This window comes from Tropicimonas sp. IMCC34043, assembly GCF_003390845.1.
GTDB lineage: Bacteria > Pseudomonadota > Alphaproteobacteria > Rhodobacterales > Rhodobacteraceae > Tropicimonas.
Map to the genome: position 1 here is coordinate 170,459 of NZ_QMEK01000006.1, position 99,745 is coordinate 270,203.

Annotated in this window: 107 protein-coding genes, 1 tRNA gene, 3 pseudogenes and 1 riboswitch (1 of these 112 only partly in view); of the genes and pseudogenes, 91 read left to right on the forward strand and 20 right to left on the reverse strand. The window is 64.4% G+C overall.

Annotated features, from left to right (window positions below):
* The 15 genes from DQG17_RS18310 to DQG17_RS18375 form a co-directional block, all read left to right on the forward strand.
* Positions 1-289 carry the 3' portion of a hypothetical protein gene (locus DQG17_RS18310; protein ID WP_116134317.1) on the forward strand. The gene continues 104 nt to the left of window position 1, outside the view, so only the last 289 of its 393 coding nucleotides appear in the window; its start codon lies beyond the left edge, outside the window; its stop codon occupies positions 287-289.
* A gap of 8 nt (positions 290-297) precedes the next feature.
* Positions 298-936 (forward strand): YfbR-like 5'-deoxynucleotidase, encoded by a 639-nt coding sequence (locus tag DQG17_RS18315; RefSeq protein WP_116134318.1) that lies wholly within the window; start codon positions 298-300, stop codon positions 934-936.
* Entirely contained in the window at positions 933-1,055 is a 123-nt protein-coding gene (locus DQG17_RS22085) for a hypothetical protein (protein ID WP_255415672.1), read from the forward strand. Before DQG17_RS18315 ends, DQG17_RS22085 begins: the two co-directional genes overlap by 4 nt.
* A 1-nt stretch (position 1,056) precedes the next feature.
* Complete coding sequence (locus DQG17_RS18320) at positions 1,057-1,317, forward strand: hypothetical protein (RefSeq protein ID WP_116134319.1); 261 nt, start codon at positions 1,057-1,059, stop codon at positions 1,315-1,317.
* Between the two features lie 4 nt (positions 1,318-1,321).
* Positions 1,322-2,476, forward strand: a complete 1,155-nt coding sequence (locus DQG17_RS18325) for a CHC2 zinc finger domain-containing protein (RefSeq protein ID WP_116134320.1) — start codon at positions 1,322-1,324, stop codon at positions 2,474-2,476.
* Positions 2,477-2,728, forward strand: a complete 252-nt coding sequence (locus tag DQG17_RS18330; RefSeq protein WP_116134321.1) for a hypothetical protein — start codon at positions 2,477-2,479, stop codon at positions 2,726-2,728.
* Complete coding sequence (locus tag DQG17_RS18335; RefSeq protein WP_116134322.1) at positions 2,725-3,093, forward strand: hypothetical protein; 369 nt, start codon at positions 2,725-2,727, stop codon at positions 3,091-3,093. Before DQG17_RS18330 ends, DQG17_RS18335 begins: the two co-directional genes overlap by 4 nt.
* Entirely contained in the window at positions 3,086-3,661 is a 576-nt protein-coding gene (locus DQG17_RS18340; protein ID WP_116134323.1) for a class I SAM-dependent methyltransferase, read from the forward strand. Before DQG17_RS18335 ends, DQG17_RS18340 begins: the two co-directional genes overlap by 8 nt.
* A complete protein-coding gene (locus tag DQG17_RS18345) occupies positions 3,658-5,082 on the forward strand; it encodes a DNA cytosine methyltransferase (protein WP_116134324.1) in 1,425 nt (474 codons plus the stop codon). Before DQG17_RS18340 ends, DQG17_RS18345 begins: the two co-directional genes overlap by 4 nt.
* 130 nt (positions 5,083-5,212) lie before the next feature.
* Positions 5,213-5,389: an HNH endonuclease signature motif containing protein gene (locus DQG17_RS21880; RefSeq protein ID WP_198666191.1), complete on the forward strand. Its 177-nt coding sequence runs from the start codon at positions 5,213-5,215 to the stop codon at positions 5,387-5,389.
* Positions 5,390-5,391: 2 nt separating this feature from the next.
* Positions 5,392-7,053 carry a phage/plasmid primase, P4 family gene (locus tag DQG17_RS18355; protein WP_116134326.1) on the forward strand — a complete coding sequence of 554 codons (1,662 nt, stop codon included), beginning with the start codon at positions 5,392-5,394 and terminating at the stop codon, positions 7,051-7,053.
* A gap of 428 nt (positions 7,054-7,481) precedes the next feature.
* Positions 7,482-8,126, forward strand: coding sequence for a hypothetical protein (locus DQG17_RS21755; protein ID WP_157973666.1), 645 nt, complete (start codon positions 7,482-7,484; stop codon positions 8,124-8,126).
* A gap of 128 nt (positions 8,127-8,254) precedes the next feature.
* Positions 8,255-8,842 carry a hypothetical protein gene (locus DQG17_RS18365; RefSeq protein WP_116134328.1) on the forward strand — a complete coding sequence of 196 codons (588 nt, stop codon included), beginning with the start codon at positions 8,255-8,257 and terminating at the stop codon, positions 8,840-8,842.
* Between the two features lie 166 nt (positions 8,843-9,008).
* Entirely contained in the window at positions 9,009-9,650 is a 642-nt protein-coding gene (locus DQG17_RS18370; protein ID WP_116134329.1) for a hypothetical protein, read from the forward strand.
* Entirely contained in the window at positions 9,631-11,712 is a 2,082-nt protein-coding gene (locus DQG17_RS18375; protein ID WP_116134330.1) for a terminase gpA endonuclease subunit, read from the forward strand. Before DQG17_RS18370 ends, DQG17_RS18375 begins: the two co-directional genes overlap by 20 nt.
* Positions 11,713-11,897: 185 nt before the next feature.
* On the opposite strand, the gene DQG17_RS18380 is transcribed toward DQG17_RS18375, so the two are convergent.
* Positions 11,898-12,206: a hypothetical protein gene (locus DQG17_RS18380; protein WP_116134331.1), complete on the reverse strand. Its 309-nt coding sequence runs from the start codon at positions 12,204-12,206 to the stop codon at positions 11,898-11,900.
* 681 nt (positions 12,207-12,887) lie between these two features.
* On the opposite strand from DQG17_RS18380, the gene DQG17_RS18385 reads away from it, so the two are divergent.
* The 22 genes from DQG17_RS18385 (at position 12,888) to DQG17_RS18480 (ending at position 31,125) form a co-directional block, all read left to right on the forward strand.
* The gene (locus DQG17_RS18385) at positions 12,888-13,232 is read left to right on the forward strand and encodes a hypothetical protein (RefSeq protein ID WP_116134332.1); all 345 of its coding nucleotides are present in this window, start codon (positions 12,888-12,890) and stop codon (positions 13,230-13,232) included.
* A 29-nt stretch (positions 13,233-13,261) separates the two neighbouring features.
* The gene (gene ssb / locus DQG17_RS18390) at positions 13,262-13,735 is read left to right on the forward strand and encodes a single-stranded DNA-binding protein (protein ID WP_116134333.1); all 474 of its coding nucleotides are present in this window, start codon (positions 13,262-13,264) and stop codon (positions 13,733-13,735) included.
* Positions 13,736-13,835: 100 nt separating this feature from the next.
* Positions 13,836-14,378 (forward strand): hypothetical protein, encoded by a 543-nt coding sequence (locus DQG17_RS18395; protein WP_116134334.1) that lies wholly within the window; start codon positions 13,836-13,838, stop codon positions 14,376-14,378.
* Positions 14,375-15,865 (forward strand): phage portal protein, encoded by a 1,491-nt coding sequence (locus DQG17_RS18400; protein ID WP_116134335.1) that lies wholly within the window; start codon positions 14,375-14,377, stop codon positions 15,863-15,865. Before DQG17_RS18395 ends, DQG17_RS18400 begins: the two co-directional genes overlap by 4 nt.
* The gene (locus DQG17_RS18405; RefSeq protein WP_116134336.1) at positions 15,862-17,790 is read left to right on the forward strand and encodes a phage major capsid protein; all 1,929 of its coding nucleotides are present in this window, start codon (positions 15,862-15,864) and stop codon (positions 17,788-17,790) included. Before DQG17_RS18400 ends, DQG17_RS18405 begins: the two co-directional genes overlap by 4 nt.
* Positions 17,791-17,864: 74 nt before the next feature.
* A complete protein-coding gene (locus DQG17_RS18410) occupies positions 17,865-18,098 on the forward strand; it encodes a hypothetical protein (protein WP_116134337.1) in 234 nt (77 codons plus the stop codon).
* Complete coding sequence (locus DQG17_RS18415; protein ID WP_116134338.1) at positions 18,095-18,397, forward strand: hypothetical protein; 303 nt, start codon at positions 18,095-18,097, stop codon at positions 18,395-18,397. Before DQG17_RS18410 ends, DQG17_RS18415 begins: the two co-directional genes overlap by 4 nt.
* Before the next feature lies 1 nt (position 18,398).
* Positions 18,399-18,791: a hypothetical protein gene (locus DQG17_RS18420; protein ID WP_116134339.1), complete on the forward strand. Its 393-nt coding sequence runs from the start codon at positions 18,399-18,401 to the stop codon at positions 18,789-18,791.
* A gap of 31 nt (positions 18,792-18,822) precedes the next feature.
* Positions 18,823-19,188 carry a hypothetical protein gene (locus DQG17_RS18425; protein WP_116134340.1) on the forward strand — a complete coding sequence of 122 codons (366 nt, stop codon included), beginning with the start codon at positions 18,823-18,825 and terminating at the stop codon, positions 19,186-19,188.
* The gene (locus tag DQG17_RS21760) at positions 19,188-19,328 is read left to right on the forward strand and encodes a hypothetical protein (protein WP_157973667.1); all 141 of its coding nucleotides are present in this window, start codon (positions 19,188-19,190) and stop codon (positions 19,326-19,328) included. Before DQG17_RS18425 ends, DQG17_RS21760 begins: the two co-directional genes overlap by 1 nt.
* 12 nt (positions 19,329-19,340) lie before the next feature.
* The gene (locus DQG17_RS18430) at positions 19,341-21,206 is read left to right on the forward strand and encodes a phage tail tape measure protein (protein WP_116134341.1); all 1,866 of its coding nucleotides are present in this window, start codon (positions 19,341-19,343) and stop codon (positions 21,204-21,206) included.
* Positions 21,207-21,297: 91 nt separating this feature from the next.
* The gene (locus DQG17_RS18435; protein ID WP_157973668.1) at positions 21,298-21,936 is read left to right on the forward strand and encodes a DUF2460 domain-containing protein; all 639 of its coding nucleotides are present in this window, start codon (positions 21,298-21,300) and stop codon (positions 21,934-21,936) included.
* A 70-nt stretch (positions 21,937-22,006) separates the two neighbouring features.
* On the forward strand, positions 22,007-22,168 hold the full coding sequence (locus DQG17_RS21765) for a hypothetical protein (RefSeq protein ID WP_157973669.1): 162 nt from the start codon (positions 22,007-22,009) through the stop codon (positions 22,166-22,168).
* Positions 22,165-23,037, forward strand: a complete 873-nt coding sequence (locus tag DQG17_RS18440) for a DUF2163 domain-containing protein (RefSeq protein ID WP_116134343.1) — start codon at positions 22,165-22,167, stop codon at positions 23,035-23,037. Before DQG17_RS21765 ends, DQG17_RS18440 begins: the two co-directional genes overlap by 4 nt.
* The gene (locus DQG17_RS18445; RefSeq protein WP_157973670.1) at positions 23,030-23,671 is read left to right on the forward strand and encodes a hypothetical protein; all 642 of its coding nucleotides are present in this window, start codon (positions 23,030-23,032) and stop codon (positions 23,669-23,671) included. Before DQG17_RS18440 ends, DQG17_RS18445 begins: the two co-directional genes overlap by 8 nt.
* A 7-nt stretch (positions 23,672-23,678) precedes the next feature.
* Positions 23,679-27,494, forward strand: a complete 3,816-nt coding sequence (locus DQG17_RS18450) for a glycoside hydrolase/phage tail family protein (protein ID WP_116134345.1) — start codon at positions 23,679-23,681, stop codon at positions 27,492-27,494.
* A 3-nt stretch (positions 27,495-27,497) separates the two neighbouring features.
* Entirely contained in the window at positions 27,498-28,208 is a 711-nt protein-coding gene (locus tag DQG17_RS18455; RefSeq protein ID WP_116134346.1) for a DUF2793 domain-containing protein, read from the forward strand.
* Positions 28,208-28,669, forward strand: a complete 462-nt coding sequence (locus DQG17_RS18460; protein ID WP_116134347.1) for a hypothetical protein — start codon at positions 28,208-28,210, stop codon at positions 28,667-28,669. The genes DQG17_RS18455 and DQG17_RS18460 overlap by 1 nt, the downstream gene beginning before the upstream one ends.
* Before the next feature lie 143 nt (positions 28,670-28,812).
* Positions 28,813-29,109 carry a hypothetical protein gene (locus tag DQG17_RS18465; protein ID WP_116134348.1) on the forward strand — a complete coding sequence of 99 codons (297 nt, stop codon included), beginning with the start codon at positions 28,813-28,815 and terminating at the stop codon, positions 29,107-29,109.
* Positions 29,106-30,287: a hypothetical protein gene (locus DQG17_RS18470; protein ID WP_116134349.1), complete on the forward strand. Its 1,182-nt coding sequence runs from the start codon at positions 29,106-29,108 to the stop codon at positions 30,285-30,287. Before DQG17_RS18465 ends, DQG17_RS18470 begins: the two co-directional genes overlap by 4 nt.
* Positions 30,284-30,841 carry a deoxynucleotide monophosphate kinase gene (locus DQG17_RS18475; protein ID WP_116134350.1) on the forward strand — a complete coding sequence of 186 codons (558 nt, stop codon included), beginning with the start codon at positions 30,284-30,286 and terminating at the stop codon, positions 30,839-30,841. The genes DQG17_RS18470 and DQG17_RS18475 overlap by 4 nt, the downstream gene beginning before the upstream one ends.
* Positions 30,838-31,125, forward strand: a complete 288-nt coding sequence (locus DQG17_RS18480; RefSeq protein WP_116134351.1) for a hypothetical protein — start codon at positions 30,838-30,840, stop codon at positions 31,123-31,125. The genes DQG17_RS18475 and DQG17_RS18480 overlap by 4 nt, the downstream gene beginning before the upstream one ends.
* Positions 31,126-31,262: 137 nt before the next feature.
* On the opposite strand, the gene DQG17_RS18485 is transcribed toward DQG17_RS18480, so the two are convergent.
* From DQG17_RS18485 to DQG17_RS18500, 4 genes are all read right to left on the reverse strand, one after another.
* Positions 31,263-32,900, reverse strand: a complete 1,638-nt coding sequence (locus tag DQG17_RS18485) for an AAA family ATPase (RefSeq protein ID WP_157973671.1) — start codon at positions 32,898-32,900, stop codon at positions 31,263-31,265.
* A 28-nt stretch (positions 32,901-32,928) separates the two neighbouring features.
* Positions 32,929-33,756 carry a hypothetical protein gene (locus tag DQG17_RS21770; protein WP_157973672.1) on the reverse strand — a complete coding sequence of 276 codons (828 nt, stop codon included), beginning with the start codon at positions 33,754-33,756 and terminating at the stop codon, positions 32,929-32,931.
* Positions 33,757-33,848: 92 nt separating this feature from the next.
* Positions 33,849-34,370, reverse strand: coding sequence for a hypothetical protein (locus DQG17_RS18490; RefSeq protein ID WP_116134353.1), 522 nt, complete (start codon positions 34,368-34,370; stop codon positions 33,849-33,851).
* Positions 34,371-36,351: 1,981 nt separating this feature from the next.
* A complete protein-coding gene (locus tag DQG17_RS18500) occupies positions 36,352-37,542 on the reverse strand; it encodes an MFS transporter (RefSeq protein WP_198666192.1) in 1,191 nt (396 codons plus the stop codon).
* A 235-nt stretch (positions 37,543-37,777) separates the two neighbouring features.
* Between DQG17_RS18500 and ltnD the strand changes: the two genes are divergently transcribed.
* The 7 genes from ltnD to DQG17_RS18535 all read left to right on the forward strand — a co-directional run bounded on the left by ltnD (position 37,778) and on the right by DQG17_RS18535 (position 44,805).
* The gene (ltnD, locus tag DQG17_RS18505; protein ID WP_116134355.1) at positions 37,778-38,686 is read left to right on the forward strand and encodes an L-threonate dehydrogenase; all 909 of its coding nucleotides are present in this window, start codon (positions 37,778-37,780) and stop codon (positions 38,684-38,686) included.
* 2 nt (positions 38,687-38,688) lie between these two features.
* Positions 38,689-39,990 (forward strand): 3-oxo-tetronate kinase, encoded by a 1,302-nt coding sequence (otnK, locus tag DQG17_RS18510; RefSeq protein ID WP_116134356.1) that lies wholly within the window; start codon positions 38,689-38,691, stop codon positions 39,988-39,990.
* A complete protein-coding gene (locus DQG17_RS18515) occupies positions 39,987-40,616 on the forward strand; it encodes an aldolase (RefSeq protein WP_116134357.1) in 630 nt (209 codons plus the stop codon). The genes otnK and DQG17_RS18515 overlap by 4 nt, the downstream gene beginning before the upstream one ends.
* 4 nt (positions 40,617-40,620) lie before the next feature.
* The gene (gene otnI, locus DQG17_RS18520; RefSeq protein ID WP_116134358.1) at positions 40,621-41,412 is read left to right on the forward strand and encodes a 2-oxo-tetronate isomerase; all 792 of its coding nucleotides are present in this window, start codon (positions 40,621-40,623) and stop codon (positions 41,410-41,412) included.
* Between the two features lies 1 nt (position 41,413).
* On the forward strand, positions 41,414-42,241 hold the full coding sequence (locus DQG17_RS18525; protein WP_116134359.1) for a DeoR/GlpR family DNA-binding transcription regulator: 828 nt from the start codon (positions 41,414-41,416) through the stop codon (positions 42,239-42,241).
* Positions 42,238-43,236 carry a D-erythronate dehydrogenase gene (gene denD / locus DQG17_RS18530; protein ID WP_116134360.1) on the forward strand — a complete coding sequence of 333 codons (999 nt, stop codon included), beginning with the start codon at positions 42,238-42,240 and terminating at the stop codon, positions 43,234-43,236. Before DQG17_RS18525 ends, denD begins: the two co-directional genes overlap by 4 nt.
* Before the next feature lie 171 nt (positions 43,237-43,407).
* Positions 43,408-44,805: a GntP family permease gene (locus DQG17_RS18535; RefSeq protein ID WP_198666194.1), complete on the forward strand. Its 1,398-nt coding sequence runs from the start codon at positions 43,408-43,410 to the stop codon at positions 44,803-44,805.
* Positions 44,806-45,000: 195 nt separating this feature from the next.
* Here DQG17_RS18535 and DQG17_RS18540 read toward each other — a convergent pair whose 3' ends face one another.
* Both DQG17_RS18540 and DQG17_RS18545 read right to left on the reverse strand, forming a co-directional pair.
* Complete coding sequence (locus DQG17_RS18540) at positions 45,001-45,879, reverse strand: dienelactone hydrolase family protein (protein WP_157973673.1); 879 nt, start codon at positions 45,877-45,879, stop codon at positions 45,001-45,003.
* Positions 45,880-45,885: 6 nt separating this feature from the next.
* Positions 45,886-47,484: an alpha/beta-hydrolase family protein gene (locus tag DQG17_RS18545; protein ID WP_232829500.1), complete on the reverse strand. Its 1,599-nt coding sequence runs from the start codon at positions 47,482-47,484 to the stop codon at positions 45,886-45,888.
* A gap of 241 nt (positions 47,485-47,725) precedes the next feature.
* Here DQG17_RS18545 and DQG17_RS18550 point away from each other — a divergent pair.
* The 6 genes from DQG17_RS18550 (at position 47,726) to DQG17_RS21775 (ending at position 51,904) form a co-directional block, all read left to right on the forward strand.
* Positions 47,726-47,802, forward strand: a tRNA-Met gene (locus DQG17_RS18550).
* Positions 47,803-48,169: 367 nt separating this feature from the next.
* Positions 48,170-49,210 carry an endonuclease/exonuclease/phosphatase family protein gene (locus DQG17_RS18555; protein WP_116134364.1) on the forward strand — a complete coding sequence of 347 codons (1,041 nt, stop codon included), beginning with the start codon at positions 48,170-48,172 and terminating at the stop codon, positions 49,208-49,210.
* A gap of 19 nt (positions 49,211-49,229) precedes the next feature.
* The gene (locus tag DQG17_RS18560) at positions 49,230-49,727 is read left to right on the forward strand and encodes a hypothetical protein (protein WP_157973674.1); all 498 of its coding nucleotides are present in this window, start codon (positions 49,230-49,232) and stop codon (positions 49,725-49,727) included.
* The gene (locus DQG17_RS18565; protein ID WP_116134366.1) at positions 49,724-50,359 is read left to right on the forward strand and encodes a hypothetical protein; all 636 of its coding nucleotides are present in this window, start codon (positions 49,724-49,726) and stop codon (positions 50,357-50,359) included. The genes DQG17_RS18560 and DQG17_RS18565 overlap by 4 nt, the downstream gene beginning before the upstream one ends.
* Positions 50,360-50,586: 227 nt before the next feature.
* Entirely contained in the window at positions 50,587-51,141 is a 555-nt protein-coding gene (locus DQG17_RS18570; RefSeq protein WP_157973675.1) for a hypothetical protein, read from the forward strand.
* Positions 51,131-51,904, forward strand: a complete 774-nt coding sequence (locus DQG17_RS21775) for a hypothetical protein (protein WP_157973676.1) — start codon at positions 51,131-51,133, stop codon at positions 51,902-51,904. Before DQG17_RS18570 ends, DQG17_RS21775 begins: the two co-directional genes overlap by 11 nt.
* Before the next feature lie 19 nt (positions 51,905-51,923).
* On the opposite strand, the gene DQG17_RS21780 is transcribed toward DQG17_RS21775, so the two are convergent.
* Both DQG17_RS21780 and DQG17_RS18575 read right to left on the reverse strand, forming a co-directional pair.
* Complete coding sequence (locus DQG17_RS21780; RefSeq protein WP_157973677.1) at positions 51,924-54,107, reverse strand: hypothetical protein; 2,184 nt, start codon at positions 54,105-54,107, stop codon at positions 51,924-51,926.
* Between the two features lie 23 nt (positions 54,108-54,130).
* Positions 54,131-54,532, reverse strand: a complete 402-nt coding sequence (locus DQG17_RS18575) for a hypothetical protein (protein WP_157973678.1) — start codon at positions 54,530-54,532, stop codon at positions 54,131-54,133.
* A 236-nt stretch (positions 54,533-54,768) separates the two neighbouring features.
* On the opposite strand from DQG17_RS18575, the gene DQG17_RS18580 reads away from it, so the two are divergent.
* From DQG17_RS18580 to DQG17_RS18665, 19 genes are all read left to right on the forward strand, one after another.
* On the forward strand, positions 54,769-55,095 hold the full coding sequence (locus tag DQG17_RS18580) for a helix-turn-helix domain-containing protein (protein WP_116134369.1): 327 nt from the start codon (positions 54,769-54,771) through the stop codon (positions 55,093-55,095).
* Positions 55,096-55,105: 10 nt separating this feature from the next.
* Positions 55,106-55,453, forward strand: a complete 348-nt coding sequence (locus DQG17_RS22030; RefSeq protein ID WP_232829501.1) for a hypothetical protein — start codon at positions 55,106-55,108, stop codon at positions 55,451-55,453.
* A complete protein-coding gene (locus tag DQG17_RS22035; RefSeq protein WP_232829502.1) occupies positions 55,450-55,827 on the forward strand; it encodes an ImmA/IrrE family metallo-endopeptidase in 378 nt (125 codons plus the stop codon). The genes DQG17_RS22030 and DQG17_RS22035 overlap by 4 nt, the downstream gene beginning before the upstream one ends.
* Before the next feature lie 107 nt (positions 55,828-55,934).
* On the forward strand, positions 55,935-57,122 hold the full coding sequence (locus tag DQG17_RS18590; protein ID WP_116134370.1) for a hypothetical protein: 1,188 nt from the start codon (positions 55,935-55,937) through the stop codon (positions 57,120-57,122).
* Positions 57,097-57,933, forward strand: coding sequence for a hypothetical protein (locus tag DQG17_RS18595; protein WP_116134371.1), 837 nt, complete (start codon positions 57,097-57,099; stop codon positions 57,931-57,933). Before DQG17_RS18590 ends, DQG17_RS18595 begins: the two co-directional genes overlap by 26 nt.
* 277 nt (positions 57,934-58,210) lie before the next feature.
* Entirely contained in the window at positions 58,211-58,420 is a 210-nt protein-coding gene (locus DQG17_RS18600; RefSeq protein ID WP_116134372.1) for an AlpA family transcriptional regulator, read from the forward strand.
* A gap of 10 nt (positions 58,421-58,430) precedes the next feature.
* Positions 58,431-58,916 (forward strand): hypothetical protein, encoded by a 486-nt coding sequence (locus DQG17_RS18605; protein WP_116134373.1) that lies wholly within the window; start codon positions 58,431-58,433, stop codon positions 58,914-58,916.
* On the forward strand, positions 58,916-59,662 hold the full coding sequence (locus tag DQG17_RS18610) for an ATP-binding protein (protein WP_116134374.1): 747 nt from the start codon (positions 58,916-58,918) through the stop codon (positions 59,660-59,662). The genes DQG17_RS18605 and DQG17_RS18610 overlap by 1 nt, the downstream gene beginning before the upstream one ends.
* Positions 59,663-59,684: 22 nt before the next feature.
* Positions 59,685-60,191 carry a DUF669 domain-containing protein gene (locus DQG17_RS18615; protein WP_116134375.1) on the forward strand — a complete coding sequence of 169 codons (507 nt, stop codon included), beginning with the start codon at positions 59,685-59,687 and terminating at the stop codon, positions 60,189-60,191.
* 66 nt (positions 60,192-60,257) lie between these two features.
* On the forward strand, positions 60,258-60,623 hold the full coding sequence (locus DQG17_RS18620) for a hypothetical protein (protein ID WP_116134376.1): 366 nt from the start codon (positions 60,258-60,260) through the stop codon (positions 60,621-60,623).
* Complete coding sequence (locus DQG17_RS18625) at positions 60,623-61,567, forward strand: PD-(D/E)XK nuclease family protein (protein ID WP_116134377.1); 945 nt, start codon at positions 60,623-60,625, stop codon at positions 61,565-61,567. The genes DQG17_RS18620 and DQG17_RS18625 overlap by 1 nt, the downstream gene beginning before the upstream one ends.
* Positions 61,561-63,300, forward strand: coding sequence for a DEAD/DEAH box helicase (locus DQG17_RS18630; protein ID WP_116134378.1), 1,740 nt, complete (start codon positions 61,561-61,563; stop codon positions 63,298-63,300). Before DQG17_RS18625 ends, DQG17_RS18630 begins: the two co-directional genes overlap by 7 nt.
* On the forward strand, positions 63,297-63,521 hold the full coding sequence (locus tag DQG17_RS18635; protein ID WP_028030858.1) for a DUF6511 domain-containing protein: 225 nt from the start codon (positions 63,297-63,299) through the stop codon (positions 63,519-63,521). Before DQG17_RS18630 ends, DQG17_RS18635 begins: the two co-directional genes overlap by 4 nt.
* Entirely contained in the window at positions 63,521-65,227 is a 1,707-nt protein-coding gene (locus DQG17_RS18640; protein WP_116134379.1) for a PriCT-2 domain-containing protein, read from the forward strand. The genes DQG17_RS18635 and DQG17_RS18640 overlap by 1 nt, the downstream gene beginning before the upstream one ends.
* Positions 65,125-65,802 carry a DUF3987 domain-containing protein gene (locus DQG17_RS18645; RefSeq protein WP_116134380.1) on the forward strand — a complete coding sequence of 226 codons (678 nt, stop codon included), beginning with the start codon at positions 65,125-65,127 and terminating at the stop codon, positions 65,800-65,802. Before DQG17_RS18640 ends, DQG17_RS18645 begins: the two co-directional genes overlap by 103 nt.
* 453 nt (positions 65,803-66,255) lie before the next feature.
* On the forward strand, positions 66,256-66,777 hold the full coding sequence (locus DQG17_RS18650; RefSeq protein ID WP_116134381.1) for a crossover junction endodeoxyribonuclease RuvC: 522 nt from the start codon (positions 66,256-66,258) through the stop codon (positions 66,775-66,777).
* Positions 66,774-66,974 carry a hypothetical protein gene (locus tag DQG17_RS18655; protein ID WP_116134382.1) on the forward strand — a complete coding sequence of 67 codons (201 nt, stop codon included), beginning with the start codon at positions 66,774-66,776 and terminating at the stop codon, positions 66,972-66,974. The genes DQG17_RS18650 and DQG17_RS18655 overlap by 4 nt, the downstream gene beginning before the upstream one ends.
* Complete coding sequence (locus tag DQG17_RS18660) at positions 66,967-67,395, forward strand: DUF6362 family protein (protein ID WP_116134383.1); 429 nt, start codon at positions 66,967-66,969, stop codon at positions 67,393-67,395. The genes DQG17_RS18655 and DQG17_RS18660 overlap by 8 nt, the downstream gene beginning before the upstream one ends.
* Before the next feature lie 457 nt (positions 67,396-67,852).
* Positions 67,853-69,169, forward strand: coding sequence for a site-specific DNA-methyltransferase (locus DQG17_RS18665; protein WP_116134384.1), 1,317 nt, complete (start codon positions 67,853-67,855; stop codon positions 69,167-69,169).
* Positions 69,170-69,192: 23 nt separating this feature from the next.
* Here the strand turns inward: DQG17_RS18665 and DQG17_RS18670 are convergent, their stop codons facing one another.
* The gene (locus DQG17_RS18670; protein WP_116134385.1) at positions 69,193-70,050 is read right to left on the reverse strand and encodes a hypothetical protein; all 858 of its coding nucleotides are present in this window, start codon (positions 70,048-70,050) and stop codon (positions 69,193-69,195) included.
* Positions 70,051-70,214: 164 nt separating this feature from the next.
* On the opposite strand from DQG17_RS18670, the gene DQG17_RS18675 reads away from it, so the two are divergent.
* Positions 70,215-70,439 carry a hypothetical protein gene (locus tag DQG17_RS18675; protein WP_116134417.1) on the forward strand — a complete coding sequence of 75 codons (225 nt, stop codon included), beginning with the start codon at positions 70,215-70,217 and terminating at the stop codon, positions 70,437-70,439.
* Positions 70,440-70,493: 54 nt separating this feature from the next.
* Here the strand turns inward: DQG17_RS18675 and DQG17_RS18680 are convergent.
* Together DQG17_RS18680 and DQG17_RS18685 are read right to left on the reverse strand one after the other, a co-directional pair.
* Positions 70,494-71,067 (reverse strand): annotated as a pseudogene (locus tag DQG17_RS18680) (DUF3489 domain-containing protein).
* 95 nt (positions 71,068-71,162) lie between these two features.
* Positions 71,163-71,435, reverse strand: a complete 273-nt coding sequence (locus DQG17_RS18685; RefSeq protein ID WP_116134386.1) for a hypothetical protein — start codon at positions 71,433-71,435, stop codon at positions 71,163-71,165.
* 113 nt (positions 71,436-71,548) lie between these two features.
* Between DQG17_RS18685 and DQG17_RS18690 the strand changes: the two genes are divergently transcribed.
* The 11 genes and pseudogenes from DQG17_RS18690 to DQG17_RS21790 all read left to right on the forward strand — a co-directional run bounded on the left by DQG17_RS18690 (position 71,549) and on the right by DQG17_RS21790 (position 81,028).
* Positions 71,549-72,109, forward strand: a complete 561-nt coding sequence (locus DQG17_RS18690; protein WP_116134387.1) for a hypothetical protein — start codon at positions 71,549-71,551, stop codon at positions 72,107-72,109.
* A complete protein-coding gene (locus DQG17_RS18695) occupies positions 72,057-74,063 on the forward strand; it encodes a phage terminase large subunit family protein (RefSeq protein ID WP_198666195.1) in 2,007 nt (668 codons plus the stop codon). Before DQG17_RS18690 ends, DQG17_RS18695 begins: the two co-directional genes overlap by 53 nt.
* 1 nt (position 74,064) lies before the next feature.
* The gene (locus DQG17_RS18700; protein WP_116134388.1) at positions 74,065-74,274 is read left to right on the forward strand and encodes a phage head-tail joining protein; all 210 of its coding nucleotides are present in this window, start codon (positions 74,065-74,067) and stop codon (positions 74,272-74,274) included.
* Positions 74,275-74,339: 65 nt separating this feature from the next.
* A pseudogene (locus DQG17_RS22090) lies at positions 74,340-75,140 on the forward strand (phage portal protein); the annotation flags it as partial.
* A 58-nt stretch (positions 75,141-75,198) separates the two neighbouring features.
* Positions 75,199-75,873 carry a phage portal protein gene (locus tag DQG17_RS22095; protein ID WP_255415674.1) on the forward strand — a complete coding sequence of 225 codons (675 nt, stop codon included), beginning with the start codon at positions 75,199-75,201 and terminating at the stop codon, positions 75,871-75,873.
* A gap of 4 nt (positions 75,874-75,877) precedes the next feature.
* A complete protein-coding gene (locus DQG17_RS18710) occupies positions 75,878-77,956 on the forward strand; it encodes a prohead protease/major capsid protein fusion protein (RefSeq protein ID WP_232829503.1) in 2,079 nt (692 codons plus the stop codon).
* A 60-nt stretch (positions 77,957-78,016) separates the two neighbouring features.
* A complete protein-coding gene (locus tag DQG17_RS18715) occupies positions 78,017-78,352 on the forward strand; it encodes a DUF2190 family protein (RefSeq protein ID WP_116134389.1) in 336 nt (111 codons plus the stop codon).
* Positions 78,352-78,663, forward strand: a complete 312-nt coding sequence (locus tag DQG17_RS18720) for a hypothetical protein (protein WP_116134390.1) — start codon at positions 78,352-78,354, stop codon at positions 78,661-78,663. Before DQG17_RS18715 ends, DQG17_RS18720 begins: the two co-directional genes overlap by 1 nt.
* Positions 78,660-79,292 (forward strand): DUF6441 family protein, encoded by a 633-nt coding sequence (locus tag DQG17_RS18725; protein ID WP_116134391.1) that lies wholly within the window; start codon positions 78,660-78,662, stop codon positions 79,290-79,292. Before DQG17_RS18720 ends, DQG17_RS18725 begins: the two co-directional genes overlap by 4 nt.
* Positions 79,293-79,400: 108 nt before the next feature.
* On the forward strand, positions 79,401-79,739 hold the full coding sequence (locus DQG17_RS21785) for a hypothetical protein (protein WP_157973679.1): 339 nt from the start codon (positions 79,401-79,403) through the stop codon (positions 79,737-79,739).
* Between the two features lie 2 nt (positions 79,740-79,741).
* A complete protein-coding gene (locus DQG17_RS21790) occupies positions 79,742-81,028 on the forward strand; it encodes a hypothetical protein (protein ID WP_157973680.1) in 1,287 nt (428 codons plus the stop codon).
* A gap of 19 nt (positions 81,029-81,047) precedes the next feature.
* Here DQG17_RS21790 and DQG17_RS18735 read toward each other — a convergent pair.
* The 4 genes and pseudogenes from DQG17_RS18735 to DQG17_RS18750 form a co-directional block, all read right to left on the reverse strand.
* A pseudogene (locus DQG17_RS18735) lies at positions 81,048-81,817 on the reverse strand (IS5 family transposase).
* 29 nt (positions 81,818-81,846) lie between these two features.
* Positions 81,847-83,484 (reverse strand): DUF499 domain-containing protein, encoded by a 1,638-nt coding sequence (locus tag DQG17_RS18740; RefSeq protein WP_198666196.1) that lies wholly within the window; start codon positions 83,482-83,484, stop codon positions 81,847-81,849.
* Positions 83,481-83,678: a hypothetical protein gene (locus tag DQG17_RS18745; RefSeq protein WP_036718061.1), complete on the reverse strand. Its 198-nt coding sequence runs from the start codon at positions 83,676-83,678 to the stop codon at positions 83,481-83,483. The genes DQG17_RS18740 and DQG17_RS18745 overlap by 4 nt, the downstream gene beginning before the upstream one ends.
* Before the next feature lie 102 nt (positions 83,679-83,780).
* Positions 83,781-84,938 carry a site-specific integrase gene (locus tag DQG17_RS18750; RefSeq protein WP_116134393.1) on the reverse strand — a complete coding sequence of 386 codons (1,158 nt, stop codon included), beginning with the start codon at positions 84,936-84,938 and terminating at the stop codon, positions 83,781-83,783.
* Between the two features lie 218 nt (positions 84,939-85,156).
* Here DQG17_RS18750 and DQG17_RS18755 point away from each other — a divergent pair, with 218 nt between their 5' ends.
* From DQG17_RS18755 to DQG17_RS18765, 4 genes are all read left to right on the forward strand, one after another.
* The gene (locus DQG17_RS18755) at positions 85,157-86,599 is read left to right on the forward strand and encodes a DUF6880 family protein (protein WP_116134394.1); all 1,443 of its coding nucleotides are present in this window, start codon (positions 85,157-85,159) and stop codon (positions 86,597-86,599) included.
* Between the two features lie 247 nt (positions 86,600-86,846).
* On the forward strand, positions 86,847-87,221 hold the full coding sequence (locus DQG17_RS21795; protein WP_157973681.1) for a hypothetical protein: 375 nt from the start codon (positions 86,847-86,849) through the stop codon (positions 87,219-87,221).
* 66 nt (positions 87,222-87,287) lie between these two features.
* Positions 87,288-88,895 (forward strand): hypothetical protein, encoded by a 1,608-nt coding sequence (locus DQG17_RS21800; RefSeq protein WP_157973682.1) that lies wholly within the window; start codon positions 87,288-87,290, stop codon positions 88,893-88,895.
* 841 nt (positions 88,896-89,736) lie between these two features.
* On the forward strand, positions 89,737-92,031 hold the full coding sequence (locus DQG17_RS18765) for a copper-translocating P-type ATPase (protein WP_232829505.1): 2,295 nt from the start codon (positions 89,737-89,739) through the stop codon (positions 92,029-92,031).
* A gap of 42 nt (positions 92,032-92,073) precedes the next feature.
* Here DQG17_RS18765 and DQG17_RS18770 read toward each other — a convergent pair whose 3' ends face one another.
* From DQG17_RS18770 to DQG17_RS18785, 4 genes are all read right to left on the reverse strand, one after another.
* Positions 92,074-92,757: a CbtA family protein gene (locus tag DQG17_RS18770; RefSeq protein ID WP_116134397.1), complete on the reverse strand. Its 684-nt coding sequence runs from the start codon at positions 92,755-92,757 to the stop codon at positions 92,074-92,076.
* Positions 92,758-92,760: 3 nt separating this feature from the next.
* Complete coding sequence (locus tag DQG17_RS18775) at positions 92,761-92,937, reverse strand: CbtB domain-containing protein (protein WP_116134398.1); 177 nt, start codon at positions 92,935-92,937, stop codon at positions 92,761-92,763.
* A 33-nt stretch (positions 92,938-92,970) separates the two neighbouring features.
* Positions 92,971-93,192: riboswitch (cobalamin riboswitch) on the reverse strand.
* A gap of 335 nt (positions 93,193-93,527) precedes the next feature.
* Positions 93,528-93,857 (reverse strand): hypothetical protein, encoded by a 330-nt coding sequence (locus tag DQG17_RS18780; protein ID WP_116134399.1) that lies wholly within the window; start codon positions 93,855-93,857, stop codon positions 93,528-93,530.
* 63 nt (positions 93,858-93,920) lie between these two features.
* Positions 93,921-94,733, reverse strand: a complete 813-nt coding sequence (locus tag DQG17_RS18785) for an EF-hand domain-containing protein (protein ID WP_198666198.1) — start codon at positions 94,731-94,733, stop codon at positions 93,921-93,923.
* Between the two features lie 173 nt (positions 94,734-94,906).
* On the opposite strand from DQG17_RS18785, the gene DQG17_RS18790 reads away from it, so the two are divergent.
* From DQG17_RS18790 to DQG17_RS18815, 6 genes are all read left to right on the forward strand, one after another.
* Positions 94,907-95,629 carry a response regulator gene (locus tag DQG17_RS18790; RefSeq protein ID WP_116134400.1) on the forward strand — a complete coding sequence of 241 codons (723 nt, stop codon included), beginning with the start codon at positions 94,907-94,909 and terminating at the stop codon, positions 95,627-95,629.
* Entirely contained in the window at positions 95,626-97,020 is a 1,395-nt protein-coding gene (locus DQG17_RS18795) for an ATP-binding protein (RefSeq protein ID WP_116134401.1), read from the forward strand. The genes DQG17_RS18790 and DQG17_RS18795 overlap by 4 nt, the downstream gene beginning before the upstream one ends.
* 73 nt (positions 97,021-97,093) lie before the next feature.
* Entirely contained in the window at positions 97,094-97,423 is a 330-nt protein-coding gene (locus DQG17_RS18800; RefSeq protein WP_116134402.1) for a hypothetical protein, read from the forward strand.
* 84 nt (positions 97,424-97,507) lie between these two features.
* On the forward strand, positions 97,508-98,434 hold the full coding sequence (locus DQG17_RS18805) for a hypothetical protein (protein WP_116134403.1): 927 nt from the start codon (positions 97,508-97,510) through the stop codon (positions 98,432-98,434).
* An 11-nt stretch (positions 98,435-98,445) separates the two neighbouring features.
* On the forward strand, positions 98,446-98,865 hold the full coding sequence (locus tag DQG17_RS18810; protein ID WP_116134404.1) for a DUF411 domain-containing protein: 420 nt from the start codon (positions 98,446-98,448) through the stop codon (positions 98,863-98,865).
* A 70-nt stretch (positions 98,866-98,935) separates the two neighbouring features.
* The gene (locus DQG17_RS18815; protein WP_116134405.1) at positions 98,936-99,370 is read left to right on the forward strand and encodes a cytochrome c; all 435 of its coding nucleotides are present in this window, start codon (positions 98,936-98,938) and stop codon (positions 99,368-99,370) included.
* The last annotated feature ends 375 nt before the right edge of the window (positions 99,371-99,745 follow it).

The following is a 99,745-nucleotide window of genomic DNA, read 5'->3' on the forward strand; positions in this document are numbered from 1 at the left end:
CGACATGCGCGCGCGCCACGTCGCGGCGTGCCGCAAGGCGGCCGAGGCCGGACAGCCCGCGCCGAAAGGTCCAGCCGACCGGCTGCGGATCTGCGCGTTCGGTGCCGAGTGCGAGGCGCAGGCAATCGCCCGGATCGAGCGTGCCGCCGGCGCGCCCTATCCCTTCACACCGCAGAACAAGCCGCTTGCGCCCCGCGTCGCCGAGATCCTCGGCCGACCCTCTGCGCCCGAGCGCCGCCCCGTTCCCAAAGGTCCCCAACCTGCGCCCCGGCAGGGCGCGCTTCTGTGAGGTTTCCCATGTCTGACGCTTCGCAACTCCCCGATCACCTGACGCCCACGGCAATCTGGACCGGCGGCGGGTTTCTCGACTTCGCCGACCCGCGCCCCGAGGCGATCCGGCTTGCCGACATTGCCGTCGGTCTTGCCATGAAACCGCGATGGGGCGGCCTTCTGCGCGATGCCTATTCGGTCGCCGAGCATTCGATCGCCGTCGCCCGCGTGGCGCGCCAGATCGCCCCGCCGGCGATGGATCTCGACCGGCTCGGGCTGCTGGCGCTGATGCACGACGCAACCGAAGCCTTCATGTCGGACGTCTCGACCCCGCTCAAACGGCTTTGCCCCGATTATCGCGAAATCGAGCACCGGCTCGACGCCGTGATCGCCCGCCGCTTCGGCCTGACCGAAACCGTCGATCCCGAGACCCTGTGCGACATGCGCATGATCGTTCGCGACGCCGACAGGATCGCGCTGTCGTCGGAATGGCATGAGTTCGGCCCGCGCGGCGTCGCGCTTCCCGGCGTCCCCGCGCCCCAGCGAACTGGGGTCTTCCGGTGTCGCTATGACGCCGCCTGGTCCTTCGTGACCTTCGCCGCCGAATGGGGGCTCGCCGCGGAACGGGACGCCGCCCTGCGCGCGCTTTGGGAGGTCTCACGATGACACCCCTTCCCGCCGACGTCTTCGATCTCTGGGCGACCCTGTTCGGGCAGCGCGCCGTCGCGGCGCTGTTTGTCCGGCTGTCGCCCGTATCCCACAAATTCCAGCCGCGGAGGTCCTGACATGGCAGCCCGTCCCGCCGTTTCCGTCACGCCGAAGGGCGCAATCCTTCTGGCAATCGGTTCTCACGACATGCTCACGCCCGGCGAGGCGGCGCGCCTTGCCTCGGACCTGATGCAAGCCGCCGTCGAGGCATCGGGCGTGCGCCCGCCCGATCTGTTCACCGCGAAAGCCGAAGAACCGATCGAGTTCCGATCCCGCCGCACGCCCGGCTGGGTGCGGATCGGGGAATGTGTCGACGCCTTCCGCGCCGGCTGCGTGTGATCCCATGGCGCTGTCCGACGACGTGAAAGCGGCGGTCTCGCTGTGGGCCGAGGCCGACAGGGTTGTGACATGGGACCGGCACAAATCCGCGCCGGACCGCGGCGACTGGTGGGCGCCATGCCCGCTGCACGGCGAGGACACGGCGTCGTTTCACGTCACCGAAAAGGGCGGCAAGGGCGGGGTCTTCCACTGCTTCGGCTGCGGCGCGAAGGGCAGCGTGATCGACTTCGTGATGGCCCGCGACGGGCTCGGCTTTGTCGAGGCGGTCAAGCATCTGTCCGACGGCGAGGGGTTGGCGCGCAAGCCTGACCCCGAGCGCGCCCGCCGACTCGAGTCCGAGCGCCGCGCCCGGCGCGCGGCGGCCGAGGCTGCGGCGGGACGCGAGGCGCGCCGCCGGCTCGATCTGGCCTGGACGATCTGGCGCGCGGCCTCGGCCGACGATCCCCGCCTTGCCGCCTATCTGGCGGGCCGTGGCGTCCGGCTCGATCCGATCGGCGGCGTGCCGCCCTCGCTGCGGTTGCACGCCGATCTGACGGCCTTCTCGCCCTCGGGCGAGGTCCTTCACCGCGGCCCCGCAATGGTCGCGTTCATCGGCCGGCGCCGGTTCTTCGGCGTGCACCGGACATGGGTCGACGGCCCGGCCCGGGCGCGCGATGCGGCCGGCCGCAAGGTGCCGAAACAGATGCTTGGCCTGACCGGCGAGATTTTTGGGCAGCCGATCATGCTGACGCCCGGCGGTGGCGATCTGATGATCGTCGGCGAGGGGATCGAGACGACGCTTGCCGGGCTGTCGGCATGGCGGCTGCGCTTTCCCGCGGCGCAGGTCTCGGCCGAATGCGCCATGACGCTCGGCGCGCTCGCCGGCCCCGAGGATCACGCGCACCGCCCCGGAAGGCCCGGCCGAAGCGGCAAGCCGTTGCCGTCGCCGCGCCCCGATTTCAGCGCCGCCCGACCCGGATGGCTGCCGCCAGAAGGCACCGCCGAGGCGATCATTCTCGCCGATCCGTCGACGAAATGCCCCGAAACCGCCCGGCTCCATGCGGAGCGGGCGCAAGCGAAAACCGCCCGCCACGTCCGCCGGGTGCGCCTCGCCGTCCCGCGTGGGCGGTGGGATCACGACGACGATTTCGCGGACCTTGCCAAGCTTGGAGAGTTTTAAATGGGAACCCACGTGTTTCACAGACCGATCCCGCGCGCGGCCGGAACCGACTGGCGCGCCTTGACGGGCTATCCTCCGGAACGGCTTGAGGCGGCAAGAAAATGTCTCGAAATCGCGGCACGGCTTCTCGATCGGGAGGCCGATTGCCGCCGCCGTGGCTGGAACGCCGAGGCCGATCTTTGCAGCGAACTTGCCGGGCTCTGCGGCGATCTTGGCGACAGGATCGTCGGTGTTCGGGGGCGCGGCCAATGACGGCGCTCGTCGATCTGTTGGGGGTCGATCCGCTCGGCTTCCCCTGCATTCCGGCGGGCAACCTCGGCGCTGCATTCGCGCGGGCCGACAAGCCCGTGATGGCGCCGCGGACCTGTGCGACGGGGTTCGAGCCCGAGACGCCGGGCGCGCTGGCGGCCTTGCTGCGGCATGATCCGGACCGCGAGGAATGGGTGCAATTCGTGATGCGCCGGCGGCATCTGTGGGGCGAGGCGACGTTCGTCGCCCCGCGCCACGGGGTCTGCGCCCCGTACATTCCCGACACGCCGGCACCGGCGGCAGCCGTCCTTCTGCTGTCCGCGCTGCTGTTCGTCGCCCTGTTGCGTCGCGGGGTGCGTCATGGGTAAGCGATCGAGCTTTGCGCGACGCCCGCGCGACTTCTATCCGACCCCGCTCGACGCGATCCGGCCACTTTGCCCGTGGCTGCCGCGTGGCGCGCGATATGTCGAGCCCTGCGCCGGCGCCGGCGATCTGGTCGCCGGCCTGCGAGCGCTACGCCCGGACGTCCGGTGCGTCCATGCCTCCGACATTGAACCGAAGGCGCCCGGCATTGGCCGGGCGGATCTCGGCGCGCCGATGCCGCTCGCCGATGTTGATTTCTTCATCACGAATGGCCCATGGCCACGGCCGGGCGGCTTTGGCGAGCCGGTGCTCGGGCAGATCCGGCATTTCACGGCCTTCCGGCCTGTGTGGCTGTTGCTGGCAAGCGACTTCGCGTTCAACGGATATTTCGGCGAGGTCGAAGCGATTTGCCGGACGATCGTCGCCGTCGGCCGCGTGTCATGGGAGGGCAACGGGCAGGCCGGAAAGGAAAACGCGGCGTGGTATCTGTTCGACGCCGCACACCGCGACGGCCCGTCCTTCAAGGGGCGATCGCCTGACCATGCGGCACGGCTCGACGGGGGTCCGGCATGACGGATTTCCGCAACCTTCCACTTCCGGCGTTTCCGGTCGGCGCGACACTCTGTTCCGGCATCGGAGCGCCGGAAGAAGCCTGCCCTGAAATCGACTGGCGGTTTGCGTCCGAGATCGCAGTATTTCCCCGGGCTGTCCTGATGCAGCGTTTCGGGTTCTCCGACCCGGCCGGGCACAATCAGGGCGAGCGCCTGTTGTGGGGCGACATGGCCGGGGTAAGCCCCGAGACATTCCGCGCGCACGGCTTGCCGCTGCCCGACGTCCTGGTCGCCGGGACGCCCTGTCAGGCGTTTTCGCTCGCCGGGCACCGCGCCGGGCTCGACGATCCGCGCGGCAACCTTACCCTGAAATACGTGGAAATCTGCCATGCCATCCAAGACGCAAAACCCGACGGGCGACTCTTCACGGTCTGGGAAAACGTGCCCGGCGTCCTCTCTGACCGGACAAACGCCTTCGGCTGTTTGCTGGCCGGACTCGTCGGCGGCGACGAACCATTGCGAACACCTGACGGCAAGAGCTGGCCCGGTGCGGGCATGGTTGCCGGGCCGCGCGGGCGCGCCGCGTGGATTGTTCGCGACGCTCAACGTTTCGGATGCGCCCAACGCCGCCGCCGCGTGTTCCTTGTCGCAAGTCTTGGAGACGGGCCAGATCCCGCCGCAGTACTATTTGAGCGCGACGGCCTGCGCGGGGATTCTGAGGCGCGCCGAACGGCGCGGAAAGCGGCTGCATCCGCTGTTGCGCGCGGCGCTGGAATCGGTCGCGAGATCGGCCCCGCCGGCGTGATCTCGACGTCCGGCGAGGTTTCGCACTGCCTCAATGCTGGCGGAATGGGGCGGATCGGCCTGGAATCCGAAACGATGGTCGCGTTTTCATCGAAGGATTACGGCGCCGATGCGCACGAAACGCTTGCACCGACGCTGCGGGCTGGCGGGCATACGTCGAGCCATGCAAACGCCGGGATTCCGCCGGCGATTGCCGGTGTCATCCCCTTCGATACAACGCAGGTCACAAGTCCGATCAACCGGACGCGAACAGTTCCCGACGCGCCCTGTCACACCCTTGCATCGGGAGGGCATCCACCGGCCGTCTCCTATTCTGCAACGGTCTCGCCTACATTGCGGGCTGGCGGAAACCGCACCGGCGGCGACCGTCCGCCCGGCACCGACGTCGATACGTGCGATTCCCTGATCGTTGAGGCGCCCCATTTTTTCGTCCGCCGCCTGATGCCGGTCGAATGTCACAGGCTGCAAGGCTTTCCCGACGATCATTGCGCAATCGAGTGGCGCGGAAAGGTTGCGCCGGACGGGTTGCAATACAAGGCATTGGGCAATTCGATGGCGGTCCCGGTGATGCGCTGGATTCTCGCCCGCGCGCTCGGTTTGCCGCATGAGCTCCGGCCCTTCACCGGCGGGCCGGTGTGACGTGGGCCGGCGTGAGAGGATCGCGGCGAAGATCGCCGCCCGCACCGTCTGCGTCGCGGAAACCGGGTGCCTTGTCTGGACCGGGCCGACGTCCGGCGGCGGCCGGGGCGGCGGGTATCCGAGGATGAGCATGGACGGCGCGACGGTCGCCGTTCACCGCGCGAACTGGATCAACGAAAACGGGATCATCCCGCCCGGCAAGCAACTGGACCACGTTTGCCGCAACAGGCTTTGCGTCGCGGTTGAACACCTTGAGCTGGTGACGCCGCGCGAGAACTGCCGCCGCCGCGAGGCTGCGAAGGGGTAGGAATGGGAATTGCCGACGACATGCTCGCCGAGGTCCGCGCGGCGGCCCTCACGATGCCCGAACGCCTTGAACTTGAACTGAACGATTCCGACAATGGCGCCCGGCTTCTCGCCGTCTATGGCGACGATCTGGTGTTCGTCGATGGCAAGGGCTGGGCGGTGTGGGACGGGAAACGATTTTCATTCCGCTCGGGGGCGCTTGCCGCGATGGAAATGGCCGACAAGCTGCGTGAGATCGTTGTCGAGGAGGCAATGTTCGCCCGGCGCAGCGCCGAGTTTTCGGATTGGGAGGTCGCCAAGTTCAGGGCCGAGGAAGCCAAGAAACGAACGCCGGCCTTTTTCGCCACAGACGAAGACGCGCGCGACGCCATGCGCGCCGAGCTTTCCAGCCGGCTCAAGGCGCACGCCACGAAATGCGGAAATCTCGACAAGCAGAAAAAGGCGCTTGAGGCGTGCGAATGGCGCCGCAGGGCGGAAATCGACGACATGGATTCCGACCCCTACGCCTTCGTTTGCGAGAACGGGCAGATCGACCTTCGCGCCGCGGCCAGATTCAAGCGCACGCCCGGCATGAGCCACGCCGAGGTCGCGGCCGAGCGGGCAAGGTGGCTGCGCGCGACCGACCGTTCCGCCCTGCCCTCGCGCTGTGCCGGCGTTCCGTTCGATCCGTCTGCGAAATGCCCGCAATGGGAGGCGGCAATCGAACTGATCCTGCCGGTTCCCGAGATCCGGGCTTGCGCGCAGCGGATCTTCGGCGCCTGCCTGCTGGGCGAGAACACGGCGCAAATCTGCGTCCTGCTGCGCGGCCCGGGCGGCAACGGCAAGTCGACGGTTCTCAATCTGCTGCAACACGTCCTCGGCAACCGGGACGGATACGCGGCCGCCTGCAAGGTCGAAATGTTTCTCGACGTCGGCAAGGAAAGCTCGGGCGGCCCGACAGCCGAGGAAATCCACCTTCCCGGCGCGCGCGCCTATATCGCGACCGAGCCGGCCGCGCGCGACGTGCTGTCGGCGAAAAAGATCAAGGGCCTGACGGGCGGCGACCGGCGCATGTCGCGCGGCCTCAATTCGCCGTTCTTCTTCTGGACGCCGCGGGGCATTCCGCTGATCTCCTGCAACCGGACACCGAAGATCAAGGACGAAGACGAAGGGACGAAGCGGCGGCTTGTCTTCCTGCCCTTCGACGTCAACCTGCGTGCCCTGCCGATCGAGAAACAGCGCCCGCAAGCCGAGGTCGAGGCGGCGCTCCGCGCCGAGGGATCGGGCATCCTGAATTGGCTTCTCGACGGCTTTGCCGCCTTCGTGGCCCGAGGCGTCGACATGCCCGAGCAAATGAAGACACTCAAGGCGAGCCTGCTTGAAAGCGCCGATCCCGTTGGCGTCTTCATCGCCGAAATGACCACGCCAAGCGCGAAGGACCGGCTCAACGTGACCGAGTTCTACAAGGTTTATGAGCGCTGGTGCGACGTCGAGGGCCGCGCGCTCTATCAGCCGAAGACCGTCGGCGACGTGATGGTCGAAAAGGGATTCGAGCGCACGAAATACTGCGGCCGATCGTGCTGGCGGGGCCTGTCCTGGTCGGAGCTGGCGCGCGATCTGGTGCGCGAGGTTCTGGATTACGACCCGGCACCGCCGCCCGAGGAACCGGAACAGCCGCCGTTCTAGGGGGCCGGGATGATTTGTTGCCTCCCCGCGCCCCTGTGGCCCGCGAGCCGCCTCCCTTGCCGCCCCTTGCCCACGGCCCTCCCGCGCGCCCCGCGCCCCGCGTTTGGGGATCTGGGGAGGGGCTTCCCCAAACCTCCCCAAAAGGGAGCGGGGGAAGGGGAAGCGGACGCCGCCTTGTCGGCGGCGACGCCATTCCCGGGCGGAAATGTTGCAAAATTGCCCAGCGCTTCGTTCGGCTACCTCCCTAACCTCCCCAACACTTCCCCAACTTTTTCTCTCCTAACTTATTGAAAAATAACAACCTAGGGAGGTTAGGGAAGTTAGGGAGGCTACAACGCACATTAAAAACTTTGCTGACACTGAAAATTCTGAGGAATGGAAAATGGCTTCCCTTCCTCCCCAACCTCCCCAGATCGAGGAAAGAGACCATGCCAGACGCCAAGTCCGCCGCCGACAAACGCAACCGCAAGGCCGCCGCGGCATCGCTTCCGCCGTTCCCGTGGCAGACCGAAAGTGCGGGTCGCCCGCTGGCCCGCCGGCCGGTCGAGCGCGCCCAGATCGTCGAGGAACAGGTCGCCGACGACGGCGAGATCGTCGAGCGGCGCGAAAGCGTCTGGCGCGTGGGGTCGCCGCGCATCCTCGGCGCGATGACCTGCGACCGGCGCCACGCCCTTGAGACATACGCGGCGACGGTCGAGCGGATCGGCGCGTCGGGCGGCACGGTCGATCCGACGTCGGCGGGGCGGTCCGGTGCGCCCGCCTGCGGCCCGTCCGTCGCCAAGCTTGCCGCGGTCGAGTGGGTGGCGACTGCCGACTCCCGCATCGCCCGCGTGGGCCTTGGCGTCGGCACCGGATGCAACGGCCGCGACCTGGCCCGCTGGATCGCTGTCGACGGGCTGTCAGGCGTTGCCGTGCTGCGCCGGCTCGGGGTCGAGCGTCCGACGCGCCGGGTTTCCTCGCGCCTCGCCCGCGCGCTGTTCGCCGTCGCGGACATTCTGGCAGAGTGTTGCGCGAGTTCCCGGGGGAGTCCTGTTGCGGAAAATCACGCAACACCGCGGCAGGCCGGTGTATAGGAGATTCCATAGTCGGAGACGTGGGCGGATCGGCGTCCCGCCTTGCCGGGCTCTTTCGTTCCAGTTGCATCGTTGATCCTGTGAAGGGCGGGCCGATCGTGCCGCCCTTCTTTTTTGGAGGATGGTCCATGCCGATCGTGCACAATATCGCGGATCTTGAGCGTGGGCTTTCGGACATTGCGCGTAAGCAGATCCCTTTTGCCGTGTCGGTCGGGATCAATGACACGCTGTCCGATGTGAAGAAGAACACCGACAAGCGCATGGCTCGGATACTCGATCGGCCGACGCCCTTCACCCTGCGGGCGTTCCGGATCAAGCGGTCGAGCAAGCGTAAGCTCGGCGGGTCGGTCTATGCGCAGGAGGCGCAGGCAAGGTATCTGCGCTTTGCCGAGGATGGCGGCGAGCGGCGCCCGGATGGCGCGGCGATCGTGATCCCGGTTCGGCAACGGCTGAACAAGTATGGCAACATGCCGAAAGGGGCGATCAAAAAGGCGATCGCGCGCGCCGACACCTTCGCCACGGCGAAGGGATCGCGCCTTTCCGGCGGCGTCTATCGCCGCACCAAGCGGGGGTTGCAGATGGTGGCGGCCTTCGTCGGGTCGGCAAGCTATGCCGAGCGGCTGAAGTTCGACGACACCGCAAACAAGACTGCACTTGCACGGTTCGCGGTGAACGTCGAGAGGGCGATGGTCCGGGCGTTCAAGTCCGCGAAATAGGCCGCTTGGGTCCTTCCCGACCGCAACGCAACGCGGGTAATTCGCGCCGCGGTTCGTGCGGGTATTTTGGGTTTTCGGCGGCTTGCGCTTTGGGTTGCTGTTTTTGTCGCCCTTGGCTGGCGGAGTTGCGTGGGTCTGGTCGAGGCGGTGTGCGAGGGGTTTTGAAATGACAGATCCGGCCGAGGGCGACGGCCTTCGGCCGCTGACGGATGGCGAGGCCGCGCTTGTGGCGCGGTATCCGTTGCCCGAGGGCGCGGTCGACGTGCTGCTGAACCGGGCGCAACTTGCGGTCGCGCTCGACGTCTCGGAAGTCACCATTACGAACTGGACGCGGCGCGGGCTGCCCTTCGAGTCCGAGGGGACGAACGGCAAGGCGTATCAGTTTCGACTGTCGATCGCACACGCCTGGAACAAGGAACGTGTCGAGGGAGAGCGGGCGCGGGATCAGGCGGCCGAGCAAGCTGCCCAACAGATGCGGCTTGCCCTGGTCGGCGAAGACGGGCTGTCGATCAAGGCCGGGCTTTCGCGGCGAGAGCATCGCGAGCAACTGGAGCTTGAGCATGCTGCCGCCGTGGCGGCGCTCGATCGCAAGGAACTTGTCAAGCGCGTTGAGGTTGTCGGCGCGTTCGAGGAAGTGTTCGCCGCGTTGCGCGACGCGCTTGACGCCCTGCCGGATCGGCTCGCACGCGAGCTCGGGATCGGCGGCGCCGAGGTCGAGGTGATCGAGCGGGCGTGCGACGACGCCCTTTCGGGGGCAGTCGCGAAGGTCGAGGGGCTGATCGGGCAGGATGGAACAGGGGGCCTTTGACATTGCGCCGCTGCCCGGCTGGGCGCGGGTCGACGACGCGATCGCCGAGGCATTGCCGAACCTGAAACCGCACGGCCGGGTGCGTGTGACCGAGGCGGCGGCGCGACGGAAGATCGAAAGCGGTGGCCAGTGGGTGCCGTGGCGCCCGGACGTTGCGCCCTACATGAACGAAATCGGCGATCTCGTGACGTCGCGCCGGTTCGACTCGATCGGCGTCGTCGGCCCGGCGCGCTGTTCGAAGTCGGAAGGCGCGCTTATCAATCCGCTGGTGCACGCGATCCTTGAACGGCCCCGCGTGGTCGCCGTGTTCTCGCCGACGCGCGACGCCGCGAATGAATGGAGCATTGGCGCGCTCGACCCGCTGATCGAAAATTCGCCGGATCTTCGCGAGCGGCTGCTTACGGGCAAGGGCGCCGACAATGTGTTCACGAAGAAATTCCGGGGCGGCTGTCGTGTCACGATCGACTGGCCGGTGAAGTCGAAGCTCGCACAACGCTCGATCGACCTTGTGATCGGGACCGATTACGACGCCTTCCCCGAAGACGTCGGCGGCGACGCCGATCCGTTCACGTTGATGCGCAAGCGGACGGAAAGCGCGCAATCGCGCGGCATGACGGTTGTCGAAAGCTCGCCGCGAAAGCCGGTGCTAGATGAAAACTGGACGGCGAAGGCGCCGCACGAGGCGCCGCCGGCAGAGGGAATTGCCGCGATCTTCAACGCCGGATCGCGTGGCCGGCTTTACTGGACCTGCCCGCATTGCGGACAGATGTTCATTCCCGAGTGGGAAACGCTCGACTATCCGGAAGACGGATCGCCCGAGGAACGGGGTGCGGGGGCGCATATGGTCTGCCCGCACAACGGTTGCGTGATCGAGCCCCGGGCGAAGGTCGATCTGAACCGGGGCGCGCAATGGCTGCATTGGAACGGCGGAACCGAGCTTGTCCCGATCGGGGATCTGACCCGGCTTGTCTCGACGGCGAGCTTCTGGATTCCGGGGCCGGCTGCGGCGCTGGCGCCCTGGTCGCGGATCGTGTCGCGCGTGCTGGCGGCCGAAGACGCCTATCGGATGACGGGCGGCGAGAAGGCATTGCAGGCGGCGCACAACATCGAACTTGGCCGATCCTACCTGCCGCGGGCGCGCGTCGCCTCGCAAGGTTTGACGCCGGACGTGCTGCGCAAGCTTGCGAGCCTTCACGCCTGGCAGGTTTGCCCGGCCGGGACGCGGTTCGTCACGATCGCCGTCGACACGCAAGTCGGCTGGTTCGCGGTACAGGTCGAGGCGTGGCTTTCGGACATGGAGCGTGTCGTGATCGACCGTTTCGACATTACGGCGCCGCCGGACGGCGCGGAACGGCGGCTTGAGCTTGGCAAGCGTGGCGAGGATTGGGTCGTTCTGGAAACGCTCGCGTCGCGCGCCTATCCGGTCGAGGGGGCGGATTATGCGCTGACGCCGATCGGCATCGCCGTCGACGCGGCCGGCGAGGCCGGCGTGACGCCGAACGCCCGCGCCTTCTGGCGCCGGATGAAACGAAAGCACCGCGGCCCGCTCTATCACCTTGTCCGCGGCCGGCCCGGGGACAACGTGAAGCGCGCGGCCTTCGGGTATCCGGACACGGCGCACAAGGGGAAGGATCACGTTGCGCGCGATGTTCCGTGGATCTGGGTCGGGACCGACCGGCTGAAAGACGAAGTATCCGCGTCGCTTCTGCGCGAGGGTGCGGGCGCGCGCAAGTTGCATGTCTCGACCCACGCGCCCGAGGCCGTGTTCGACGAAATGGCGTCGGAGCGGCGGGAGGTAAAGGGGTGGAGGCCACGGCCCGGCGTCAAGCGCAACGAGTCCTTCGACTGTTCGGTTTACGCGCTGGCGATGGTGATCGCGCTCGAGGCCGAGGCGATCAATTGGGACCGGCCGCCGAAATGGGCCGTGTGCAGCCCCGACAATATGCGGGCGGTGCCGATCGAGGCGCCGGACGCGCGCGAAGCGCCGGGCGATCCGGCGCCCGTGGCGAAGAAAAGGGGCCGACGCGGCTGGTCTGTCAGGGGTGGCAAAAGTTCGTGGTGAGACCGGGAGCGGCGCTGTCTAGAAACTCATTGGCCAAATCTTTGATAATCGACACCGTGACTCGAAGGCAGGACGCTTCCGTTCGCTGCGACTGGCGCCAACGACCGGGGAGTGGCCAATCTTACCATTTGTTTACGGACCGCTCCCGAGGTGAGACAAAAACGGCCGCTTCAGTCTCCTTCCATCTACTTTGATCGGGGGCTCTTCTGCCCAAACTGTTCGCGGAACATTTTCTCCATGCTGTCGATCGTCCAGGTAGTGGCGGTGGCTTCCCGGATGGTGTAGCCAACTATGCGCTTCGTCCGGTCGATGTCCTCTTTCAGCTTTTCCAAGTCTTCCTTCGTGACCGTCCGGCCTTCGACATCGTCAATTTTTTTCTTGAGATGGTCAAAGGATTTCTCGATCGCCGTAGGACCCCCTCCCCCTTCGGGAAGCAGCAATTCTTCTAGCATTTTAATGCGGTGCTCAAGGTCTTCCAGTTCCTGGTCGGTCATGTCCCTATCTCCTGTCATTCTCGCACGCGGCATCTCCCAGCCGTTCGGCGAGGGCGCAAAATTTGTCATATGAAACATCCCGATTATTTGACCCGATAGCAAATGTTAACAGAGAAAAAGCCGCAAGAGCCGCAAAATAGTATCGGTTCGCTCGACCATCCCTCACCTTTTTTTTATCCAGTTCATCTGTGAGGGCCACGCCCTCTTTTGTTGTATCGTATAACCAGTTAGTGAGGAAAAAATCGTAGAACGCTTTTAGCGCTGAGACGAGGAAAACCACGAGCGCGAGCCACTCGGCAGTTGAGACATACATTGCCGTTTCTCTTTCCTTGAAAATGCTACGGTCAGAATGGCAAGAGTTGGACCCCGCTGTCCAGTGCTCGACGGTGCAATCGCGGTAATCCAAAACGTTCGTTTGTGCCTCTGGCTGGGGCGAGATCTGCTTTAAAAGAGTCAAGCGGGTCAGAACCTTAGGCTAAAACACACCGACTTATCACAGGTTTATGGTCCAGTGGCGTGGTGGCCGCTGGCATCCTCCGCCGCCGCAGCCATTCGGTTTGGTTTGCGAATTTATCAAAAGGCTCGGCCCAGACAATCACTGCGCGGGGTGCGTAAATTTGATTCGTCCACTGGGGTCGGATCTGGTGAATACCGCCAACCCACTTACAGCGAGGTAAGACCATGCGAGATCCGTTCACGACGGACCCGACAAGCCCCTATTTTGGCGGCGTCACCAGATCGTGCGCCGATCTGGTTCCGGTCTATCCCTCCGACGACGCGGGGCTCGGGTTTACCGCAACTGGTCTGTTCGCGACCCGTGGCGGGTTTGCCACGATCGAAACGGCCGCCGGCACAACGCGGACGATCGAGATCGCCGGCGGCGGGTCGGAAATCCTTGTGGGTGTGAGCCGGGTTTTCCTGACCAGAACGGCGCGCTCGAATGAGGCCGACCCGTCCATTCAGGCCGACCCGACACAGCCCGATTATGAGCCGTGGCTTTTCGCAATGAAGGCTTATCGCGGCTGATCGCAATCGCCTGACAGGAGGCACGCCACATGGCAATGAGCAAGAACCGGGCCGAGATCCTTGGAAACGTCGGGGACGAACCGCAGATCCGGACATTCCAGAATGGCGGCAAGGTCGCAAACCTGAGCGTCGCCACGTCGCGGCGGTGGAAGAACAGGCGCACCGGCGAGGTCGAGGAACGCACGGAATGGCACCGCGTGTCCGTCACCGCCGACCATCTGGTCGAGGTCGTGCGATCCTGGGTGCGCAAGGGCGACCGGATCATGATCGAAGGCCGCCTTGAGACCCGCAAATGGCAGGATCAGAACGGCGTCGATCGGTACACAACGGAAATTGTCGTCGCACCATTCGAGGGTGACTTGATCGCCCTCGGCCGCGCCGAGCGCCGCGAGGGGGACAGCGGCGGGACCGGCAGCGGATATGGTGGCGGCAATGGTGGCGGGGCGCGTGGGGATGGCGCCCCGCCGGCCGGCGGCGACATTGACGACGAAATCCCGTTCTGACGGGCGTTCGCTGGCGGTTCGGATTGTTCCGGCGGGCGCGCGAGATAGAGGCGGGGCGCGGCCCCGTCCGGCTTTATCCTTAAACCGGAGGGCGTGACGCATGGTCGACGCACCGCCGCCGCGGCTGACCGCTGGCGATTCATGGGGCTGGACGGCTCCGCAGGCATTCGCCGCCTATCCGCCGCCCGACTTCGCGCTGTCCTATTCCTTCCGGCCCGAGGCGGGTGGCGAGATCCTGACCGCTGTCGCGACCTGGGGCGACACCTATTCGGTGTCGCTGCCGGCGGCGCAGACGGCGCCGCTTGCCCCGGGCCGGTATCTGTGGGCGGCGGTGGTCGAGAACGATGCGACCGGGGCGCGGATCACACTCGGCCGTGGTGCGATCGAGGTCGAGGCCGACCCCATGGCGTCGACGCAGGACACGCGATCGAGTGCGGCGCGCATCCTGGCTGCGATCGAGGATCTGATCGCCGGCCGGGTGAACAAGGACGCCGAAAGCTATTCGATCGAGGGCCGGTCCCTGACCCGGACGCCGATCGACGGGCTGATCCGGCTTGAGGGTATTTTCCGCGCCCGGGTTGCGGCCGAGCGCCGCCGGGCTGCCGGCCAGTCGCCCTTTGAAATTCGGAGGGTTTCGCGTTGAAATTTCCGTTGTTCTGGCGCCGCCGGGCCGCGGCCGCCCCGCGCGCCGAACCGCCGCTTGCCAGCCGGTCCTTCAAGGCCGCCTATCCGTCTCGGCTGGTGAAGGGATTCCAGCCCTTCAACATCGCAACGCCGCGGGCCGACACGCGCCGCGAGATCCGCGGCCTTGTGAGCCACGCGCGCCATGCGGCGCAGAATTTCGACCATGCCGCCGCCTATGAAATGCTGATCCGGCGCCATGTGATCGGCCCGGACGGCATTCGGCTGCAAATGGACGTGCGCGAGGATGACGGGCGCAAGGACAAGCTTGCGAATGCCCGGATCGAAAAGGCGTGGAACGATTGGGGGCGGTTCGGATCGCCGACGCCCTGCGGGCGGCTGTCCTGGTGGGACGTCGAGAAACAGGTCGCGACGGCGATCGCCCGCGAGGGCGGGGCCTTTATCCGGCTGCACCGCGGCAGGAAGGGCGGGGGCTACGGGTTGCGGGTCGAGCCGATCCCGTTCGACTTGCTCGATCTCGACTTGACGATGCGGCTTTCCGGCGGCGGCTGGATCGAGAGCGGGATCGAGTTCGACGGCGACGGCCGGCCTGTTGCCTATCATTGCTGGACCGCCACGTTTGACGCGGCATCGCTGACCACGCGGCGGCGGGTCCGGCATCCGGCGGCCGACATGTTGCACGTCATGGCGTCGGAGGAAATCGGCGCGGCGCTTGGCGTGCCGCGCTCGAAAACGGCGCTGCGATTGATGAACATGGGCGAGGCGTATCGGGAAGCCGGGCTTGAGGCCGCGCATTTCGGCGCGGCCGCGATGCTGTTTTTCGAGAATGTCGACAGCTCGGGCGAGCTGGTCGGCGGCGACCCGGACGGCGATGATGACGGCCCGCCAATCGACAAGATCGAGGCCGGGACGATCATCGACTTGCCGCCCGGCAAGACCGCCAAGTCGCATACGCCGGCCTATCCCGAAGCGGCAGCGGCGCCGTTCATGCGGCTCATGCACCAAAGCGAGGCGGCGGGGCTTGGCGTGTCTTACGAAACGCTGACGTCCGATCTGTCGGGGGCAAACTTTTCGAGCCTTCGGTCGGGCAAGTCGGAAGAGCGCGACGAATGGCGGATGCTGCAACGCGCCGTCTTCCAGTCCTTACACGATCGGGTGTTCCGCGAGTGGCTTCCGGCCGCGATCGCCATGGGGAAGGTCGGTCTTCCGCTGGTCAAGCTCGACAAGTTCCTGGCGCAGACCTGGCGCCCGCGCGGCTGGGAAAGCGTCAATCCGAAGGATGACGCGGCGGCGGCCGAAACCGATCTGCGGCTCGGGCTGCGGTCGCGGCGCGAGATCATCGCCCGGCGGGGCAGCGATTTCGACGACGTCTTGCAGGAACTGGCCGACGAACGCGACGCGATCGAGGCGGCCGGCATGTCGGCCGGCACGTCGGAGGAAGCGATCGCCCGCGTCTGGGCGCCAGATCCACCGGAGGGGAAGACATGACGTTTCAAGTTGCCGCCCGTGCCTTTCGCGCGGGCGAAATCGTTCGGGCCGGTCCCGAAGACGACCTGATCCGCGACGATCCGTCGAGCGAGGTCGAGATTTCGTTTTCGTCCGAGGCGCCGGTTTCGCGGTTCGATTGGCATTCCGGCAAGGACTATGCCGAGGTTCTGGGGCACCGCGACGGCGAGGTCGATCTCGCGCGGTGCAACGCCGGCACCGCGCCCTTACTGAAAGATCACGACGCACGACTCGATTCCCAGATCGGAAAGGTTGTCCGGGCGTGGCTCGATGGCGGGAAGGGCCGGGCGATCGTCCGGTTTTCCGACACGCCGTCTGCGAAGGATGTTCTCGCGCGGGTGCGCGCGGGGGACGTGTCTTGCGTGTCGGTTGGCTACCACATCACGCAAGCGGTTCGGGACGGCGAGGCCGATGGCCTTCCCGTCATTCGGGCGACCCGCTGGGCGCCTTTCGAAATCTCGTTCGTCGCCGTTCCGGCGGATCTGTCCGTTGGCTACGGCCGGTCCGACGGCGGCACCGGCGAGACCCTGACCATTTCCGAAAATTCCCGAGAGGAAACCGACATGCCGAAAGACGTTGAAACCGGCGCCGAGGGCACCGAAACCCGCACCGTTCCTGCCGCGCCGAAGTCCGACCCGGCGGCGGATCTGCAACGCGCGCTTGCCGATGATCGCACGCGCGCGGCCGAGATCGACGCCATGGGCACGCGCTTCAATGTGCCGGCCGAGAAGATCGCCAAGGCGAAAAGCGACGGCATGTCCGTCGACGCCTTCCGCGGCGTGGTACTCGACTACATGGGTTCGCCCGATGCTGAGGCGACCCGCGCCGGCGCGACCATGATCGGGCTGACCGACAAGCAGACGCGCGACTTCTCGCTGGTGCGCCTGTTGCGTCATCTTGCGACCCCGGACAGCCGGGAATTTCGCAAGGCGGCCGGTTTCGAGATCGAAGCCGTCGCGGCGGCGACCGAAACCCACAAAGGGCAGGTTCGCGGCGTCGTGATCCCGGCCGACGTGACCCATGCGTCGCTCAAGCGCGCATCGGATCAGATCGTCGGTACGCCCGGCGTCACCGCCGCCGGCGGCGCCGTGGTCGATACGACGCTCCTGTCGGGCAACATGATCGACATTCTTCGCAACACCGGCGTTCTGTCGAAGCTCGGCACGCGGGTCTTTGCCGGCCTGACCGGCGACGTGGCGTTCCCCAAGCAACTGTCGGACGTCACGGCCTACTGGATCGGCGAGGATGGCGGGCCGACGCAAAGCGGCATCACCTTCGGGCAAGTGAAAATGACGCCGCATACGGTCGCGGCGCTGAACGAGATCAGCCGCAAGCTGCTCATTCAGGATTCCGTCGACGTCGAAGCCTATGTGCGGGCCTCGATCATGGCCAAGATCGCGCTGGCGGTCGACAACGCCGGTCTGAACGCCGACGCCGATCCCGACGCGCCGACCGGCCTTGGCGCCGTGTTCGCCGCCGGCGGTTCGGCGATCGGGCACGTCGATCTGAACACCGCGGGGCAGCCGACCTACAAGGAAACGGTGCAGATGCGCACGAAGGTCAAGAAGGCGAATGCCCTGCAAGGCACGCTGGCCTATGCGGTTTCGCCCGACGTCGAGGAACACCTTCTGACCACGCCAAAGTTTGCCGGCGGCGAGCTTCCGATCATGCTCAACGAAGGCAACCTGGGCGGATATCGCGCCGAGTGCTCCAATCAGGTCAACCCCGCCGACCTGTGGTTCGGCAATTGGGCCGACCTTTACATGGGCCTGTGGTCCGGCGTCGACATTCTGGTCGATCCCTACACCAATTCGGCGAGCGGGGCGGTGCGCATCGTGGCGCATCAGGACGTCGACTTTGCGGTCGCGCGCGAGGCGTCGTTCTGCATCGGCCGCGACGTCGCCTGACGGGCGCCTGATCGCCTGACAGATGGCCGGCCCCCCTTGGGCCGGCCTTTTCACGCAAGACAGGAGGCCGACCCATGAAAGAGGTCGAGTTTACCGCGCCGACGAAGGTGCTGGGCGAGGGCCACAAGGCCGGCGAGCGGTTGCCCGTCGACGGGGCAATGGCCGCGCATCTGGTCTCGATCGGGCGCGCGAAGATCGTCCCGGCGACGCCGGTCAACCGCATGGTCGAGGGCGGCGCGCCAGATCCGGCGCAGGTCGTCGCGCGCGCCCTGCCCGGGGAAGATCCCGGGACCGGGCAAGAGGAATGATCGGCACTGGCGACGTCGGGGTGTTCTTCGATCCGGCTGATTTCGGCGAGATCGCGACGGCGATACTGGAGGGCCTGGCCGATCCGGTCGAGTTCGTCGGCATCTATTCCGAGTCGCACGCGCTCGCGCTCGGTGTCGGAACAACGGCCCCGGTTTTCACGATCGACGCCAATCCGCTCGCCGGCCGCACGCCCCGTCCCGGCGAGGCGCTGACACTTGTCGACCACGGCGCCTTCACCGTCGCCGAGGCACAACCCGACGGGTCCGGGCTGATCCGTCTCATTCTCGAAAGGGCATGACATGCCATTCATGAAGGGCCGCGATGGCGTGGTCAAAGCGGGATCTCCCGTTGCCGCGCTCGGCCATGTGCAAAACTGGAACGTCGACTATCAGGCCGATGAGGTTCGCGGCTGGGGGATGGGCGACGATTTCGAAACCGCCTTCACCACGATCAAGCGTTGGAATGGCTCGGTCGAGGTCTATCTCGACGCGACCGACCCCTCGGCCTCGATCGACGTCGGCGACGAAATCGCCGTCGAGTTCTATCCCGGCGGCGAGACTGCGGGCCTGACCTACTGGTCGGGGACGGCCGCAATCACCGGGCAGCCGGCGAGCGGGTCGAAAGACGGCATTCCCACGATGACGATCAACTTTTCGGGGCGCGGCGCGCTGACGAAAACAACCGTCTCCTGATCCCACCGAACCGACACCGGAGGTCAAACCCATGTCCGAATTTATCCCCTCGCCCGCCCTGGCGCGCGCCGCCGAGCATTACAACCGCCTGCGCGGGCAGACGGTCGAGGTCCCCGAGTGGGGCGACGAATGCGGCCCGCTGGTGATCCATTTCGATCCCGTCACGGCGGCGCAGGCGCAGGCTGTGACCCGGCGGGCTGCCGGGTCCGACGCCAAGGCAACGGCGCTTGCCGTGATCCTCTATTCGAAGGACGCCGACGGCAATCCGGTGTTCGAGGACAATGGCGGCACGCTGCAATATTTCATGACGAAGGTCGATCCGAAGATCGTCGCCAAGATCGGCAAGGCGATCATGGGACTCGATGCGCGCGAGGACGCGGACGAATTGGGAAACTGATGGCCTCGCCCGAGGGGCGCGAGGTCCGGTTCTATTACCGGCTCGCCGCGCGCCTCGGGCGTTCCGTCCGCGAGGTCATGGATTTCCCGCTTATCGAGTTGGACGGATGGGCGGCATTCCTCGAATCCGAGGCAAGCTAGAAAGGTTGAGCCGTGGGCATCAAGGACCTTATCTTTTCGATCGTCGCCAAGGACAAGACGGGATCGGCCTTTTCCTCCGTCGGCCAGAAGATGCGGGAAACCGCCGGCATGGCGGCGACGGCCGGCGAGAGAATTGACCGGCTCGGCCGCAAGCTGGTGAAAGCCGGCGCGGTCGGGTCGGTGGCTTCGGCCGGGATCTTCGCCGCGTTCCGCGACTCGGTTTCGCTTTACGATGTGCAGGCGCGCGCCGAGGCGAAGGTCGCGCAGGCGATCAAGGCAACCGGCGGGGCGGCCGGCTTCACCGCCGACGAACTGAACAAGCAGGCATCCGCCCTGCAAGGCATCACGCGGTTTGGCGATGAGGCGATCCTTGACGGCGTGACGGCGCAACTGCTGACCTTCAAGAATGTCTCCGGCGACACCTTCACGCGGGCGCAGACGGCGGCGCTCGATCTGGCGACGACGCTGAACGGCGATCTGAAATCGGCCTCGATCATGCTCGGCAAGGCATTGAATGACCCGGTGAAGGGTCTGAGCGCCATGAGCCGGGCCGGCGTCACCTTCTCCGAAGAACAGACGAAGATGGTCAAGTCTCTGGTCGCATCGGGCGACTTGCTCGGCGCGCAAACGCTGATCCTCGATGAGCTCGCCTCGGCCTATGGCGGACAGGCCGAAGCGGCGCGCAAGACCGGCACCGGCGCGCTCACGGCGTTCTCGAACATGTGGGGGGACATCAAGGAAATCGTCGGCAAGAACATCGTTCCGATGCTGAATGGCCTGGTCGCGGTCTTTGAACCGATCGTCACGGCGATCGGCGAGGCCGATCCGGCGGTTCAGAAATTCGTCGTGACCATCGGTGCGCTGGCGGTTGCGATCCCGCCGATTCTGGCCGCGGCCGGGGCGCTGGCGATCGGGATCGGTGCGGTTTCCTCGCCGGTGCTTCTGGTGGTTGCCGGGGCCGCGGCCCTTGCGGCGGGTCTTGTCGCGCTCTGGCCGCAGATCTCGGCAGGGGCGCAGTATGTCGCCGACCTGTGGGATCGGATGACGGTTCTTGAAAAGGCGTTCGCGCCGGTCTCGCTCGCGCTCCGCGGGCTGTGGGATCTGTTCGCCGCGGCCTTCCCGAACATCGCGCAGATCGTTGCCGACACGGTGTCGACCATCGGCGAGTGGATTTCGGGAAAGCTCGACGCGATCCTTGGATCGCTCGGCGAAAAGGTCGAGTGGGTCGAGGGGAAGTTCGCCTGGCTTTACGACAAGGTTGTCGGCAATTCCTGGGTGCCGGATCTGATCGCGGAGATCGGCAACAGCTTTTCCGAGTTGCAGGGCAACATGGTCAAGCCGACCGATGAGGCGACCGAGCGCGTCGACACGTCGTTTTCGGGGATGCTGGACAGCGTGGGGGCGAACCTTGGCAAGCTCGCGCGCGAAGGCGCGCTGACCTGGGATTCGTTCATGTCGGAAATGCTGTCGGTCGGGCAGGATTACGCCGGACAGATCATTTCCGACGTGTTCGGGCAGATCGCGACCGGCGCCTCGCAGGCGCTTTCGGGGGTTCAGCTCGGCGGCACGACGGGCGGCAATTCGTTCCTGTCGACGATCACGAGCGGGGTCGCGAACCTTGCCTCGGGGCTTCTCGGGTTTGACAGCGGCGGCACCTTCACCGTCGGCGGGCGGGCCGGGATGGATCGCAACATCGCCGCCGTGCGGCTGTCCGAGGGCGAGCGCGTGCACGTCGAAAAGCGCGGTTCGTCTGGCGCCGATCAGCGCCCCGTCTATGTCACGATCCAGACGCCGGACGTCCAGTCCTTCCGGGCGAGCCGGGCGCAGGTTGGCGCGCAACTGTCGCAGGCGGTCGCGGCCGGGCGGCGGGGGGCGTGACATTGGAGGTCTTCCTTGCATCGCTGATCGGCTGCGCCGTGGCCGATCTTCTGCGTCTGGCGCGCCGGCGCCGTGTGAAGCGGGGGCGCGAATGGCGCATCTGAACCGTGATTTTCCGCGCGACGTGGCGCAGGGCTGTCAGGCGATCGCCGCCCGGCGATCCGAGGTCGTGACGCTGGCGAGCGGGTTCGAGGAAGTGAACCAGCGATGGGCGCACGCGCGGCGGACCTATGCCGCGGGGCTCGCGATCCGGTCGGCCGATGCCATGGCCGAGGTCGCGGCGCTGTGGGAGGAAGCCCGGGGCCGGGTTCACACCTTCCGGTTTCGCGATTGGGGCGACTTCAAGTCCTGCCTGCCGTCCGGCACGCCCTCGCCGGTCGATCAGACGATCGGCACCGGCGACGGCGCGACGGCCGATTTCCGCATCGTGAAAACCTATGGCTCGGCCCTGCCCTATGTCCGGCCGATCCTGTTGCCCAAGGCGTCTTCCCTGCGCGTGGCGCTCGACGGCGCCGAGACCGCCTCGGGGTGGTCGCTGTCGGCAACCGGCGGCGTCCTGAGCTTTGCCGTGCCGCCCGGTCCCGGCGTTGCCGTGACGGCGGGCTTCACATTCGACGTTCCGGTGCGGTTCGAGGCCGACTCGATGATCGTCGAATGGACCTATTTCAACGATCTGTCCGGCGTCGCCTCGGCGCCCGACGTTTCGCTGATCGAAGTCCGGGCGGTTTGATACCGCGCGCAACGCAACACTCCCGCAACATACTTTAGGCTCGGCCGCGGTCGGATCGAGAGGTCATGCAATGGATCAAGGTTTCTTTTCGCTTGTCGGCGTCGGGATCGCGCTCGGCGTCGGCGCGCGCGTCGGCTGGGACGCCGGCGAAGACATTCCGCGGGCGTTCGGGTGGGTCGGGGGCACGATCACCGGCCTTGCCCTGCGGGCGTTCCGTCGGGTGCTGAAATGAGCGCCTATGCCGATGCGCTCGAGTCCGGGTCGACGACGCTCTGCCGGTGCTTCCGGCTGACCCGGGCCGATGGCGCTGTTCTCGGGTTCACCGATCACGACGCCGACGTCGCGTTCGACGGCATCACCTTCAAGGCCGCGACGGCGCTTGACGCCTCAGAGGCCGCGGCAACCCTTGGCATGTCGCCCGACGAACTGGACGCCTCGGGCGCGCTGTCGGCCGACGGCATCACCGAGGCGGATCTTGCCGCCGGGATCTATGACGCGGCCGAGGTCGTGATCTATGACGTCGACTGGTCCAACCCCGCGACGCGGCAGGTTCTTGGCGTCTATTCCATTGGTCAGGTCGAGCGCGGATCGCTGGCGTTCCGCGCCGAGCTTCGATCGCTGGCGGCGCGGCTCGACCGTGCCGAGGGGCGGATTCACGCAAACCTCTGCGACGCAAGGTTCGGGGATGCGCGTTGTATGGCGTCGCTGTCCGGCCGGCAGGGCGTGGCGAGCGTCATCGCGGTCGACGGGCTCGACATTTTCGTGACCGGGCTTTCGGGTTTCGCAAGCGCTGCCTTCGACCGGGGCCGGATCGAATGGACGGCGGGCGCGAACGCCGGGAAGGTTGGCGACATTCGGATCGCGCGCGGGGCGAGCGGCGGCCGTGTCCGCCTGTCGCTCTGGCATTCGCCGCCGGCGGCGGTCACGGTCGGCGACTTGGCAACCGTCACTTTCGGCTGCGGAAAGACCGCGGACGCCTGCAAGGCTTACGGCAATTTCGTCAACTTCCGCGGCTTTCCGCACATGCCGGGCGAGTCCTACATGGGCGAATATGCCGTGACCGGCGACGCTGGCAACACCGGGGGGTCGCGTTTTGGCTGATGCGCCGGCCTGTCCCGCTCTGGTGCTGGCGCTCGCCGAGGCTTGGATCGGCACGCCGCACCGCCGCCGCGCCGCGCTGCGCGGTGCCGGCTGCGATTGTGTCGGGCTGATCCGCGGCGTGATCGCCGACGCGACGGGGCGGGTGATCTGCCCGCCGGCCTGGCGCGGCGATTGGGCGTTTTCCGGCGGCGAGCCGATCCTTGATGCCGCCCTGTCGAGCCTGATTTCCCCCGATCCGCGGCCCGCGCCCTCTGCGGGCGACATTCTCGCGATCCGGATCGGGTCGGGCCGGGTGGTTCATGTCGGCATTGCCGACGGGCGCGGCGGGCTGATCCATGCGACCGAGGGCGCCGGCGTTGTCCGCGCGTCGTCGCTGCCGCCCTCCTGGGCGGTTTCGTCGGTCTGGCAGATCCCGGCAGCGGCCGGCTGCGAGGCGGGCGCCACGGACATTCGGCCCGGCGACATGATCGCCATTGTCCACAATGGCGCGGATCGCCCGGCCGACTGCATTTTCATCGAATATTGCGACGGGCTGGACATGACTCCGCTCGGCCGGTCGCGGTTCTACACCACGACGGCCGAGGCGCTTGCGGACATTCCCGAGACGATCGTCGACGTCGAAACCGTGAGGTAATCGGATCATGGCAACCCTTGTCCTTGCCGGCCTCGGCTCGGCGATCGGCGGCGCGATCGGCGGATCGTTTCTCGGCGTGGGAATGGCGGCGATCGGGCAGGCGGTCGGGGCCTATATCGGGTCCGTGATCGACCAAAAGCTCATGGGCGGCACCGCGGCCAGCCGGCAGGAGGGGCCGCGGCTTGACTCGCTCGACGTCATGACAAGCCAAGAGGGCGGGACCTTGCCCGAGATCGCCGGCCGCGTCGGGATCTCGGGGCAAGTGATCTGGGCGGCGCGGCTGAAAGAGGTCGTCGACAAGGACACGGAAACCTACGGCTCGGGCAAGCAAAAGCAGAAGCTCACGAATGTCTTCTACTATTACTTCGCAAGCTTCGCCGTCTCGCTCGGCGAGGGGCCGATCGCGCATGTCGGGCGGGTCTGGGCGGACGGCAAGGAACTGGACCTGTCCGACCTGATCCGCAAGGGCCGGTTTCGCGTCTACCATGGCAACGAAACTCAAATGCCGGATCGGCTGATCGAGGAAATCGAAGGCGCGGCCCCGGCCAATCGTGGCACGGCCTATGTCGTTTTCGAGGATCTTCCGCTTGCGGATTTCGGGAACCGCGTGCCGCAGATCAAGGTCGAGGTTTTCGGTCGGTCCGGGGAAATGGAAAACCTTGTTCGCGGCGTGAACATCATCCCCGGTTCGACCGAATGGGGATACAACACGAAGGTTGTCAAACAGGTCGCCTACGATGGGTTTGGCGACGTGATCGACGAACGGCCGGAAAACACGGTCCGTTACGAGAAGATTGCCGATTGGCGGCTGTCGGCCGACCTGATGCAAGCCGTTCTGCCGAACCTCGGCACCGCGTCGCTTGTCGTGTCCTGGTTCGGCGATGATCTTCGCGCCGGGCAATGCACGATCGAGCCGAAGGTCGAGTGGAAGGACAAGAAGACGACGCCCGTCTGGGGTGTCGGCGGTCTTGATCGCGACGACGCCAGCGCCGTGACACGCGACGCCGAGAACCGCCCCGCCTATGGCTCGACCCCTTCCGATGCCTCTGTCGTGGCGGCAATCAAGGATCTGCGCGCGCGCGGCCTGCGGGTCGTGCTCTATCCCTTCGTGATGATGGACATAAAGGCGGAGTGGAACCTTCCCGACCCCTCGGGGATCGGGACGCAGGGCGCCTATCCGTGGCGCGGACGCATCGCGCCCGAGGCGGGCGAGGACGTCGACGCCGAGGTCGCGGCGTTCCTGTCGCGCTTTCGGCCCTTCATCCTGCATCTTGCGAGCCTTGCACGCGACGCCGGCGGCGTCGACGCTTTCCTGATCGGATCGGAAATGGTCGGGATGACGACGGCGCGCACGGCGTCGGGGGCTTATCCCTTCGTCGACGGCCTTGTCGCGCTCGCGGCCGACGTCAAGGCGATCCTGCCCAGCGCAAAGCTGTCCTATGCCGCCGACTGGTCGGAATATCATTCGCACCGGGTCGGCGGCGACATCCGGTTTCATCTTGATCCGCTCTGGTCGAGCCCCGACGTCGATTTCGTCGGGATCGACAATTACATGCCTCTCTCCGACTGGCGGTCGAGCGAGACCCATGCCGATCTTGACCACGATGCCGGGATCACGACGCCCTACAACCTCGATTATCTGAAATCGAACGTCGAGGGCGGTGAGTATTTCGACTGGTATTATCTGACCGGGGAGGATCGCGACGCGCAGATCCGCACGAAGATCGAGGACCTTGCGCATGGCGAGCACTGGATCTTCCGGCAGAAGGCAATCCGCGACTGGCACGCAAACTTCCACCATGACCGGCCGGGCGGTGTCCGCGCGGCGGCGCCGAGTGCGTGGGTTCCCGGCTCGAAACCGATCTGGTTCACCGAAACCGGCTGCCCGGCCGTCGATCTTGGCGCCAATCAGCCGAATGTCTTCTGGTCGCCCGGCTCGGCCGAAAGCGCGCTGCCCTATTATTCGTCCGGCCTGCGCGACGATTACATGCAACGCCAGTTCCTGCGCGCGACCTTTGAATGGTGGGCGGACAATGGCGGCTCCGTTCTCGACCCCGCGGACATTCAGGTCTGGTGCTGGGACGCCCGGCCCTGGCCCGAGTTCCCGAACCGGACCGACCGTTGGTCCGACGGGCCGGATTGGCGGCTTGGGCATTGGCTGAACGGCCGCGCCGGCGCGGCCCCCGTGGCCGAGACGGTTTCCCGCCGCCTGATCGAGCGTCACGGCTTCACCGCCGGCGCGATCGCGATCGGGGATTGCCACGGACAGGCGGAAGGGTATGCGATTTCCGGGCCGGTGAGCTTTCGCGACTTCCTGCAACCGTTCGAGGTCGCGCTCGGGATCACCGCGCGCGAAGTTGGCGGACGGCTCGAATTTGGAACCTCGGCCGGCGCCCGCAAGGTCGCCGGGGTGACGGATGCCGACATGGTGCCGACAAGCGACGATGCGGCGCCCTACACCGCGACCCGGGCGGCGCTGGAAGACGTCGCCGGCGCGGCGATCGTCCGCTTTCGTGACGGGATCGGAGATTATGAAACCGCCGCGGTGCGATCCTCGATCGACAACGGACCGGAGGAAGGCGAGGCGATCGCGGACTCGCCGCTTGTGCTCGATTTCGACCGGGCTTCGGTCGCGGCCGACCGGATCTTGCGCACCGCGGCGGACGGGCGCGAGAGGCTTGTCTTCAAGCTGCCGCGATCCGCGACGCAGATCCGGCCCGGTGTCATCCTTCCGGTGACGCTCGGCGGACTACCGGTACGGTTTCTTGATGTCCAGCGCGTCGTCGACGGCGAGGCGCTGACGGTCGAGGCGCGATCCTTCAACCGCGCGACCTTCTCGGGCTCGGTCGGGGCCGCGCGTGGGACGCGCGGCGGCGCTGTCATCCCGGCAAGGTATGCGACGCTTGTCCCGCTCGATCTGCCGCAAATCGACGGGCTGCCGGGCGGCGCGGCGGCGGGATATTTCGTCGGGCATTCCTCGCCATGGCCCGGCATGATCGCCGTCGATCGCTCGACCGATCCCGCGGGCGGGTTCCGGACCGACACGCTGATCGAGGTTCCGGGGACGATCGGGCGCACGATCGCGACGCTTCCGGCCGCTGCGGCGTGGCGCTGGACGGAAGGCCCGCTGGACGTCGAAATGTATTCGGGCGCGAGCTTCGTCTCGCGTCCGGAAGCCGACGTGCTGGGCGGCCTGAATGGGCTTGCCGTGCTGCATCCGGGCGGGTGGGAGGTCGTGCAATTCCGCATGGCCGAGCTGATCGGGCCGAACAGGTGGCGCCTGTCCGGCCTTCTGCGCGGCCAGCGTGGCACCGATCATCTGTGCGGCGATGCCCTTGGCGGTGGCGCGCGCGTCGTCTCGCTGGACGTGGCGGTGACAAAGGCGGCGGTATCGCAATCCGAGCTTGGGGCGCCGTTCTGGTATCGCTTCGGCCCGTCACAGACCGACCCAGAGGACCGCGCGACGCTGCAACACAGCTTCGCGGGCGTAGGGCTGCGCCCGTTCCGGCCCTGTCGCCTGTCGGCGCTCTGGTCCGGCGGCGATCTTGTCGTCGACTGGATCAGGCGCACGCGGGCGCTTGTCGGGACCTGGCCGACAAGCGGGTTCGACCCGGTGCTCGGCGAGACGTCCGAAGCCTATGCCGTCGCGGTCAGGAGCGGCGGCGCGACCCTCCGCTCGGCGACCGTCACGTCGCCCGGTTGGACCTACACGGCCGCCATGCGGGCCGCCGACGGCGCATCGGGCGCGATCTCGGTCGAGGTCGCGCAACTGTCCGAAACCTATGGCCCGGGTCTTGCGGCCGAAATCACCCTGGAGGTTTGACGAATGGCAAACACCGCCAACATGCGGTTTCCGCTGATCGCGGAGGGGCAGGCGCAACCGCATGTCATTGCGAACATGGGCGCGACCCTTTCCGATCTGGTCGCGGGCCGCACCGTCCTGTCGGCGTCGCTCGCGACGCCGCCGGTCGCCCCGGTCGAGGGCGACGCCTACATGCTGCCGTCCGGCGCCTCGGGCTGGACGTCGGCGGACGGCAACGATCCGGTCGGCGGCGATATTGCCCTGCGCCTCGCCGGCGCCTGGCACCGGATCGTGCCGGCACTCGGCTGGCGCTGGTATGTGCGCGACGAAGGCGGGGCGCGCATCTTCACCGCCGCTGGCTGGCGTGTCGGCGACGTCGTGACCGATGCCGGCGCGACCTTCGGCCTTCGCGTCGCCGAGGCGGTGCTCGACCTGTCGGGGGGCGCGACGGCCGCGGCCGGGCTTTTGCCGACGCGCGCGATCATCTGCGGCGTTTCAAGCTGGACGATCGCGACCGTGACCGGCGCGGCGTCCTATGACGTCGGGATTGCCGGTGAGCCGTCGAAATTTGGCGGATCGCTCGGCGCGCCTGCGGGGTCGAGCAACATCGGCGTTGTCGGGCCGTTCGCGACCTATGCGCCGGGCGACGTTCTTGTTACCGCGAACGGCGGCAGCTTCACCGGCGGGCGCGTCGGGCTTGCCGTGCTCGCCCTGGTGCCGGGGGTGCCTGTCTGATGGTCTGGAAACTCTCGAGCGCGGCCGGACTCGAGTCCGCCGCCCGCGCCGCCCTGTCGGCCGCCTTTCCTCTCGCCCTCAACGCCTCGCGCGCACCGCGCCCGACGCCCGAGGCGCGCTTGCCGGCCTTCACGGTCACGGTCACGCCCGAGCAATCCGAGCCCGCCGGCATGGGGTCGGGCGAGCGGCTGATCGACGGCACCTTGCGGGTCGAGGTCTTCGCGAAGGCCGCAGCGCCCGACCGGCCCGAATTGGCGGATCTGGCGACCGACGTCGTGGGCGTGATCCTCGGCGACCCCGGCCTCGCGATCGAGCTTGGCGCGATCGACGCCGGAACCGTCACGATCGAGACCGAGGCCGAGGCCGCGGCCTTCGCGCGGATCGAGGTCGCGTTCGGGATTCAGTGGCTTGAGGCGCCCGCCGTCTCGGCCGGGGTCCGCGCCCGCTTCGGCCTCGCCTGACCGGGGAAGACTGCGAGGGGCGGCCGCGCCCTTCTGCACCCTCCGGCAATGTCCGGAGCTCAACCGAGAGCGCGCCCGCCCGGCGCGCTCTTGTCGTTTCAACCGGAAGGGACGGCGCCGGAACGCGCCGGGAGGGGCAGGAAATGACAGAAAACGACACCGGACCGAATTATGGCCGGCGGCTCGACCGGATCGAGGGAAAGATCGACGATCTGTCCTCGGCGGTGGTCTCGCTTGCGCGGGTCGAGGAACGGCTTGTGACGCTGTTCAACCGAATGGCAAAGGTCGACGAAGTTCTGACCGCCACGGCGGGACGGCTTGCGACGCTTGAGACCACAAGTGCCAAGCGCGGCGTCGGGCTTGGCGCGGTCGAGCGGCTGTTCTGGATTGCCGTTGCGGCCCTTGTCGCCGCCGTGGTCCGGTTCGGGGCGGACCGATGAAGGCGCCCGAGATTGTCAGGGGCCGCGCCCGGACCGACGACGAACTGCGCGGCATTCTCGATTTCATCCTGCAGTGCGGCGGCAACGCGGCCGAGGCGGCGCGCCGGATGGGGATCGCCGATCGCTCGATTTACGCGATCGTGGCGCGCGCCGCGGCGCGCGGGGTCGAGCCGTCCAATCCCGCCGAGGTTCCGGCCGGGCATGTCATCAAGGGCGTTTCGGTCCTGCACACACTCGACCCCGCGACCGGCGCAATGGTCGAGCGCGCGCGCTGGACGAAGACCCGCGAGGAAGGGGTCACGCCCGAGGATTTTGTCGAGGCAATCCTTGCCGAAGCCGACACGCTGCGCGGTGCCGCGCCGATCGTCGCCCCGCCGGCCGTCGCATTCGATGCCGCCGAGCGGTTTCACCTGTTCCCGTGGCCCGACTTCCACCTTGGCATGTTGGCCTGGGGCGCGGAAACCGGCGAGGATTACGATTTGAAGATCGCCGAGCGGCTGGTGATGGACGCTTTCGAACAACTGGTCGGGCAGATGCCGGACGCCAATCAGGCAATTCTTCTCGGGCTTGGCGACCTGGTGCACTTCGACGATGACCGCAAGCGGACCGAACGCAGCGGCGCCGTTCTCGACGGCGACTCGCGGCACGCCAAGGTGCGCCGGGTCACGATCCGGCTTGTGATCTGGGCAATCCGGCTGCTGTTGTCGCGCTTCCCGCGGGTGCTGGTGCGCATCCTGCCGGGCAACCACGACGAACGCACGGCGGGCGCGATCGCCGACGCGCTGTCGCTGATCTATGAGACCGAGCCGCGCGTCGAGTTCGATCTCGACCCGGGACTCTGGTGGTTCTTCCGCCGCGGCCTGGTGCAGATCGGCGCGACCCACGGACATACCTGCAAACCCGCGCAGATGCCCGGCGTCATGGCGGTGCGCCGGGCCGAGGATTGGGCCGCGGCGAAGGTGCGGCGGTTCTATCACGGGCATCTGCACAACCGCATGATCGGCGAGGAATTGGGGACGCCGATCGAGTGCCTTCAAACCGTCGCGCCCCCCGATGCCTGGCACGCCGGCGCCGGATATGGCGCGGGCCGGTCGCTGGTCGGCATCGGTTTCCACGACACGGCCGGCGAGATCGGCCGCGCCTATGTGAACATTCTCGACGGGAGGGTCGCGCAATGACAGGGCGACTGATCGCGCTTGCTGGGCGGGCCGGGTCCGGCAAGTCGGCCGCCGCCAAGGCGCTGCCCTATGATTGGGACCGCCGCAAATTCGCCGACCCGCTCAAGAACATGCTGCGGGCACTCTATCGCACGGCGGGTCTTGCCGAGGCAGAGATCGAACGCCGGATAGAAGGGGATCTGAAAGAGGTTCCTGACCCGATCCTGTGCGGCGCAACGCCCCGCTGGGCAATGCGAAGCCTTGGCACCGAATGGGGGCGCTGCCTGATCGACCCCGGGCTTTGGGTTTCGATCGCCGAGCGCGGCGTCGCCTCGGCGATAGCGGCCGGCCGCGCCGTCGTGATCGACGATTGCCGGTTTCCGAACGAAGCCGAGGCGGTCCGCCGGCTCGGCGGGCGCGTCGTGATGATCGAGCGGCCGGGCGCGGACGTCGCCGCGGCGCATAGTTCCGAGGCGTTCGATTTCACCGCCGACGCGACGATCTGGAACGTCGGCCCGCTTGAAGCCTTGAGGGACGCAGCCCGCGCCCTTGCAGACCGGGAGACAGAAGAATGAACACATGGACGAACGTCGCCGAGGTTGTGCCCTGGGGCGAGGCGGCGGCCCCGGCCTATGAGCGGCCGTTCCCGCTGTGGGCGAGCGTGGCGACGCTGGAAATCTCGACCGGCGGCTCGGTCGAGATCCAGACCCGCGACCACACGGGGGCGTGGGTCGCGCGCCAGACGGTCGCGGAAGCCAACTCCACCGGCATAGTGAAGCTCGACGTGGCAGCAACGCCTTCGCTGCGGATCAACCCGATCTCGGGCGCACATTTCAGAGTCACCTTCCCGATTGATTGATCGGGGACGTCGACCGGCGGGCCGAGGGGTTCGCCGGTCGCCTGCGTTTTCGGGGTTGTGGCAGCGAACAGGGCCGCCACTCTTTGCCGGACTCGGGACTCGACGTATACAACGATTGGCCCATGGATAGGGGACGTTCAACCGTTCGGAGCCGTGTTTGCGGAGACCGAGGGGCCAAACTCCGCGAACGGGTCGGGAACGATTGAGCGGACTATATTGAACAGCGCAGAGTCGGCATCCATTGCCTTACGGACAGCGCGTTCGTATTGTGAAGTTCCTCCATACCCTAGTTTTCGAGCGATCAGATTTAAAGAGCCGGTACTTTTTACCTTGTATCGTTTGATAACACCTAACCAATCTTTGTTCTTTACAAGTGTATTCAGGTCGCGCTCAGCATCCGCAAGCAGCTGCTTCCCATCGACGGGAACCGTGAGGCTCTGGACTTCGTGAAAATGTTTATCAGTTGGCATTGATTGGACAAAGTCTTGACGGAACTTTCGGTAGGCCGTCTGCCGCGCCAAGCCCTCCGTGTTTCCTAGCCCAGAAAATGCCTCCGCAATCAGTTCCTCAAAACTAATGATCTCCGCCGACGCGTTTAGCATGTGTCGGACAACCTCCGGGTGATAATAAACGGATTCGATAGCATATACCCCAAGCGCAACAATGCCCGAACTGCGAAGCGATTCGAGATCGTGCCGATTATCGCAATCAACCAGCCCTCGACCAGTCATATGGTGGAGCATCGTGATCCTCTTTAGACTGAAAACTGCATCAACCACACCCTTGCAGTTACCAACCGGAATCACGTTGGCCTGCGGGAATAGTTTTTCATACATTGGCTTATCTCGGCTACTCTCATCACCTTCAACGAACAGAGCCTTGCTACGAGCGCCGAGAATTGCATCTGCGATTGCAGGCGGAAAATCAACAAGGTCGCAAAAGAACTCCGCTCGCCATCTTGGCTCAGGTTCATATTCGTACAAAACAAGAACTCTTGTCCCATATTCCTCACGCGGCAGCGTTAGATCATGCGTTGATACAACCCAGAACAAGTCCGGTCTGGTCAAACGGAGAAAGCTTAGAAGCGGGGATGAAATCGAACGGTGAAGGTGCCGTTCGGGCTCGTCAACCAGCATGAGTGAGCCGGCCTCGGCAAAAATCGTCTCACAAATCAGAATGAGCGCCGCGCGTTCACCATCTGACATCGCGCGGATTTCGAAAGATTTCGAATGGCCTTCCTTTTGGACGCAAAGCCCCGAATTTTCATCCCAAAATACCGAGATTGGAAATGATGCACTCCTAAGCGCAGAGTTTACAACATCTATTGGACGTTTGGCGAAAATTTCATCAAGTTCTTTGGCACTTATTCCGGCACGATGTGCATTGACGTACTTTTCATTTGCGTGCTCGCCAATCGACTTCAGTTGGAACAGCAATCTCCCCAGACGACCAGCATTATTGTGACCACTTCGCGTGAACCGAGAATTTGGGAGGTTAAATTGACCTTTCGCAATGTTCCCCATCTTTTGGGCCTCAGCCGCCGAAATCGAAACTGATGAAGAATCGAAAATAACCTCGCGGTTTCCAGATATGTGTACTACAGATTCCTCGTACCGAGCCCACTTGTGTAGGAGAGAAGATTTTCCAGAGCCGTTCGGGCCTATAACGTATAGCGCCGAACCTACGGGGATTTCCAAAGAAAGACTCGAGCCATTCATCAACTTCAAGTCGAGCGTCTTTACTGTCTTTTGCTGCGACTCCGCATGGTTCTTCATCGCTACCCAACCTTCTTTTAACGCCACACTATGCGATTGTTTGGACCCGCTGCAAAACATCTCCGGCCAATTTGCAAAGGCCCTCGTTGTTATCATGATATGGGATAAAACGTATCTGACCCAGATCGAATGGCACGTCGTCCTTCGACTGCGTAATTAAAATCACCTTCTTTCCTAGTGCATGTGCAATTCCAGCCTCATAGAACACATTGGGGTTCTTCCCGGTAAGATCGCAAATCACGATGTTAGACGTGCAGAGTAGCTCGGTAACATCATCCATAATGCGATTGTTATTCCAGAAGTCGTCTGCGCGATGACACTCATAACCTTCCGCCGTAAGAGACCTCTTAATTTCCTGATAGGCTCTACTAAAAGTTTCAGAGAACGGCATCATCATCGAGACTAGTTTTGGATTCGTCGGCTTTGTACTCATATTTAGGACATCTTGAGTCGGCCGACTGTCGAAACCTCTTCGATACAATGTGTAGAAGAGATCGGCATCTTTTATTGCCCAATGATTCCGCGAAAACTCCCACTCATCAATATTAAGCTCATCTGCCAGCGCTACTATGTCAGCGTTCGTGAGGCGGGGAATGCTGGGATCGATAGTGTACTGAAACCGGTAGTCACTGCCCCGCACTTCAACTTTGGAAATTCGGCCGACTAGCGCAATTTGATCTTTTTTGCCCTCTCCCATAAATACTGTCGGCATCGCCATTACCGCAAGTATGTCAAGCACACCACTTGGCATGAAATCATTGGCAACCTTGTCGTCGGTGTGTTCAAATACTCGACTGATAGGGATCGTGCCCCTCTTCTCGCCTTCGAGGCTGCTTGAGACAATTAAATTGAACATCGCACACTCCAGGTCTTTTCTCGTTTTGTACTAAATACCGCCTAACCCTATGGTTAACCGCGGAAGAACTTAAGTATACGTTGCTTTACCCGTCATTTGACCTCCGAGCCGTCGTCGGAGGCTTCGTCGCCAACGCTCTCAAAATGGTCTACTTCGTCGGGACTAGCGTGATCGACCTCATCGCGCGGCCAATATCCGCGCCCCTTCAAATGCACAATTCTATCCTGCATTCGCCAGAGCATGGTTTGCAGCACGACTGGAGGGTTCTTTCCATGAATTGTTATGCCTTTACTCGGGAGCGCCTCAATCAATTCATCGCGGTTCATGGGCTCACCATGCTCACGCAAGATCTCACGGGCGGCCTCCGCAACCACTTCCTTCCTGGGGTTTCTCGGCTTTTGAGGCGGTGTGACGACGGCGTCGTCTTCGATCGCCGCAGAGCTGGCGTGTCCGCCGGGAGCTGGACGGCCGGAATACTCTTCCCATTGACGAATGAAGCTGTCAGCACGGTCGACTGCGGACTGCCACTCGGTGATCTGACGCTTTGCCGTGGCTATCCTCTCGGATAGCTCAGCCCTCACTTTCACGGCCTTTTCAATTGCGATATCGGACATTGTATCCTCCGAAACAGTTCTAGACACTTGGTTACATGCCAGCTAGCACACAGTCAAAGCAATTCCATTCACGAAGGTAAATGTCTCTTGAATGGGGAATGGGGCGGGGGTACAACGTTTTCATGGGGATTCGGTCCCAGAAATGAAAACGGCTCCGCCGAGGTGTTACAGCACCAAGGAAGAGCCGGTTCCGAATTCGGAGCGCCAAATGTATGTGGTCGGGCGCGCTCCAGCGTGCAGGAAATCTTGATCCCCTCGCTTGTGGGAATCTAGGCCATTTCCAGCATCGCTTCAAGGCCTCGTCACAGAAGGACTTGGCTGATGGCGCATTCGCGCATCTGTCACCGTGTCCGCCCGTACACTCGCGTCCGCTTCGGTCGGATCGAGAATGTGCGTGCGCACAATCGGTGCTGTGGGTAACAGCCCGCACAATATCTGGCGTGCACCTATGCAATTTGCAGGGAAGTGCCAGCTAACCTGATCGACCTCTTTTCGGTCGCCGCCGGGCGGCTTCGTCCCCCGGCGGCTTTTTTTGTCTCGAGTTCTCTGCGCTCTCCTAAGTATCCGGCTTGCCCTGGTGCGGGAGATCATTGCTCGCGAAGTGCCCATTCAACAGGGAAAGGCGGGTCTGTTTTGCGCTTGCTGATTGGCAAGATGTGAGCGGCTTCGATGTTAGATCGCCTTCGACACACACGAATCTGTCGATCATTCTTCGTCAGACATCCATGTTGTATCGGTTGGAACACCGCGTCAATCAATCGACGTATCGGGATAGATGAGTGTGCGGGACGAAACGGTGAACGCTTGCGAGCTGCCTCTTGAGCCGATCAAGCGTCTAAATTGGCTCTGATGAATTGTCTTCACGGCCGCGCACTCGTCACACTGTGGTCGTCGGAGACTTGCAAATGATCGTCGTCAACCTCTTTTGTGTTCGGTGCATGTCGGGCAGCACGATGAACCTCGCCCTACATTCCCTCTACAACATTCCCTGAATTGTCCTGGTGTACGAATTCGCTTCGGCCGCTGCCGCATAGCCGCAATCCCACCTGTGAACTCAGAGCACTGCAGGCTTGTTCGTTTCGCCTTTGGAACCCGGTGTGCGCTTTGGGCGCGCTTGATTGTTTTCTTAGCGTCGACGGTACGTGGAGAAATACTCACTTTCAAGATTCCCTCGACGACTTACCCTGCCCCCTATCCGTCCTCCGCCAGCGCCGTCGAGGATACGCAACAATTCCCGCAACGTTGGCGGCGCGTCCGTCCGGTATTGTGTTGTTATTAATATATAAAAATCTCGCCTCATGGGCGGTTCGCTTCATCCCCAGCGCGCCACTTCACCATTTCCCGTTTGAAATTCATCTATCGCCCGGAGTGGACAGGTTAATTCTTGCGTCCACAGGTCTTCGGTCCGGTCGTGCAGCGGAGGTGTCGCAAATGCCGGTAGAAGGAGCGTCTTCTCCGCGATCAGATCGGCAGTTTGGCTGAATTTCGCAACGGCCTGACAGAGACTGTATCGCGAGCTCGAACGACTCCTCAAAGGTATGGCGAGGCCCCCAGACCGGCCGCAGCTTTCGCGACCCCGCGAGTCGCCACGGGCAAAGACGCGCCCTGGGTTCGGCCCGACGGGCCGGATAGCCAGCCGCACAACCCCGAGTATCTGACCCATCTCGTCAGCAAATTTGCCTATGACGATACAATCCTTTCGACCGATGCCGGCGCGCCGACGGTCGAGCCGACGCGTGACATCGGGGGCAGCGGCAGGCGCCCGCTGTCTTTCCCGGCAATTCTTGGGTCGAGGGCGCCTGTGGACCAGCCGCCGACGCAGTCCTTGATCAAATTCGAACAGACCAAGGAGGTTGCCTTTACATGCTGAAGGCGATCCTCGATGGCTGTGGCGACGAAGTCCATGAACCGGCCGCGACAGATTTGCGGCAATCCCCGTCGCGAGCGTCTGGCGGGAAACGACTTTCCAGGCGCGCGCAGGTCACGTCCTGCGCTGGAGGCTTGCAATCTGGAGCGCGACCCCGCCGCCGGCAAGCAGAACGCCAAGCAGCGTCACGCCGCTCCAGCCGGCCGTCTTCCATGCCCAGACTGCCGCGGCAGAGCCGATTGCGCCGCCGAGGAACATGCAACTCATGAACAGCGTATTGATCCGTGCGCGCGCCTCGGGACGCAGCGCATAGACGATGTGCTGGTTCGAAACCATCGCGCTCTGCACGCCAAAGTCGAGCAGGATGACGCCGACGATCAACCCGGCGAGCGAGGTCCAAAGACCGAACACCCCCCAGGCCAGAAGCGTCAGCAAGGCGCCGAAGGCAATCGTCTGGTGCGGTCCGCGCCGGTCCGCGACCCGCCCCGCGACGGGCGCGGCAAGCACACCGACGGCGCCAACGATGCCGAACAACCCGGCGACATCGGCACCAAGGCCGAAGCGCGGCTGTTGCAGGCGCAGCGCCAGGATGGTCCAGAAGGCGCTGAAGGCGCCAAAAAGCAACGCCTGCGTGAGGGCCGCCCGTCGCAAGGCGGCGAATTCGCGCCACAAGCCGACGAGCGAGCCGAGCAGCGCGCCATAGCCAAGCTGCGAGTCCGGCCTGCTGCGCGGCAGCCGCCAGGCCATGACCGCGCCGGTGCCAAGCGCCAGCGGCACGCCAAGCCAGAACATCTCTCTCCAGCCGGCGTGGGTGGCGACAAATCCCGCGACCGTTCGGCTGAGCAGGATACCGCAGAGCAGCCCGGCCATCACGGTTCCAACCGTGGCGCCCCGCCGCTCTGGCGCCGCAAGATGAGCGGCAAGCGGCACGATCTGCTGGGCCACGGTGGATGCCGCCCCCACGAGAAGCGATGCCGCCACAACCAGTGCCGCGGTAGGGGAAACCGCAACCATCGCCAGCGCCGCGGCAAGCGCCACGAACTGGATAACGATCAGCGTCTTGCGCTCGATCAGATCGCCCAGCGGAACCAGCAGAAGCAGCCCGGCCGCATAGCCGAGCTGCGTCGCCGTCGGCACCAGGCTGGTGATTCCGCCCGGCAGTGCCTGCTCCATGACGCCGAGCATCGGCTGGTTGTAGTAGATATTGGCAACCGCGACCCCTGCAGCCACCGCCATCGCGAGGATCAGGCCCCTGCCAGCGGGGTTGGCGGTTGCCGACCCGGGTTTGTGTGCGACGGCCGTCATGACATTCTCCTAGTGAACGGGATCTTCAGCGCTCGGCGCTCGGGGACTGCGATCATGATCGCAGCCTATTTGGCCCAAGCGCCCGGCGGTATCCAAATCTGAGTATGACTGCGGCCACCGCGGTGTGTCGATTTGTTATTTTATGATACATTTCGGGAATGTGTGTTATTTTTTGTTGATTTTGGCTGGATCTTGTGACGTTGTGAGACTCAAGAACGGAAAAAGGGGGGGCATCATGTCGTCAGCAAAAGATCTCCGCGTATGTGTCGTCGGCCTGGGGTCGATGGGTATGGGGGCTGCCGTGTCCTGCGTGCGGGCGGGTTTGCGTACCTGCGGTATCGACCTTGACGCCGGACGCAGGCAGGCCTTCGTCGAAAGTGGTGCCGAAGACGTGGCTGCCGCGGCGACCAATCTTTCCGGAGCGTTCGACGCCGTCGTGGTACTGGTGGTCAATGCGGCTCAGGCCCGGCAGGCGATCCTCGGGGACGGTGGGATCGCTGCCAGGGTCAAGCCCGGCGGGGCGGTGATGGTCAGCTCAACCCAATCGGCCGACGATGCCCGCGCGCTGGGGCGCGACCTGGAAAAGCTGGGCCTGCTGATGCTGGACGCGCCGGTTTCGGGCGGACCGGTGAAGGCGGCAGAGGGCGAGATGACCGTGATGGCATCGGGTTCAGATGCGGCCTTTGCGGCGCTGGCCCCGGTGCTCGATGCGATAGCTTCGAAGGTCTACCGGATCGGTGACGAGATCGGCCTCGGGTCCATGGTCAAGGTCATCCACCAGCTTCTGGCCGGGGTTCATATCGCCGCCGGCGCCGAGGCGATGGCACTGGCGGCGCGGGCGGGCATTCCGCTTGACGTCATGTACGACGTGGTGACGAACGCCGCCGGCAATTCCTGGATGTTCGAGAACCGCATGAAGCATGTGGTCGATGGCGACTACAGCCCGCGCTCGGCCGTCGACATCTTCGTCAAGGATCTGGGCCTCGTGACCGAGACCGGCCGCAGCCTGAAATTCCCGCTGCCGCTCGCCTCGACCGCCTTCGCCATGTTCCAGGAGGCCAGCAACGCAGGCTTCGGACGAGAGGACGACAGCGCCGTCATCAAGACCTTTTCGGGCGTCACCCTGCCCCGGAAGGAGGCTTGATCATGCAGATCGGGGTCATTGCCGACGATTTCACCGGGGCGACCGACATCGCGGGCTTTCTTGTCGCCAACGGACTGGCCACCACGCAGATGATCGGCGTGCCGGACGCGGATGCCCGGGTCGCGGGCGAGGCGGTGGTGATATCGCTCAAGTCACGCTCGAACCCGGCTGACGAAGCCGTGGCCGACAGTCTGGCGGCGCTGACCTGGCTGCGCGCCCGTGGCTGCAAGCAGATCTTTCAGAAATACTGCTCGACCTTCGATTCCACCGCTCACGGCAACATCGGCCCGGTGGCCGATGCGCTTCTCGATGCGCTCGACAGTGATCTGACGGTGGTCTGCCCCTCGCTGCCGGTGAACGGGCGCACCGTCTATAACGGCTATCTGTTCGTCAATGGCGTGCTGCTGGAAGACTCCGGCATGCGCGACCACCCGATCACGCCGATGCGCGACAGCAGCCTTGTGCGTCTGATGGAGGGCCAGTCGCGCGGCGCCTGCGGCGTGGTGCCGGTCGAGACCGTCGAACAGGGGGTCGATGCAGTTCGGGCGGCGATTGCGGCCGCGCGGGGCGCGGGCAAACGCTATGTGGTGCTCGACGCCATCACCGACGCGCATATCGACGTTCTGGGGCAGGCTGTCCGGGATATGGCGCTGGTCACCGGCGGCTCGGGGCTTGCGGCCGGGATCGCGCGGGCACTATGTGCCCCGGCGCAGGCCGGTACATCCGATGCCGCGGCGGCGGGCCAGCCTCTGGCCGGCCGCGGCGTGGTGCTGGCCGGGTCCTGTTCGCAAATGACCCGCCAACAGGTCGCGGCATATCGAAAGATCGCTCCTGCGCTTGCGGTCGATCCTGCGCGTTGCGTGGCCGAGGCCGAAGCCTATGGCGCGGAACTCGCCGAATGGGTTCTGGCGCAGCCGGCGGGTGCCGACATGCCCGCCCCGCTGGTCTATGCCACGGCCGATCCCGACGCCGTGCGCAAGGTGCACGACCGGTTCGGCGCCGCCGCCTCCGAGGCGGTCGAGACGAGCTTTGCCACCATCGCGGCCCGTCTTGCCGATGCCGGGATTACCCGCTTTGTGGTGGCGGGCGGCGAGACCTCGGGCTCCGTGGTCAAGGCGCTTGGCCTTTCGGGCTTTGCCATCGGGCCGCAGATCGCGCCGGGGGTGCCCTGGGTCCGGGCGATCAACAAGCCCTATTCGCTGGCGCTCAAATCCGGCAATTTCGGCGCCGAGGACTTTTTCCTCGACTGCCAGCCGCTCGAGGTTCGGGCGGCCTTCAAGGAGCCGCAGGAGGCGCATTCATGAGCCGGGATGCCAATGCCGAACGTCTGTGCCGGCTTTGCGCCAGCCTGTTCGACCGGGGATATTCGGTCGGCGGGGCAGGCAACGTCTCGGTCCGACTGGACGACGGCGGCTTTCTGGTCACGCCGACGGGCGGCAGCCTGGGCCGGCTGACCCCCGACGCGCTGTCCGAGATCGACGCCGCGGGCAATCCGATGCCGGGGCCGAAGCCCTCGAAGGAATTCGCCTTTCACCGGGCGCTGTTTCAGGTCCGTCCCGATGCCGGTGCCATCGTGCACCTGCATTCGACCTATCTGACCGCGCTGTCCTGTCTGCAGGATCTGCCGCGCGACAACGCCATCCGCCCCTTCACACCCTACTACGTGATGCGGATCGGCTATATGCCGGTGATCCCCTATTACCGCCCCGGCGCGCCCGAGATCGCGCGCGATCTGGCCGAGGCCGCACAGGCGCATCCGGTGCAGGCCTTCCTGCTGGCCTCTCACGGGGTCGTGGTGCTGGGTCGCGACATCGACGACGCGGTCAACAATGCCGAAGAGCTGGAAGAGACGGCCAAGCTCGCCTTCCTGCTGCGCGGCGAAAAGGTACGCTATCTGACCGATGATGATATCGGCGAGCTGAGGAGGTGAGAGAATGGTTCGCATTGCTGCCAACCTGACGATGATGTTCACTGAGGTGCCGTTCCTCGACCGTTTCGCCCGGGCCGCCAACGCCGGTTTCGAAGCAGTGGAATTCCTGTTCCCCTATGACTATCCGCTCGCCGAGGTGAAGGCGCAGCTTGACCGCAATGGCCTGAAGCTGACGCTGATCAATGCCTTTGCCGGCGACTGGGCCGGCGGCGAACGCGGCTTTGCCGCCCGTCCGGGCAAGCAGACCGCGTTCGATGCGAGCGTTGCCCAGGCGCTCGACTATGCGACCGCCCTTGGATGTCCGCGCATCCATGTGATGTCGGGCCTCACCGGCGGCGAGCCCGACCGCGCCGCCTGCGAGGCGGTCTGGGTGGAGAATATGCGCAGTGCCGCCGACAAGGCGGCACGTGCGGGGCTCGATATCTCGATCGAGCCGCTGAACACCCGCGACATGCCGGGCTATTTCATCTCGCATCAGGACGAAACCCTGGCGCTGATCGACCGGCTCGACCGGCGGAACGTGCTGCTGCAATTCGATGTTTATCACGCCCAGATCATGGACGGCGACATCACCCGCCGGATCGAACGGCTGAAGGGTGCCTATGGCCATGTCCAGATCGCCTCGGTGCCCGACCGGCACGAACCCGACGAGGGCGAGCTTGACTATACCCATGTCTTCGCCGCCTTCGACCGAGTGGGGTTCGACGGCTATCTCGGCTGCGAGTACAATCCGCGCGGCCTGACCGAGGATGGCCTTGGCTGGGCCAGACCCTATCTCAAGCGCAAGGCCGCCTGAGATGATCCCCGCCGAGCGCCAGCATTTCATCCTGTCCTGCCTGGCCAAGCGCGATGTGATGAGCATCGCGGAACTGACCGAACGGCTGGACGTCTCGCACATGACGATCCGCCGCGACATCCAGGCGCTGGAACGCAGCGGCCGGGTGATTTCGGTCAGCGGCGGGGTACGCCTCAGCCAGAGGCTCGATTTCGAGCCGTCGCATCTGGTCAAGACCGGGATCCGCACCGCCGAAAAACGCGCGGTCGGACGTGCTGCGGCCGATCTGGTCGAGGACGGGATGGTGATCTACCTCGACGCCGGCACAACGATGCTGGAGATCGCCCACCTGATCGCCGACCGGCAGGATTTGACTGTGGTCACCAACGACTTTGCGGTCGCGGCCCATCTCAGCGTCAATTCCCTCTGCACGCTCTATCACACGGGCGGTCTGGTCGAGCGCGACAACCAGTCCTGTGTCGGCGATGCGACGGCCGAGGCGCTGACCCGCTTCAATTTCGACATTGCCTTCATCTCGACGTCGTCGTGGTCGATCTCGGGGCTGAGTTCTCCATCCGAGGCCAAGCGGCCGGTCAAGCGGGTTGCGGTGCAGGGCGCGCGGCGCGCGGTGTTCGTCTCGGATTCGTCGAAATACGGCGTCATCGCCGCAATCAATGTGATGCCCCTCGACAGCTTCGACACGGTTGTCACCGACAACCAGATCGAAACCACCGTGATCGAGGCCATCCGCAAGAAGGGGGTCGAGGTGATCGTCGCCAGCAACGGGCAGGCGAACGATCCGGGCGAGAGGCGCCTGCCCGATCCCCAAGCAAGGAGGAACGTCGAATGAGAGTTGTTGTGACTGGCGGGGCCGGGTTTCTTGGCAGCCGTCTGATCGAGGCCCTGTTGACCGGGGGCGGTCTTCCCGGAAAGGGCGCGGTCGAGTCGATCCTGTCGTTCGACCGGGTGGCCTGCCCGGTGAAGGATCCGCGGGTGGAAAGCAGGATCGGATCCATCGACGATCCAGATTGCGTCGCGGCGGCCCTCAGCGGGGAGGTCGACGTCGTCTATCACCTCGCGGCGGTGCTCTCGGGCCAGTCCGAGGCCGAATTCGAAACCGGGTTGCACATCAACGTCGATGCCACCCGGCTGCTGCTGGAGGCCTGCCGCAAGCTGCCGCGCCCGCCGCGGTTCATCCTGACCAGCTCGCTTGCCGTCTTCGGCGGGCCGATGCCGGAGGTGGTTCCCGAAACCCTCGCCCCCATGCCCCAGTCCTCCTATGGCGTTGGCAAGGCCATTGGCGAGCTTCTGGTCTGTGAATACAGCCGCAAGGGGTTTGTCGATGGCATCGTCTGCCGGCTGCCCACCATCGCGGTCCGCCCCGGCAAGCCCAACTCGGCCGCTTCGTCCTTTGTGTCGGGCATAATTCGCGAGCCGCTGAACGGCGAGGACAGCGCCTGTCCGGTCCCGCTCGACACCCGGCTGTGGATCTCGTCGCCTGAGACGGCGATTGCGAACCTCGTGCTGGCGGGCGGGATCGAGGGTGCACGCCTCGGGATCAACCGGGTGCTGAACCTTCCCGGCATCACCGTCACCGCGGCCGAGATGCTCGACAGCCTGACACGGCTTGCCGGGCAAGCGGCCCGCGACCGGGTGGCGCTGACCAGCGATCCGAAGGTCATCGACATCGTCTGCAGCTGGCCCGGGGCCTTCGACGTCGCGCGCCCTGTCGCGCTGGGGTTCGTTGCCGACACCGCATTCGATGCGGTGGTCCGCCAATACATGGACGGCCTGCCGCGACAGATACCCAAGGGCATGGACACCGGGGCCTCCACAGCCGTCTGACGCGGCGGACGGCAAAGGCACAGACCAAGTTCAGAGAAGTTCCAGCGGACGCCAAGGCCGGGCGACCGTTGAGTCCGCTTGCCCTGCGCTCTGCGCGGGACGGCCCACCTTTGTCACGGCCAACGACATCAAAGCGCAAAAAAGAGCGCGCCCACTCGGAGGAGTATCCCCATGGCTGAACCAGGAATGGAGTTCCAGCTCATATTTGGCCTCGCATTGGCCATTTTCATTCTGATCTTTCTTGTGGTCAAGACGAAGGTCCACGCTGTCGTCGCGCTGGTCATCGCGGCCTCGATCGCGGGCCTGATCGGCGGCATGATGCCGTCTGACGTTGTCAGTTCGATCACCACCGGATTTGGCAAGACGCTCTCGACCATCGGCCTTGTGATCGGCTTCGGCGTGATGATGGGGCGGGTGCTCGAAGTGTCGGGCGCGGCCGAGAAGATGGCTTATACGCTGGTCCGCTGGCTCGGCGAAAAGAAGGAAGAATGGGCGCTGGTGATCACCGGCTATATCGTGTCGATCCCGATCTTCTGTGACTCGGCCTTTGTCATTCTGACGCCGCTCGTGAAGGCGCTGGCGCGCAGCACCGGCAAGTCGATCCTGACCCTGGGGATCTGTCTGGCCGGCGGTCTGATGCTGACCCACCACGCCGTGCCGCCGACACCGGGGCCGCTGGGCGTTGCCGGGATCTATAACGTCGATATCGGCCTGATGATCTTCTGGGGCGTCGTCTTCACCATTCCCGGGACGTTCGTGATCGTTGCCTATGCCCGCCGCATGGGGCCACGGATCGAGAAGATGATCGAAAAGGACACCGGTGAAGACATCGGGGCCGCCTATCGCGCCTTCAAGGTCGCAGCCGACGAGCGCGACAAGGAACTGCCCTCGCTGCTTCTGTCGACCGCGCCGCTGATCCTGCCCATCGTGCTGATCTTTCTCAACACAATCGCCACCCTCATCGTCAAGGCTTCGGGCGATCCGACGCTGGCGGGCTCGGTGCCGGTACAGATTGCCAGTTTCATCGGTAACCCGGTGATTGCTGTCGGCATCGGTCTGCTGGTCGCCGTCTACACCCTGCTGCCGAAGACCCCGCGCAACGACGCAATCAAATACATGGAACAGGGCGTGGAAAGCGCCGGCATCATCCTGCTGGTGACCGGCGCGGGCGGCGCCCTGGGGGCGGTGCTGCGCGACTCGGGCGCCGGTGACGTGATCGGCCAATCGGTTGCGGGCCTGCCGATCCCGGCGATCCTGATCCCCTTCGTGATCGCCTCGCTGGTGCGCCTGATCCAGGGTTCGGGCACCGTGGCAATGATCACCGGCGCCTCGATCTCGGCACCGATCCTCGCGGCCATGCCAGATGTGAACATGGTGTTCGCGGCTCAGGCTGCCTCGATCGGGTCGATGGTCTTCGGCTATTTCAATGACAGCTACTTCTGGGTCATCAACCGGATGCTCGGAGTGAAATACGCCAAACACCAGATGCTGGTCTGGTCGGTGCCCACCACGCTTGCCTGGGCGTCGGCACTGGTCATGCTGCTGATCTGCAACGCACTTTTCGGCTGATCGGGACAGACACCGCCGATGAAGGTCGGGGGCCTCCCTTCGGCTCTTTCATCGGCGGTGTCTGAACCTCGGTCTGAGCGACGCTGGCCGGTCAGTGCCAGACCCACAGCGCGCAGAACGATGGCACACACCGCCGCGATCATCGCGATACGCCGCCAGACGATCGCAGCGCTCCTCTCGGGCATTCCCAGATCTCTATTGCGCGCCAATCCGACCGAGGAACCCTTTGACAAGCGCGATGGCCTGTTTCGTGGCCTCGGGCGAGAACTCCAGCGTGCTGAACAGCGACTTTTCCTGCTGGTCGAAGCCGTGGGTCGTGCCTTCCAGCACATGCCATTCGACCGGAAGCCCGTTTGCCTTCATGCGCTCGGCAACAGCAAGGCACGCCTCCTCGTTGACGATCGTGTCGTCCTCGACCACCAGAAACTGCACCGGCAGATCGGCGCTCCAGCCGTGGCGCGAGACCTGGCTACCGACACCGCAGTAGGGATAGAGCAGGACCGCGCCGACCACCCCGTCAAGCCCCATGTCGCCCTGTCCCTCGGGCCAGCGCGCGAGGTTGAAAGGCCGTCTTCCCTGCCCGCTCAGCGACAGCAGATCGAGGATCGACCAGCCGCCATGCGAACTGCCGATGAGGACGATCCGGTCAGGATCGACCCGCGGCATGGCCCGCACATCGGCCAGGGCAACCGCGATGTCGCCGGCCCGTTCGCCACCGGTCAGGACCTGCCCGGCACAGACCAGACGCCAGAGCTGCGCCTCCGTCAGACCTCGCGGTCCGTGGCTGTCGACCATCATCGCGCCCCAGCCCATCCGGTTCAGCGCCTCCGCCCAACGGCCAAGGTTGTCTTTCGGCCCGTCGCAGCCCGAGATCAGAATCGCGGTCGGAAATGGCCCCGGCCCCGACGGTAACTGAACGCGATAGGACGGCCGCAGCATCTGTGCCAGGGCTTCCGGGTCCTGCCGTTCCACCGACCAGCCCTGGTAGCGCAGATACGTGTTGCACCCGAGCAATCCCATGGCAGCCGCGATGGCACCAAGCCCCGAAACGATCCAGATCCATCGTCGTTGCATCTGCATTCACCAGGGCGCGGGGCGCCGTTCGAAGATTGCCTTCAACTCGGCGGACCGCCCGGGGCTCCAGCCTTCGGGTTCCATCACCGCGGCCCAGGCGTCGATATAGTCGGGCGCGATATAGAAATGCCCGAAGCCCGGCACCTGCAACGAGATCACCATGTCGAGCGCGATCTGGAACATGGTGACGCCCGGGATCCACGGCAGCTGTTCCGAGACATCGAAGGCGCGCTGACCGCGCATCCAGTCCGGCCGGCGATAGCCGCTGTCGAAGGTGAAGACGACGATCGGGTCGCTGGCATAGTTCAGGAACACCAGCCGGATCGGCCCCCAGGCGCCAGTGACCAGCGGATCGAAGCCCTGCTGATTGGTGGCGCGGGCAAGCGACCCGTTGCCCCAGCGCGGACGCCAGGCCGGGCTGTCAGGCTGCCTGCCATCCCGCATCTGCGCCCACATCGGGCTGAGGAACGGCGAGCCGACCCAAAGCGCGCCATCGATGGGGTCTGCCAGCAGATCGAGCAGCGGCAGGGTCATTTCGGAATTGAAGGCGCCCTGGCTGAGGCCGTGGACATAGAGCTTCGGCCGGCTGTCCTTGGGCAGGGTCGTCCAGTAGTCGTAGATCACGTTGAACAGCGCGCGCGCCTGATCGATGCCATATTCGGGATGGACCAGCAGCGCGAGGAAGCTGGTGAGATAGGAATACTGCACCGTCACCGTCGCCACGTCGCCGCCCAGCAGAATGTCGAGCGCATCGTGCGAGCCCGCATCCATCCAGCCGGTGCCGGTGGGCACCATCACGACCAGGGCCGAACGGTCAAAGCCGCCGGTGCGGATCAGTTCCTTCAGCGCAAGTTCGGCGCGTTCCTCGGGTGTGTCGGCAGAGCGGCGGCCGACATAGACCCGGACCGGCTCCATCGCGCCCTCAGGATGGAATTCCTCGATCTCCGCAAGGGTCGGTGCAGCGCTGACAAAACGCCGGCCCCAGCGCCCCATCTCGTCCCACTTGACCAGCGACGCGGCGCTGCCGGTCTTCATCGGATCTGTGGGTTGCGGCGTCTCGGGTTCGATCAGCAGGTCTGCCGCCTCGAACGACGCATCGGCCCCCTCGAGGATCCGCTGCACCAGCACCCCGTCGACCAGCGTCCAGACCAGGAACACCGACAGCAGGAAGCCGAGGAACAGCCCGATCCGCTGCGGCATCACCCGCCCCAGCAGCCGGTCGAGCCGCCACATCAGAAAGCCCACGAGCCGGCCCAACAGCAGCAACACCAAAAAGACCGCGAAAGCCACGCCACCGATCACGTATGGCTGCGAGGTCTCGACAGCGTCGAGATGCATCACCGCACGGGTAACATTCTGCCAATCCGCAGCCTTCCAGAGAAAGGCCATCGAAATCAGCAGCGCCACGCCGACGGACACAAGTCGAAGCGAGCGGGAATGCCGCGCGTCAGGCATCGGCAGTTCGAGAAAACGCCAGAGCCACCAGACATAGGTGGCAACCCAATACCCGATCACGGCCACAGCCCCGCCAAGCGCGCCCTGGATCACCGGATCCCTCGGCAGCATCGACGGCGTCAGCGTCGCCCCGAAGCAGAGCGCGGCCACGATCACCGCCGGCGCCCGCAACCCCCACCCTGACTCCGGCCGCCCGATTCCGGAGAAAAGACCCTTCTCAACCATGCGTCACCCATGCATTGCCGACGCCGTCTGGTTAGCATGCGCCCCCGGCCCCCCCAAGAGGAATGACCCCGGTCTGACTTTCGGGACTTTGTGAAAGTTTTTTGTCGGAGACGGTCCTTTTCCCCTTGCGGCCATCCCGAACCAGCCCTAGTTAGACGGCTCTTGGCGCGGGGTGGAGCAGCCCGGTAGCTCGTCAGGCTCATAACCTGAAGGTCGTAGGTTCAAATCCTACCCCCGCAACCAAATTCTTTCGCGTTATCAAACGCTTGAACGCCGCCCGCACGGGCGGCGTTTGCGTTTCCACCACCCGTGGAAGCACTATGGAAGCAAGAAGGGCCGAAGTCCTTCATATCGCTTCGAAAATCCGTACACCCGCGCCTTCGCGAAGTCGCGCCCAACCCTCAGTACGGAAGAAGCATGGAACGACCAATGTGTCTATGCCGTGCTCTGAAGGGGCATCCATACGCGCACACCAAGGCGCTTTGCACGATGGCAGGACGGCAAGAGGCGCTTCCGGTCAAGAAATCGTTGCGAGGGCCCGCTACGCACGGCAGCATACCTCTCAACGGGGGTCATTTCTAAAGAACTTGCCCAATGTGAGATATTGACCATGGCAGCGCGTGACGTTTCCTTTGCAGGCTTCAATCTCCTGAACCTGCAGCTTCCCGGAAAGAAGGTCTACTCGGACTCGGACGGATGGGAGCAAGCGATTTATGATCGCAAGGTCACCTGGTCGGCGCAGATGCTGCGCCGGCTCGCAGCCGACTTCGTGGGTTTTCAAGAGCTCTGGGCCGCAGAAGCACTGGACCAGGTGATCGAGGGCGCGGGGCTCAAGAATACGCATACCGCGCTCGTGCCACCGGATCATGCCGGGAACGGCATCGTCTGCGCCGGTGCCGTAAGGTCTGACATGCTTGTTGCCGATCCTGAGTGGATCACCGATTTCCCGGCAGAGACGGTTCTCAGAAGCACCGGCGATGATCCGCAGCAGGAGACGATCGAAGTCAATCTGCGCAGCTTTTCACGCCCGGTACTACACGCGCAGGTCAGGCCGGACCCGCGGACCCCGGTCATCCATGTGTTTGTCTGCCACTTCAAGTCGCGGCGACCGGCCGAGGTTTGGCGGGAAAGGGATTGGTACAAGCGCGATGTTCATGGCCCCCACGTCACCGCACTTGGCTATGCGATCTCGACCGTGCGGCGCACGGCGGAAGCGGCAGCGCTTCGGGTTCTTATCACCCAGATTGCCAAAGGCACTCACGCTCCGGTGGTGGTCATCGGCGACATGAATGATGGCGACAATTCCAATACGCTCAATATTCTGACCGAGCAGCCGCAGTACTTGAGCCCGCTCTCGGAAGGGGGCGGCGACAATGCGCTGTACACGGCGCAGACCCTGCAGGAGTACCGCTCGACTCGCGACGTCTACTACACTCACATATTCAAGAAACAGCGGGAGTGCCTCGACCATATCCTGTTCAGTGAGCAGTTCTATGACAACTCGACCGATCGCCTTTGGGCGTTTGATGAGATGACTGTTGAGAACGACCACCTCAACTACGACGATCACAAGGTGAGCGGTACGGCCGACCACGGCGTAATCCGCGCTTCCTTCAAATGGAAGCCTGCGCCGCGCGCGCCGGGCTCCTGAGCAAGAGATGCGGGGGTTCATGTCCGGTTTCAGGTTCTTTGCTGGCGTTGGCGTCAGTATCGCCGCTTTCGCTGTGAACGCAGACGCGGTCAGCGCCCACACCGTCCTTGACCGTCTCATCGTCGCCGAGCAGCCGTGCAGCGGACTCAAGACCGACACGGTGTTCGGCACCGTCAGCATTGACCGTCTGAAGGAAGTCCGTGTTCCGGCTGCGGACATTTCGCTGCGCGATGACCTGCTGGCGATCTCAATGGATGGCAGCCTCGCATGCCAGACTTCGGGCCAGGCCTTGTTCCCGGGGGATGCGACGGCAAGCTTGACCGCCCGTCCCGAAATCGATCTGGCCTCCTGCGAAATCGGGGACGTCTCCATTGAGCTTGGCGAGTTTGGCGGCACATTCGCGCTTGCGATCCAGCAGTTCTCCGGCCAGATCGAGGCGGCTCTGACCGAGGAAGTGCGCAGCGGCCTTATCGATGCCTGTGAAGCGCTAAGCGTTGCTGCGGGAGTGGAGCCATGACCGGAGAGAGCCCATACGACAATATCTGGAGCTGGCTCGCCGCCGCGACAATCGGCCTCAGTGTCGCCACGTTCGTCTTTTTGCGGACGGGCGGTTATTCAGTCTTTCCTACGGATGATGCCCTCGTCCAGGACGACGCGATGGTTACAGTCGCATTCTGGGGCGCCCTCATTTGCTCGGCAGGTCTGCTCGGGCTCGGCATACTTGCACGGCGGTACGCGGGGTCTGAATACGCCCGGGCGGGTCTTAGCTGGCCCCGACTTGTCAAGGTGGAGACCGAGGCCCGTGATCCCTTCGTTGCGCGCATCGCGCTTTCTGTAACGCTCGTGCTACCGCTGGCCGCCACAGCTGCCAGCCTTTACGTCTACGTAACGAAAAGCCGCATCAGCCTTTGGGAAGCAACGACATCTCTCGCTCCCGGATTTTTCAGCAGCCGCACGGCGGCCCTTCGCTACGATTGCGAAAACAGTCCGTGTTTCAGATTTCATCCCAAGGACGGAGTAGCGCCGTTCGGGCAGGAATGGTTCTGGTTTAGCGATGCGTTGCTGCTGCTCCTGCTTTTGGGCTGTGTGGTGGTCTGGGGGCATTTCGTTGCGGGCTCGAGGCGGCAGACGCATGGTTCGGCTCCCTGAGGCCGTCCGGCTGCAGCGGGTGGCCGCGCCTCGGCTCCGCCTTCACAGGGTCCAGGTAAACTCTATCCCTATGCCACGCTTGTCGCTATGCGGAGCGGGGATGACACGTTATGGTGTCTCACAAGCACAATGAGTTTGTAGGCGACCCTGAGGCACTGAGGGTCAAATTGTTAGTTGTGGCGCATAGGGCGCGCAGTAGCTAGCTATTCGCCCGGCAGGGACTGACAATGGTGATCGGAGATAGCGACAAAGAATCGGAAAAACCCGACTCCCGTCTTGGTGAAGTCGATGAAACACAACCTTTAACCGAGGCGGGCGAGGTTTCTGTTTCCGATTCCACGGAGGCTCCATCAAAGGGTACTCCTGAGACCGACAAAGACAAACCTATGCCACCACTCAATCAGTTGCTCGGGCGGCTGAAGGACTACAAAGAGTTTGTCGCAATTTTGGTGTTTTTCCTTGGCGGCCTTCTCTGGGTTTATGGTGTTTTCGCGACGCAGAAACAGGTTGATCAGATCAAGTGCCTACTGAATACGAATATTAGCCTTATTCATAACCAAACCCAGTCCCGATTCCTTCTTCAAGAACTTACTTCCAAACAGCTTTCACTAGCTGAGGTGATAGAGCGCGGCAATGCAGGGACTCCGCATCGCGGGGATCGTCGACTCGCGTTGCAGCTCGAAACAGAGATCGATCTCCTGAAAGATAAAGTCAAAGATGCTGAAGATGCATCGGCGGAGTCCTTGGACCTTCTAAAAAAGAGTGCGTGTGATGATGCATAAAGCCACACCAGAGAGGTGGATTTTCGCGTACTTCACCTGCATTTTATTTGTGTTAACAAGCACTGCAATTGCGCAAGAGTACAATGTCGGAACCTTAAGAAATTGCGCCGTGATTCGCGATTGCACGTCAACCATAGATTGCAACCGACGCCCTCCAACTAGGGACTGCACCACAAAGCTGCTTTTCGGCATACGATACAATGATCCAGCATGCGAAGCAGCGCGCGCTGCGGAGAAGAGCTATTTCGAGTCGCAACGAGCGCAATGCGAAGCGAGCAAGGCCGCTGCTAGGCTTGATTGTGAGCGCCTAAAATCGCAGGAAAAACTGCAGTGCGAAGCGCAACGTGCGGTTGAGATTCGAGCTGGAGAGCAATTTCGCCGCCAGGTGCAGGACCTGCCTCTTGGAACTGCCATTCCGATCGAAGCTCCGAGCTTTCTCCAAGATGGTCAAGTTTTGCCGTCTGAGGAAGCAGCGGCCAAGCAGTGGCTTCAGCTAAGTGTAAGCACGTTGGACAATGTGCCAGAGGCCATGACCCTTTTCTTTGACAACATCGGGATCTTTGTAGTCGATGGTGTATTGTTGCGCGACGCCTCTGTTGGCCCTCCGACCGCACGCGAGTGGATTGGCGCAATGTTCTTATCCTCAGAGGCAGAGCGTCTTGGTGGGGACGCGTATTTTCAAGTGGCTGCTACGGCTGGCAGTAAGTTAGTAAATAGGGCTCTAGAAATAATTGACTCTACGTGCGAGAAAATTGACTGCTAATTTTGTTCTTGCATCCCAGCTACTGCGAATATTGAACATAAACCAGAATTGCGTTGTCCGTTGACTTAACGGAAGCCTTCCCCCGCTCTGCGATGCTTGGAATGTCGAATACAACCGGCTCGACCTCGAACTCGAACTTTCGCGTTTCTCCTGGGAACACGAAATTGCCGCTCATTTCAGGGATGGCACCAGATGCATCGACGAGCACCGTAGGGCCTCGCACAGCCCCTATTAAACCACCAAGCAAGGGGCAGGCCGCCTGCATGTTGTAGGATTTCAGAATTAGCTCAGTTGGAGAAGGACGCAGCCTTGCTCTCAGCTCTGAAGTTCGTACGTTAGCCGTGATCCAAAGACTTTCTTCTTTGAATACGTATTCCAATCTGCTCTTAACCTTTACGTTTTGGCGCGGCACAGTCACCGTTAGGTCCTTGTGCTCGGTCCAGTTGAAAGGACATGTCGCGTGCCCCGCGATGTCAAGAGACATCCATTCCACACCGACGCGTGCGTCTGCCTGTCCTTCGATGCCAAGAGTCATCGCGAGATTTGCGAGCGCAGGATCGAAGACGACCTTTGGCGCGCATATGCGCAACCGTCCTGTCGCCTGAGCAAAGCTGTCGACATTAGCAACGTTGCCGAGTCGTGAAAGCCGCTTCAGTCCTTCCTTATGCCCCTCACACAATGTCTTCTTACCTGTCTTCTCAGCTTCACAAGCGAGCCTTTCACCCGCCTTTTCCGCTTCACACTGTGCTTTTTCTTGCGACTTTAGGCGCTCACATTCAGCCTTTCGTCCAGATTTTCGCACCTCACAGGCGTCATGCGCTGCCTTCTTTTCAGCTTCGCAGGCCCCTTTAGCTGCTGTTTTTTCAGCTTCGCAGGCCGCCTTAGCTGCGGATTTATTCGCTTCGCAGTTACCTTTTGCGATGACTTTCTCTGCTTCACAAACCGGATCATTTCCACAGATACCAAGAACACACATCCTACAGTTTCGCGTTTGTCTGCAATCCGTCGTCTGACGACAATCCCGCGTCTGACGACAATCCCGCGTCTGACGACAATCCTCCGTTTGCTCGCAGCTCCTGTTGGGAGTGCAATCGCGTGTTGGTGTGCAAACTTTCGTAGGAGTGCAGTCAATCGTGTTTTCATCTGGTATTTCGATCGTCTCCGTAAATTTTTGCTTCGGAACACTCGCTTCGGCATCAAGGCATAGATTTGCCTGCTGGAAGGCGGAGTTAATCAGGTGTGAGATACTAAACTTCGAAAGCGCAGCCCAAGTTGCATCGGGACGCTCGCTCGTCGCCACCAATTCACCTAACCGACCATCGAATGCGGTAACGAATGTCGCGAAAGCCGGGGCCGGGTCAGGTGTCGGAAGATTCGATACTGACTCTCCAGTTGGAGCGAGATCGACAAGAACAGAGACATCTATAGAATCGATCTTAAAAGCTACGGCCTTCGCGAAAAACGGAGACGATACTGGCCGCCCCGTTAAAGACACATCAATCTTGGTGCCATCATCCAGGGTCGTGGAGTTGTCGATGGACGTCTCCAGCGACTCGACTGGAGAAGCGGGTACGGTGAGTTTTGCAAACTTGGCCCGGCTGAGTTCGCCGGAGATATTGTCGGCGAACTTGTTTATGATACCGGCAATGAAGTCCGCTGGTGTGGCGAGCTCTACGTCCTCGGCAACGGTCAGCTCTTCGATACGAACCTCTCGGAAGAGCGGAAGGGCCTGAAATTCAAGCGACAGGTCCGGCCCATCGCCTGCGGCGACGGCACTTGCTATTGAAGCGCCGATCTTGAGCACACCAACAAGTTTGGGCTTCAGGGAATCGAGGAGAGCTGCGCTATCGGCATCCATTTCGGGGAACATCGAAGATGTAAAAACGCCGTCGATGTGAATGTCGGCCAACAGGAGTTGGCTGTCCCCTTCGACTCTTACGTCCCTCACGTTCGCTTTTTTGAGAATATCCGTAGCCTCTATGGCCTTGCGAACGTCATCAAGCCTCAGGACAGCCGCCACATCCGGCGACTGCATGGCCTCCAGGGAGGCTGCGCTTGTCGCAATTGCTTTCTCTCGGTACTGCGCAGCGTCAACCGGAGGAAACTTTTCATCAACCAGCTCTTTTATGGTCTCTTCGAAACAACCGGAGAGACTGATCGTGCATATTAAGAGGAGAGCTAGTTTATGAAAAAGCTTGTGCATCAAATCTCTCCTCAATCAAATGACTAGCAGTCGATAACCCGATCGCAGAGTTCGATGCTGTAGGCTACGGATGCATTGTCGCTCACGGCGACGGCAGTCTCCCGCTGAAAATGACCAGCGCGAAGTTCTCCATAAATCAAGGGGAGATTGATCTTTACTTCGACCTGATCGCAGACGTCCCAAGTGTCAGAATTGATGCCCATTCTGATCCACCAGAGCTTGATGCAATCTTCGCCGGGGCCGCCATCAATCTTTACAAAGATCGTCGCGTTGACGTTCCAGCCGTCCCAGACAGTGATGTTTTGTCCCGGTTGCGCGATCTTGATCTGAGGCTCGGCGGCTGAAACCGCCCGCGAAAAGAAGGTTGCGACTGACAGTGCGCAGACGAACAAAGTAAGAGTTCTAAGAACGATGACCAAATGCAAGCCCGCTCCTCCGGCCCACAAATCCCTGTGTTGAAGGCTAGCACGGGCCTGGTCGATCGCAAAGCGGTACGCCCCCGAGGCACTGAGGCGCCTGGATCGGTGGCAGCTCAAACCGATCTCCGCTGGAAGCTGTCTTCGCCGATGTTTCGACCGTTGAAGCCCTACGCAAACTAGCGTATCAACGGAAAAATCCGCGAACAAGCGGATTGACAGGGAGAGCAAGCGATGAACCGGCCATGTCCGCCGACGGTGTGACCTTCGGCCAGGCGATTTCGAGGGCCCGCAAGGCACTCGGTCTCAGCCAGAAGGAGCTCGCAGCGCGCGTGATGAAGGAAGAGGGCGGCGGGTCGATATCCCCGCAGTACCTCAACGACATCGAGCACGATCGACGCAGCCCCAGCTCGGGGCACCTGATCCGTCAGTTCTCCGGCATCCTGAACATCCCGGAGGACTACCTATACGCACTCGCAGGCCGGCTACCGGATGATCTGCGGCCGGATGCGTCCACTCCGGACAAGGTCGTCGAGGCCTTCGCCAACTTCAGGAAGACGTTGAAGGAGTAAGGAGGTTGGCATGGTGAAGATGATCAGTGACAACACGGGCCGCTTTGCCGAGCGACCCTTCTACGAGGCGCGGGATCTCGACAATGAATGCGAGCGACTGATCCGGGACCCTCTGCTGAAGCGCCGCGGGACGGTCGACTACCCCGTGGCGACCGATGACCTGACCGTGCTGATCGAGATGCACGATGCGGACCTCGACCCTTATGCCGACTTGTCCGCGTATGGCGCCGATGTCGAAGGGGTGACCGAGTTCTTCCCCGACCGCGGACCGCAGGTCTCCATCTCGGAACGCATCGCGGCCGACGAACGGCGCGAGAATCGCTTCCGCACCACGCTCACGCATGAGTCGGGCATGTGAAGTTTCACGGGCCCCTCTGGGCGCAGAAGTTCGCCAACGGCGACCTGCTCGAGCGCGGCGTGAATGCGAACAAGGCGATCTCGAAGCGCGACAACATCCTGGACGCCCCGCAGTCCGACAGGATGGAATGGCAGGCTGGCTATATCAGCGGCGCGCTGCTGATGCCGGCCACGCCGGTCCGTCGCCTCGTTTCCGACTACTGTGGCCCGCGCGAGCTGCATGGCGATGTCCACGTTTCGACGGAGCATGCCGCGCGGCTGATCGAGATGGTTATGGAGCGGTTCGCGGTTTCCGAAGAGGCCGCCCGCATCAGGTTGCTGAAGCTGAACCTGATCACTTCGGCACACGGACAGGCCTCGCTCTTCGGTCGCTGATCGCGAATCCGCGGAAGTGCGTATTTTTTCGATTGATTCCCTTCCGGCGCGATATACGCTAATTAGCAGATCAGCCGATACATGGAATCGCCAGAAAGGAGATCACGGTGACTGCACTGTCCGCCTTCCTTCGCAAGACGCCCGGCGAGGCGCTGCGCGAATACTTCGACCGGCCGGAGATCGGCCTGCCCACCGAGTTCGACTGGCCAGCATCAGACGCCGATCTTTCCAAGCCGCTTCTCGGCGCCATCGAGAAGATGTCCCGCGTCCAGCGCGACCGGATCTCGAACGACGCCGAGCGCGTCCATGCCCTGTCCGACGAGCCGGGGCAGGCCGCAATCTACAGCGTGGCCGAGGATCCCGCGCTCCTCGACGACCTTGCGAACCCGCACGCGCGGTCGCTCTGGATGTTCCTGAACGCGCAGGACCGCTTTCGTCATGCCGAGGAAGTCCGGTTCACGGAGGACCGCCGGCGCGGTCGGATGTGGGCCGGCTACATGACCGACGCCGGTTGCGTCGTGCAGCGCGACGCGTCAGCCTGCCACGCCTTCGTCTCCGCGATCAAGGAGTTCTCGGGCGCCGCCCATGCTCATGTCGACATCTTCGACCGGGTGCGGACGACCCATGAGGGCGACGAATGCGACCTCGTTCAGGTGACGATCTACCGCGAGGGGCGGCCCGACGACCTGCTGCGCTTCGACGACAAGGGGTCTCTCGTCCGGCAGGCCTATCGTCCCGTGTTCGAGGCCGCGGTGACCTACGAACCCGCAACCGGCGGCATCGAAGTGATCGCCAACGACAAGGCGACGCGGGGCGAGATCGTGAGGGCCACCGTCACGCACCTCCTCGGCATCGAGTTCAAGGAGAACCGCCTGCCGCTGCGGTGCTATGACCTGTCCGTGCTGCTGGCACCCTACGATTTCCCGGTCGATCCGGAGGACGGGATCGAGGGCGTCGAGGTGCGCGAGCTGCGGCTCATGCCGATCGACGACAGCGATTTTAGGGTGACGCTGGAGAAGCCCGCGCGCGCCGACGAGACGATCTGGACGAAGGCGGAAGAGAGGTTCGGGGATCGCACGCCCCTGAGCGAAGGGTTTGTGGTCACACGGGCCAAGATCGCCGTGAAGCTCGCCCGCCGCCCGGGAGGGGACAGGCGGCGTACGCTCGCCCTGACGATCACCTGGCCTCATGGCTGCGATCTGAAGGACCGCACCGCGACCGAGCAGATGATCGGCGAGAAGTACCTGCGGCGCTGGGGGATCCTGGTCGATGACCTGCAGCTCTTCGAGGATTGATCTCGCCGCCCGCCGGCTGCTCTCGTCCATCGCCGGGACCCGCGACGCGCGGGTTTCGGCCATGGCGCTGGCGCACATGCGCGGCGCCGGAAAGACGCTGATGGACGCCGGACTGATCGTGCAGCGCGGCAGCGCCATGGCCGTCGTTGCCGAGGACGACTTGGACGACACCCCGACTTCCGTCATCGCCCACCCGATCACTGGCCATAATGGTCATCTCGGCAACGCAGTCTGGCACGACGAACGGGCGAGCGCCAGCCGCCAGGTCTATGCGCTGGACATGCTGGCGGCAGCTCGGCGGGTGGTCGCCCGGCTCGATTGCTCACTCGGCAAGGACCCGGTGCCGTATCTCGATGGCGCGGTGCTGGATTTCGGGACGGCGCGGCTGCCGAAGCGAAGGGCGCGTGTCGGGATCTGGGTCGCTCGCGGTCTGACGACACCGGCTGTGTTCGAGGAGTTCTGCCAGCTCGTTGCGCGCCGCCCAGCCGACGGGCTTCGTGTGGTACTCTTTCTCGACCCTCCGGATCGGCATCGCTTCCGCTTCATCCGGGGCCATGAGTTCGTCGCGTTGGCAGACGTGGTCGATCATGAAGATGGTCTTGCAGTCGCCCCGGAGGTCTTGACCGCCCGCCTGCTGAAGGGCCCGTCGCACAAAGAACCCGTCTGGGTCTCCGGCGACGGCGGCGTGCTGATTGTGCATGGCAAGTGGCACGAGTTCGCTGGCGGCAAGCAGAAGATCGCCGTCGCCATGCTCGCCGAGGCCTGGCTGGACGGGGATCCGGTGCTGCCCGTCGCGCGCATCCTCGAGTAGGCCGAGTGCGGCCCCTCCGTGAGGCGGTTGAAGAATCTCTTCGACGGGCACCCTACGTGGCAGGAGGTCATCCGGGAGAGCGGCTCCAGCGCCTGGCTCGAGGTGTGACGCCACCAAAATCACGACGATCAGGCCGTCCTTCGGGGCGGCCTTTTTCGTTTTCGGGGGCCCCGTTCTGCATACCTCCCGTCTCCCCTCCATCCGCCCTCCCGCTGCCCTCCTCGGCGCTCCCCCATCGTCCTTCGCAGGCATTCGGCTAGTCGCGAAGGAGACGACGATGTCAGTCACGCATCTCAACCAAGTCGAGCTGGCAGCTCGATGGAAGATCAGCCCGCGCACGCTGGAGCGCTGGCGTTGGACCGGTGAGGGCCCCGCCTTCATCAAGATCGGCGGCCGGGTCGTTTACCGGCTCGAGGATGTCGAGGCCCACGAGGCCAACCGGCACTGTTCGAGCACGGCCGAAAAGCCTGCCGTGAAGCTGGCGTGAGGGGGTAGTCATGACGATCCCTAACCGCATCCCCCTCGACGATCTGCCCTCCATGTCGATCGACGAGATCATTGCCCTTTCTGGTGAGCAACTGGCGCTCGCAGAAGACGAAGCCTGTGAGCAGCTGCGCGCCGCCAAGAATCTTTACGACTGGATCGTCGGGGCCATCGCGCTGAAGTACGGCGACGACGCGCAGGAGGCTCGCCGCGCGGAGAGCAAGGACACCGGCACGGTCAGGCTGCAGGACGGCCCGGTCACGGTGGTCGCCGAGCTCCCCAAGCGCGTCGATTGGGATCAGGCGATGCTCGCCGGTCTGGTCGAGCGGATCCGGGCCGATGGCGCCGACCCCGCCGAGTACGCCGACATCGCGTTCAGCGTGCCCGAACGCAAGTACACCGCCTGGCCCACGGACATCCGCCAAGAGTTCGAGCCCGCGCGCACGGTCCGCACCGGCAAGCCCAAGCTCCGGCTGCTGCTCGGCGAGGAGGCGCGCTGATGGCCATTTCGCTCGCCTCCCTGCGCACCACCACGTCGCTCCGACCGCCGCGCATCCTCATGCACGGGGTTGCCGGGATCGGCAAATCGACCTTCGCGGCCGGCGCCGATGCGCCCGTCTTCATCATGACCGAGGATGGGCTCGGAAAGCTGCAGGTGCCACACTTCCCGCTGGCGACCAGCTACGCCGATGTGGCGGAGGCCCTCGACGCGCTGCTGAACGAGGCGCACGACTATCGTACGGTCGTGGTCGACAGCGTCGACTGGCTGGAGCCGCTGATCTGGGCCGAGGCCTGCCGGCGCAACGGCTGGCAGTCGATCGAAAGCCCCGGCTTCGGCAAGGGCTACGCCGAGGCGCTGAACATCTGGCGCGAATACATCGACAAGCTGAACGGGCTCCGCGACCGGAAGGGCATGGCGGTCATCCAGATCGCCCACACCGACATCAAGCGCTTCGACAGCCCCGAGCACGAACCCTACGACCGGTACGTGATCAAGCTGCAGGCGCGCGCCTCCGCGCTGCTGCAGGAGCACTCGGACGTGGTGCTCTTCGCCAATTACCGGATCTCGGTCAGCAAGTCCGACGTGGGCTTCAACAAGAAGGTGACCCGGGCGCTCGGGTCCGGTGCGCGCGTCATGCACACCGAGGAGCGCCCCGCCTTCCTCGCCAAGAACCGCTACGGCCTGCCGGAAACCCTCCCGCTCGAGTGGTCGGAGTTCCTGGCCGCCATGCCCCAATCCGCCTGATTACGACTGAAAGGACAGAACGATGGCACGTTTCGACACCGCCTTTGATGCCGCCGGCATCGAGCCAACCACCGCCTACGAAATCCTGCCCGCGGGCAAGTACCGCGCCCAGATCGTCGAGAGCGAGATGCGCGTCACCAAGAACGGGATGGGGAAGTATCTCTGGCTGATGCTCGACATCCTCGAGGGGCCGCAGCAGGGCCGCAAGGTCTTCGACCAGCTGAACCTGGTGAACGCCAACCCGACCACGGTCGAGATCGCGCAGCGCACGCTGTCGGCGATCTGCCACGCCACGGGCAAGCTGCAGGTGAACGACAGCGAGGAGCTGCACCTGATCCCGATGACGATCCAGGTGGGGGTGAAGCCCCCGAAGGACGGCTACGGCGAGCGCAACACGATCCGCTACCTGGTGCCGGAGGCCCCGGCGCAGGCGACCCCGCCCAAGCCCGCCGCGACGCAGCCGGCCAGCGCGCCCGTCCAGTCGGCGCCCGCCCGCCCGGCCACCGCGCCCTGGAACCGCAAGAGCTGACGCCCTCGGCCGCCGCGGGCTGAGACTCGCGGCGGTCCGGAGATCGCCAGACCCGAGAGACTGACCATGACCAACAACCCCGACGCGGCCTGCGCGGCCGCGAACGCCCCCGGCCTGCCTGACGACACCCGGCGCCTGATCGAGATCGAGGACGCCATCGCGAAGATCCGCACGCAGATCGCGACCGCGGATCTGACACGGCAGCGGACGGCCAAGCCGATCGACCCCGACTGGTTTCACCGCGCGCGCACGGCGCTGCGCCACCTCAACCGCGAGCGCGCCGAGATCGTCGCCCGTCAGGGCGGCCGCCGCCGGCGCGAGCGCCTGAAGGACATGATCATCGCCGTCCTGCGCGAACGCCATGACAGCGCCGCTTGGACGGCCGTGCTGGCGGAGGCGCGGGCACGGCTCGAGCGGGAGGAGGCGTGCTGATGGCCGAGCTTCCCGAACCCCCGACGCCGACCCTCTCCGCGATCTACGCCTCCTACGAGGCCCGGCAGGGCGACGGCTTCCGCGACCACCTCGGTGCCTCGCTGATCGGCAAGTCCTGCGCCCGCGCGCTCTGGTACGACTTCCGCTGGGCAACGCCCGCGCGGCACACGGGCCGCATCCTGCGCCTGTTTGAGACCGGCCAGCTGGAAGAGGCCCGGCTCGTCCGCGATCTGCGCGCCACCGGCGCGACGGTGCTGGAGGTCGATCCCGAGACCGGGCGGCAGTTCCGCGTCGAGGCCCATGGCGGGCACTTCGGCGGCTCGCTCGACGCCGTCGCCCTCGGGCTCCTGGAGGCGCCGAAGACCTGGCACGTCGTCGAGTTCAAGACGCATTCCGCGAAGAGCTTTGCCGAGCTGATCGCCAAGGGCGTCGCGCTCGCCAAGCCCCAGCACGCCGCGCAGATGCAGGTGTACATGCACCTGACCGGCATCACGCGGGCGCTCTACGTTGCGGTCTGCAAGGACACCGACGCGCTGCACATCGAGCGCGTCCCGGCCGGCCCCGAGACGGGCGAGCGCCTGCTGGAAAAGGCGCGGCGGATCATCTTCGCCCAGCATCCGCCCGAGCGGATCAGCGCGGATCCCGCCTGGTTCGAGTGCCGGTTCTGCGACCACCACGGGCTCTGCCACGGTGGGGACGCTGCGGCTGTCACCTGCCGGTCCTGCCTGCATTCGACGCCCATCGAAGGCGGCTGGCACTGCGCGCGCCACGACCGGCTGCTCGACCCTTCCGACCAGCGCCGCGCCTGCGCCCGGCACCTGTTCATCCCCGATCTAGTCCCCGGCGAGGTGAGCGACGCAGGCGAGGACTTCGTCTCCTACCGCATGCGCGACGGTTCGGCCTGGACCAACGACGCCCGCGAAGAGGAGGCCGCCGCATGCTGACCCTGCGCCCCTACCAGCAGGCTGCGATCGCCTCGATCTACGGCTATTTCGAGAAGGAGAGCGGCAACCCGCTCGTCGTGATCCCCACGGCCGGCGGCAAGAGCCTCGTCATGGCCGCCTTCATCGACGGCGTGCTCAAGGCCTGGCCCGACCAGCGCGTGCTCGTCGTAACCCATGTCCGCGAGCTGATCGCGCAGAACCATGCCGAGATGCTGGGGCTCTGGCCCGAGGCGCCGGCGGGCATCTACTCGGCCGGTCTCGGCCGCCGCGATGCGCGGGCCCGGATCCTCTTCGCCGGCATCCAGTCGATCCACGACAAGGCGACGCGCATCGGCCATGCCGATCTGGTGCTGATCGACGAGGCCCATCTGATCCCCGGGCGGTCGAACACCATGTATCGCCGCTTCCTCAATGACCTGCAGGCGATCAACCCGGCGCTGAAGGTGATCGGGCTGACGGCGACGCCCTTCCGGCTCGACAGCGGCATGCTGCACGAGGGCGAGAATGCGCTCTTCACCGACATCGCCTACGAGGTGTCCGTCCGCGACCTGATCGATCAGGGCTATCTCGCCCCGCTCATCTCGAAGCAGACGCAGACCCGGCTCGACGTGACGGGCGTGGGATCGCGCGGCGGCGAGTTCATCGCGCGCGACCTAGAGGACGCGGTCGACCAGGACGCCATCACGCGCGCGGCCGTAGCCGAAGTGATCGTCCATGGCGAGACGCGCCGGTCTTGGCTCGCCTTCTGTTCCGGCGTGCGCCACGCCACCCATGTCGCCGAGGAGTTCCGCCGCCGCGGGGTGAGCTGCGCCACCATCTTCGGCAAGACGCCGAAGGACGAGCGCGACGCGATCATCTCTTCGTTCAAGCGCGGCGAGATTAGGGCGCTTGCCTCGATGGGCGTGCTGACGACGGGCTTCAACGCGCCGTCAGTGGATCTGATCGCCATGCTGCGGCCCACCAAGTCGGCAGGGCTCTATGTCCAGATGGCCGGACGGGGCACGCGGCTCGCCGCGGGCAAGGAGAACTGCCTCGTTCTCGATTTCGCGGGCAATGTCCGCCGGCATGGCCCCATCGATCTCGTGCGGCCGAAACGGCCGGGCGGTCCGGGGGACGGGCCGCCGCCCACCAAGATCTGCCCGAAATGCGGGACCATCGTGGCCATCGCCGCGCTCGAATGCCCCGACTGCGGTTTCGAGTTCCCCGGCCGCGAGCTGAAGCTCGAGCCGACCGCCTCGACGCTGGATGTGCTGTCCACCGGCAAGCCGCAATGGGTCGGCGTCTCCGACGTCACCTACAGCCGCCACGAGAAGCGCGGCGGGCGGGTCTCGCTGAAGGTCACCTATCGCTGCGGTCTCGCCTTCCACACGGAATGGGTCTGCATCGAGCACGAAGGCTATCCGCGCCGGAAGGCCGCGAGCTGGTGGCGCGAGCGGGCGCCCGAGCTGGACGTTCCCAAGTCCGTCGATGAGGCGCTCATCCTGGCGGACCGGCTGCGCCGCCCCACCGAGATCGCCGTTCGCCCCGCGGGCCGCTTCACCGAAATCACCGCCTACAGGTTCGCCCCATGCCTCACAGCCGTGCCAGGCTCTGCGCCGTCTGCCATCGAGAACCCCGCGGCTGGGGCTGGTTCGACGCGCGCTTCCGCGTCTCCGACCCGCGGCGCGACACGAGCCGCAGAGACCTCTGCAGCCGGGTTTGCCAGGACATCTGCCACCGGAGGTCGGGCATGATCGATCCGACCCCCAATGAGACGGCGGCCATGGTCGAGGGCGGAAAGGCCGGCGGCGCCTATCTCGACAGCCTCGGCCGGACCGATCTCGCCCAACTCAGCGAGGAGGAGTGGGACACCTTCGTCGAGGTGATCGTCACCGGCTACTGCGACCACCTGCGCGACCTGGCGGCGAAGGACCGTGCACGGCTCGACGGCATGATCCCGGAGGTGCCCTTCTGATGGCGGACACCTCGTGGATGGCGCGCGTCGGCGCGCGTCTCGTGACCAACGGCTACGCGATCCTGCCGATCGCGCCCGGCACCAAGAAGCCCGGCCAGTTCGCCCGCGCGGCCTGGCACGACTACGCCCAGTGGAACCGGCATGCGAGCCGCGCCACTACTGAGCTCGAGGTCGCGACCTGGTCCAGCTGGCCGGACTGCGGGGTCGGGATCGTCGGCGGCGCGGTCGCCGCGCTCGACATCGACATCGCCGAGGACGGCGAGCTGGCGCTGCGCATCGAGCGGCTCGCCCGCGAACAGCTGGGCGATACGCCGGCGCTCAGGATCGGAAAGCCGCCGAAGCGGCTGATGGTCTATCGCACGCAAGAGCCCTTCGCCGGGATCCGGCGCGCGCCCCTGGAAATGCTCTGCCTCGGACAGCAGTTCGTGGCCTACGCCGAGCATCCCGACACCGGCCGCCCCTATGCCTGGCCCGACGAGGGGCTCGCGGATCTCGACATCGAGAGCCTGCCCGAAATCGACGCGGAAAAGGCGGCGGCGTTCCTCGACGAGGCGCTGGCGCTGATCCCGCCCGAGCTGCGCCCGAAGAGCCTCGGTGCGAAGGGGGGGAATGGAGCGGGACACCCCTGCCTGCCGGCCCATGCGCAAGCTGGCACATTGGCCGCGATCCGGAGCGCGCTCGCTTGGCTGCCGAACGCCGAGCTCGACAACGACAGCTGGATGCGCATCGGCATGGCGCTGAAGGGCGCGTTGGGCGAGGAGGGCGCGACGCTCTTCGCCGACTGGTCGGCGCAGGCGGCCAAGAACGACCCGGCCGCGACGGCGAAGGCATGGACGAGCTTCAAGCCCGCGCGGATCGGCGCCGGCACGATCTATCACCTCGCCATGGAGAAGGGCTGGCGTCCCGATCCCGACCTGCTGCTCGACGGCAGTCAGAAGGCTTGTGCCGCCGACGAGCATCCCGCGGCGGGCCTCCTCGCGCGGCTCGCCCAGCCCGAAGCCCCGATGCCGATCCTCGCGCCTGCGCCATCGTTCACGCTGACGATCCCGGGCGGGCTCGTGGGCGATCTCGCGCGCTACATGATCGACACGGCGCGCAGACCGCAGCCGCTTCTCGCGGTGGGCGCCAGCCTCTGCGCCCTCGGCGCGCTGATGGGGCGGCGCTACCGTACGACGACCGACCTGCGCACGAACCTCTACATCGTCGGCATCGCGGACAGCGGATCGGGCAAGAACCACGCCCGAGAGGTCGTCAACGAGCTGTTCTTCGCGGCGGGGCTGGCGCATCACCTCGGCGGCAACAAGATCGCCTCCGGCGCGGGGCTCCTGACCGCGCTCCACCGTCAACCCGCGATCCTGTTCCAGATCGACGAGTTCGGGATGTTTCTCTCGGCGGCGGCCGACCGCAAGCGCAGCCCGCGCCACATCACCGAGATCCTCGACAACATGACCGAGCTCTACACCGCCGCCTGCGGGGTCTTCCTCGGCGCGGAATACGCCAACCGGGACGGCTCGAACGAGCGGCGCGACATCGTCCAGCCCTGCCTTTGCGTTTACGGCACGACGACGCCGCTGCATTTCTGGGGGCGCTGCAGGGCGCCAACGTGGTCGACGGCTCGCTCGCCCGGTTCATCATCCTGCCGAGCGAGGAGGACTATCCGGACGAGAACCGCCGTGCCGGGCTGCGCACGTCGCCGCGACCGCTGATCGAAGGGCTGCAGCGCCTTGCCGAGGGCGGCGGGGCGCGCGGCAACCTCGCCGGCAAGACCTCCGGGCCCGAGACCGCCGTCGATCCAATGACCGTGCCGATGGACGACGACGCGCAGGCGCGCTTCGACGCCCTCGGCGACGAGATCACCGCCGAGCTCAGGGCCGCGGCCGGCACGTTCCACACGCCGATCCTCGCCCGGATCGCGGAGAACACGGCCAAGGTCGCGCTCGTCTTGGCCGTGGGGCGCGATGCGGTCCATCCCGTCATCCGGGTCGAGGATGCCCTCTGGGCCATCGATTTCGTGCGCCATTTCGCCCGGCGCATCATCGACGCCGTCGAGCGCCACGTCGCCGACACCGAGACCGAGGCGCATCTGAAACGCGTGCGCGAGATCATCCGCAAGGCGGGGACGGCCGGCGTCACCAAGTCCGAGCTGACCCGCGCCTCGCAATGGCTCCGCGCGCGCGACCGCGACGACATCCTGCTCACGCTGGTCGAGAGCGGCGACATCGCCACGGTCGAGCAGGAGACCGGGGGGCGGAAGGCCATGCGCTTCCGGGCGATGCGGTGAGGGCCGGGACGATGCTTCCTTCAAAGGCCCCAATCCTTCATTTGAAGGAAGTTCCCGCCCAAGCCTCCGTCCGGCAACGGAAATCCGGCGCGCGGGGCTTCTTTCAATATTCCACACAGAGACCCTCGCGCGCGTGGGTGGGGATGCGTCTCGAAACGCCCGGCACCATTGCATTCCCAGAGACCCTCGCGCGCGTGGGTGGGGATGGAAGCCAGACACATACCCCATGAAGAAACTGAAATATTGAAAGAAGAGATTTATCCTCATTTTCCCAATGGCTTGCGTCCAAACTTCCTTCAAGCGGACGGCGTGAAGCCATTGAAGGAAGCGCCGGGCGCTCCCGGCAACGACAACGTGACCGTGACCAGACCTCGTGATCCCGGTCCGGGCGCGCGTACTGCCCTCACCAGGCAGCCGTGCCGCCCCGGCCTCTCATTCGAAGAGGAGGTCGTCATGGACCGCTCCCCACACATCGCCCCGGCGCCTCTCACGGCTGCCGGCAATCTCGACCGCTGCATTCTCGCGCTGGATCTCGGCATCAGCACCGGCTGGGCGTTGCGCTCGGCCGAAGGGCTGATCACCAGCGGGACCGCGAGCTTCAGGCCTGGCCGCTATGACGGTGGCGGCATGCGCTACCTGCGCTTCACCAACTGGCTGACCGAGATCGATCGGCTCTCCGGACCCGTGGCGGCGATCAGGTTCGAGGAGGTGCGCCGCCATGCCGGAACCGATGCGGCCCATGTCTATGGCGGGCTGATGGCCACGCTGACGGCATGGGCGGAACTGCGGGGCGTGCCCTATGCCGGCGTTCCTGTCGGCACGATCAAGCGCCACGTCACGGGCAAGGGCAACGCGCCGAAGGAGGCGATGATCGCAGCCGCGCGGGCCCGGGGCTTCAGCCCCGCCGACGACAATGAGGCCGACGCCATCGCGCTCCTGCTCTGGGCGATCGAGACGAACGGGGGTGTCGCATGAGGTGGCACCCCAAGGGCTACGGCGGCCATCGTCGGGATCCGTACCAAGTGAAACGCGAGGGCTGGCGCGAGCAGGGTCTGCTCGAGGTCTCGCTTGAGGACGGGCGTCTGACTTGGCCGGAACGCGAACTCGTTCGCCGGCTCGGCGAAAAGCTCTACGGGCCGCGCCCCTCCGACGAGGGAGGGCGCCATGGATAAGTGGACCCCGTCCCTCGTCGAAGCCCGTCTCGCCGAGGCGGCCTTCGTGCTCAAGCGCCTGCCCGAGCCGAGACGGCAGGGCTACTTCAGCACTTGGCCAGAGATCGTTCACTCCTTCGCCGACAAGGTGGGCCAGGAGCCGAAGCCCATGCGCGTGCTGCCCTCGCCGCAGACGATCAGCCGGATGGAGGAGACGCTGACCTGGACCGCCTGCCTCGACCCCGTCGACGGCAAGATCGTCTGGATGCGCGCCCACGGCGAGCGCTGGAAGACCATCTTCTGGACGGTCGGTCTGCAACGCTCGGCCGCCCATCAGCACTGGCTCTACGGGCTCTGCGTCATCTCGCTTAAGCTCAACCGGCGTCGATTCAATCGCAACCTGTCGAAGCGGCGCGTGATCGAACTGGCCGGTGGCGCGTAGCTCTGCGCGCCACAGGGGAAGGTGTGCGGCGGACAGTTTTCGACGGGACAGAAAACCGGTTCAGGGGCTAGGTTCGGAATAAGCTCGGGAGAGGCCCGCGGCGCGGTCCCGAGCGAAACCATCCTTTCGTTGGCAGGTTCGTTGGAAAAGGAAAGGCGCTGATCCTTTCCTTGCGGGCCGCTGTCCGCCGCTTGCAAGCCCCTCGGCCGAGTTCGCGGTTCCTTCTGCGCGACATTCGTATGCTGGCGGGCGAAGCGCGGGACATCGCCAGCGACAGGGCCGGATTTTTGGGAAGCCACCGGGAAGCCGGACCCACGCACGCCTCGCGCAAACCCCAATGAACGCTGGCCTTCCGACCGGACACCGCTGGTAGCCGCTGGACCCCGTGTGGAGTCCGGCCCGGCATCCGGAGTCCGGAAGTCACCGGCATCCACCCGACCGAGGAACCTTGCCCAACATGACGCTGAGCTTCGCCCCGGACGCGATCGAGACCTGGCCGCTTGCGCGCCTGCAGCCCTACGCGAAGAACGCGAAGGCGCACGGGCCGGACCAGGTTGCGAAGATCGCCGCCAGCATGGCCGAGTTCGGCTGGACCGTGCCCTGCCTCGTCGCCGAGGACGGTGAGCTGATCGCAGGCCACGGGCGCGTGCTGGCCGCCACGCAGCTCGGGCTGACCGAGGCGCCGGTGATCGTGCTCGGGCATCTGACCGAGGCGCAGCGGCGCGCTTACCGCATCGCGGACAACAAGCTGACCGAACTTGGCAGCTGGGACGAGGCGCTGCTGTCGGCGGAACTGAACGACCTGCTGGCCGAGGATTTCGACCTGTCGCTGGTCGGTTTCTCCGACGGCGAGTTGGACAAGCTGCTGGCCTACGTCGCGGAAGACGACGGTGAAGAAGGTGGCGCCGGGGGCTCCGTGCGGCCGGTGACCATCCCCGAGCCACCGCGCAATCCAGCATCACTAACCGGGGATCTGTGGATACTTGGCGACCACCGGCTGCTCTGCGGTGACAGCACCAGCGCGGCCGACGTGCGCCGCCTGATGAACGGCGAGCGGGCGATCCTGTTCGCGACCGATCCGCCCTATCTGGTGGACTACGACGGCTCGAACCATCCGACCCGCAACAAGGATTGGTCCGCGTCCTGCGGCACGACCTGGGACGACAGTTCGCAGGGCGCGGAGCTCTACGACGGCTTCATCGCCGCCGCCGTCGCCGAGGCGATCGCCGAGGACGCCGCCTGGTACTGCTGGCACGCCTCGCGCCGCCAGGCGATGCTCGAGGCCTGCTGGGAAAAGGCCGGGGCCTTCGTCCACCAGCAGATCATCTGGGTGAAGGACCGCGGAGTTCTGACCCGGTCTCATTACCTCTGGAAGCACGAGCCCTGTTTCATGGGCTGGCGCCGCCCGAACCGCCCGCCGAAGGTGGCGGAGCAGACGCTGCCCTCGACTTGGGAAATGCCGTCCTTCGCCAAGGACGAGCGCCCCGACCATCCGACGCCGAAACCGCTCGACGCGTTCGGCATCCCGATGCGCCAGCATGTGGCGCGGGGTGGGCTCTGCTACGAGCCGTTCTCGGGCTCCGGTTCGCAAATCATGGCGGGCGAGGCCAATGGCCGGCGCGTCTTCGCGATGGAGATCAGCCCCGCCTATGTCGATGTCGCCGTGGAACGCTGGCAGGCGGAAACGGGGCGAGAGGCAATCCTCGATGGCGACGGCCGGACCTTCGCCAAGTTGAAGGCCAAGCGGCTTGGGGAGACCGAGCATCAGCTATAACGCGGGTTAGCCAAATCGCGGCGTCAGCAGTCCGATGCTTCGGTTTGCAATCTATACTGTTGCAGCCCGTTGGCTTCTGAAAGGCCCCGGTATTCAAAAACGATGCGAGCCCCTCTATTCACGAAATCTCTGAATAAGGGATCAGAACACACATTGCCACTGACAATTGGACCCATAATGAGATCGAATACTGAGCCGTTCATTGCGGCTGAATTCCCTGTCAGCATGTATTCTAGGGTTAGCTCCCGTCCGCTTGACTTCGCCCCTGTAAGCATCGTTTCGGCGTCAACCAACTGAGGCACGTTAGCTTCAAGAAGAGCGGCTTGTATTCGTACGGCGCGTTCAATCGGCATGTCTCTGACGTTAACCACCGCGTCGCGGTTCATTCCATCCAGCACAACTTTGAAGAAGCTGGTCAAGAAGAGGACAGCGACGCCACAAGCAGAAAATGCGACAATGCGGCCAAGTAGCGCCATTTCCGATCTTGCTTCAATACGTCCCTTTTCGATGGGGCGCTTGAAAATCAAGATCAGAGAAATTATGGGAATTGCAGCCATGAAGGCGTTTCCAGAACATCCGTATGCGTCCATTGAACGACGACGGGAGAAATGAGCCAAAATCGCCATCAATACAGCAGTTAGCGCAAGCCAAGTTCCGGCCGCAAAGTCCACGTCATTTTCCGCCATCGAGAGAAATGCAGAGGGTAGAACAAATTGTGCTGCTGCAACCGCGAGATAGGCTATGCCAAAACTGAATCGCCCGAGGGGGCTCACCTCCCGCGACGATGCAGACAGAACAAGCAGGGCCAAGAAAAAGAGCCCGGCGACTATCAAGTATCTAGTTAGGAAGTTGTTTGTTCCAATGATAACGAATTCTGCCATACTCGATCCTCAACAGGCGCATGTAGCATCATCTTTCGGTCCGCGCTCAGGAGCCGTTCTCATTCGCTACTCGCGAAATCGGCACGGAGCAAGCGATGTTGACCACACTTGCCCCGGTTCAGCCGCAGCATTCGATCGAGAGCGTTAAGCCAAGAACCCAAGGTATGAAACAAGGTAGAATCATGTCGTTGGGGGAAGCCGCGGCGAATGTCGTCGTCGGCTACGTTCTGGCCACCGCCACGCAGATCGTCGTCTTCCCGTGGTTCGGGATCGAGACGGGCCTCGCGGAGCATCTGACCATCGGCCTCGCCTTCGTCGGCGTCTCGCTGGCGCGCGGCTACCTGCTGCGCCGGCTGTTCGAGACGATCCGGATGCGGAGCATGGAGTGAAGAACCGCCGCCCCGTGCGGAACGGCGGCCATCGACTTGTCGGGGTCCGGTGCGTCAGGCGGCAGGGAGTTTGTACACGCGCGCCCGGTTCTCGACCTTCTCCGAGGTCACTTCGAGCCCGAGCTTCTTCTTCAGCGCCCCGGCCATCGCGCCGCGCACGGCGTGCGACTGCCAGCCCGTCGCGGCCATGATCTCCTCGATGGTCGCGCCGTCCGGAGCGTGCGGCATGGCGATCAGCGTGGCCTGCTTGGTGCCCTCGCGCGGCGTGCGCGTCTTGGGCGCGGACTCGGTCTCGGTGGGAGTGTCCGGCGCGGGCTCCTCGCTCGGCGCGTCCGTCGCGCCCGTTGGCGCGGGGTTCGCGTCTTCGGGCTCGATCCCGATGGCGGCAAGGCCGGCGTCGGTGGCGATCAGTGTGACGCCGTGGCCGTCGCCGGTCTCGCGCCAGACGGGCTCGCCCTTGCACATGTCCGCGTCGACCTCCTGCAGGAAGCCCTTGGCGATCATCGCGTCGACCACCTTGGCGGCAGCCCCGCCGCGCAGGCTTTCGGGTAGCGGCAGGGCGATGCGGTCCTTCGCGCTGTGCGGCGGCGCTGAGGATGATGGCTTGGGTATCGGAAAGCTTGGTCATGGGGTCGTCTCCGTTTTCGGGCCCGCGTCATGCGGCGCCTTCTACGACCCCGAGCCGCGCAGGGCGCGCGGCGGGAGTTCCGGCAGTGCCGGAGATCAGCGAGCGTGCTCGCCCTCGCCGAAGGCGCTGTCGGTGATGCGCTTCAGGAGGCTGGCGTAGTGTTCGAGTGTGCCGACCATGGCCCAGCCCACCTCGTCGGGGTGGCAGTTGAAATGGTCGTCGCTGAGCGTCTGCAGGCGGGCGAGCATCTCGTCGATCTCGGCCTTCTTGCCGATGAAGGCGGCGAGCGCGGCTTCCTTGTTCCGGCGCGCCTTCTCGGCGCGGACTTCGTGGCGCGGGGTGGTGATCGGGTTCAGGCGGGTGGTCATCGTGGTGGCTCCTTGGGTCGAGTTGCATTGCTTCGTTGGAGTGACGTTCGCTCCGGTGGCGACGCTTATCAACTCGATAAGCACATGATCTTGAATGATAATCGGAGCTGTCGATGCAGGGCATGAGCGAGCGCCAGTACGCCGCGCATGTCGGGCTGTCGCGGGGCGCGATCCAGAAGGCGAAGGCGGCCGAGCGGCTGGTCCTCTATCCTGACGGCAGCATCAACGCGGCCGCCAGCGACGCCAGGCGTGCCGAGACGACGGACCCGTCGAAGACCCGCAAGCCGCCCGCGCCGAAGCTGAAGCCGGTCCCCGAGGCTGCCGTGGCCGCGGTCGGCGACACGCTCCGAGAACAGGGGCTGGCGGTTCCGGCGGTCGGCGGCGGCACGACCTTCCTGCAGGCGAAGACCGCGAACGAGGTGCTGAAGGCGCAGGAGCGGCGCATCCGGCTCCAGAAGCTGAAGGGGGAGTTGATCGAGCGGGCCCGCGCGCTGGCGCTGGTGTTCCGGCTGGCGCGGGAGGAACGGGACGCGTGGGTGAACTGGCCCGCGCGTGCGGCGGCGCTGATGGCGGCGGAACTGGGCGTGGAGCCGGCCGCGATGCAGAAGGTGCTGGAGAGACATGTACGCGCCCACCTCGACGAACTCGCCGAGGTCCGGCCCGACTTCCGGTGAGAGCGGCGATGGCCTGACGGACTTCGACGGCGCGGGCGAGATCCTGCGCGCCTGGGGCAACGGGCTGCGGCCCGACCCGGACCTGACCGTTTCGGAATGGGCGGACCGGCACCGGATGCTCTCGGGCCGCGCCTCGGCCGAGCCAGGGCGATATCGCACGGTGCGCACGCCCTACATGCGCGAGATCATGGACCGGCTGTCGCCCGGCGATCCCACGCAGCGGATCGTGTTCATGAAAGCGGCACAGGTCGGCGCGACCGAGGCCGGCAACAACTGGATCGGCTTCGTCATCCACCAGGCGCCGGGGCCGATGCTGGCGGTCCAGCCCACCGTGGAACTGGCCAAGCGCAACTCGCGCCAGCGGATCGACCCGCTGATCGACGAAAGCCCCGAGCTGCGGGAGCGGGTGAAGCCCGCGCGATCCCGCGACGCGGGCAACACCATGCTGTCGAAGGAGTTCGCGGGCGGCATCCTGATCATGACGGGGGCGAACTCGGCAGTCGGGCTGCGCTCCACCCCGGCGCGGTACATCTTCCTCGACGAGGTCGACGCCTATCCGGCGTCCGCCGACGAGGAAGGCGATCCGGTGACACTGGCGGAAGCCCGGTCGCTGACCTTCGCCCACCGGCGCAAGGTATTCCTGGTCTCGACCCCAACTATCCGGGGGCTGAGCCGGATCGAGCGCGAGTACGAGGCCAGCGACCAGCGGCGGTACTTCGTGCCGTGCCCGCATTGCGGTGCGATGCAGTGGCTGAAGTTCGACCGGCTGCGCTGGCAGAAGGGGCGGCCGGAGACGGCGGAATATCACTGCGAGGGCTGCGAGAGGCCCATCGCGGAACACCACAAGACGGCGATGCTGGAGGGTGGCGAATGGCGGGCGACCGCCACGGCCGCCGATCCGACCACGGTCGGGTACCATCTCTCGGCGCTCTACTCGCCGATCGGCTGGCTGAGCTGGGAGCGGATCGTGCGAGCATGGGACGCAGCGCAGGGGTCGGACGAGGCGATCAAGGCGTTCCGCAACACGATCCTCGGAGAGACATGGGTCGAGACCGGTGAGGCGCCCGACTGGCAGCGGCTCTACGACCGTCGCGAGCGCTGGACCTCCGGCACCGTGCCTGCGGGCGGGCTGTTCCTGACCGCCGGGGCCGACGTCCAGAAGGATCGGATCGAGGTCGATGTCTGGGCCTGGGGTCGTGGGCTGGAAAGCTGGCTCGTCGACCACGTCGTCATCGAGGGCGGGCCGGATCGGCATGACGCTTGGTCGGAGCTGACCGCGCTGCTTGACCGAAGTTGGCAGCACGAACGCGGCGCGCATCTGCGCATCGCGCGGCTCGCCATCGACACCGGCTATAAGGCTCCGGCCGTCTATTCCTGGTCGCGGGCGCAAGGCTTCGCGCAGGTGTCGCCGGTGAAGGGTGTCGAGGGGTTCAACCGCTCGAGCCCGGTGTCCGGCCCGACCTTCGTCGACGCGACCGAGGGCGGGAAACGTCTGCGGCGCGGGGCGCGGCTCTGGACCGTGGCGGTCTCGACCTTCAAGGCCGAGACCTACCGCTTCCTGCGGCTGGCGCGGCCGACCGAGGAGGACATGGCCGACGGGGCGGCGTTCCCGCCCGGCTCGGTGCACTTGCCGCATTGGGTCGAGAACGAATGGCTGAAGCAGTTCGTGGCCGAGCAGCTGGTGACGGTGCGCACGAAGCGCGGCTTCGCCCGGCTGGAATGGCAGAAGCTGCGCGAGCGGAACGAGGCGCTGGACTGCCGGGTCTATGCCCGCGCCGCCGCCTGGATCGCGGGCGCGGACCGCTGGCCCGACGAGAAATGGCGCGACCTCGAGGATCAGCTTGGGGCCGCCCCCACCGACACCGATCCCGCCGGGCAGATCAACCGGCCGGGACAGGCCCCGCAGGGCAAGCGCCGCTCCGACTGGCTCGGACGGCGCGGAGGATGGTTCTGACATGACCGACTGGACGGAAACCGAGCTCTCGGCGCTGCGCCGGGCCTATGCCAGCGGCACGACCCGGGTCAGCTATGACGGCAAGTCGGTCGACTATGGCTCGGCCGAAGATCTGCTCGCTCGCATCCGGACTATCGAGCGCGCCATCGCCGGGATCACGCGTCCGCTGCCGGTGGCGGGGCTCGCGGGCTTCAGCCGCGGGGATCGCTGATGTCGGCGACCTGGTTCGATCACGCCATCGCCACGGTGGCCCCGCGCATGGCGGCCCGCCGCGTGATGGCGCGGCAGGCCTTCGATACCCTGACGCGGGGCTATGACGGTGCCGCGCGCGGGCGGCGAACCGAGGGTTGGCGCGCGCCGGGATCCTCCGCCGACACCGAGATCGGCGTGGCCGGGGCGCTGTTGCGTGACCGGATGCGCGATCTGGTGCGCAACAACCCGCATGCGGCCAAGGCCGTGGCGGTGCTGGTCAACAACATCATCGGCGCGGGCATCATGCCCCGCGCCGCCAGTGGGGACGACACGCTGGACCGGAAGGTCGACGCACTCTTCGAACGCTGGACGGCGGAGTGCGACGCCGATGGCCAGCTCGACTTCTACGGGCTGCAGACGCTGATCTGCCGCGAGATGGTCGAGGCGGGTGAGGTGCTGGTGCGCCGCCGTATGCGGCGTGCGAGCGACGGCCTTCCGGTGCCGCTGCAGTTGCAGGTGTTGGAGGCCGACTTTCTCGACGCCACGAAGTCCGGCGCCATCGGCGCAGGACGCCTTGTGCAGGGGATCGAGTTCGACCCGGTCGGCAAGCGCCGGGCGTACTGGCTGCATGCCGAACATCCTGGCGATGCCTATGGCGCCTTGCAGAACGGGTTGCAGAGTCGCCCGGTCCCGGCGAGCGAGATCGCCCATGTCTACGAGAAGCAGCGCACGCAGGCGCGCGGCGTTCCCTGGGGCGCGCCGGTGATCCGGTCCTTGCGCGATCTCGACGACTACGAGGTGGCCGAACTGGTCCGCAAGAAGACCGAGGCCTGCGTCACCGCCATCGTCTTCGGCGACGACGAGGCGCAGCAGGGCATCGCGCCCTCCGTGGTCGACGCCGACGGCAACCGGGTCGAGCAGTTCGAACCGGGGCTGATCGCCTATGCCGTCGCACCAAAGGTGCGCCATCGTCCTTGGCCCGCCTTCGGCGGGACGCGGCAAGGACATCCGGTTCAACCAGCCCTCCGCCACCGGGGGCTATGGAGAATACAAGCGGGCCAGCCTGCACACGATCTCGGCCGGGTTCCGGGTGCCCTACGAGTTGCTGACCGGGGATCTGTCCCAGGTGAACTATTCCTCGATCCGGGCGGGTCTCGTCGAGTTCCGCCGCCAGATCGACGCGGTGCAATGGCAGCTCTTCATCCCGATGTTCTGCGCCCCGGTCTGGCGCTGGTTCACCGAAGCGGCGTGGGCGGCGGGTCAGATCCCGTCGCCCATCGTACCGGTCGAATGGTCGCCGCCGAAGTTCGAGGCGGTCGATCCGCAGAAGGACGCGATGGCGAACCTGCTGTCGATCCGCTCGGGCACCATGACGTTGGCCGAGGTGATCGCGCGGCAGGGCCGCAATCCCGACGCGGTGCTCGCCGAGATCGCCGCGACCAACGCCAAGCTCGGCGCGCTGGGGCTGGTGCTCGACAGCGATCCGCGCCGTGTCACGAAAACCGGCAGTGCGCAGACCGGCGATCCGGCGACCGATCCTGCCGCCAACGAACCAGACACCGACGACCCGGGCGCCGACGCGGACAATGACCCGGCTCAGGCCGACCAACAGGACTGACCCCATGGACACGATGATCGAACTGCCGGCCATGCGCCGGTCGGCGGAGCTTGCGCCGAACACGGCCGATGCCGACAGCCGCACCGTCGAGGTAATCTGGTCGGCCGGGGCCCGCGTCCGGCGCGCGACCTTCTTCGGCGAGGCCTATGACGAGGAGCTGAGCCTCGACCCGGCCCATGTCCGGCTGGACCGGCTGAACGCAGGCGCGCCGTTCCTGAAGGTGCACGAGCTCGATACGCTCGACGCGGTGATCGGCTCGGTCGTGCCGGGTTCGGCGCGGATCGAGAATGGGCGCGGCATCGCCCTGGTGCGGATCAGCGAGCGTGCCGATGTCGAACCGATCTGGCGCGATATCCAGGCCGGGCACATCCGCGCGGTCTCCATCGGCTACCAGGTCCACCGCTTCGAGGTCTCGAAGCCCGAGGCCGCGCGCGAACTCTGGCGGGCGGTGGACTGGACGCCGTTCGAGGTCTCCGCCGTCGCGGTCGGCGCCGACCCCGCCGCCGGTTTCCGCGCCCAGCATCCCCTTCACGACTGCGTCCTTCACCGCCGGGACGCCCCCAAACCGCAAGGAGCATCCCCGATGACCCACCACACCGAGACCCCGGCGAGCGACGCCGCAACCCCCGCCACCACCCAGCCGACCGCGCCGGTCGAAACCGAGGATACCACCGTGACCGAGCCGAAAGCGGCTGCGCCCGACCCGAAGGTCGCCGCAGTGGAAACCCGGACGCAGCCGAAGCTTCCGAAAACTGATGCCCCTGCGGCACCCGACACAGAGACGGTCGCCACCCGCGCCCGCGAGGCGGAGCGCGATCGCGTCTCCACCATCTACGATCTGGCCGGGCGGCTGAACCTCGAGCGCGGTTTCGCCGAGGATCTGGTCAAGCGCGGCGTCAGCGTGGACGAGGCCCGCCGCCTGATCCTCGACCAGGTCGCGGCCAAGTCGGACGAGACCCGGACCTTCCCGCATGTCTCCGTGCCCCTCGGCGGCCGGGACGAGCGCATCACCCGCCGCGACGCGGTGGCGAACGCGCTGCTGCACCGCTACAGCCCGACATTGTTCCAGCTGGAGGACGCCGCCCGCCAGTACCGCGGCATGACGCTGCTGGAACTGGCCCGCGAAAGCCTCGGCAATGCGGGCGTGAACACGCGGGGCCTGTCGCGCGACGAGGTGGCGACCCGCGCCCTGCACTCGACCTCGGACTTCCCCGAGATCCTGTCCGCCGTCACCAACAAGACCCTTCGGCAGGCTTACGAGGCCTATCCCCGCACCTTCATGCTGTTCTGCCGCCAGGTGCTCGCCACCGACTTCAAGGCCATGCACCGGGTCCAACTGGGAGAGGCCCCGCAGCTGCTGGAGGTCGGCGAGAGCGGGGAGTTCAAGCGCGGTACGCTGGGCGAGAGCAAGGAGAGCTACAAGGTCAAGACCTATGGCCGGGTGGTCGCGATCACCCGCCAGACCCTGATCAACGACGATCTCGACGCCTTCACCCGGATCCCGGCCATGTACGGCAACTCCATCGCCCAGCTGGAGTCGGACGTGGTCTGGGGCATCATCACCGCCAACCCGGCGATGGCCGACGGCAACGCGCTGTTCCACACCACCCACAAGAACCTCGCGGGCACCGGCACGGCGCTGGCGGTCGATGCGGTGGGGGCGGCCCGCGCCGCGATGGCCAAGCAGACGGGTCTCGACAAGAAGACAGTGCTGAACGTCCGCCCCGCCTTCCTGATCGTTCCCGCCTCGCTGGAACTGAAGGCCGAGCAGCTGGTCGCCCAGAACCTCGTGCCCGCCGCGACGTCCAGCGTGGTGCCGCAGTCGATCCGGACGCTGGCGCCGATCAGCGAGCCCCGGCTCGATGCGGCCAGCGAGACTGCCTGGTATCTGGCCGCCAGCCCGAACCAGATCGACACCATCGAGTATGCCTATCTCGAGGGCCAGCAGGGCGCATACATCGAGACGCGCAACGCGCTTCGACGTCGACGGCGTCGAGATCAAGTGCCGCCTCGACTTCGGCGCCAAGGCCATCGACTGGCGCGGCCTCTACAAGAACCCGGGCGCGTAAGGCGCGCTTCCTGAACCCCGACACGCGGGCGGTTCTGACGGGCCGCCCTTCGACTTACCACGAGGATCACATCCATGAAAAACTACGTCCAGCTCGGCAATACCATCACCCTGACCGCGCCCTATGCCGTCGCCTCCGGCGATGGCCTGCTCGTCGGCTCCATCTTCGGCATCGCCGCGGGAGCGGCCGCTCTCGGCGAGCCGGTCGAGACCGCGCTCGTCGGTGTCTTCGACATCACCAAGGTCGGCTCGCAGGCGTGGACCGTCGGCGCCAAGGTCTATTGGGACGACACCAACAAGCGCTGCACGACCGTGGCAACTGACAACACTCTCATCGGCGTGGCCGTCGAGGCGGTGGCCAGCGGCGCGGGCGACACCATCGGCCGGGTGCGGCTGAACGCGACGTTCTGATGAGCGCCTTCGCCGCCGCCGTCGGCGCGCTCTTCGCCGATCCCAACATCGGCCGGGACGCGGTCTACATCGCCGACGGCGGCGCGCCCGTGCTGGTGCGCGTCGTCGCCCGACGCGCGGATGCCATATCGGACTTCGGCGATGCGCGGCTCTGGTCGGAAACCACCCGGATCGACCTACGTGTCGCCGAGGTTCCAGCCCCGCGCCCCGGCGACCGCATCGAAATCGACGGCGACGCCTTCCTCATCCAGGGCGAGCCCGTCCGCGACCGCGAGCGGCTGGTCTGGACCGTGGATCTGAGGCCCGCGTGAAACTGAAGCTCGACATCGATCCCGACATCGTCGCGATGATGGCGGCGGAGGTGGCAGCGGGCGAACGCGCAGTCACCGTCGCCATGCGCGAGGCCGGGACCGGTCTGAAGTCGGCCTGGCGGTTGCAGATCACTGGCGCGGGGCTCGGCACACGGCTCGCCAATTCGATCCGCAGCCAGAACTTCCCGAGGTCGGGCGAGAGCCTGGACGCCGCGGCGCTGGCCTGGTCGAAGGCGCCGGTCATCGTCGGCGCGCATGACACCGGGCCGCTGATCCGCTCCAAGGACGGGTTCTGGCTGGCGATCCCGCTCCCCGCCGCAGGCAAGTCGCTGCGCGGCGGCCGGACCACGCCCGACGAATGGGAGCGCCGCCGTGGCCTCCGCCTGCGGTTCGTCTATCGACGCACTGGTCCCAGCCTGCTGGTGGCCGAGGGACGGCTGAACACCAAAGGACAGGCGGTCGAGTCGCGCTCGAAGACCGGGCGCGGCAAGGTCACCGCACCGATCTTCCTGCTGGTACCGCAGGTGAAGCTGCCGAAGCGGCTGGACCTGGGACGGGATGCCGACCGGGCGTTGGACAGCGTGCCGGGGCTGATCGTGGCGAATTGGGTGGACGGAAGGACTAGCTGACCATCGCAGTTCGGCGCTCTCTGGAGTAGCTTGCGAACCAGCGGTTGATTAAGCTGCATCTGGAGAATCTTAGTTGTACCGGCGCAGGTTAAAATTCTGGAGGTAGCATTGGGAAAAAAAGAAGCGAACACGCGGACCGAAGTCACTGTATGGATTCCTGAAGAAGTGCGAAACGAGCGCGATGGCTTGCCCAGCTTTCGGGCAGGCCGCGAACAGGTTTTGAAACCCGTAAAGGTGGACCCGAACACAGTTGCCGAAAGCCTGCAAGGCATCTTGGGTGCACTTACTCCTGTAATCGAGGCGGAGCCGACGAGAAAAGGGTTGGTTATCGATGAGCTAGAACTTGGCTTGACGATTTCAGCAGACGGTGAAGTTGGGTTTATTGCCAGTGTTTCAGCGGGTATCGAGGCAAGTATAAAGCTAAAACTAAAGCGAGTGGTCGACTGAAAATGAGGGCGGGAGATATAATTTCCGAGCTCGTGAACACTTACCCTCCCTCAGAAAATTACGCGCAACTCGGAAACCATCTTGTCGAGCGGTTGCGAAACCGTCTGCCGGAATATGTCAGGTATTTGTTAGATTCAAACCGGATCGAGTTTGGGGTGGTATCGGCTCCGGAGCCGAGGATCTACGTCGAGGACTGCGAAGATAGAACATGGGCTATAGTTCTTCACGAAGATCTTCCAGCCCTTCTTTACCGAATTACGCGGTCGGCACTCAGCACCTTTGGGTTTCGCCTCGGAGAGGAGGTCAGCGAAAGTGGAGTGGATGAAGAAGAACTTGTCCAAATACTTGCAAATATAATTTGGTGGTACCGCGAGACTGGCCTTGTATTTGGCCCACAGTACACTATTGGGCCACAACAAATACAGATCGCAAACGCGATCTGCGTCGAAGCGGAGACATTTCTACTTGCCCATGAAATTGCACACATAATCCTCTACCCAGCGCGCGGCGAGGTATTGCCAGAAGAACTAATTGATCGGATGATACTTGGCTTACTCACGCTTGGCCCAGAAGGTGTCGATGACTGGGATGAGGAACTCCTCGCAGATGCATATGCGGTCGAGCTTGTGATGGGTCTCGCGGTGAATCAGGTTGAGGACGTAGGCGCGGTGAACCAACTTCGTTACGCTGGTGTTGAGTGGATGCTGATTGTCACCAAAGCTCTTGAAGCATTGGGCTTCCCCGTGTCGACAAGCCATCCGTCAGCGTCCGAGAGGCTGCAAAGCGTTAGGAGCCATCTCAAAGGTTTCGTCGAAGATGTAGAAATTTTCGAGGCAATTCGCCTCTTCCCTACTCGGTTCGAAGGGATCCTTGATCGAACAGTCTCCGTGCTTCTTGGTGAAACTGCCGCGGCGCGCTCGTATGAGGTCAAGGCTCAAAGTCTTCTAGATCAGATGCAGCGCTCGCTAGAGATGTCGGCCCGATCAACACCCCCAAATTACATGCAGTTCTATGATTCTATAAATACGGTCTTGGGGGAGGGTTACCACCATCTTTTGATTCCGAAACTACAGGAATTCATTGATGATCTTCGGCCGCCCGACCCTGAATACTGTATGCATCTGGAATTCCGCGAAAGTATCGGTCATGATCTAAGTGATGATGAGAAAAACTGCGCAGAGGCGTTTCGACAATTCAAGCTAATCATTGGATACTTTGTGCGACAGAATAATCCAATGGGCGCCTATATGCGATCATATATTGAGATTTCTGGGCAGCATCGGAACTAGGTTCCAGACTCATTGATCGTCAAAGCCAGAACATGACGGTTGCGGCGAGGGCGATGGCGGACAGGAAGACTTTGGGGCACCTGTCGTAGCGGGTGGCGATGCGGCGCCAGTCCTTCAGCCTGCCGAACATGATCTCGATCCGGTTGCGCCTTTTGTAACGGCGCTTGTCGTAGCGGATGGCCTTGCCACGCGACTTCCGGCCCGGGATGCACGGACGTATTCCCTTGTCTTTCAACGCATCCCTGAACCAGTCGGCGTCGTAGCCCCGATCGGCGATCAGCCAATCGGCGGCGGGCAGGCTGCCCAAGAGCGCCGCCGCGCCGGTATAGTCGCTGACCTGGCCCGCGGTCATGAAGAACCTCAAGGGGCGGCCCTTGGCGTCCGTGACAGCGTGCAGCTTCGTGTTCAGACCGCCCTTCGTTCGCCCGATCAAGCGCCCGCGCTTGTCGTCGGACCCCCCTTTTTTGCCCGCAGGCTGGAGGCCGTGCGGTGCGCCTTGAGATACGTCGCGTCGATCATGACCGTCTTTTCTTCGGTGCCTTCGGACGCCAGCCCCATCATGATCCGGGCGAAAACTCCCATGTCGCCCCACCGCTTCCATCGTTTGTAAAGGGTCTTGGGCGGGCCATACTCCCGGGGAGCATCACACCACCGCAATCCATTGCGATTGATGAATATTATTCCACTCAGCACACGCCGGTCATCGACCCGAGGCTTCCCGTGGCTCCTCGGAAAGAACGGCTTCAGCCGCTCCATATGCGCATCGGTCAGCCAGAAAAGGTTGCTCATCATCACCCCCGTCAGTCCGGGAGCTTGAATCACGCAGGCCGGGCGGCCTCAAGCAGATCAATGGGTCCTGACCCTAAAAGCAGGTCGTCAAGCTTGGGGAGAACTTGTAGCTCCTGGTAGGCCCGCTTGCTGGACGGCTGCAGGATACCCATAAGTCGATTTATCAGCGCTTGGTCGATCTTGGGCTGCGGTATTTCCTTTGCGGTACGCTCAATCTGTCGCGAGAGATTCTCTGTCTCTTTCACGAAGAAGCGCTGTTCCTCTCGATGTAGGTACCAAGCCTGCTCGCGGAGGCGTTCGAGTGCCGACAAGAACTCATCCGGCTTGCGATTAGGCGCGGCAAGAAACTCGATGATCTCGCTGTCTGACAGGCCAATTCGGCCACCCACGGCCCGCGAGAGGGACGATGCAAGCAAAAGGGTCATCACCTGCTGGGCGGCGTCTACTCCCATCTCGTCATCAATCGTTTCGGAGATAGAGTTGCCGGAATCGGAAATGTCTCGGGTAACAGCAGGGAGCAGCTTGGGTGCGATGCGTTCAATTTCGTCGCGGACCTGGTCGTCGTTCAGGTCCAGATGCTGAGTTCCAATGAGGAACACATCATCTGAATGCCGCTGCTCGACGCTCTTTAGAAGTCGTGCAGTGAATTGCATCAAGCCGCGAGTCTGTCGGAAGCCTTCATTCTCTTTGAATAACGCAACAAAATGCTTGAACGATGGATGGAATGGATACGTCTCATGCACTTGCTCAGCAATCTGCTCGATGCTTGACGCAACGATGTATCCACCGTCTTCCGTATTTTTTACCTGCTGCGCATATTCTTCAGCGATATCGGCGATTGTTCTTTCATCCGGTAGCTGATCGATTAGGCGCTTTTTCAGGATCTCGTATATCTCGTTCCCCGCCAGCTGGACCGGGGTGATCGTCATTGCCTGGCGTCTCGCCTCCTGCTGCAGATTCCCAACGGCTTCAGCGAGTGCCTTTGTTTGAGACTTGTAGCTGCCTGAAAGGTTGGCGATCACGATGGCGCAGTTTGGAAGTTCCAGAGCTGCGCTCATCAAGGAGCTCAGAGAGTAGACGACCATATCCGCAAGTGTGCCAGCGCCCACAGATTGAGTGGCGGCGTTTTGAAGGTAGGGTGGGAGCTCGTCCAGTAGTATTAGCGTTGGCTTGTCGCCAATGATCTCTTTCCATTTTCTTTGGTCGACTGCCCTAGGCCCGTTCGCCCAATGCGGCCGTATGGCTTCATCGGCACCAAGTTGGGAAGCTATCTCACCCCAGATGTAGTTGTCGGGGCTGTTGCGACCATTGAAAGCTGCAATCCTTGCCTCTGCAAAGTCAACTCGCTTATTCAGCTCCTCCGGGAGGACTTCTGTCCGTAAATGCGGATGGCGTGCCAGCAACCCAAGGGCAACCATCATGTGCGTCTTACCACCACCCATGGCTTGGGTTAGCTCGAAAACCGCCTGGTCAGATTTCCCGGAGAGACGCAGCATGCCCTCCTTGAAGAGCTGCTCCATTCCGTGCGTTACAAAATTACGGGCAAAAAAGTCGTGCCCATCACCATTGTCAGCGATCAAGTCGGCGAGGTTTTCGATTCCCTCGGCCATCCGATAATCCTTGATCACCGGATTGAACGTACAAGCTTGCTTGATTGTCTTGATCACTTGGACTGCTCCCCACGCTTCGTCTCTTCCGCAGCGTTTGGAACCGCATGGCCGTGGCGACCGCAATAGTCCAAGATCATGACTTCGACCATGTTGGCCAGCGACCGATGCTCTTGTTCGGCCGCGTTTCGCAATGCGTCCTTGAGGGTTGGATCGAGCCTCAAAGTGAGCGTTGCCGTTTTGTTGCTGGCCATCATGTGGATCCGCATGTGCTGCAAAAGTAATGCAGAGTGCAGCATCGCACTTTAATGCATCATGGGAAAGCCCTGAAACCTGTACGGATCGATCGCTTCCGCTCATCCCGCAAGCGCATCCTTGAGGGACGCAGCCACCGCGTCCGCTGCCGTCCGCACCGGCTCGGCGGCGAGATGGGCGTATCTCGCCGTCGTCTGGACCTGCGTGTGGCCGAGCAGCTTGCCGATCATCGGCAGGCCCTGACCCGAGGCGACGGCCGTGGACGCGAAGGTGTGGCGCAGGTCGTGGATGCGGACGTCCTTCACCCCGGCGCGGGCGCGAACGCGCTGCCAGAAGGGCTGGAGATCGCTCAGGCGCTTGCTTGGACGGGTGCCGGTGATGACCCACGGGTTGCCGTCGATGCGCTGGGCGTCGCGGAGCAGGTCGACAGCAGGCTGGCCGAGATGGACGACTTTGGCGCCGGACTTGGAATCCGGCAGGCGCAAGACGCGCTCGGCCAGATCGACGCATGTCCACTTCAACGTCATGATCTCGTTCAGCCGGCAGCCGGTCAGGATCAGCAGGCGGGCGGCGAGGATGGCCGATGGCAGTTCGATCCCCTCCGACTCCATCTCGCGCAGCACCTGGCCGATCCGGCGCAGTTCGGCCGCGCTGAGAAAGCGCTCGCGCTTCGCCTCGGGGTATTTCCGGATGTGCTTTCGCGGGTTGGTGCCGTCCGGACGCAGACCCCACATCTCGGCGAGGCTGAACATCTTCGAGACTACTTCGAGGCAGCGGTTCGCCTGATAGGGGATGTGGCGGAGGTCGTGGTGGAACTTCGCCACGTCCGCCCGGGTGATGCCCGTGACCGTCAGCTGCCCGAGCGCGGGAAGGATGAAGCGATCGAGGTTCCGGCGATACTCCTTGGCCGTGCTCGCCTTCACGCGGATCGCGATGTGCTCCTTGTCGAACCGCTCCGCCAGCTCCTTCACCGTGATCGCCCTGCGCCCCGCGTCCCGCTCGGCGGCGGGGTCCGCACCATTGCGCGCGGCGGCGGCAATGGAGATGGCGCGGTTGCGGGCCTGCTCGCAGGTCAGGACCGTGCTGGGCCCGAGGCTGATCCGCCGCGACCGGCGTCCGGCGCGATACTGGACCACGTAGCCCTTGCGCCCGCTCGGCAGCACGCGCAGCCCGAAGCCGGGGATCTCGCGGTCCCAGACGAAGTATTCGGCGGAGCGGGCTTCTGCGGCGTCGACGGAGCGTTTGGTGATCTTGGGCATGGAGCTCTTCGGTGGTTCTATCGAAGTTCCACAGTGCTGAAGTGTGGGCGACAGTCAACGAACACATTGAAATCGCGAAGAAAAATGACGTGCTCGCATTTCCGCGCAGGGCATCTCGGCGCACTGACGCGGGAAATCGACGAGCCGCGCGAATCAGAACGCAGGTTTCGGACCCGGTGGACCGCTGATAGGCTCGAGCAAAAGAAACTGGCGATCCAATGGCTTCGAAGACCACCCTCAGTGCGAAGAACCTCGAAGCGCTGGGCGCCGAGCACTTGGCGCGATTGCTGATCGAGGTCAGCACCGGGAACGCGGCGGCCAAGCGCAAGCTGCGGCTAGCGTTGGCGGGCGCCCAGAGCCCGAGGGAGGCCGCGCGGGAGATAACCAAGCGGCTAACCAGCATCGCCCGCGCCCGCAGTTTCATCACTTGGAAGAACCGCAAGGCGCTGGTTACGGATCTTGAAACCCAGAGGCGTGCCATCGTCGAGCAGATCGCGCACGCCGATTCGGATGAGGCGCTGGTGCTGATGTGGCGGTTCATGGCGCTGGCCACGCCGGTGTTCGAGCGCTGCGACGACTCCAGCGGCACCGTCATCGGCATCTTCCACCAGGCCTGTATCGATCTTGGTCAGCTCGCTGCGAAGGTCCGGCCTGAACCGCAGGCGCTCGCCGGCACGGTCCTCGATGCCTTGCAGGATAACGGTTATTGCCAGTATGATGGCCTGATCGGCATCATGGCTCCGGCGCTTGGCGACGAAGGATTGGCGACTCTGAAATCGATGGCCGAGGATCTCGGTCGTTCGCCCGTGCCGGTGCCGCCGAAGGATCAATGGAAGGCGGTGGGCTGGGGCCCGGGCGGCACCACCTACGAGCACGAGATGCGGGCGCGCGAGCGCGCGAGCACTGTCGCCATGGCGCTCAAGGACATCGCGGACGCGCAGGGCGACGTCGACGGCTTCATCGGCCAGTACGATCCCAAGACCCGCAAGGTGCCGCAGATCGCGGCGGAGATCGCGCAGCGTCTGCTCGCGGCCGGCAGGGCAGGCGAGGCGCTGGGGTTCCTCGAGCGCGCGGAGCTCGGCGACGGGCTGCGGGTGCCACTGGCTTGGCAGGACATCCGCCTGCAGACGCTGGAGGCGCTGGGGCGCGGCGAGGAAGCGCAGGCGTTCCGGTGGGACTGCTTCGAGCGCACGCTCTCCGACAGCTACCTGCGGGCCTATCTCAAGCGGCTTCCCGACTTCGACGACATCGAGGCCGAGGAGCGGGCGATGGCGCACGCCATGGCTTATCCAAGCCTTCTCCACGCTCTGCAGTTCTTCCTCGACTGGCCGGCTCTGGATCGCGCCGCAGACCTCCTGGTGGCCCGGCACGACGAGATGGACGGGGATCACTACGAGTATCTCGCCCCCGCGGCGGAGGCCCTGTCAGAACGTCATCCGCTTGCTGCGACGCTGGTGCTCCGCGCGATGATCGACTTCACGCTCACCAAGTCGCGGGCGAAGCGGTATCGCTATGCCGCCGAGCACCTAGTCTCCTGCGCCCGGCTCGCGCGGGACATCCCGGACTTCGGGACGTTCGAGACGCACGATACCTACGTCGCCCGTCTGAAGAAGGAGCACGGCAGGAAGTTCGGCTTCTGGTCGCTTAGCGACAAAGGATGACGCCGCGATGATGCAGGGCAAGGATCGTGTCGAGGAGGTACTCGGTGCTAAGGCTGCGCTGTGATGTGGGAAGCGGGCAAAGAAGTCACGTTTACTGCACCGACTGCGACCGACTGCAGTGCAGACAAAGCGGGGCTCTAAATGACAGCCGACTCCCGATAGACTACGACAACGGAGCAAAGTAGGCTTACAAACGACACATGCGGGTTACGCTACCCGGCTAGAATGGTGCGAGAAGGGGGTCGCAATGGACGCTAAAGCTCTTGAGCAAGCAGAGGAGCTTGCTGAGCTCACTGAACAACAAATCTATGATCGCGCATATCGAGAACTTACCAAGTCCGCATTCGATTTAGGGGATGAGGAATCTCGCCGTCGTAGAGTCGAACGTTGGATCGGTGAGAACAAGAAAGAACTGCAGTCTAGAATCTGTGGCCCGATGCGGAAATTCATAGAAGGTGAAGACGGCACAAGGCGCGAGAAAGTTTTGTTGATAGCTGCAATCGCAGATGTCTTGGCGGGAGCCTCAATCGGAATCGCACCACTTACTGCTGCGGCTCTTCTGCTCACATATGGCATCAAGCGCTTGTGTGACACCGCCCCTGCCGTCTCGCGGGCCGAGTAGGGAGTGTTTCGGCTATTTAGGGCCGAGGTCGAACGGGTCCGAGGATACCACACCGGCGAACGACTTGTGCTGGATGCTTCGTACGCTTCAGCCCCAGGAACGTATCTTCACGAACGCATGCATGGAAGAATATTTCGTGAAACCGCCGACGGGAGGCTTCACCTCCTCACACTGCTGGCCCTTGGCGATGCCGAATACAGCGCAGAGCATGCTCGGCTGGAGCGCTTGAACGAATTCTTGATCGACGATACCCGATTAGGGCATGAACGTGCGGCAACTTTTCTGGGTATTATTTCTTTACCAAATAAAGAAGAGGCGGAGAGGGAAAAATCTCAGCTCCCAGAAGCTTACCGATCATACTATGAATTCTTTTCCGAAGTACTTTCAGATCTGGGCTCAACCTACCTTAAGTTTTGCGGGGCATATGCCGTAACCAGATTTGCCTTCAATTCACGCCGGCTTTTGGCATTCGGCGATCTCGGCTTGGACGGCATTTCGGAGATGAGGCATATTCCTGGCCCGTCTGCGCGAATGGAGGTTGCAGTCGCGAAGCTGTTTCGCCGACAACGCTTCTTGAACAAGCGATCATCGGTTCTCTTCAATGTCATCGAAGCTACCCAACGAAGCTATTCGGGAACACTTATCCAGGGTCTCGACATTTATGACGATGCAGTTTGGGAGGCCCATCAGGACAAGCTTATTGATTTCGAGGTCTCACTACAAAATGCGATATTCAAAAAACTGTGTGAGATAGCTGATGAGCAAGACTTCTCGCACAGATTCGAGACCATGCCGACTTTTTTCCAGGGCGCGATTGATCGTCTCCACTTAGTAGATTTTCCGGAAACTTCGGGCATTTATGCGCGAAGCTCTCTTCTGGAAACTCATGGATTTAGCGCCCTGCTGAGCGCAGCATATGAAGCTGATGAAGTTGTAATAAATCGATCAAGACCAAAGCATGTCTATGCCGACGTTGGGGGTTTGCTAACTCTGGTCAAAAATAATTCAGGAAACCATTTGGTACTTGTTCTTGTCCGTAAGCAGGAAAGTGAGACCGAGTTTACGCTCAACCTTTCGTTTTCGAAGAATCCAGCGCGGCCCCGCCATCGCGACGCGAGCCGGCCAGTGTTAATTTCGAGTGATACCGCGAATGCACTTATCTGGGTGATTAATGAGGAACTGCGCGAAGAGGGGCAATGTCCAAACGCACCCATTATATTGGTTGTAGACTTCATGAGCGACCGGAGCACCCAGATTAATCGGGGTAGACCCATTGATGAGCTGAGAAAACCTGAAGACATCTCCTCAACCCCGATAAAAAATGCTCTAAGCGTGGAGCACGCAAGCTATTTGCAAGTTGGTGCAATATATTATGCTAGAAGGTTTTGGACTGATGTCATCTCTAGTGTTCGAGGCCTCTACAGTGGATCGAATAGAACGGTCTATGACGTAGAGCACAAGAAAGAGGCTCGCATTTCAGTACATATGCTTGAAGCTATTGAAAATGATGTGTCCTTTCTGGCATTTATGCCCAATTATATCGATGAGAATTATCTGCACTTGGCGAACGCGTTGGTGTCCAGAGGTGATCTTATCGCACACAACAATCTCGAGGTCTCCGTTACTGGAATACATCTCATAAATGCCATCTGGAATTCATACGAGGAGATTTGACTGAAGCGTGCCTGCGACCAATGAAACAGTCGCCGATGCAGAGGTTGTTGCGCTGCTGGTGCAACAACTCACTAAGGCGTGCGCAACTGCTTTCCTTGCTATCCCGTGAGCGAGATCGTGTCGTGTTCAATCGAAGCCCTCAAGAGAGCTCGAATCTGTCAATCGCGGCAGAATGCCCCGTCCAGACCGGTCGCGAGCATCTGCGCTGATTTATTGTGTGCTACCGGAAAATCCGGTCTCGGCCCGTTGGAAGCATTGTGGAAGCACGAGGCCGAAAACCGCTGCGCAATCCTGACAGATCGTGCGAAGCGGAGCATCGGCTCCGGGATCGGCAAGTGTCGGAAACTGCGCAAGAACTCGCGGTTCCGAGTGATTGTTCATGGTTCGTTCGGCACGACTCATAACCTGAAGGTCGTAGGTTCAAATCCTACCCCCGCAACCAAAAATCAAAGACAATGTCAAAGACTTGAAGTCGGCTTCGGCCGATCAAGTTTTTGATGGCGCGTTTTACTTCAACGCCACATCAACGTTTGACGAGTCCTCCAGCCAACCCGCTGGTCGGCTGAAAGCCGAGCGTCCAATGCGTCCAATCTCACAAACCGTCGAGGCCCCCAGCGCAACGCGCTTCGTTACCACCGACAGCATTCCGCATGAGACCAACGCTATCGGTTTCGGCAGCATGATTGGCCAGGCCGCCCGTGGCCTCGAAGAAAGTCTTGACCTTCCCACCGGTGGAAGGCCGTAGCCTGAGCAATATGCGAACAAACTGGACGGGAAAATGAACGCTTCATCTGCCTCCCATTCGAGCCATTCTGCCTCAGTAACCATCTACACCTGCCCGATGCACCCGGAGGTCCGGCAGGACGGTCCGGGTAAGTGCCCGAAATGTGGGATGCACTTGGTTCCGGAGAGCGAGGCCGAAAAACACGCCGGTCACGATCATCACGCCCATACGCACCAGGGACATTCCGCTCAAGCCGACGATGACTACGACACGGTTCCCGACGGGTATCACGGGCCGGTCTATACCTGCCCGATGCACCCCGAAGTGCGCCAGACCCATTCCGGTTCCTGCCCGATCTGCGGGATGGGGCTCGAACTGGAGTCCTCGGCGATGCTGGACGAGGGGCCGAATCCCGAGCTTGTCGATTTCACCCGGCGGTTCTGGGTCGGCACGGCTCTGACGATCCCGCTCCTTATCCTCACGATGGGTCCATATCTGGGTTTCCCCGGGGTTCGGGATGTCTTTGGCGAACGGGGCACGCTCTGGCTCGAACTGGCGCTCGGCACGCCCGTCGTCCTCTGGTGCGGCTGGCCATTCCTCGTGCGGGGCTGGATCTCGTTCCGGACGATGAAGCTCAACATGTTCTCGCTGATCGCCATGGGCGTGTCGGCCGCCTGGCTCTTCAGCGTCGTGGCGGTGCTCGCGCCGGGCATCTTCCCCGATGGGTTCCGCAGCGCGGAGGGCCATGTCGGCGTCTATTTCGAGGCGGCGGCGGTGATCGTGACGCTGGTGCTCCTCGGTCAGGTGATGGAACTCCGGGCGCGCGAGGGCACCGGCAAGGCGATCCGTGCGCTGCTCGATCTTGCGGCCAAAACGGCGCGGATCCTCCGGGAGGACGGGAGCGAGGAGGAAATCCCGCTCGAGCTCGTCAGGGTCGGCGATCGGCTTCGGGTGCGCCCCGGAGACAAGGTGCCGGTCGACGGCATCGTGCTCGACGGCCGGTCCTCGGTCGACGAGAGCATGATCACCGGCGAGCCGGTTCCGGTGGAAAAGGTGGCGGGCGAGCCGGTCACCGGCGCGACGATCAACGGCACCGGCTCGTTGGTGATCGAGGCGCAGCGGGTGGGCGCGGACACGACGCTCAGCCAGATCGTCGAGATGGTGTCGAACGCCCAGCGCTCGCGCGCGCCGATCCAGAAATACGCCGACAAGGTCGCGGGCTATTTCGTTCCCGCCGTCATCGCCATAGCGGTGCTCGCCTTCATCGGCTGGGCCGCCTGGGGACCGTCGCCCGCGCTGTCCTACGCGCTCATCTCTGCGGTTGCGGTGTTGATCATCGCCTGTCCCTGTGCGCTTGGCCTGGCCACGCCGATGTCGATCATGACTGCGACGGGCCGCGGCGCGCAGGCCGGCGTGCTGATCAGGAACGCCGAGGCGCTCGAACGGTTCGAGAAGGTGGACACGCTGATCGTCGACAAGACCGGAACCCTGACCGAAGGCAAGCCGCGGCTCGTTGGCGTCTTCCCGCAACCGGGCCACGACGAGGCGGAGGTGCTGCGCCTCGCGGCAACGCTCGAGAAGGGGTCGGAACACCCGCTAGCCGAAGCCATCGTGGCGGGTGCGCAGGACCGGGACGTGAAGCTGGGCGAGGCGGGCGATTTCGAGGCCGTCACCGGCAAGGGCGTCAAGGGCACGGTGGATGGCAGAGCCGTCGCGCTTGGCAACCTCAGGTTGGTACAGGACCTCGGGCTCGAAGCCGCCGATCTGACCGAAACGGCGAACGCCCGCCGGGACGATGGTGAAACGGTCATGTTCGTGGTGGTCGATGGCGAGATCGCGGGCCTCGTCAGCGTCGCCGATCCAGTGAAGGATACGACACCGAAGGCGCTCAGGGCGCTGCACGAGCTCGGCTTCCGCATCATTATGGCTACCGGCGACAACGAACGGACGGCGCGGGCCGTCGCCGCGCGGCTCGGTATCGACGAAATCCGGGCGGACGTGCTGCCAGCCGACAAGGCGTCGATAATCCGCGAACTCCAGGCGGGCGGGGCGAAGGTCGCCATGGCCGGGGACGGCGTGAACGACGCGCCCGCCCTCGCGCAGGCCGACGTCGGCATCGCGATGGGCACGGGCGCCGACGTGGCGATCGAGAGCGCAGGGTTCACCCTGGTGAAGGGCAATCTCGATGGCATCGTCCGCGCGCGCCGTCTGGCGCAGGCCACGATGCGCAACATCCGCCAGAACCTGTTCTTCGCTCTGATCTACAACGCCGTCGGGGTGCCGATCGCGGCGGGCGTGCTGTTCCCGTTTCTCGGCATTCTGATCAGCCCGATGTTCGCCGCCTTCGCGATGAGCGCCTCGTCGATCTCGGTGGTGCTGAACGCACTCCGGCTCAGGCGAGCCGAGATCTGAAGGCGGCCGGCCGCTCGGGTTCACCCGGCGGCCGGCCAATGTTCAGCCCAGATCTTCCGGTGCGTTCCTCCGCAGCCAGGCAAGAATCGCGCCGAGCATGACCCACCCGGCAAGGCCGGCGCCGAGGGCGCGGCTGGCAAACAGGGCCGCGATCTCCTGCGGCACAGGGCCTTCGAAATGCTCCGGTTGCGGTGCCCCGATGACGTGCGGCGCCAGAAGCAGAACCACAGCTGCGGGCACGCGCCAATGCCCACGGCCGAAGGCCAGCAGCCAGAGCGCAACCGCAGTGACGGCGACGGTCGCATACCACCAGACTTGCCGGTCCGAGAGGTCGACATGGGCAGATCCAGGCACCTCTGGCGGCAGGGAGAAGGCGGGCGCAAGCTGCGCCGCCACGAAGCCGCAAACGCCCCAGACCGCACCTTCCCGGGGCGAAATGGATGCGCCATCCGCAGTTGCCAGGGCCATCGCGGCCGAAAGCAACAGCCCGTATCCGGCAAAGATCAGCATGGAAAACAACAGGCTCAGCCCGTCACGCACCGGGTCGATCCCGCTCCATTCCAGCTGCGCCGAAACCGCCTCTGCCCCACGATGCACCAGTTCGCCTGTCTCGTAGAGTTCGGCGTGGAGCAGCACCGGCTGCACGAATGAAAGCTGCAGCAGGCCCGTAAGCAGGCCCGCTGCAGCCCCAGCGACAATGCCGCTGGTCAGACTTTTCGCGATCATAGATTAGTGGCAGACAAAGCCGTTGGCGTGGCGCACGTCGTGGGCGGCGGCATGCAGGGCCGATGCCTGGACATTGCCGGCGATGGTGATGAGCCCCAGCCCGAGAATGCCGCAGACGAGGGCGGCGGCCTGACGGCTGGAAATGTCGAAGAGCGCCTTCCGGCGAAGTGCAGTGATCATGGTTTTGCTCCTGTGGCTGTCACACCCGACAGCATCGAGTTTCAACGATCCGGCAGGTCTCCTGGCTCGCGGGTCGTCATGGGGGCCTGCCTTCCCTGCACGGGGCAAGTGGCATCATAGGCCCGCACTCGCCGCTGACAGTCGCGGGGGCGGCTTCGGACGGGGCGGCCCGACATGGGTTCCGTCCCTCCGAATTCCCTCTTCGTCTCCCGGCACTTTGTGCCTGATGGGAGAACCGGATCGTCTGGTCTTACCTTTGGGAAAGGTGTTCGGGCAAGCCATTTATGAGTGCCGTGCAGCGGCGAAGGCCTCCGGCGCGTTGGCATTGCAGGGGGATGCCGGGCGCGCAACCGGCGACCGGAAGACGCTCCTCAAGGAAATGGCTCGTCCGAACGTCTCCCGGTTTCCGCAGCGCCATCACCGCATCAGGTACTTGAAAAGCGCGACGATCGCCAAAAGCAGCAGGATGACCAGCAAGATCATCCAGAAGCCGCCGAAGGCCATTCCCCAGCCATATCCGTATCCACCCATCATCGCTAAGTCCTTTCATGTCGCGAGCGCACCGCATGGCGATGCGCTCCAGTACCGGTTCAATTGCGCCAGTTCGTGCCGTGGCCATGCCAGAATCCGCGCCACCAGCCGCCACCCTGGCGCGGAGCCCCGTCGAAGCCTTGCATCATCTGCGGGCCGTGGCCGGCGGCCGGGCCCGGCATACCGTTGACCGAAGGGCCGTATGCCCCTGTGCCGGGAACGGCGCCGCAGGGTGGCACCGTGTTTCCTGCGCTTGCACAAGGTGGTGTCTGCTGTCCGGTCCATCCGGGCGCTTGGCTGTTGCCGGGGCCCGGGCCGTGGGCAATGGCGAGCGAAGGCATCGCAATCGCGGCAACGATCAGCAAGTTGCGTGTCAGGACGTGAGTCATTCTCTGTCTCCTTTCCTGCGGCGAGGTTCGGTCGGCCCGGGTGCGGGCCGACCGTCGGGTCGATCAGTTGTTGCCTTCGGGCCCGGCCGTATCACTGCGATCCTGCGGCCATGGGCAGTCCTGCGAGAAGGTGGCGCGGCGGCTCTGCATCTGGGCCATCCATTCGGCGGGCGCCGCGATCTCGTCCTGTGTCACCTGGCCATCGCCGTCCGCGTCGAGTGCCTGGAAGCGGTCCACCATCTGCGGGCGGATCGCCTTGTCGTAGAGCGCCTGGAACTCCTCCAGCGAGAGGGTGCCGTCGCTGTTGCTGTCGTATTCCGCCAGCGCGGCCTGCATACCGTTGCGGGCTTCGTCAGAGCTCACCGTGCCGTCACCATCGGCGTCGAGGTCGCCGAACAGGGCGCCCATCATGCCGGGGCCACCCATCATGCCGGGGCCAAACGACCCGCCCATCATGCCCATGCCGGGCGCACGGCCCATCATGCCGGGGCCGCCAAAGCCACCCATCTGGCTGTGCATCTGGCTGTGCATCTCCATCATGTGTTCCATGAAGTCGGCATCACCCATCATGGCCGGTCCCATTCCGCCATAGCCGCCCGGGCCACGCATCATGCCCGGACCACCTTGCGCGCCGCCCATCATCGGGCCGGGGCCACCCTGCCAGTTGCCCATCATCGTGCCCGGTCCGCCTTGCGCGCCGTTCATCATCGGGCCAGAGCCACCTTGCCAGCCGCCCATCATCGCGCCGGGGCCGCCCTGCGGTCCCTGTGCCCAGCCACTGCCCTGTGGCCCGTGGGCCAACGCCGGAATGGTCACCGCTGCGCCAACTGCGGTGAAGGCGACCAGTGCGATTGCGAGTTTCCCTAAGCGTTTCATGACCACGTCTCCTGTGTGTCGTCGTTCTGATGAGCTCAATCTGGGGGATGCCTGTCGCAGCATGATCCCGAAAGCGAAGAGATTTGTATCGGTTTGTCGCAACGTCCGGGCCCTGTTACCTGCTGCGACCATTTTCGGCCCGCGTGCCGGCGCGGATGCGCTATGCAGGAGGCATGACGGACGCACCGCACATCCTTGTTGTCGACGACCACCGCGAAATCCGCGATGCCGTCAGCCGGTATCTGGAGCGCAACGGCATGCGCGCCAGCACGGCGCGCGACTCCGTGGAGATGGACGCGAAGCTCAAGACCGGCCGCTTCGACCTCGTCGTGCTCGACGTCATGATGCCGGGCGAGGATGGGATATCGGTGTGCCGTCGGTTGAGCGCGGAGGGCACCATTCCGATCCTCATGCTGACGGCGCTCGGAGAGGAGACCGACCGGATCGTCGGGCTTGAAGTCGGCGCCGACGACTACCTGCCCAAGCCCTTCAACCCGAGAGAACTTCTGGCGCGGATCAAGGCGATCCTTCGGCGCAGCGGCAGGGCGGAGCCACATGCCGGCACCCTGTCCAGCCGCCGGGTGCAGTTCGCGGGCTGGACGCTCGACACCGACCGGCAAGAGCTGCGCCATGCCGACGGACGCGAGGTCCACCTGACCACGGCGGAATTCCGTCTGCTGACGGTCTTTCTCGAACGTCCCCGCTTCGTGCTGAGCCGCGATCAACTGCTGGACCTGACCTCCGGCCGATCCGCCCATGTCTTCGACCGCACCATCGACAACCAGGTGAGCCGCCTGCGCAGGAAGATCGAGGAGGACCCGGCGCGGCCGGGCCTGATCACCACCGTCCGGGGCGGCGGCTACAGCTTTGCCGCCGACGTGAAGGTCGAGACATGAGGCGGTTCCTGCCCGGATCGCTGCGGGGGCAGTTGCTGCTGCTGATCCTGCTGACGCTCGCACTGGCGCAGGCGCTGGTCGCCTGGCTGTTTGCCGACGAACGCGAGATGGCCCTGCGCGCCGCGCTCGGGCAGGAGGCTGCCAGTCGCGCGGCAAACGTGGCCCGGCTGATCGCAGAGGCGCCGGAGGACCTGCATCCGTCGATCCTGCGGGCGGCGGATTCCCCGCTGGTGCGCTTTTCGCTGGGGGCTGCGCCCGCCGTCGATCACTCAGGTCATGGCACCGAAGTGCTTGCGGGGCAAATCGCTTCGCAGATCGGGACAACCCCAGTGCCGGAGGTCCGCCTTGAATTGCATCAGACCGACGACCAGCCCCAGCCAATGCCCGGCATGTTCGGTATGTCCGGCCAGATGGGGCAGATGCACCGGGCCATGCAGCCGGTCCCGATCTCGTCGGTGGAGATGAAGATTTCCGTCGCGATGCAAAATGGGACGTGGCTGAACGTTCTAACCCGGTTCCATCGCCCGCCGTATCAGCTTGCCTGGACGGCGGTCGGGACATTCGCCGTCTCGGCGGTCCTGATCGGCGCGACGGTCTGGGTCGCCCTTGGGCAGTTGACCGGCCCGCTGCGTGAACTGGCCCGGTCGGCGGAAGAATTCGGCCGAGGCGCCGAGGCGCACGTGATCGATCCTTCCGGCCCGAACGAGCTGCGCAGCCTGACCGGCGCCTTCAACAGGATGCAGGAACGGATCCGGCGCTTCGTGGATGACCGGACCCGGCTGTTGGCGGCGCTCAGCCACGACCTGCGCTCGCCGCTGACGGCGCTGCGGGTCCGCGCCGAGATGATCGATGAGGACGAGACACGCGAGCGGATCATCGCCACCACCGAGGAGATGCAGGAGATGGTCGAAAGCACGCTTGCCTTCGCCCGCGGTGTTTCGAATGCCGAGCCCGTCGAGACGGTCAACCTTTCCGAGATTGTCGCCTCTCTGGTCGCCGACATGGACGCATCCGCGGGTCTGGTCACGCTTCAGCCCTCTCCGGAAATGGTCAGGGTTCAGCTTCGCCCGACATCGATGCGCCGCGCCCTGCGGAACCTGATCGAGAATGCTCTCCGCTATGGCGGGCAAGCCGAGGTTCGCGTCTGGCGCGACGGGGAGGCGGCGCGCATCGCCGTGGAAGATCGCGGGCCGGGGATTCCGGAGGATCAGTTCGAGCATGTCTTCGACCCCTTCGTCCGATTGGAAACCTCGCGGTCCCGCGAGACGGGCGGGGCGGGCCTCGGCCTGTCGATCGCCCGGACCATCGTGCAATCCCATGGCGGCGACATCGACCTGCAGAACCGGGAGGGCGGCGGGCTGACAGCCACCATGACCTTGCCGGTTGCGTGACCTGTTCCGCTTCACGGCAAGTTGCCTCCCTGACGCATCGACATTTCCGCCTCCGAAAGGGAAACTCCGGACCATGACGCGCCTGTTCAACCTGTTCTGCATCGGTGTTATCACCGCCTTCCTGCTGGGGTCGGTGGCGCAGGCAACATCCTTTGGCGGGATGACCGTCGGAATGGACGCCATGCATTCCGTCGCCCCTGTCGGCTGCGATGACTGCGATGGCGCGGGTGACGAGGGCAGCTGCGCTGGCGATTGCATGTCGCTGACCGTCGCCGTCCTCCCGGACCACGGCACGGAAGCCGACATCGAAAAGGTGACGGAACCGGCGGCGAGCCTGGCAGCCACGCCGGGGCGATCCGACCCACCCGCGACCTCGCCACCACGATCCCATTTTCCGATCTGACTCTCCGCGCCGGTCTCCGGCGTAGCTGACGGGTACCACACTGCGGGCCATTCAGGCCCTGCGGTCCCAATCTCGGAAAACGGAATGACCATATCAATCTCAGACGGGGTTTCCCGGCGCGCCTTCCTGGGCGCGGCCGCGGGAGCCTGGATCGTCGGGTCTGCGCATCCGCTCCTCGCGGCGCCAGCCCCCTTAGTCGACGCGCTCGCCTTCGCTGGCAACGCCGTGCTTGCCGCAGGAAACGGCCTGTGGAGGAGCGATGACGGCGGAGAGTCCTGGCACGAAACAACCGGCCCGGACAAGCAGCCCAGGGCGTTGACCGCCCATCCGGAGCGCCCGGGCCGCGTGATTGCCGCGCTGGACGGCGGCGGGCTGGCCGTCTCGGAAGATGCCGGTGCAAGCTGGCGCGACGCCGGATCGGTGCTGCCCACGGCGTCCATTTGCGCACTGACCACGGCGGCGACCCTGCCCGACACCCTTTACGCCGCCGTCGCGGGTGACGGGCTCTGGCGCAGCGAGGATGCCGGTGAGTCCTGGGAGTTCGTGATGGATCGCCCGTTCCTCGCCGGGGCCGAGCGGGATGTTCTGTCGCTCGCCTCGGTCGATGCCGCCAGCGGCATGGGAGGTATCTGGCTCTATGCCGGGACCACGGCCGGCCTGCAACGCGTACCCGACTGTTTCTGCCGCTGGCAGGACGTACAGCGCGGCGACGCGCTCGACGCGCTTGTCGAGGGTGGGGAGGAACCCGAAATCGCGCCTCTGCCGGCAGGAGAGCCCGTGCGGGCGCTGGTGTCCTCGGCGACGGCACCCGGCAGGCTCTACGCGGCCTTGCCCTCCGGCACCTGGGCAACCACCGACGCCGGTGTCATCTGGCAAAAGGCCAGTGACCTCGACGCCATCACGCTCGCGATCGACCCGGCCGCGCCCCTCTCGCTCGTCGCCGCCACGAAGCGCGGCCTAACCCTGAGCCGCGACGGCGGCAAGACCTGGGCCGCAGGCGCGGTCCTCTGAAGGAGATTCCCATGAAAACGTTCACTCTCGCACTCGCCTTCCTCACCGCAGCCCCTGCTTTTGCCGGTGAGGCGATCACCGTCTACCGCGACCCCAGCTGCGGCTGCTGCTCCGCCTGGGCAGAATACATGGAACAGAAAGGCTACGACGTGACCATCGTCGAGGAACGCGACGTGGCCGCACGGGCCATCGCTGCCGGCGTGCCCGAACGCGGCCTGTCCTGCCACCACGCCGAGGTCGGAGGCTACGGCATCCATGGCCATATCCCGGCCGAAATCATCGACCGGCTGCTCGCCGAACGACCGGCGATTTCCGGCCTCGTCCTTCCCGGCATGCCGCAGAACTCTCCGGGCATGGCGCCAGACAAATACGGCACCCTCAAGGTCTATTCCTATGCGCCGACGGGCGTGGCGGTTTACTCGAATGAATAGGCGTTGCGGACAAGGAGGCGCGTTCCTGCACCTCCTGTGTCGGGGTGGATCCCTGGCGGTCCGCCTCGGCATGACGGCGGCGGCGCTTTCGGGCGCCGCCATCGCCGAGACGTCCGGTCTGAGTTTTCTCGGCGAGCCAGTGACCCCGGCGCAGCTTCGGGCCGGGGAGGTTCTCTACGCCGAGACCTGCGCGAGCTGCCACGGCGAGAACCGGGAAGGGCAGCCGGACTGGCGGAGGCGGCTTGAGACGGGCCGGATGCCTGCGCCGCCGCAGGACGGAACGGGACATACCTTCACCAATTCGGACGCCGATCTGTTTGCGATGACGAAGTTCGGGATCGGTGCTGTGGTCCCCGGCTACGAAAGCGATATGCCCGGTTTCGAAGGCGCACTCGAGGATCGCGAGATCGTAACGATCCTGGCCTTCCTGAAAGCCAACTGGCCGGACGAAAAAAGGCAGTTTCAGGCGTCGTTACCGTCGATGAAAGGCGCATCGGGGCGCTGAGCGCACGCCTTCCGGCTTTAGGCCTTACAAAAGGTCACCTCCACTTTCAGCGGCATGGTCTGTATCGGGTCCGGAGTGTGGCGTACAACAACACCCTCAGTTGTACCGATCGGCGTCTACATGGCAGCCCAACTCTGCGCGTTGACGCAGGACGTATTCGACGCCGAAGCCATGGCCGTCGTTGGCCTTGTTTAGGTCCTGCCGAACGTTTTCCGGTTGATTGGAGCGTGGTTTCGGCGCGGTTCGACACTGGCCAGCCTTGGGATGACTATCCTAGGGCGTTGTGTTTTGTTGGTTTGGATTTTGCGACGATCGTCGAGAGTTATTGGGAATTTCGCTAGGTTTGGCGGTGACCTACTCTCCCACGTCTTGAGA

Excerpts from the sequence above, each read along its gene's own strand:
- DQG17_RS18470 (WP_116134349.1), top strand. The coding sequence starts at position 29,106 with ATGAAGGCGCCCGAGATTGTCAGGGGCCGCGCCCGGACCGACGACGAA.
- DQG17_RS18615 (WP_116134375.1), top strand. The coding sequence starts at position 59,685 with ATGGCACGTTTCGACACCGCCTTTGATGCCGCCGGCATCGAGCCAACC.
- DQG17_RS21760 (WP_157973667.1), top strand. The coding sequence starts at position 19,188 with ATGGCCTCGCCCGAGGGGCGCGAGGTCCGGTTCTATTACCGGCTCGCC.
- DQG17_RS18475 (WP_116134350.1), top strand. The coding sequence starts at position 30,284 with ATGACAGGGCGACTGATCGCGCTTGCTGGGCGGGCCGGGTCCGGCAAG.
- DQG17_RS18655 (WP_116134382.1), top strand. The coding sequence starts at position 66,774 with ATGAGGTGGCACCCCAAGGGCTACGGCGGCCATCGTCGGGATCCGTAC.
- DQG17_RS18660 (WP_116134383.1), top strand. The coding sequence starts at position 66,967 with ATGGATAAGTGGACCCCGTCCCTCGTCGAAGCCCGTCTCGCCGAGGCG.
- DQG17_RS18380 (WP_116134331.1), bottom strand. The coding sequence starts at position 12,206 with ATGACCGACCAGGAACTGGAAGACCTTGAGCACCGCATTAAAATGCTA.
- DQG17_RS18560 (WP_157973674.1), top strand. The coding sequence starts at position 49,230 with ATGTCCGGTTTCAGGTTCTTTGCTGGCGTTGGCGTCAGTATCGCCGCT.
- DQG17_RS18555 (WP_116134364.1), top strand. The coding sequence starts at position 48,170 with ATGGCAGCGCGTGACGTTTCCTTTGCAGGCTTCAATCTCCTGAACCTG.
- DQG17_RS18665 (WP_116134384.1), top strand. The coding sequence starts at position 67,853 with ATGACGCTGAGCTTCGCCCCGGACGCGATCGAGACCTGGCCGCTTGCG.
- DQG17_RS18535 (WP_198666194.1), top strand. The coding sequence starts at position 43,408 with ATGGCTGAACCAGGAATGGAGTTCCAGCTCATATTTGGCCTCGCATTG.
- DQG17_RS18500 (WP_198666192.1), bottom strand. The coding sequence starts at position 37,542 with ATGACGGCCGTCGCACACAAACCCGGGTCGGCAACCGCCAACCCCGCT.
- DQG17_RS18480 (WP_116134351.1), top strand. The coding sequence starts at position 30,838 with ATGAACACATGGACGAACGTCGCCGAGGTTGTGCCCTGGGGCGAGGCG.
- DQG17_RS18525 (WP_116134359.1), top strand. The coding sequence starts at position 41,414 with ATGATCCCCGCCGAGCGCCAGCATTTCATCCTGTCCTGCCTGGCCAAG.
- DQG17_RS18355 (WP_116134326.1), top strand. The coding sequence starts at position 5,392 with ATGGGAATTGCCGACGACATGCTCGCCGAGGTCCGCGCGGCGGCCCTC.
- DQG17_RS18610 (WP_116134374.1), top strand. The coding sequence starts at position 58,916 with ATGGCCATTTCGCTCGCCTCCCTGCGCACCACCACGTCGCTCCGACCG.
- DQG17_RS18365 (WP_116134328.1), top strand. The coding sequence starts at position 8,255 with ATGCCGATCGTGCACAATATCGCGGATCTTGAGCGTGGGCTTTCGGAC.
- DQG17_RS18415 (WP_116134338.1), top strand. The coding sequence starts at position 18,095 with ATGATCGGCACTGGCGACGTCGGGGTGTTCTTCGATCCGGCTGATTTC.
- DQG17_RS18690 (WP_116134387.1), top strand. The coding sequence starts at position 71,549 with ATGCAGGGCATGAGCGAGCGCCAGTACGCCGCGCATGTCGGGCTGTCG.
- DQG17_RS18570 (WP_157973675.1), top strand. The coding sequence starts at position 50,587 with ATGGTGATCGGAGATAGCGACAAAGAATCGGAAAAACCCGACTCCCGT.
- DQG17_RS18540 (WP_157973673.1), bottom strand. The coding sequence starts at position 45,879 with ATGCAACGACGATGGATCTGGATCGTTTCGGGGCTTGGTGCCATCGCG.
- ltnD (WP_116134355.1), top strand. The coding sequence starts at position 37,778 with ATGTCGTCAGCAAAAGATCTCCGCGTATGTGTCGTCGGCCTGGGGTCG.
- DQG17_RS18700 (WP_116134388.1), top strand. The coding sequence starts at position 74,065 with ATGACCGACTGGACGGAAACCGAGCTCTCGGCGCTGCGCCGGGCCTAT.
- DQG17_RS18455 (WP_116134346.1), top strand. The coding sequence starts at position 27,498 with ATGGCAAACACCGCCAACATGCGGTTTCCGCTGATCGCGGAGGGGCAG.
- DQG17_RS18750 (WP_116134393.1), bottom strand. The coding sequence starts at position 84,938 with ATGCCCAAGATCACCAAACGCTCCGTCGACGCCGCAGAAGCCCGCTCC.
- DQG17_RS18800 (WP_116134402.1), top strand. The coding sequence starts at position 97,094 with ATGACGCGCCTGTTCAACCTGTTCTGCATCGGTGTTATCACCGCCTTC.
- DQG17_RS18685 (WP_116134386.1), bottom strand. The coding sequence starts at position 71,435 with ATGACCACCCGCCTGAACCCGATCACCACCCCGCGCCACGAAGTCCGC.
- DQG17_RS18745 (WP_036718061.1), bottom strand. The coding sequence starts at position 83,678 with ATGGCCAGCAACAAAACGGCAACGCTCACTTTGAGGCTCGATCCAACC.
- DQG17_RS18370 (WP_116134329.1), top strand. The coding sequence starts at position 9,009 with ATGACAGATCCGGCCGAGGGCGACGGCCTTCGGCCGCTGACGGATGGC.
- DQG17_RS18420 (WP_116134339.1), top strand. The coding sequence starts at position 18,399 with ATGCCATTCATGAAGGGCCGCGATGGCGTGGTCAAAGCGGGATCTCCC.
- DQG17_RS18775 (WP_116134398.1), bottom strand. The coding sequence starts at position 92,937 with ATGATCACTGCACTTCGCCGGAAGGCGCTCTTCGACATTTCCAGCCGT.
- DQG17_RS18435 (WP_157973668.1), top strand. The coding sequence starts at position 21,298 with ATGGCGCATCTGAACCGTGATTTTCCGCGCGACGTGGCGCAGGGCTGT.
- DQG17_RS18640 (WP_116134379.1), top strand. The coding sequence starts at position 63,521 with ATGGCGGACACCTCGTGGATGGCGCGCGTCGGCGCGCGTCTCGTGACC.
- DQG17_RS18515 (WP_116134357.1), top strand. The coding sequence starts at position 39,987 with ATGAGCCGGGATGCCAATGCCGAACGTCTGTGCCGGCTTTGCGCCAGC.
- ssb (WP_116134333.1), top strand. The coding sequence starts at position 13,262 with ATGGCAATGAGCAAGAACCGGGCCGAGATCCTTGGAAACGTCGGGGAC.
- DQG17_RS18425 (WP_116134340.1), top strand. The coding sequence starts at position 18,823 with ATGTCCGAATTTATCCCCTCGCCCGCCCTGGCGCGCGCCGCCGAGCAT.
- DQG17_RS18335 (WP_116134322.1), top strand. The coding sequence starts at position 2,725 with ATGACGGCGCTCGTCGATCTGTTGGGGGTCGATCCGCTCGGCTTCCCC.
- DQG17_RS18695 (WP_198666195.1), top strand. The coding sequence starts at position 72,057 with ATGTACGCGCCCACCTCGACGAACTCGCCGAGGTCCGGCCCGACTTCC.
- DQG17_RS18385 (WP_116134332.1), top strand. The coding sequence starts at position 12,888 with ATGCGAGATCCGTTCACGACGGACCCGACAAGCCCCTATTTTGGCGGC.
- DQG17_RS18710 (WP_232829503.1), top strand. The coding sequence starts at position 75,878 with ATGGACACGATGATCGAACTGCCGGCCATGCGCCGGTCGGCGGAGCTT.
- DQG17_RS18325 (WP_116134320.1), top strand. The coding sequence starts at position 1,322 with ATGGCGCTGTCCGACGACGTGAAAGCGGCGGTCTCGCTGTGGGCCGAG.
- DQG17_RS18765 (WP_232829505.1), top strand. The coding sequence starts at position 89,737 with ATGCACCCGGAGGTCCGGCAGGACGGTCCGGGTAAGTGCCCGAAATGT.
- DQG17_RS18815 (WP_116134405.1), top strand. The coding sequence starts at position 98,936 with ATGACGGCGGCGGCGCTTTCGGGCGCCGCCATCGCCGAGACGTCCGGT.
- DQG17_RS18405 (WP_116134336.1), top strand. The coding sequence starts at position 15,862 with ATGACGTTTCAAGTTGCCGCCCGTGCCTTTCGCGCGGGCGAAATCGTT.
- DQG17_RS18565 (WP_116134366.1), top strand. The coding sequence starts at position 49,724 with ATGACCGGAGAGAGCCCATACGACAATATCTGGAGCTGGCTCGCCGCC.
- denD (WP_116134360.1), top strand. The coding sequence starts at position 42,238 with ATGAGAGTTGTTGTGACTGGCGGGGCCGGGTTTCTTGGCAGCCGTCTG.
- DQG17_RS18595 (WP_116134371.1), top strand. The coding sequence starts at position 57,097 with ATGACCTGCAGCTCTTCGAGGATTGATCTCGCCGCCCGCCGGCTGCTC.
- DQG17_RS18650 (WP_116134381.1), top strand. The coding sequence starts at position 66,256 with ATGGACCGCTCCCCACACATCGCCCCGGCGCCTCTCACGGCTGCCGGC.
- DQG17_RS22085 (WP_255415672.1), top strand. The coding sequence starts at position 933 with ATGACACCCCTTCCCGCCGACGTCTTCGATCTCTGGGCGACCCTGTTC.
- DQG17_RS18320 (WP_116134319.1), top strand. The coding sequence starts at position 1,057 with ATGGCAGCCCGTCCCGCCGTTTCCGTCACGCCGAAGGGCGCAATCCTT.
- DQG17_RS18600 (WP_116134372.1), top strand. The coding sequence starts at position 58,211 with ATGTCAGTCACGCATCTCAACCAAGTCGAGCTGGCAGCTCGATGGAAG.
- DQG17_RS21775 (WP_157973676.1), top strand. The coding sequence starts at position 51,131 with ATGATGCATAAAGCCACACCAGAGAGGTGGATTTTCGCGTACTTCACC.
- DQG17_RS18315 (WP_116134318.1), top strand. The coding sequence starts at position 298 with ATGTCTGACGCTTCGCAACTCCCCGATCACCTGACGCCCACGGCAATC.
- DQG17_RS18440 (WP_116134343.1), top strand. The coding sequence starts at position 22,165 with ATGAGCGCCTATGCCGATGCGCTCGAGTCCGGGTCGACGACGCTCTGC.
- DQG17_RS18450 (WP_116134345.1), top strand. The coding sequence starts at position 23,679 with ATGGCAACCCTTGTCCTTGCCGGCCTCGGCTCGGCGATCGGCGGCGCG.
- DQG17_RS18780 (WP_116134399.1), bottom strand. The coding sequence starts at position 93,857 with ATGACTCACGTCCTGACACGCAACTTGCTGATCGTTGCCGCGATTGCG.
- DQG17_RS21880 (WP_198666191.1), top strand. The coding sequence starts at position 5,213 with ATGGACGGCGCGACGGTCGCCGTTCACCGCGCGAACTGGATCAACGAA.
- otnK (WP_116134356.1), top strand. The coding sequence starts at position 38,689 with ATGCAGATCGGGGTCATTGCCGACGATTTCACCGGGGCGACCGACATC.
- DQG17_RS18715 (WP_116134389.1), top strand. The coding sequence starts at position 78,017 with ATGAAAAACTACGTCCAGCTCGGCAATACCATCACCCTGACCGCGCCC.
- DQG17_RS21790 (WP_157973680.1), top strand. The coding sequence starts at position 79,742 with ATGAGGGCGGGAGATATAATTTCCGAGCTCGTGAACACTTACCCTCCC.
- DQG17_RS18720 (WP_116134390.1), top strand. The coding sequence starts at position 78,352 with ATGAGCGCCTTCGCCGCCGCCGTCGGCGCGCTCTTCGCCGATCCCAAC.
- DQG17_RS18675 (WP_116134417.1), top strand. The coding sequence starts at position 70,215 with ATGAAACAAGGTAGAATCATGTCGTTGGGGGAAGCCGCGGCGAATGTC.
- DQG17_RS21755 (WP_157973666.1), top strand. The coding sequence starts at position 7,482 with ATGCCAGACGCCAAGTCCGCCGCCGACAAACGCAACCGCAAGGCCGCC.
- otnI (WP_116134358.1), top strand. The coding sequence starts at position 40,621 with ATGGTTCGCATTGCTGCCAACCTGACGATGATGTTCACTGAGGTGCCG.
- DQG17_RS22030 (WP_232829501.1), top strand. The coding sequence starts at position 55,106 with ATGGTGAAGATGATCAGTGACAACACGGGCCGCTTTGCCGAGCGACCC.
- DQG17_RS18635 (WP_028030858.1), top strand. The coding sequence starts at position 63,297 with ATGATCGATCCGACCCCCAATGAGACGGCGGCCATGGTCGAGGGCGGA.
- DQG17_RS22095 (WP_255415674.1), top strand. The coding sequence starts at position 75,199 with ATGCCGTCGCACCAAAGGTGCGCCATCGTCCTTGGCCCGCCTTCGGCG.
- DQG17_RS18755 (WP_116134394.1), top strand. The coding sequence starts at position 85,157 with ATGGCTTCGAAGACCACCCTCAGTGCGAAGAACCTCGAAGCGCTGGGC.
- DQG17_RS18630 (WP_116134378.1), top strand. The coding sequence starts at position 61,561 with ATGCTGACCCTGCGCCCCTACCAGCAGGCTGCGATCGCCTCGATCTAC.
- DQG17_RS18345 (WP_116134324.1), top strand. The coding sequence starts at position 3,658 with ATGACGGATTTCCGCAACCTTCCACTTCCGGCGTTTCCGGTCGGCGCG.
- DQG17_RS21795 (WP_157973681.1), top strand. The coding sequence starts at position 86,847 with ATGGACGCTAAAGCTCTTGAGCAAGCAGAGGAGCTTGCTGAGCTCACT.
- DQG17_RS21770 (WP_157973672.1), bottom strand. The coding sequence starts at position 33,756 with ATGTTCAATTTAATTGTCTCAAGCAGCCTCGAAGGCGAGAAGAGGGGC.
- DQG17_RS18790 (WP_116134400.1), top strand. The coding sequence starts at position 94,907 with ATGACGGACGCACCGCACATCCTTGTTGTCGACGACCACCGCGAAATC.
- DQG17_RS18485 (WP_157973671.1), bottom strand. The coding sequence starts at position 32,900 with ATGAAGAACCATGCGGAGTCGCAGCAAAAGACAGTAAAGACGCTCGAC.
- DQG17_RS18410 (WP_116134337.1), top strand. The coding sequence starts at position 17,865 with ATGAAAGAGGTCGAGTTTACCGCGCCGACGAAGGTGCTGGGCGAGGGC.
- DQG17_RS18460 (WP_116134347.1), top strand. The coding sequence starts at position 28,208 with ATGGTCTGGAAACTCTCGAGCGCGGCCGGACTCGAGTCCGCCGCCCGC.
- DQG17_RS18330 (WP_116134321.1), top strand. The coding sequence starts at position 2,477 with ATGGGAACCCACGTGTTTCACAGACCGATCCCGCGCGCGGCCGGAACC.
- DQG17_RS18810 (WP_116134404.1), top strand. The coding sequence starts at position 98,446 with ATGAAAACGTTCACTCTCGCACTCGCCTTCCTCACCGCAGCCCCTGCT.
- DQG17_RS21780 (WP_157973677.1), bottom strand. The coding sequence starts at position 54,107 with ATGCACAAGCTTTTTCATAAACTAGCTCTCCTCTTAATATGCACGATC.
- DQG17_RS18770 (WP_116134397.1), bottom strand. The coding sequence starts at position 92,757 with ATGATCGCGAAAAGTCTGACCAGCGGCATTGTCGCTGGGGCTGCAGCG.
- DQG17_RS18375 (WP_116134330.1), top strand. The coding sequence starts at position 9,631 with ATGGAACAGGGGGCCTTTGACATTGCGCCGCTGCCCGGCTGGGCGCGG.
- DQG17_RS18670 (WP_116134385.1), bottom strand. The coding sequence starts at position 70,050 with ATGGCAGAATTCGTTATCATTGGAACAAACAACTTCCTAACTAGATAC.
- DQG17_RS18465 (WP_116134348.1), top strand. The coding sequence starts at position 28,813 with ATGACAGAAAACGACACCGGACCGAATTATGGCCGGCGGCTCGACCGG.
- DQG17_RS18620 (WP_116134376.1), top strand. The coding sequence starts at position 60,258 with ATGACCAACAACCCCGACGCGGCCTGCGCGGCCGCGAACGCCCCCGGC.
- DQG17_RS18490 (WP_116134353.1), bottom strand. The coding sequence starts at position 34,370 with ATGTCCGATATCGCAATTGAAAAGGCCGTGAAAGTGAGGGCTGAGCTA.
- DQG17_RS18340 (WP_116134323.1), top strand. The coding sequence starts at position 3,086 with ATGGGTAAGCGATCGAGCTTTGCGCGACGCCCGCGCGACTTCTATCCG.
- DQG17_RS18625 (WP_116134377.1), top strand. The coding sequence starts at position 60,623 with ATGGCCGAGCTTCCCGAACCCCCGACGCCGACCCTCTCCGCGATCTAC.
- DQG17_RS18395 (WP_116134334.1), top strand. The coding sequence starts at position 13,836 with ATGGTCGACGCACCGCCGCCGCGGCTGACCGCTGGCGATTCATGGGGC.
- DQG17_RS18795 (WP_116134401.1), top strand. The coding sequence starts at position 95,626 with ATGAGGCGGTTCCTGCCCGGATCGCTGCGGGGGCAGTTGCTGCTGCTG.
- DQG17_RS21765 (WP_157973669.1), top strand. The coding sequence starts at position 22,007 with ATGGATCAAGGTTTCTTTTCGCTTGTCGGCGTCGGGATCGCGCTCGGC.
- DQG17_RS18805 (WP_116134403.1), top strand. The coding sequence starts at position 97,508 with ATGACCATATCAATCTCAGACGGGGTTTCCCGGCGCGCCTTCCTGGGC.
- DQG17_RS18605 (WP_116134373.1), top strand. The coding sequence starts at position 58,431 with ATGACGATCCCTAACCGCATCCCCCTCGACGATCTGCCCTCCATGTCG.
- DQG17_RS18580 (WP_116134369.1), top strand. The coding sequence starts at position 54,769 with ATGTCCGCCGACGGTGTGACCTTCGGCCAGGCGATTTCGAGGGCCCGC.
- DQG17_RS18785 (WP_198666198.1), bottom strand. The coding sequence starts at position 94,733 with ATGAAACGCTTAGGGAAACTCGCAATCGCACTGGTCGCCTTCACCGCA.